This window comes from Micromonospora pallida (assembly GCF_900090325.1).
In the GTDB taxonomy this organism is placed as follows: Bacteria; Actinomycetota; Actinomycetes; order Mycobacteriales; family Micromonosporaceae; genus Micromonospora; species Micromonospora pallida.
In genome coordinates this window covers 6,282,611-6,397,953 of sequence record NZ_FMHW01000002.1, presented here as the reverse complement: position 1 = coordinate 6,397,953, position 115,343 = coordinate 6,282,611, and the positions used below count along the sequence as shown (strand labels likewise).

96 protein-coding genes, 3 tRNA genes, 3 rRNA genes, 1 other RNA gene and 6 pseudogenes (2 of these 109 running past the window's edge) are annotated in these 115,343 nt (G+C 70.3%); 45 read left to right on the top strand and 64 right to left on the bottom strand.

Annotated features, from left to right (window positions below):
- Positions 1–225 carry the 5' portion of a transporter substrate-binding domain-containing protein gene (locus GA0074692_RS27060; RefSeq protein WP_091649121.1) on the bottom strand. Its footprint begins 711 nt before the window's first position, so only the first 225 of its 936 coding nucleotides appear in the window; its start codon is at positions 223–225; its stop codon lies beyond the left edge, outside the window.
- A 148-nt stretch (positions 226–373) separates the two neighbouring features.
- Between GA0074692_RS27060 and GA0074692_RS27055 the strand changes: the two genes are divergently transcribed.
- Positions 374–691: a hypothetical protein gene (locus GA0074692_RS27055; RefSeq protein ID WP_141725426.1), complete on the top strand. Its 318-nt coding sequence runs from the start codon at positions 374–376 to the stop codon at positions 689–691.
- Between the two features lie 17 nt (positions 692–708).
- Here the strand turns inward: GA0074692_RS27055 and GA0074692_RS27050 are convergent, their stop codons facing one another.
- The 6 genes and pseudogenes from GA0074692_RS27050 to GA0074692_RS27025 form a co-directional block, all read right to left on the bottom strand.
- Complete coding sequence (locus GA0074692_RS27050) at positions 709–2,220, bottom strand: serine/threonine-protein kinase (protein WP_091649116.1); 1,512 nt, start codon at positions 2,218–2,220, stop codon at positions 709–711.
- A 299-nt stretch (positions 2,221–2,519) separates the two neighbouring features.
- Positions 2,520–6,104 (bottom strand): annotated as a pseudogene (locus tag GA0074692_RS27045) (adenylate/guanylate cyclase domain-containing protein); the annotation flags it as partial.
- Positions 6,101–6,937, bottom strand: a complete 837-nt coding sequence (locus tag GA0074692_RS27040; RefSeq protein WP_091654151.1) for an MBL fold metallo-hydrolase — start codon at positions 6,935–6,937, stop codon at positions 6,101–6,103. The gene GA0074692_RS27040 and the pseudogene GA0074692_RS27045, both read right to left, overlap by 4 nt.
- A gap of 114 nt (positions 6,938–7,051) precedes the next feature.
- On the bottom strand, positions 7,052–7,507 hold the full coding sequence (locus tag GA0074692_RS27035; RefSeq protein WP_091649110.1) for a RidA family protein: 456 nt from the start codon (positions 7,505–7,507) through the stop codon (positions 7,052–7,054).
- Positions 7,504–7,659, bottom strand: coding sequence for a Sp36 family protein (sp36, locus tag GA0074692_RS27030; protein WP_091452994.1), 156 nt, complete (start codon positions 7,657–7,659; stop codon positions 7,504–7,506). The genes GA0074692_RS27035 and sp36 overlap by 4 nt, the downstream gene beginning before the upstream one ends.
- A gap of 45 nt (positions 7,660–7,704) precedes the next feature.
- Positions 7,705–8,181 carry a hypothetical protein gene (locus GA0074692_RS27025; RefSeq protein WP_091649104.1) on the bottom strand — a complete coding sequence of 159 codons (477 nt, stop codon included), beginning with the start codon at positions 8,179–8,181 and terminating at the stop codon, positions 7,705–7,707.
- A 596-nt stretch (positions 8,182–8,777) separates the two neighbouring features.
- On the opposite strand from GA0074692_RS27025, the gene GA0074692_RS27020 reads away from it, so the two are divergent.
- Genes GA0074692_RS27020 through bagB form a run of 3 tightly spaced genes read left to right on the top strand, consistent with a single transcriptional unit; the run spans position 8,778 to position 11,584 of the window.
- Positions 8,778–9,383, top strand: coding sequence for an Rv0361 family membrane protein (locus GA0074692_RS27020; RefSeq protein WP_091649100.1), 606 nt, complete (start codon positions 8,778–8,780; stop codon positions 9,381–9,383).
- 26 nt (positions 9,384–9,409) lie between these two features.
- Positions 9,410–10,387 carry an ATPase BagA gene (gene bagA / locus GA0074692_RS27015; protein ID WP_091649097.1) on the top strand — a complete coding sequence of 326 codons (978 nt, stop codon included), beginning with the start codon at positions 9,410–9,412 and terminating at the stop codon, positions 10,385–10,387.
- Positions 10,388–10,441: 54 nt separating this feature from the next.
- A complete protein-coding gene (gene bagB / locus GA0074692_RS27010) occupies positions 10,442–11,584 on the top strand; it encodes an ArsA family ATPase (RefSeq protein WP_176738599.1) in 1,143 nt (380 codons plus the stop codon).
- Between the two features lie 59 nt (positions 11,585–11,643).
- Here the strand turns inward: bagB and GA0074692_RS27005 are convergent, their stop codons facing one another.
- The gene (locus GA0074692_RS27005) at positions 11,644–11,961 is read right to left on the bottom strand and encodes a WhiB family transcriptional regulator (RefSeq protein WP_091649092.1); all 318 of its coding nucleotides are present in this window, start codon (positions 11,959–11,961) and stop codon (positions 11,644–11,646) included.
- A gap of 403 nt (positions 11,962–12,364) precedes the next feature.
- Between GA0074692_RS27005 and GA0074692_RS27000 the strand changes: the two genes are divergently transcribed.
- The gene (locus tag GA0074692_RS27000) at positions 12,365–14,800 is read left to right on the top strand and encodes a penicillin-binding protein (RefSeq protein WP_091654149.1); all 2,436 of its coding nucleotides are present in this window, start codon (positions 12,365–12,367) and stop codon (positions 14,798–14,800) included.
- A gap of 168 nt (positions 14,801–14,968) precedes the next feature.
- Here GA0074692_RS27000 and GA0074692_RS26995 read toward each other — a convergent pair whose 3' ends face one another.
- Positions 14,969–15,424, bottom strand: a complete 456-nt coding sequence (locus GA0074692_RS26995; RefSeq protein WP_091649088.1) for a GatB/YqeY domain-containing protein — start codon at positions 15,422–15,424, stop codon at positions 14,969–14,971.
- A 25-nt stretch (positions 15,425–15,449) separates the two neighbouring features.
- Here GA0074692_RS26995 and GA0074692_RS26990 point away from each other — a divergent pair.
- A pseudogene (locus GA0074692_RS26990) lies at positions 15,450–16,342 on the top strand (metallophosphoesterase).
- 88 nt (positions 16,343–16,430) lie between these two features.
- Positions 16,431–16,507, top strand: a tRNA-Pro gene (locus GA0074692_RS26985).
- 65 nt (positions 16,508–16,572) lie between these two features.
- On the opposite strand, the pseudogene GA0074692_RS26980 reads toward GA0074692_RS26985, so the two are convergent.
- From GA0074692_RS26980 to GA0074692_RS26970, 3 genes and pseudogenes are all read right to left on the bottom strand, one after another.
- Positions 16,573–16,868 (bottom strand): annotated as a pseudogene (locus GA0074692_RS26980) (tyrosine-type recombinase/integrase); the annotation flags it as partial.
- A gap of 65 nt (positions 16,869–16,933) precedes the next feature.
- Entirely contained in the window at positions 16,934–17,188 is a 255-nt protein-coding gene (locus GA0074692_RS35020) for a hypothetical protein (protein WP_176738598.1), read from the bottom strand.
- A gap of 355 nt (positions 17,189–17,543) precedes the next feature.
- Positions 17,544–18,191 (bottom strand): hypothetical protein, encoded by a 648-nt coding sequence (locus tag GA0074692_RS26970; protein WP_091649081.1) that lies wholly within the window; start codon positions 18,189–18,191, stop codon positions 17,544–17,546.
- Positions 18,192–18,288: 97 nt separating this feature from the next.
- Here GA0074692_RS26970 and GA0074692_RS34280 point away from each other — a divergent pair, with 97 nt between their 5' ends.
- Entirely contained in the window at positions 18,289–18,948 is a 660-nt protein-coding gene (locus GA0074692_RS34280; protein ID WP_141725424.1) for a hypothetical protein, read from the top strand.
- Between the two features lie 33 nt (positions 18,949–18,981).
- Positions 18,982–19,806 carry an NAD(P)-dependent oxidoreductase gene (locus tag GA0074692_RS26965; protein ID WP_091649078.1) on the top strand — a complete coding sequence of 275 codons (825 nt, stop codon included), beginning with the start codon at positions 18,982–18,984 and terminating at the stop codon, positions 19,804–19,806.
- A gap of 90 nt (positions 19,807–19,896) precedes the next feature.
- Here GA0074692_RS26965 and GA0074692_RS26960 read toward each other — a convergent pair whose 3' ends face one another.
- The 4 genes from GA0074692_RS26960 to GA0074692_RS26945 are packed head-to-tail and all read right to left on the bottom strand — an operon-like array spanning position 19,897 to position 22,377.
- Complete coding sequence (locus tag GA0074692_RS26960; protein ID WP_245730479.1) at positions 19,897–20,685, bottom strand: ATP-grasp domain-containing protein; 789 nt, start codon at positions 20,683–20,685, stop codon at positions 19,897–19,899.
- Positions 20,682–21,473 (bottom strand): WXG100 family type VII secretion target, encoded by a 792-nt coding sequence (locus GA0074692_RS26955; RefSeq protein WP_091649071.1) that lies wholly within the window; start codon positions 21,471–21,473, stop codon positions 20,682–20,684. The genes GA0074692_RS26960 and GA0074692_RS26955 overlap by 4 nt, the downstream gene beginning before the upstream one ends.
- Positions 21,470–21,781 carry a hypothetical protein gene (locus tag GA0074692_RS26950; protein ID WP_091649068.1) on the bottom strand — a complete coding sequence of 104 codons (312 nt, stop codon included), beginning with the start codon at positions 21,779–21,781 and terminating at the stop codon, positions 21,470–21,472. The genes GA0074692_RS26955 and GA0074692_RS26950 overlap by 4 nt, the downstream gene beginning before the upstream one ends.
- Positions 21,778–22,377, bottom strand: coding sequence for a hypothetical protein (locus GA0074692_RS26945; RefSeq protein WP_091649065.1), 600 nt, complete (start codon positions 22,375–22,377; stop codon positions 21,778–21,780). Before GA0074692_RS26945 ends, GA0074692_RS26950 begins: the two co-directional genes overlap by 4 nt.
- Before the next feature lie 91 nt (positions 22,378–22,468).
- Between GA0074692_RS26945 and GA0074692_RS26940 the strand changes: the two genes are divergently transcribed.
- Both GA0074692_RS26940 and GA0074692_RS26935 read left to right on the top strand, forming a co-directional pair.
- On the top strand, positions 22,469–22,867 hold the full coding sequence (locus tag GA0074692_RS26940) for a YbaB/EbfC family nucleoid-associated protein (RefSeq protein WP_176738597.1): 399 nt from the start codon (positions 22,469–22,471) through the stop codon (positions 22,865–22,867).
- 26 nt (positions 22,868–22,893) lie between these two features.
- Positions 22,894–23,487 (top strand): hypothetical protein, encoded by a 594-nt coding sequence (locus GA0074692_RS26935; protein ID WP_091649059.1) that lies wholly within the window; start codon positions 22,894–22,896, stop codon positions 23,485–23,487.
- 415 nt (positions 23,488–23,902) lie between these two features.
- Here the strand turns inward: GA0074692_RS26935 and GA0074692_RS26930 are convergent, their stop codons facing one another.
- Positions 23,903–24,331: a hypothetical protein gene (locus GA0074692_RS26930; protein WP_091649056.1), complete on the bottom strand. Its 429-nt coding sequence runs from the start codon at positions 24,329–24,331 to the stop codon at positions 23,903–23,905.
- Positions 24,332–24,429: 98 nt separating this feature from the next.
- Positions 24,430–26,139 (bottom strand): bifunctional metallophosphatase/5'-nucleotidase, encoded by a 1,710-nt coding sequence (locus GA0074692_RS26925; RefSeq protein ID WP_091649053.1) that lies wholly within the window; start codon positions 26,137–26,139, stop codon positions 24,430–24,432.
- Positions 26,140–26,490: 351 nt separating this feature from the next.
- On the opposite strand from GA0074692_RS26925, the gene GA0074692_RS26920 reads away from it, so the two are divergent.
- The gene (locus tag GA0074692_RS26920; RefSeq protein ID WP_218106717.1) at positions 26,491–27,288 is read left to right on the top strand and encodes an alpha/beta fold hydrolase; all 798 of its coding nucleotides are present in this window, start codon (positions 26,491–26,493) and stop codon (positions 27,286–27,288) included.
- Positions 27,289–27,484: 196 nt separating this feature from the next.
- On the opposite strand, the gene GA0074692_RS26915 is transcribed toward GA0074692_RS26920, so the two are convergent.
- Positions 27,485–27,685, bottom strand: coding sequence for a hypothetical protein (locus GA0074692_RS26915; RefSeq protein WP_091649047.1), 201 nt, complete (start codon positions 27,683–27,685; stop codon positions 27,485–27,487).
- A gap of 653 nt (positions 27,686–28,338) precedes the next feature.
- On the opposite strand from GA0074692_RS26915, the gene GA0074692_RS26910 reads away from it, so the two are divergent.
- A complete protein-coding gene (locus GA0074692_RS26910) occupies positions 28,339–29,760 on the top strand; it encodes a GGDEF domain-containing protein (protein ID WP_091649044.1) in 1,422 nt (473 codons plus the stop codon).
- A gap of 141 nt (positions 29,761–29,901) precedes the next feature.
- Here the strand turns inward: GA0074692_RS26910 and GA0074692_RS26905 are convergent, their stop codons facing one another.
- Both GA0074692_RS26905 and GA0074692_RS26900 read right to left on the bottom strand, forming a co-directional pair.
- Entirely contained in the window at positions 29,902–30,960 is a 1,059-nt protein-coding gene (locus GA0074692_RS26905) for an aspartate-semialdehyde dehydrogenase (RefSeq protein WP_091649040.1), read from the bottom strand.
- Positions 30,961–30,965: 5 nt separating this feature from the next.
- Positions 30,966–32,231, bottom strand: coding sequence for an aspartate kinase (locus GA0074692_RS26900; protein WP_091649039.1), 1,266 nt, complete (start codon positions 32,229–32,231; stop codon positions 30,966–30,968).
- A gap of 234 nt (positions 32,232–32,465) precedes the next feature.
- On the opposite strand from GA0074692_RS26900, the gene GA0074692_RS26895 reads away from it, so the two are divergent.
- Both GA0074692_RS26895 and leuA read left to right on the top strand, forming a co-directional pair.
- On the top strand, positions 32,466–33,212 hold the full coding sequence (locus tag GA0074692_RS26895) for a hypothetical protein (RefSeq protein WP_176738596.1): 747 nt from the start codon (positions 32,466–32,468) through the stop codon (positions 33,210–33,212).
- 582 nt (positions 33,213–33,794) lie between these two features.
- Positions 33,795–35,486 (top strand): 2-isopropylmalate synthase, encoded by a 1,692-nt coding sequence (gene leuA, locus GA0074692_RS26890; protein WP_091654146.1) that lies wholly within the window; start codon positions 33,795–33,797, stop codon positions 35,484–35,486.
- Positions 35,487–35,616: 130 nt separating this feature from the next.
- On the opposite strand, the pseudogene GA0074692_RS26885 reads toward leuA, so the two are convergent.
- A pseudogene (locus GA0074692_RS26885) lies at positions 35,617–37,023 on the bottom strand (MFS transporter); the annotation flags it as partial.
- 158 nt (positions 37,024–37,181) lie between these two features.
- On the opposite strand from GA0074692_RS26885, the gene GA0074692_RS26880 reads away from it, so the two are divergent.
- Positions 37,182–37,775, top strand: a complete 594-nt coding sequence (locus tag GA0074692_RS26880) for an HNH endonuclease family protein (protein ID WP_176738744.1) — start codon at positions 37,182–37,184, stop codon at positions 37,773–37,775.
- On the top strand, positions 37,766–38,134 hold the full coding sequence (locus tag GA0074692_RS26875; protein WP_425413364.1) for a hypothetical protein: 369 nt from the start codon (positions 37,766–37,768) through the stop codon (positions 38,132–38,134). Before GA0074692_RS26880 ends, GA0074692_RS26875 begins: the two co-directional genes overlap by 10 nt.
- A 184-nt stretch (positions 38,135–38,318) precedes the next feature.
- On the opposite strand, the gene GA0074692_RS26870 is transcribed toward GA0074692_RS26875, so the two are convergent.
- From GA0074692_RS26870 to GA0074692_RS26840, 7 genes are all read right to left on the bottom strand, one after another.
- The gene (locus GA0074692_RS26870) at positions 38,319–39,422 is read right to left on the bottom strand and encodes an ABC transporter ATP-binding protein (RefSeq protein WP_091649030.1); all 1,104 of its coding nucleotides are present in this window, start codon (positions 39,420–39,422) and stop codon (positions 38,319–38,321) included.
- Positions 39,419–40,441 carry an ABC transporter ATP-binding protein gene (locus GA0074692_RS26865; protein ID WP_091649026.1) on the bottom strand — a complete coding sequence of 341 codons (1,023 nt, stop codon included), beginning with the start codon at positions 40,439–40,441 and terminating at the stop codon, positions 39,419–39,421. Before GA0074692_RS26865 ends, GA0074692_RS26870 begins: the two co-directional genes overlap by 4 nt.
- Before the next feature lie 16 nt (positions 40,442–40,457).
- Positions 40,458–41,429, bottom strand: coding sequence for an ABC transporter permease (locus GA0074692_RS26860; RefSeq protein WP_091649023.1), 972 nt, complete (start codon positions 41,427–41,429; stop codon positions 40,458–40,460).
- Positions 41,426–42,430, bottom strand: coding sequence for an ABC transporter permease (locus tag GA0074692_RS26855; protein ID WP_091649019.1), 1,005 nt, complete (start codon positions 42,428–42,430; stop codon positions 41,426–41,428). The genes GA0074692_RS26860 and GA0074692_RS26855 overlap by 4 nt, the downstream gene beginning before the upstream one ends.
- 74 nt (positions 42,431–42,504) lie before the next feature.
- On the bottom strand, positions 42,505–44,169 hold the full coding sequence (locus GA0074692_RS26850) for an ABC transporter substrate-binding protein (protein ID WP_091649016.1): 1,665 nt from the start codon (positions 44,167–44,169) through the stop codon (positions 42,505–42,507).
- 318 nt (positions 44,170–44,487) lie between these two features.
- Positions 44,488–45,081, bottom strand: a complete 594-nt coding sequence (recR, locus tag GA0074692_RS26845) for a recombination mediator RecR (RefSeq protein ID WP_091649013.1) — start codon at positions 45,079–45,081, stop codon at positions 44,488–44,490.
- Between the two features lie 8 nt (positions 45,082–45,089).
- On the bottom strand, positions 45,090–45,398 hold the full coding sequence (locus GA0074692_RS26840) for a YbaB/EbfC family nucleoid-associated protein (RefSeq protein ID WP_218106811.1): 309 nt from the start codon (positions 45,396–45,398) through the stop codon (positions 45,090–45,092).
- A gap of 159 nt (positions 45,399–45,557) precedes the next feature.
- Here GA0074692_RS26840 and GA0074692_RS26835 point away from each other — a divergent pair.
- Positions 45,558–46,612 (top strand): annotated as a pseudogene (locus GA0074692_RS26835) (DUF2332 domain-containing protein).
- A gap of 75 nt (positions 46,613–46,687) precedes the next feature.
- On the opposite strand, the gene GA0074692_RS26830 reads toward GA0074692_RS26835, so the two are convergent.
- Together GA0074692_RS26830 and ffs are read right to left on the bottom strand one after the other, a co-directional pair.
- Positions 46,688–49,141 (bottom strand): DNA polymerase III subunit gamma and tau, encoded by a 2,454-nt coding sequence (locus tag GA0074692_RS26830; RefSeq protein ID WP_091649005.1) that lies wholly within the window; start codon positions 49,139–49,141, stop codon positions 46,688–46,690.
- Positions 49,142–49,251: 110 nt separating this feature from the next.
- Positions 49,252–49,341: signal recognition particle sRNA small type (gene ffs / locus GA0074692_RS26825), an RNA gene on the bottom strand.
- 81 nt (positions 49,342–49,422) lie between these two features.
- Between ffs and GA0074692_RS26820 the strand changes: the two genes are divergently transcribed.
- Positions 49,423–49,507: transfer RNA gene (locus GA0074692_RS26820), tRNA-Ser, on the top strand.
- 87 nt (positions 49,508–49,594) lie between these two features.
- Here GA0074692_RS26820 and GA0074692_RS26815 read toward each other — a convergent pair.
- Positions 49,595–49,855, bottom strand: a pseudogene (locus GA0074692_RS26815) (site-specific integrase); the annotation flags it as partial.
- Between GA0074692_RS26815 and GA0074692_RS35015 the strand changes: the two are divergent.
- Positions 49,817–49,987 carry a hypothetical protein gene (locus GA0074692_RS35015; RefSeq protein WP_176738232.1) on the top strand — a complete coding sequence of 57 codons (171 nt, stop codon included), beginning with the start codon at positions 49,817–49,819 and terminating at the stop codon, positions 49,985–49,987. The pseudogene GA0074692_RS26815 and the gene GA0074692_RS35015 sit on opposite strands and share 39 nt — an antisense overlap.
- Before the next feature lie 5 nt (positions 49,988–49,992).
- Positions 49,993–50,913 (top strand): GNAT family N-acetyltransferase, encoded by a 921-nt coding sequence (locus GA0074692_RS26810; RefSeq protein ID WP_176738595.1) that lies wholly within the window; start codon positions 49,993–49,995, stop codon positions 50,911–50,913.
- Positions 50,914–51,510: 597 nt separating this feature from the next.
- Here the strand turns inward: GA0074692_RS26810 and GA0074692_RS26805 are convergent.
- The 3 genes from GA0074692_RS26805 to GA0074692_RS36250 form a co-directional block, all read right to left on the bottom strand.
- Positions 51,511–51,753 carry a hypothetical protein gene (locus GA0074692_RS26805; protein ID WP_091648997.1) on the bottom strand — a complete coding sequence of 81 codons (243 nt, stop codon included), beginning with the start codon at positions 51,751–51,753 and terminating at the stop codon, positions 51,511–51,513.
- Positions 51,753–52,946 (bottom strand): helix-turn-helix domain-containing protein, encoded by a 1,194-nt coding sequence (locus GA0074692_RS26800; protein ID WP_425413362.1) that lies wholly within the window; start codon positions 52,944–52,946, stop codon positions 51,753–51,755. The genes GA0074692_RS26805 and GA0074692_RS26800 overlap by 1 nt, the downstream gene beginning before the upstream one ends.
- A 219-nt stretch (positions 52,947–53,165) precedes the next feature.
- On the bottom strand, positions 53,166–53,489 hold the full coding sequence (locus tag GA0074692_RS36250) for a DivIVA domain-containing protein (protein WP_425413361.1): 324 nt from the start codon (positions 53,487–53,489) through the stop codon (positions 53,166–53,168).
- 217 nt (positions 53,490–53,706) lie between these two features.
- Between GA0074692_RS36250 and GA0074692_RS26785 the strand changes: the two genes are divergently transcribed.
- Both GA0074692_RS26785 and GA0074692_RS26780 read left to right on the top strand, forming a co-directional pair.
- Positions 53,707–53,889, top strand: a complete 183-nt coding sequence (locus tag GA0074692_RS26785) for a hypothetical protein (RefSeq protein ID WP_091648981.1) — start codon at positions 53,707–53,709, stop codon at positions 53,887–53,889.
- A 128-nt stretch (positions 53,890–54,017) separates the two neighbouring features.
- The gene (locus GA0074692_RS26780; protein ID WP_091648978.1) at positions 54,018–54,497 is read left to right on the top strand and encodes a DUF5956 family protein; all 480 of its coding nucleotides are present in this window, start codon (positions 54,018–54,020) and stop codon (positions 54,495–54,497) included.
- Positions 54,498–54,700: 203 nt separating this feature from the next.
- Here GA0074692_RS26780 and GA0074692_RS26775 read toward each other — a convergent pair whose 3' ends face one another.
- A complete protein-coding gene (locus tag GA0074692_RS26775) occupies positions 54,701–55,981 on the bottom strand; it encodes a DUF418 domain-containing protein (protein WP_245730478.1) in 1,281 nt (426 codons plus the stop codon).
- 106 nt (positions 55,982–56,087) lie between these two features.
- Here GA0074692_RS26775 and GA0074692_RS26770 point away from each other — a divergent pair, with 106 nt between their 5' ends.
- The 4 genes from GA0074692_RS26770 to GA0074692_RS26755 all read left to right on the top strand — a co-directional run bounded on the left by GA0074692_RS26770 (position 56,088) and on the right by GA0074692_RS26755 (position 59,151).
- A complete protein-coding gene (locus GA0074692_RS26770) occupies positions 56,088–56,825 on the top strand; it encodes a TetR/AcrR family transcriptional regulator (protein ID WP_218106715.1) in 738 nt (245 codons plus the stop codon).
- Positions 56,826–56,859: 34 nt separating this feature from the next.
- Entirely contained in the window at positions 56,860–57,828 is a 969-nt protein-coding gene (locus GA0074692_RS26765; RefSeq protein WP_091648973.1) for an NAD-dependent epimerase/dehydratase family protein, read from the top strand.
- Between the two features lie 175 nt (positions 57,829–58,003).
- Positions 58,004–58,615 carry a hypothetical protein gene (locus GA0074692_RS26760; protein WP_091648970.1) on the top strand — a complete coding sequence of 204 codons (612 nt, stop codon included), beginning with the start codon at positions 58,004–58,006 and terminating at the stop codon, positions 58,613–58,615.
- 35 nt (positions 58,616–58,650) lie between these two features.
- Complete coding sequence (locus tag GA0074692_RS26755; protein WP_425413402.1) at positions 58,651–59,151, top strand: hypothetical protein; 501 nt, start codon at positions 58,651–58,653, stop codon at positions 59,149–59,151.
- A 26-nt stretch (positions 59,152–59,177) separates the two neighbouring features.
- On the opposite strand, the gene GA0074692_RS26750 is transcribed toward GA0074692_RS26755, so the two are convergent.
- Together GA0074692_RS26750 and GA0074692_RS26745 are read right to left on the bottom strand one after the other, a co-directional pair.
- Positions 59,178–60,416 (bottom strand): cytochrome P450, encoded by a 1,239-nt coding sequence (locus tag GA0074692_RS26750; protein ID WP_091648963.1) that lies wholly within the window; start codon positions 60,414–60,416, stop codon positions 59,178–59,180.
- Positions 60,417–60,484: 68 nt separating this feature from the next.
- Positions 60,485–62,128: a YncE family protein gene (locus tag GA0074692_RS26745; RefSeq protein WP_091648960.1), complete on the bottom strand. Its 1,644-nt coding sequence runs from the start codon at positions 62,126–62,128 to the stop codon at positions 60,485–60,487.
- 197 nt (positions 62,129–62,325) lie between these two features.
- Between GA0074692_RS26745 and GA0074692_RS26740 the strand changes: the two genes are divergently transcribed.
- Positions 62,326–63,159 (top strand): hypothetical protein, encoded by an 834-nt coding sequence (locus GA0074692_RS26740; RefSeq protein ID WP_141725423.1) that lies wholly within the window; start codon positions 62,326–62,328, stop codon positions 63,157–63,159.
- 82 nt (positions 63,160–63,241) lie between these two features.
- Here the strand turns inward: GA0074692_RS26740 and GA0074692_RS26735 are convergent.
- Positions 63,242–63,328 (bottom strand) — tRNA-Ser (locus GA0074692_RS26735).
- Between the two features lie 75 nt (positions 63,329–63,403).
- On the opposite strand from GA0074692_RS26735, the gene deoD reads away from it, so the two are divergent.
- On the top strand, positions 63,404–64,111 hold the full coding sequence (gene deoD / locus GA0074692_RS26730; protein ID WP_091648952.1) for a purine-nucleoside phosphorylase: 708 nt from the start codon (positions 63,404–63,406) through the stop codon (positions 64,109–64,111).
- Positions 64,112–64,279: 168 nt separating this feature from the next.
- Here the strand turns inward: deoD and GA0074692_RS26725 are convergent, their stop codons facing one another.
- The 4 genes from GA0074692_RS26725 to GA0074692_RS26710 all read right to left on the bottom strand — a co-directional run bounded on the left by GA0074692_RS26725 (position 64,280) and on the right by GA0074692_RS26710 (position 66,264).
- Entirely contained in the window at positions 64,280–64,738 is a 459-nt protein-coding gene (locus tag GA0074692_RS26725) for a nucleoside deaminase (RefSeq protein WP_091654140.1), read from the bottom strand.
- A gap of 215 nt (positions 64,739–64,953) precedes the next feature.
- On the bottom strand, positions 64,954–65,478 hold the full coding sequence (locus GA0074692_RS26720; protein WP_091648948.1) for a tRNA adenosine deaminase-associated protein: 525 nt from the start codon (positions 65,476–65,478) through the stop codon (positions 64,954–64,956).
- A gap of 129 nt (positions 65,479–65,607) precedes the next feature.
- Positions 65,608–65,775: a hypothetical protein gene (locus GA0074692_RS35010; RefSeq protein ID WP_176738594.1), complete on the bottom strand. Its 168-nt coding sequence runs from the start codon at positions 65,773–65,775 to the stop codon at positions 65,608–65,610.
- 93 nt (positions 65,776–65,868) lie between these two features.
- Entirely contained in the window at positions 65,869–66,264 is a 396-nt protein-coding gene (locus GA0074692_RS26710) for a hypothetical protein (RefSeq protein ID WP_091648941.1), read from the bottom strand.
- Between the two features lie 64 nt (positions 66,265–66,328).
- On the opposite strand from GA0074692_RS26710, the gene GA0074692_RS26705 reads away from it, so the two are divergent.
- The 3 genes from GA0074692_RS26705 to GA0074692_RS26695 all read left to right on the top strand — a co-directional run bounded on the left by GA0074692_RS26705 (position 66,329) and on the right by GA0074692_RS26695 (position 71,266).
- On the top strand, positions 66,329–67,072 hold the full coding sequence (locus tag GA0074692_RS26705) for a M23 family metallopeptidase (protein WP_091648938.1): 744 nt from the start codon (positions 66,329–66,331) through the stop codon (positions 67,070–67,072).
- A gap of 160 nt (positions 67,073–67,232) precedes the next feature.
- Entirely contained in the window at positions 67,233–70,115 is a 2,883-nt protein-coding gene (locus GA0074692_RS26700; protein ID WP_091648934.1) for a glycosyl hydrolase, read from the top strand.
- 77 nt (positions 70,116–70,192) lie between these two features.
- Complete coding sequence (locus GA0074692_RS26695; protein WP_091648929.1) at positions 70,193–71,266, top strand: PHP domain-containing protein; 1,074 nt, start codon at positions 70,193–70,195, stop codon at positions 71,264–71,266.
- Positions 71,267–71,355: 89 nt separating this feature from the next.
- Here GA0074692_RS26695 and GA0074692_RS26690 read toward each other — a convergent pair whose 3' ends face one another.
- A complete protein-coding gene (locus tag GA0074692_RS26690; RefSeq protein WP_091648925.1) occupies positions 71,356–72,327 on the bottom strand; it encodes a DMT family transporter in 972 nt (323 codons plus the stop codon).
- A 324-nt stretch (positions 72,328–72,651) separates the two neighbouring features.
- On the opposite strand from GA0074692_RS26690, the gene GA0074692_RS26685 reads away from it, so the two are divergent.
- Positions 72,652–74,322 (top strand): DUF885 domain-containing protein, encoded by a 1,671-nt coding sequence (locus GA0074692_RS26685; RefSeq protein WP_091648921.1) that lies wholly within the window; start codon positions 72,652–72,654, stop codon positions 74,320–74,322.
- A 51-nt stretch (positions 74,323–74,373) separates the two neighbouring features.
- Here the strand turns inward: GA0074692_RS26685 and GA0074692_RS36595 are convergent, their stop codons facing one another.
- The 3 genes from GA0074692_RS36595 to nudC form a co-directional block, all read right to left on the bottom strand.
- Positions 74,374–75,801 carry a DUF6114 domain-containing protein gene (locus tag GA0074692_RS36595; protein ID WP_141725422.1) on the bottom strand — a complete coding sequence of 476 codons (1,428 nt, stop codon included), beginning with the start codon at positions 75,799–75,801 and terminating at the stop codon, positions 74,374–74,376.
- A 95-nt stretch (positions 75,802–75,896) separates the two neighbouring features.
- A complete protein-coding gene (locus tag GA0074692_RS26675; protein WP_425413401.1) occupies positions 75,897–76,439 on the bottom strand; it encodes a DUF6230 family protein in 543 nt (180 codons plus the stop codon).
- Positions 76,440–76,891: 452 nt separating this feature from the next.
- A complete protein-coding gene (nudC, locus tag GA0074692_RS26670; RefSeq protein ID WP_091648912.1) occupies positions 76,892–77,815 on the bottom strand; it encodes an NAD(+) diphosphatase in 924 nt (307 codons plus the stop codon).
- A gap of 163 nt (positions 77,816–77,978) precedes the next feature.
- On the opposite strand from nudC, the gene GA0074692_RS26665 reads away from it, so the two are divergent.
- The gene (locus GA0074692_RS26665; RefSeq protein ID WP_091648909.1) at positions 77,979–79,811 is read left to right on the top strand and encodes a VanW family protein; all 1,833 of its coding nucleotides are present in this window, start codon (positions 77,979–77,981) and stop codon (positions 79,809–79,811) included.
- A 219-nt stretch (positions 79,812–80,030) separates the two neighbouring features.
- Here the strand turns inward: GA0074692_RS26665 and GA0074692_RS26660 are convergent, their stop codons facing one another.
- The 5 genes from GA0074692_RS26660 to GA0074692_RS26640 all read right to left on the bottom strand — a co-directional run bounded on the left by GA0074692_RS26660 (position 80,031) and on the right by GA0074692_RS26640 (position 86,906).
- A complete protein-coding gene (locus GA0074692_RS26660; RefSeq protein ID WP_281199137.1) occupies positions 80,031–80,765 on the bottom strand; it encodes an NADPH-dependent F420 reductase in 735 nt (244 codons plus the stop codon).
- A 43-nt stretch (positions 80,766–80,808) separates the two neighbouring features.
- Positions 80,809–80,925 (bottom strand): 5S ribosomal RNA (rrf, locus tag GA0074692_RS26655).
- 79 nt (positions 80,926–81,004) lie between these two features.
- Positions 81,005–84,111 (bottom strand): 23S ribosomal RNA (locus tag GA0074692_RS26650).
- Positions 84,112–84,460: 349 nt separating this feature from the next.
- Positions 84,461–85,975: ribosomal RNA gene (locus tag GA0074692_RS26645) — 16S ribosomal RNA — on the bottom strand.
- The 16S, 23S and 5S rRNA genes sit together here, the layout of an rRNA operon.
- Positions 85,976–86,624: 649 nt before the next feature.
- On the bottom strand, positions 86,625–86,906 hold the full coding sequence (locus GA0074692_RS26640) for an SCO4848 family membrane protein (RefSeq protein WP_091654138.1): 282 nt from the start codon (positions 86,904–86,906) through the stop codon (positions 86,625–86,627).
- Positions 86,907–87,284: 378 nt separating this feature from the next.
- Here GA0074692_RS26640 and trpS point away from each other — a divergent pair, with 378 nt between their 5' ends.
- The 3 genes from trpS to GA0074692_RS26625 all read left to right on the top strand — a co-directional run bounded on the left by trpS (position 87,285) and on the right by GA0074692_RS26625 (position 90,441).
- Positions 87,285–88,343, top strand: coding sequence for a tryptophan--tRNA ligase (gene trpS, locus GA0074692_RS26635; RefSeq protein WP_091648902.1), 1,059 nt, complete (start codon positions 87,285–87,287; stop codon positions 88,341–88,343).
- An 89-nt stretch (positions 88,344–88,432) separates the two neighbouring features.
- Positions 88,433–89,590 carry a tRNA-ribosyltransferase family protein gene (locus tag GA0074692_RS26630; protein ID WP_091648897.1) on the top strand — a complete coding sequence of 386 codons (1,158 nt, stop codon included), beginning with the start codon at positions 88,433–88,435 and terminating at the stop codon, positions 89,588–89,590.
- A gap of 62 nt (positions 89,591–89,652) precedes the next feature.
- A complete protein-coding gene (locus tag GA0074692_RS26625) occupies positions 89,653–90,441 on the top strand; it encodes a class I SAM-dependent methyltransferase (protein ID WP_176738593.1) in 789 nt (262 codons plus the stop codon).
- 13 nt (positions 90,442–90,454) lie between these two features.
- Here the strand turns inward: GA0074692_RS26625 and GA0074692_RS26620 are convergent, their stop codons facing one another.
- From GA0074692_RS26620 to GA0074692_RS26600, 5 genes are read right to left on the bottom strand one after another with little or no spacing between them, the layout of a single operon-like run.
- Positions 90,455–91,708 carry an aminotransferase class III-fold pyridoxal phosphate-dependent enzyme gene (locus GA0074692_RS26620; RefSeq protein WP_091648892.1) on the bottom strand — a complete coding sequence of 418 codons (1,254 nt, stop codon included), beginning with the start codon at positions 91,706–91,708 and terminating at the stop codon, positions 90,455–90,457.
- Positions 91,709–91,722: 14 nt separating this feature from the next.
- The gene (locus GA0074692_RS36590) at positions 91,723–93,411 is read right to left on the bottom strand and encodes an FAD-dependent oxidoreductase (protein ID WP_091648888.1); all 1,689 of its coding nucleotides are present in this window, start codon (positions 93,409–93,411) and stop codon (positions 91,723–91,725) included.
- A 25-nt stretch (positions 93,412–93,436) separates the two neighbouring features.
- Complete coding sequence (locus GA0074692_RS26610) at positions 93,437–94,225, bottom strand: SDR family NAD(P)-dependent oxidoreductase (protein ID WP_141725421.1); 789 nt, start codon at positions 94,223–94,225, stop codon at positions 93,437–93,439.
- A gap of 14 nt (positions 94,226–94,239) precedes the next feature.
- Positions 94,240–95,487, bottom strand: coding sequence for a glycosyltransferase family 4 protein (locus GA0074692_RS26605; RefSeq protein ID WP_091648882.1), 1,248 nt, complete (start codon positions 95,485–95,487; stop codon positions 94,240–94,242).
- 36 nt (positions 95,488–95,523) lie between these two features.
- Positions 95,524–96,348 carry an Rmt family 16S rRNA (guanine(1405)-N(7))-methyltransferase gene (locus tag GA0074692_RS26600; RefSeq protein WP_091654134.1) on the bottom strand — a complete coding sequence of 275 codons (825 nt, stop codon included), beginning with the start codon at positions 96,346–96,348 and terminating at the stop codon, positions 95,524–95,526.
- A 292-nt stretch (positions 96,349–96,640) separates the two neighbouring features.
- On the opposite strand from GA0074692_RS26600, the gene GA0074692_RS26595 reads away from it, so the two are divergent.
- The 7 genes from GA0074692_RS26595 to queF all read left to right on the top strand — a co-directional run bounded on the left by GA0074692_RS26595 (position 96,641) and on the right by queF (position 105,113).
- Positions 96,641–97,903 carry a DegT/DnrJ/EryC1/StrS aminotransferase family protein gene (locus tag GA0074692_RS26595; protein ID WP_245730476.1) on the top strand — a complete coding sequence of 421 codons (1,263 nt, stop codon included), beginning with the start codon at positions 96,641–96,643 and terminating at the stop codon, positions 97,901–97,903.
- A 133-nt stretch (positions 97,904–98,036) separates the two neighbouring features.
- Positions 98,037–99,221, top strand: a complete 1,185-nt coding sequence (locus GA0074692_RS26590) for a 2-deoxy-scyllo-inosose synthase (protein ID WP_091648879.1) — start codon at positions 98,037–98,039, stop codon at positions 99,219–99,221.
- A complete protein-coding gene (locus GA0074692_RS26585; protein ID WP_141725420.1) occupies positions 99,214–100,239 on the top strand; it encodes a Gfo/Idh/MocA family protein in 1,026 nt (341 codons plus the stop codon). The genes GA0074692_RS26590 and GA0074692_RS26585 overlap by 8 nt, the downstream gene beginning before the upstream one ends.
- Entirely contained in the window at positions 100,232–101,497 is a 1,266-nt protein-coding gene (locus GA0074692_RS26580) for a glycosyltransferase family 4 protein (protein WP_091648872.1), read from the top strand. Before GA0074692_RS26585 ends, GA0074692_RS26580 begins: the two co-directional genes overlap by 8 nt.
- Before the next feature lies 1 nt (position 101,498).
- The gene (locus GA0074692_RS26575) at positions 101,499–103,478 is read left to right on the top strand and encodes a B12-binding domain-containing radical SAM protein (RefSeq protein WP_091648869.1); all 1,980 of its coding nucleotides are present in this window, start codon (positions 101,499–101,501) and stop codon (positions 103,476–103,478) included.
- Positions 103,478–104,734 carry a DegT/DnrJ/EryC1/StrS family aminotransferase gene (locus tag GA0074692_RS26570; protein ID WP_091648866.1) on the top strand — a complete coding sequence of 419 codons (1,257 nt, stop codon included), beginning with the start codon at positions 103,478–103,480 and terminating at the stop codon, positions 104,732–104,734. Before GA0074692_RS26575 ends, GA0074692_RS26570 begins: the two co-directional genes overlap by 1 nt.
- Positions 104,735–104,741: 7 nt before the next feature.
- Entirely contained in the window at positions 104,742–105,113 is a 372-nt protein-coding gene (queF, locus tag GA0074692_RS26565) for a preQ(1) synthase (RefSeq protein ID WP_091648863.1), read from the top strand.
- Positions 105,114–105,216: 103 nt separating this feature from the next.
- Here queF and GA0074692_RS26560 read toward each other — a convergent pair whose 3' ends face one another.
- The 4 genes from GA0074692_RS26560 to GA0074692_RS26545 form a co-directional block, all read right to left on the bottom strand.
- A complete protein-coding gene (locus GA0074692_RS26560) occupies positions 105,217–106,554 on the bottom strand; it encodes an aminotransferase class III-fold pyridoxal phosphate-dependent enzyme (protein WP_091648858.1) in 1,338 nt (445 codons plus the stop codon).
- 66 nt (positions 106,555–106,620) lie between these two features.
- On the bottom strand, positions 106,621–107,430 hold the full coding sequence (locus GA0074692_RS26555) for an APH(3') family aminoglycoside O-phosphotransferase (protein WP_091648856.1): 810 nt from the start codon (positions 107,428–107,430) through the stop codon (positions 106,621–106,623).
- 37 nt (positions 107,431–107,467) lie between these two features.
- A complete protein-coding gene (locus GA0074692_RS26550; protein WP_091648853.1) occupies positions 107,468–108,820 on the bottom strand; it encodes an aminotransferase class III-fold pyridoxal phosphate-dependent enzyme in 1,353 nt (450 codons plus the stop codon).
- Positions 108,821–109,388: 568 nt separating this feature from the next.
- Entirely contained in the window at positions 109,389–111,203 is a 1,815-nt protein-coding gene (locus GA0074692_RS26545) for a B12-binding domain-containing radical SAM protein (protein WP_141725419.1), read from the bottom strand.
- Between the two features lie 332 nt (positions 111,204–111,535).
- Here GA0074692_RS26545 and GA0074692_RS26540 point away from each other — a divergent pair, with 332 nt between their 5' ends.
- Positions 111,536–112,780 (top strand): aminotransferase class III-fold pyridoxal phosphate-dependent enzyme, encoded by a 1,245-nt coding sequence (locus tag GA0074692_RS26540; RefSeq protein WP_091648848.1) that lies wholly within the window; start codon positions 111,536–111,538, stop codon positions 112,778–112,780.
- A 68-nt stretch (positions 112,781–112,848) separates the two neighbouring features.
- Here GA0074692_RS26540 and GA0074692_RS26535 read toward each other — a convergent pair whose 3' ends face one another.
- From GA0074692_RS26535 to GA0074692_RS26525, 3 genes are all read right to left on the bottom strand, one after another.
- On the bottom strand, positions 112,849–113,361 hold the full coding sequence (locus tag GA0074692_RS26535) for a DinB family protein (RefSeq protein WP_091648845.1): 513 nt from the start codon (positions 113,359–113,361) through the stop codon (positions 112,849–112,851).
- A 62-nt stretch (positions 113,362–113,423) separates the two neighbouring features.
- Positions 113,424–114,356 carry a WD40 repeat domain-containing protein gene (locus tag GA0074692_RS26530; protein WP_176738591.1) on the bottom strand — a complete coding sequence of 311 codons (933 nt, stop codon included), beginning with the start codon at positions 114,354–114,356 and terminating at the stop codon, positions 113,424–113,426.
- Between the two features lie 142 nt (positions 114,357–114,498).
- Positions 114,499–115,343, bottom strand: the 3' portion of a protein-coding gene (locus GA0074692_RS26525) for an MFS transporter (protein ID WP_176738590.1). Its footprint extends 511 nt past the window's final position; 845 of the gene's 1,356 nt are visible here — the last part of the coding sequence; its start codon lies beyond the right edge, outside the window — the gene reads right to left on this strand; its stop codon occupies positions 114,499–114,501.

Here is a 115,343-nt window from a genome sequence, read left to right as displayed (position 1 = left end):
GACGAAGGCGTTCTTCTGCCCGCCCAGCAGCGGGTCCAGGGTCGCCACCCCGATCCGCAGCTTCGGCTGGCCGTGGACCTGTGTCGCACGCAGCTTCTCCTGCACGGAGGGGAACTGCGGCTCCTGACGGCTGTCGCAGCCGGCGACCGCGGCGAGGCCGAGGGTCAGGGTGACCGCCAGCGCGGTGGCGATCGACCGAAACTGCTGCCGGGACGGCATGTTCATGGACGGCTCCGGGGAAACGGGCCAGCGGGCCCACCAGGATAACCGTACGCATCCAGTACGTACCGCAGCGTGGTTCGGCTGGTACACGGCCGGATCACACACCACCCTGGACGGTTGACAGCGCGGGCAACCGGGTGATGCTGGACCGGTGATGCGTCTAACCCGTACCCGTGCCCGGGTTCTGGCGGTGACCGCCTCGCTCGTGGCGGTCGCCCTCCTGGTCACCCTGGTCGTCCTGCGCCGGGACGACTTCCTGGGCGTGGTGCTGTCCCTCCTCGTCGTACTGCTCGCGATGACCACCGGGGTCGCCGTCGACGCGGCACGCCACCAGCCACCGCCCGGTCCGGCACCCGTGCCCGTCCAGCAGCCGCCGGGTGGCCTGCGCGGGATCGACGCGGACACCCTCGAGACGCTCGACGACCCGATGATGGTGGCGGCGCTGCGCGCCCGACTCCGGGACCGCTGACCGCCCCGCCCGGCGGATCAGCGCAGGCTGAGCGTCGGCGCGGCGAGTCCGTCGACCCCCCGGCCGGCCAGGCAGCGGTACGTCTGCTCGGAGTCCTCGGTGTCCGGTGGCAGCACCTCCAGCTTCCACCCGTCCGCCTGGGTCAGACCGCTGGTCAACCGGAACGTCGTCGGGTTGCAGACCCGCGTGACCGCCGGCGCGGCCTTGACCGTGTCGTGGTCGGCGCCGGCCAGTTCGACGGGGAGGTTGCCCTCGGCGTAGCTCTCCCACGTGTGCCGACGGTCACATCGGACCCGGACGGCCTGGGCCCGGGTTCCCCGGACCCGGACTGGGCCGAAGCACTGCAACTCGTCGGCGCAGCGGCCACCGGCGGGCAGCTCGGCGGTACCGTCCGCACAGCCCGGCAGCGTGCCCGCCACGGCTGTGGTGGACGGCAGCGGCTCCGGCCGCTCGGGGATGCTCCCCACCCAGGCCCCGGCACCCGCCGAGGCGACCAGGGCGAGCACGCCCGCGCCGCCGAGAAACCAGCGCCGTCGACGGCGCGCCGGTGCCGGCACCGTCGGGTGACTGTCGTCGACCGGGGGGCGGGGCGCGGGGTGGCCGGTGCGCCCGCGCGACGAGTCGTCGCCGGTGCGCTCGGCCGGACCGGGGTGCCGCCAGGGTCCGACGAAGGACGTCCCCTGGTGGTGCGGGTGGTCGGAGGTGCCGAGCGACAGCCCGGCCAACAGGCCGCGCAGCTCGACCGCGGAGGGCCGGGCACCCGGGTCGTTCGACATGCCGAGCCGGAGCACGTCGACCAGCTCGTCCGGCACCCCGGGCAGTCCGGGGATCGGCTGGTTGAACATCTCCAGGACGGTGACCAGGCTCGGGTTGCGCTCCGACTGCCAGCGCGGGGGCCGACCGTGCATCACCGCGTACAGGGTGGCGCAGAGCGCGTAGACGTCGACGGCCGGCGAGGGCGGGCTGTGGTGGAACATCTCCGGCGGCGCGTACGCCGGGGTGAGAACCTCCATGGTGACCGTGGGGTCACGCACCTCGGCCAGCACGGCCAGCCCGAAGTCGGCCAGCACCGCCGGGTTGAAGTGCGAGTGCAGGATGTTGGCCGGCTTCACGTCGCGGTGCAGCACCCCGGCCGCGTGCGAGTGCGCCAGCGCGTCCGCGATCTTGACGCCGAGGTCGCGCGCCTCGACCGGACCGAGCGGGGAAGTGCGCATCCGTTCGGCGTACGACCCGTCACAGAGCTCCATGATCAGGTACGGGTGCCGGTCGACGGTGACGCCGACGTCGAAGAGGTCCACCACGTGCGGGTGGGACGACATCCGGCCGGCCGCCCGCGCTTCCCGCAGGAAGCGCGCCTGGTCGCGTTCGTTGTCCAGGGTGCGGTTCTCCACCTTGACCGCGACCTCACGCCCGACGGAGATCTGGACGGCCCGGTACACGGTGGCGTAGCCGCCCCGGGCAAAGACCTGCAAATCAGTCAGACCGGGCACAATTGGCTTCGGCAGGGCGCCGGGCGGGGTGGCGGTCACAGCTCGAAAATACCCAACTCACCCGGCGGCTCAGTGCCCCGCACCGGCGACCAGCGCAGACGAGGCACCGACGACGTCCGGCCCGACGGCGGCACGCGGCAGCCTCATGACGGTCCCCTCCCCTGGGACGCGGCCGTCACCGTGGACCACCGCTGTGGCCCCCAACGCTATCCGTTTCGGCGCGTCCCGGCATCAGCGGAATCGACAGATCCCGCCGAATCCGCCGAACCCCTCGGGTCCGCGTCCCCCGTCGCCGCCACCGTCGCCGGCAGCGGGGTGGCCGGGGCACCCGGGCCGAGCAGCCGGGCCCGCAACGCCTCCGCGTCGGCCCGCTCGCTGCGCTGCTCCGTCGCGTACGCCAGCCGTACCGCCTCCTCAGCGGCGGCCAACGCCTCGACCGGCCGACCGCACGCGCTCGACGTCTCGGCCAGCACCAGCGCCGCGACCACCTGGCTGCGGACGTCCTCGGCCGGTACGGCGACCGCCCGGCGGGCCCAGTCCAGCGCCTGTTCGTGCTGCCCGAGAGCGAGCAGCGCCGAGGCGTACCGGGCCAGGGTCTGGCGGCGGGAGAAAAGCAGCGCCGTGTTGCCGGCGGCGGTCGCGACCGGGGCGAGCAGCCCCACCGCGGTGGTCGGGTCACCGGCGGCGAGCCGGGCCATCGCCAGCAGCACCCGGGGGGCCACCTGCGCCGGCGCCTGCGGATTGTGCGGCTCCACGGCGGCGAGCACCTCGCGCGCGTACCCTTCGGCCGCCGCCCCGTCGCCCAGGTCCAGCGCGACGAAGCCACGCAACGTGCCGGCCATCCCGGTGAGCAGCGGGTGGGCGGTCCGAGCGGCGTGGTCGAGCGCGTCGGTGAGCAGGTCCGCCGCGTGCTCCGGCTCGCCCAGCCCCCGGGCGATCGCGCCCCGCACCACCAGGGCGAAGCCCCGCCCCCAGTCGTCCGAGGCGGCGACGAACTCCCGGTACGCGCGCCGGGCCGAGCGGTCCGCCTCGGCCAGCTCGCCCAGTTCCGCGGCGGCGTACGCCTCGACCGCCCGCAGCGTCCCGACCGCCCACGCCTCGCCGATCCGCTCGCCGAACGGCAGGAAGATCTGCGCCAGCCGGTACGCCTCACCCAGCCGGCCGGCGAGCAGCCGGGCGAACGCGGTCGTCCCGCGCAGCCAGGCCCGCCCGTACGGGTCCTTCAGCTCGGCGAAGAGCCGGGCAGCCCGACCGAGCACCGCGTCGGTGCCGGTGAAGTCGCCCCGGGTGGTGGTCACCCAGGCCAGGTTCTGCAACGACCACGCCTGTCCGCGTGGGTCCCGGACGGCGAGGCTGACCTGGTACGCGGCGGCGAGCCGGCTGCTGGCCTGGCCCAGCCGTCCACTGACGAAGTCGGCCATGCCGAGTCGGCGCATCGCCGAGGCCCGCAGCGTGGGCAACTCGGCGGCGGCGGCCACCTGCAACGCCTCCTGCCAGCTCGCCACCGCCCGGCCCAGGTCGCCGAGGTTCTGGTACGCCTGCCCGGCGAGCAGCAGGGCGTTGGCCCGGGTCGCGCCGTCGTCGGTGGCGTTGGCGGCGATCTTCTCGGCGAAGGCGAGCGCGTCGGCGGCCCGGCCGACCTGGAGCAGGGCGCGGGCGTGCGCCACCCGCGCGGTGACCGGCAGCCCGTCCCGGGCCAGCTCGGCGGCGCGTTCGGCGTACTCGACGGCGAGCGCCGGCTCCCCGGCGGCGAGCGAGCGGCGGGCGGCCCGGTCCAGCGCGGCCACGCCCAGCGGGGCCACCGTACGGGCCGACGTGTCCGGACGGAGGCCGACGGCGTCGGCGAGCGCGGTGGCCCGCTCGGCGTGCTCGGCGACGAACTCGTCCCGGGCGGCGTCGGTGAACCCGCCCGGCGGCACCGGCGCGCCACCGGGGTCGGTCAGCGCGGCCCAGCGGGCCAGGGCGGCGTGCCGGTCGGCCAGGTCCGCCTTGCTGACTCCGGCGTAGGCGGCCTCCCGCATCAGCGGCGTGGCGAACGTGTAGCCGGTCCGGGTGCGGTGCAGCATCCGGCGTTGCAGCAGCTCCTCCACGGCCCGCTCCAGCTCGACCGCGACCACGGCAGCCGGTCGGCCGTCGTGCCCGGTGCGCCGCTCGCGCAACGCCTCCAGGGTGCCGGCGGGCACGGTGTCGCCGACCACGGCAGCGTCCCGCAGCACCGAGCGGGCCTCGGGCGGGAGCGCGTCGATCCGGGCGGCCAGCACGGCGGCGAGGTCGCGGGAGAGCAGCCGGCTGCCGAGCGAGCCCGGAACCAGTCGCCAGATCGCCACGCCGCTGCCGTCCCGGTCCGCCCCGGCGGTCAGCGCGCCCCGCTCCATCAGCAGGGTCACCAGTTCGGCGAGGTAGAACGGGTTGCCCTGGGCGGTGGCGAGCAGCCGGTCGGTGTCGGCCTGGGGCAGCTTCCCGCCCCCGAGGTAGGTGGTGAGCAACCGGGAGGCGTCCGCGCCACGCAGCGGCGGCAGCACGTGCACCTCGGCCTCGGAGAGCCGGGTCAGCGCGCCGGCCGTCCGGACCAGTTCGGGACGGCCCAGCAACAGCACCAGCACCGGTCCGGTCAACCGGGACAGGGCCACCCCGAGGGCCTGGATGGTCTCCCCGGTGGCGTCGTGCAGATCGTCGACGACCACCACCAGGGGCACCTCGGCGGCGAGTCCGCTGAGCAGCCCCGCCACTGCGGTCGGCACCGCCTCGGTGTCCGGCGGCGGGCTGTTCGCGTTCCACTCGGCGTCGTCGGCCGGGCCGCCGTGCGGGGCGGGCAGGTCGACGTAGCCGAGCAGGGCCAGCAACTGTTCGGTGGCGAGCGGCGGCGGCACCGGCTGCACCCGGGCGAGTCGCTGTTCGAGCCGGCGCAGCCGTTCCTCCACGGCCGACCGGGTCACCGCGGTCGAGGCGTCGCCGGGCAGGCCCACCGCGGCCCGGACCAGGTCGGCGAGGGGCGCGAGCCGGCGGCGTTCACCGAAGGCCGCGCAGCGGACCGAGAGCACCCGGGCACCGGTGTGCGCGGCGAACCGGCCGGGGCCGACGTCGTACCCGGCGGCAAGGCGTTCCACCTCGGCGGCGAGCCGGGACTTGCCGATCCCCGCCTCGGCGGTCATCAGCAGCACCCCCGGCTCACCGCGGTCCACCACCTCGGCGAGACGGCCGGCGACCCGGCCGACCTCGGTCTCCCGGCCGACGAACGGGGCCTCGTCCCCGAGCCCGGACCGGGTGCCCGGCGCGTCCAGGAGCCCGAGCGACTCGTACGCCTCGACCGGCTCGCGCTTGCCCTTGAGCCGCAACGGACGCAGCGCCCGCCAGGAGGCGACGTGCCGGGTGGCGGCGGCGGTCCGCGCCCCCGCGTACACCGCGCCGACGGCGGCGGCGTCGGCCAGCCGGGCGGCGGTGTTCACCGTGTCGCCGATGACCGTGTACTCGATGGCGGCCTGGATGCCGGCGATCACGTCTCCGGTGTTCAGCCCGACCCGCAGCCCGAGCGGAGCGCCACCGCCGCGCTCGTCGTCGAGCACCCGACGGACCGCCCGCTGCATGGAGAGCGCGGCCCGCACGGCCCGCTCGGCGTCGTCCTCGTGGGCGACCGGCGCGCCGAAGACCGCCATGATGCCGTCGCCGGTCAGCTTGTCGACGTGGCCGCCGAAGGTCTTCACCGCCCCGGCGAGCGCGGCGAGCACCCGGTCGGTGACCGCGCCGACCCGCTCCGGGTCGAGGTCCTCCGACCAGGAGGTGAAGTCGGAGAGGTCGCCGAAGAGCACGGTGACGACCCGGCGTTCGGCCGCCGGCAGGGTCGCGGCGGCCGGCAGCGCGGCGCCGCAGTTGTGGCAGAACCGGGCACCGGGCACGGCGACGGTTCCACACACCGGGCAGGTCACGGCTGGTCCAACCGCGCTTCTCCGGCGCTGGATTCCCGGGGCGGCACGCCCAGGTACTCCAGCTGGGCCCGGACCGACCACTCGGCCGCCCACCACAGCGAGCGGTCCACGTCGGTGTACACCCGGGCGACGACCTCGGCGGCGGTGGTGTCCCCGGCGGCGACCGCCGCCCGGACCTGGTCGAGCCGGGCCCGCCGGTGGGCCAGGTAGTAGTCGGCCGCCACGCCGCAGTCGGCCAGCGCCGGGCCGTGCCCCGGCAGGGCGACGATCCCCCGGTACGCCGACAGCCGGCCCAGGCTGCCCAGGTAGTCGCCGAGGTTGCCGTCGGGGTGGGCGACCACGGTGGTGCCCCGGCCGAGGATGGTGTCCCCGGTGAGGACCACCTGCTCGCCCTCGTGGTCGACGAGGAAGCAGACCGAGTCGCCGGTGTGTCCGGGGGAGGGCAGCAGGTCGACGAGGAAGCCGAACCCGTTGAGCAGCTCCCGGGATTCGGTGAGGGGCTCGGCGTCGACGGTGTGCGCCGGGTCGGCGGCGAGCACCGGAACCCCGCCGAGCAGCTCGGCCAGGCGGCGGGAGCCGTCGGTGTGGTCCGGGTGCCCGTGGGTGATCAGCACGAACCCGATCGGCGCGTGGGCAGCGATCCGGGCCAGGTGCGCCTCGTCGGCGGGGCCCGGGTCGACCACGATCGTCTCGTCCCGCCCGGGGGCGCGCAGCAGCCAGGTGTTGGTGCCGTCGAGGGTCATCGGGCCGGGGTTCGGCGCGCGTAGCAGCGTCACCCACTCCGGCAGCGAATCCGCCAGCGCGGCCGCTGGCGTCGTCAGGTGCCCCGTCATGGCTGCGATCGTACGACCCGACCGGCCGCTACTCGCGATCTTGAAGCGCGGAACCGACCGGGAGTACGGCACGGCTCCACCCCGATCGGGTGGAACCGTGCCACGTACGGTCGGTCAGCCGACCTCGACGATGACCTCGACCTCGACCGGGGCGTCCAGCGGCAGCTCCGCCACGCCGACCGCGCTGCGGGCGTGCCGGCCGGCCTCACCGAAGACCGCGCCGAACAGGTCGGAGGCGCCGTTGATCACGCCGGGCTGGCCGGTGAAGCCGGGCGCCGAGGCGACGAAGCCGGTCAGCTTCACCACCTTGACCACGTTCTCCAGGCCGACCAGCGCGTCGATCGCGGCGAGCGCGTTCAGCGCGCAGCGCTGGGCGAGGTCCTTCGCCTGCTCGGCGGAGACGTCCGCGCCGACCTTCCCGGTGGCGAGGAGCTTCCCCTCGGCCATCGGAAGCTGCCCGGAGACGTAGACGGTCTGCCCGGACTGCACCGCCGGCACGTAGCTGGCCACCGGCGGAACGACCTTGGGCAACGTCAGCCCCAGCTCGGCGAGCTTGGCGGCGGGGCTCATGCCTTGGGCCGCTTCAGGTAGGCGACGAGCTGCTCCGGGTTCGGTCCCGGGATCACCGAGACGAGTTCCCAACCGTCCTCGCCCCAGTTGTCGAGAATCTGCTTGGTCGCGTGGACCAGCAGCGGGACGGTGGCGTACTCCCACTTCTGCATCGTTGCCGGGCTCCCGTTGTCGTGACGTGGATGTTCGCCGACAGCCTACGGCCCGGTGGACGGCCGGGGCACGGGACGCGGCTCGGGGATCACCGGCGTCTCCCCGCAGGGGCCGGGGTGCCCGTAGCGCTGGGGGCACCGCGACCGGTCGGGCAGGAGCAGGTCGCAGAAGACCCGGTGCCGGTTGTTCTGGTCGTCGGCGGTGGAGACGGTGGTCTCCCCGGCGTCCAGCTCGAGCAGGAAGCCGAGGGAGTCGGCGACCCGACCGGCCAGTCTGGTGGCCGCCGCGAGATCCACCACCCGGACCGGCAGGTGGATCACGTAGCCCGGCTCGTCGTCCTCCCGGCCTCGGTCGGCCGACCGGATCCGCAGGCGCGGCGGTTCGACCTGGTCCGGCGATCGGCGGTACGGACGCTCGTTGCAGGGGGACGCCCCCGCCGGCTCGCCGGCCTCTCCCCGGCGCGCGGGCCTCCGCTCGCCGTCGGGAAACTGGGTGCGGGGAGTGTTCTCCGCGTCGCGCATGCAACCGCCTCCAGGCGTCGTACCTGATCCGATCTGCCGTGCGGAGCGGACGTCGTTGCCCGGCCCGTTCCCCCGCGCCGGGCCCGAACGTAGGGTCGAAACCCGACATCGGCAACCGGGCGCGCTCAGATCATCACGGAAAGTCATATATGCGACAGCTCTACCGTCCGGTAACAGATACCCCCACCGGCTACCCGACCGGTAGGCGGCCGATCACCGCGCTGCTCGGTGGTGCGGCGACCAGGGCGCGGCGGCCAGGGCGCCCGCACCGGGCCCCCGCCCGTCTCCGACGACCGCTACCCTCACGGGCGGGTCGGCGCTCCCGGCCCGCCCGTCCCAGCGTCACCGCCGCCGGTGACGCACGTACCAGACATTCGGGGGAGACGATGACCCAACCGCCGCAGGGTGGCCCGTTCCCACCGCCGTTCGGCGCCGGCCAGCCGCAGCCCGGCGTCCCGTCCCCCGCCCCGCACGACGCCTACGGCCCGCCCGGGCCGACCCCGCAGCCGGGCGGCGTACCGGGCTACCCGCCGGGCACGCCGGGAGTCCCGCCCGTCTCCGGCGCACCTGTGCCGCCGCCGGTTTCGGGCGCGCCCATGCCGCCGCCCGGGTCCGGCGCGCCCGTGCCGCCGCCCGGTGGGTATCCGCCGCCGGTCCCGGGGTACCCACCGGCTGCCGGGTATCCGGCCCCCGGATATCCGGCAGCCGGGTACCCGCCGGCCGGCGGGCCGTACCCGCCCGGTTACCCGGCCGCCCCGAAGAAGAAGCGCGGCCTGCTGATCGCCTCGATCGCCCTGGTGGTCGCCCTGCTGCTCTGCGGCGGCGGTGGCGCGGCCGCCTTCTTCCTGCTGCGCGACACCGGGCCCAGCGAGGGCGCGGCCGAGCCGACCACTGCGGTGCAGGAGTTCCTCACCGCCGTCTACCAGGACCGCAACGCCGTTCGGGCCTCCGAACTGACCTGCTCCTCGTCCCGCGACCAGGAGAAGATCGCCGCCAAGGTGGCCGAGGTGCAGAAGTACGTCGCCGAGCACGAGGCGCCCCGGTTCCGGTGGACCGAGCCGAAGGTGGACGACCAGACCGACGAGCGGGCCACCGTCTCCACGAAGCTCACCGTGACCACCACCGACGAGAAGACCGCCGATCAGGAGCTGCGCTTCACCGTAATCCGCGACACCGGCTGGTGGGTCTGCGAGGTCGGCTGAGTCCGGAGGCTGGTTAGGCTCGACTGGTGCGAGCAGCTGAGCAGCCGGTCGAGCCGGCCCGCCCCGGATGGCCGGCCCGTCTCCATGTGGTGACCGGCAAGGGCGGCACAGGCAAGACCAGCGTCGCGGCGGCGCTGGCCCTGGCCCTGGCCGCCGGTGGCCGGCGCACGCTGCTGGTCGAGGTGGAGGGCCGGCAGGGCATCGCGCAGCTCTTCGGCACCGACCCGTTGCCGTACGAGGAGCGGCACCTGACCGACGCGCCGGGCGGCGGAGAGGTCCGGGCACTCGCGGTGGACGCCGAGGCGGCGCTGCTGGAGTACCTCGACATGTTCTACAAGCTCGGTGCCGCCGGCCGGGCACTACGCAAGCTGGGCGCGATCGACTTCGCCTCCACCATCGCCCCCGGCGTACGCGACGTCCTGCTGACCGGCAAGGTCAAGGAGGCGACCACCCGTACCGACGGGCAGCGCCGGGTGTACGACGCGGTGGTGCTGGACGCCCCGCCGACCGGCCGGGTCGGCCGGTTCCTGAACGTGACCGCGGAGACCGCCAGGCTGGCGAAGGTCGGGCCGATCAAGACCCAGAGCGAGGGGGTGGCCGCCCTGCTGCGCTCCCCGATGACCGCGGTGCACGTGGTCACCCTCCTCGAGGAGATGCCGGTCCAGGAGACGCTGGACGCGGTCACCGAGCTGACCGCGTTCGGTTTCCCGGTCGGGCGGATCATCGTCAACGGCACCCGCCCACCGCTGCCCGCCGGACGAGCCACCAGCCACGCCGAGTTGCGCCGTGGGCTGCTCGCCGCCGGGCTTCCGGCCGACCGGGACACCGTGGCCGGGCTGCACGCGGAGGCGGTCGACCAGACCGTCCGGCGGGAGTTGGAGGAGACGCTGCGCGCGGAGCTGGCCGAGGCCGGCCGGCCGCTGGTCGAGCTGCCGCTGCTCCCGGCCGGGGTGGACCGGGACGGCCTGGTCACCCTGGCCGCCGCGCTCGTCCGGGCGGACTGACTCACACCTGGGGCCAGCACGGCGCGGGGAGCCGCACGAGCCCGATACGCTCGATTGGTGCCTTCCGAAGACGCAGCGCCGCTGCTGGACGTCGACCAGATCCTTGCCGACCCCGGCGTGCGGATCGTCGTCTGCTGTGGTGCGGGCGGGGTGGGGAAGACCACCACCGCCGCCGCGCTCGCGCTGCGCGCCGCAGAACATCACGGCCGGCGTACGGTGGTGCTCACCATCGACCCGGCCCGCCGGCTCGCCCAGTCCCTCGGCCTGACCGAGCTGGACAACACGCCCCGCCGGGTCAAGGGGATCGACGGCGACGGCGAGCTGCACGCCATGATGCTGGACATGAAGCGGACCTTCGACGACGTGGTGCTCCAGCACACCGATCCGGCGAGGGCGGCGGAGATCTTCGCCAACCCCTTCTACCAGGCGATGAGTTCGACCTTCGCCGGTACGCAGGAGTACATGGCAATGGAGAAGCTCGGTCAGCTCCACGCCCGGGGCGAGTGGGACCTGATCGTGGTGGACACCCCACCCTCCCGCTCGGCACTGGACTTCCTCGACGCGCCGGCCCGGCTCTCCCGCTTCCTCGACGGGCGGATGCTCCGTATGCTGCTGGCCCCGGCCCGCAGCGGGGGGCGAAGCATGTTCAGCCTGGTCACCGCCTCGTTCGGGGTGTTCTCAAAGATCGTGCAGAAGGTGATCGGCGCGCAACTGCTGACCGACCTGTCCGGGTTCGTCGCGGCGCTGGACTCGATGTTCGGGGGCTTCCGGCAGCGTGCGGAACAGACGTACCGGATCCTGCAGGCGCGGGAGACGGCGTTCCTGCTGGTCGCGGCACCGGAACCGGACGCGGTCCGGGAGGCCGCGTACTTCGCCGGCCGGCTGCGGGAGGAGCGGATGCCCCTGGCCGGACTGGTGCTCAACCGGGTGCACCGGCCTGCGGTGGCGACCCCGGACGCGGTGGAGAGCATCGCCGCGGCGGATCGGTTGGCGGAACTGGGTGGCCACGAGACCACCGTGGACGTGCTGCGGGCCCACGCCGCCCTGCTCCAGCAGTCGGCCCGCGAGCAGCAGGTGGCGGCGTCCTTCACGGCGGCGTTCCCGGCGGTGCCGATGGTGTCGGTGACGGCGCAGCCCGCCGACGTGCACGACGTCGACGGGCTGCGGACGATCGGCGCGGCGATCAGCCGCTCCTGACGGCGGCGGATGCCCCACCGGCCAGGTGCGGACCGGTCAGCCGGCCAGGTGCGGGCTGGTCAGCCGGCGTTGACCAGGATCTTGTCCTTGGCCGCCTTCTCCCGGGCGTTCTTCCGCATGGCGGCCTCGAACATCTTCCGCCAGCTCGTCACCTGGGGGTGCCGGCGCAACAGCGCCCGGCGTTCCCGCTCGGTCATGCCGCCCCAGACGCCGAACTCGATGCGGTTGTCGAGTGCGTCAGCCAGGCACTCGTACCGAACTGGGCAGCTCCGGCAGATCCGCTTCGCCACGTTCTGTTCCGCGCCCTGTACGAACAACGCGTCCGGGTCTCCGTTCTGACACGCCGCCAACGACGGCCAGTCAGTGATCATGCCCATCTGTACACGTCCCCCCTTGCATACCTACCGACTCCGTGCGGGATCAGCCGGATTTCCCCCCGGTCGTCCGCGCCCGACCTTCCCCAAGGCGACACGGACGACATCTGGCTCTGTCGCCGCCCTCATCATGCTCCGTAGTCATACGATTACGCAACGTTGTCGGCCAAATCCATCATTTCGGACACTACGCGCGTCTCGGACTACGGCCCGCCGCATACCCCGGCCAACCGCGTGAAAACCCTGCGGCGCCCCCACTTCCCGGGGACACTCGTCCGCCGCGCCGCGCAACCCCACACCGGGGGTCGTGCGTTTAGCACAACGAGGGTGGCGCTCGCGGGAAATGGGGGAAACCTGCCCCGAAGCCGCCCACTCCCTACTCGCGTACGCTGTCGAGGTGACCTGGATGCGGAAACGTGACCACAATTTGCTTACCAACGCCGCATCGCTACTGATCTGCGGCCTGCTGGCCGGGGTGGTGGTGGCCGCCGCCGCGTTCCCGGCGGTGGCGATGTCCGGGCTGGCCGCCAAGGCGGGCGCCGAGACCCTCGGCAAGCTGCCGCCGGACCTCACCGTCAAGCGGGCCCCGCAGATCAGCTACCTGTACGCCTCGGACAGCAAGACCCCGCTGGCGACCATGTACGACGAGAACCGCCGCGACGTGAAGCTCAAGGACGTCGCCCCGGTCATGCGGCAGGCCATCGTCGCCGCCGAGGACCACGACTTCTACAAGCACAACGGCGTCGACTTCAAGGGCGTCGCCCGGGCGTTCGTCAACAACAGCTCCGGCGCGGCCTCCCAGCAGGGCGCCTCGACGCTGACCATGCAGTACGTCCGGCTCGCCATCGCGTACTCGGCGAGCCACCCGGCCGACGTGGTGGCCGCGACCGAGGACACCACCGCCCGCAAGGTCCGCGAGATGCAGTACGCCGTCCAGGTGGAGAAGAAGTTCTCCAAGGACGAGATCATGGAGCGCTACCTCAACATCGCCGCCTTCGGCAACGGCGCGTACGGCATCTTCGCCGCCAGCCAGGTCTACTTCAGCAAGACGCCGAGCAAGCTCACCATCGACGAGGCCGCCATGCTCGCCGGCATGGTGAAGGCGCCGACCAGCTTCGACCCGACCACCAAGAGCGGCTACCCGCTCGCCGTCGACCGCCGCAACTATGTGATCAACAACATGGTGGACATCGGCGCCATCTCCAAGGAGGACGGCGAGAAGGCCAAGGCGGTCAAGCTGACGGTCAAGGGCAAGCGGGCGCCGAACGGCTGCGTGCAGACCCGGGACAACAAGTGGGGCTTCTTCTGCGACTACTTCTACCGTTGGTGGCTCCAGCAGGAGGAGTTCGGCTCCACCACGTACGACCGGGAGCGGCGGCTCAAGAGCGGCGGCTACAACATCGTCACCACCCTCGACGTGCAGGCGCAGCAGGGTGGGGACAAGGCGGTCCGTAAGGCCAAGTCGGTGAACAGCAAGGAAGCCGCGATGGTGGCCGTGGTGGAGCCGGGCAGCGGCCGGGTCCGGGCGCTGTCGGTGAACCGGAACTACAAGCTGGACAACCCAGACAACCCGCAGAACAAACCGCACAGCGACCCGGTGCAGCGGAAGAAGAACAAGAAGCTCGGCAACTACCCGAACACGGTGAACCCGCTGCTCAGCGGTGGCGACGGCATCACCGGCTACCAGGCCGGCTCGACGTTCAAGATCTTCACCATCGTGGCCGCGCTGGAGAAGGGAATCCCGCTCCAGTACACGATCAACTCGCCGAAGCAGTTCAAGTCCGAGTACATCGTGGAGCGGGGATCCAGGGCCGCCTGCGCGGGGACGCACTTCTACTGCCCCACCAACGCCAACGACAGCATGGTCGGCCCGCACAACATGTGGAGCGCCTTCGGTAGCTCGGTGAACACCTTCTTCGTCCCGCTCCAGCAGCAGGTCGGCGCGAAGAACGTGGTCAAGGCGGCGCAGAAGCTCGGCATCACCTTCCGGGCCAGCAACGACATCAAGTTCGCCGCCACCGACCAGGCCGCGAACCAGTGGGGTGCGTTCACCCTGGGCGTCTCGCAGACCACCCCGCTGGACCTGGCCAACGCGTACGCGACTCTCGCCGCGGACGGCAAGTACTGCGAGCCGATCCCGGTGCAGAAGATCACCGGCCCGGACGGCAAGACCCTGGACGTCGCCAACCCGCGCTGCGAGCAGCGGATCAGCACCGAGGTGGCCCGGGCCGCCGTGGACGCCGCCCGCTGCCCGGTCGGTGACCGTTCCTCCATCTCCCGCTGCCGGGGCGCCACGGCCCCTTACGTCAAGGGCATCGTCAACGCGCCGGTGGCCGGCAAGTCCGGCACCACCGACTCGGAGAAGACCGCCTCGCTGGTCGTGATGACCAAGCAGTACGCGGTGGCCGGAATCATGGCCGACCCGGACTGGCCGCAGACCAACGTCAAGATGAAGCACAAGGAGCGGGACGGCATCAACCCGCCGGTGTACGAGACGCTGCGGGACGCCATGAAGGGCAAGGAGCGGATCAACTTCACCCCGCCGAGCGGCAAGATCGTCACGGGTGACCAGCGCAACATCCCCCGCGTCCGGTGCGAGTCGGTCGACACCGCCCGCAACCGCCTGAAGGGTGCCGGCTTCGAGGTCGTGGTCAGCGACGTCCGGGTCTCCTCGAGCTGCCCGGCGGGGAGTGTCGCCGGCACCAGCCCGGAGGGGCGCACGATCAAGGGCGGCGTGGTCACCATCCAGCTCAGCGACGGCAACGGTGGCAGCGAGCCGGGCAACTCCGGCGGTAACAACGGCGGCAACCAGCCCGGCCGCCCGCCCCGGCCCAACGGCTGACCGGTCCGAACACCACGAGGGCCCCTGCCGTCGCCCACCGGCGACCGCAGGGGCCCTCGTCCGTTTCGGGGTTCCGTCGCTCAGGGACGGCGGCGTGCCGGCCGTAGTCGCCGGTACCGGACGCGACGGCGTCGACTGGAGCCGCCCGTGGGGCGAGCGGCCGACCGGTCAGACGGCGAGCTGGCGGCGTACCTCGGCGGCGACCCGACCACCCTCGGCCCGACCGGCCACCGCGGCCTGGGCCGCCTTCATGGCCGGGCCCATCTGGGCCTTGCCGTCGAACCCGCCCGCGGCGAGCGCCCCCGCGACCAGCTCGGCCAACTCCTCGTCGGAGAGCTGCTTCGGCAGGTAGCGCTCCAGCACCTCGCCCTCGGCGGTCTCCTTGCCGGCCTGCTCGCTCCGACCGGCCTCGGCGAAGGCGGTCGCCGCCTCGCGGCGCTTCTTCGCCTCCTTGGTCAGCACGGCGAGCACCTCGTCGTCGGAGAGCTCCCGCTTGGCCTTACCCGCGACCTCGGCGTTGCCGACGGCCGCCAGGGCCATCCGCAGGGTGGAGGTGGTCAGCTCGTCCCGGGCCTTCAGGGCGGCCCGCATGTCGGCGGTCAGGCGGTCCTTAAGCGTGCTCATGGTCGGTCAAACTACCCTGAACGCCATGCGAAAGCGCACCTTATTCCGGCTCGCGACCGCCACCGCCGCTGTCGGCGCGGCCACCCTGGCGTACGCCTCGCTCGTCGAGCGCAACATGTTCACCCTCCGCCGGTACGACGTGCCGGTGCTGCCGGCCGACGCCGAACCGCTGCGCATCCTGCACCTCTCCGACCTGCACATGACCCCCGGCCAGGAGCGCAAGCAGCGCTGGGTGGCGTCGCTGGCCGCCCTGGACCCGGACCTGGTGGTGGTCACCGGGGACAACATGGCCCACCCCGACGCGGTGCCCGGTGTGCTCCGTGCCCTCCAACCACTGCTCGACTACCCCGGCGCGTTCGTCTTCGGCTCCAACGACTACACCGGACCGGTCTGGAAGAACCCGTTCACCTACTTCCTGCCCGACCGGGAGTACGTCGAGGGGGTCGCGCTCCCCTACGAGGAGCTGCGCTCGGTGTTCACCGGGGCCGGCTGGGCCGACCTGAGCAACGCCCGTACCACGCTCAAGGCCGGCGGCCGACTCGTCGAACTGGTCGGCGTCGACGACCCGCACGTCGACCGGGACGACTACTCGATGGTGGCCGGAACGGTCAGCGACGCGGCCGACCTCTCCCTCGGCCTGACCCACTCCCCGAGCCCCGGGTGCTGGACGAGATGGCCGCCGACGGCTTCGACCTGATGCTGGCCGGGCACACCCACGGCGGACAGGTCTGCGTACCGGGGGTCGGGGCGCTGGTGACCAACTGCGGGCTGCCCCGCACCATGGCGAAGGGCCTGCACCGCTGGCCCGGCTCCGACTCGTGGCTGCACGTCTCGGCCGGTCTCGGCACCCACCCGACCGCTCCGGTCCGGTTCGCCTGTCGCCCGGAGGCGAGCATCCTCACCCTGATCCCCCGCTGACTCGGTCCCGGTGCCGGCCGCCGCGTCCGGGGCGGGGGTACCGAGTTTGACCCCCGGGGCGGGTGGGCTAGTATTTGTCCGCACGCCTCGGGGTGTGGCGCAGCTTGGTAGCGCGCTTCGTTCGGGACGAAGAGGTCGTCGGTTCGAATCCGGCCACCCCGACCAGGTAAGAGGGCACATCCTATCGAAGGATGTGCCCTCTAGTGCTTCCCGGGTGACCAACTGAGTGACTACGCCTCAGCGGTCGACGCGAAGATGCGATCCATGACTGCCGCGCCTTGGAGCAGTACCGGCCGGAGCTGGCGGCGGTAGACCTTCTCAGTGACGGTCGTCCCGAAGTGGCCGCACAGGTCGGCGATGTCTTCCAGGCTCACCCGCTGTCGGAGAGCAGGAAGACGAAGCTGTGCCGTAGCTCCCAACGTGTCCAGGCGGCCGAGTCGAGGCCGGCGAGGGTGACGACTCGGCGGAAAGCCCGGCGGACGTTGGCCGCGTCGAGGGCAGTACCGAGAGTGCTGGCGAAGACCAGGCCGAGCGATTGCCAGTCCTTGCCGGCAGTCTTGCGCTCCTGGTCCTGGCGATGGCGGCCGGTGCCTACCGCTCGGCAGTGGCGCGGGCGATCAGGGGAGGCCCGTGGTCGGTCAGGACAACGATGAACTGCCACGGCCCGTGCTCGACCCTGGCAAGTCCGACCGATCCGTGGACGCTAAGCGCCGCGACCATGGCGGAGCCGCCTTCGACGATTCGGTCCAGCTGGGCGTAGTGCTTCGCCAGGCTGACAGCGGGGCCGTTGATCCACAGCTTGATCTCGGCACCTCGGCGCAGAGCGTCGAGCAGTTCCTCGCGCATTGGTCCCGCCGCAGCCGCTAGAACCCGGCCGTGCAGGCGTTCCTGTCCGCATGGCCGGGTCGGGGCGACGGCGGCCCGTTGCCGGCAGGTCGGGCAGGCCGAAGCGTCCTCGCGGTCGAAGAGGTGTAGGTACAACTCGATCTGGTCCTCAGCGAGGCCGCACAGAGTCTCCTCGCCGGCCCAAGCGTGCTCGACACCCGGTGTGAGCGGGTGGAGTGCGGCACCGAACTCGGCCGGGACCCGTGCAGTGGCGAATGACCAGCCTTCTTGATCAGCAGACGTCACGGCGGCGAGGTTACTGGCACGCTGCCGGCAGTGTGGGGCACACAGGGGCACAAGACACTGTCAAACGTCGTCACCCGGCTTCTCGCCTTCGAGCCACGGGACGGCGCTTCTCAGAAGCCTGCCGGCTCTGCGACCAGGCGGCGCCGATGCAGAGAGCAGCCAGAACGGCGACTGCCAGCAAGAGATTGCCGGCCACCTCGTCGGGCTCCGCCAGCCTTTCGGGCAGTCGCGGGTCTACCAGGCCCTCCAGGTCACGTACGACGATGACCTGGTCGCCGGTCGTTCCGTGGGTGCTCTCCGTGAATAGTGCGTCGTTGCCGGGCCAGTTCGTCAGCCGTCCCGGGATTCGCCGGCCGCCATGGCTCAGGGTGTAGGTGGTGGAGCCCTTGTCGCTGTGATGCACTTCGACGACGCTGGCGACGACCTGCTGACCGCGCTGGTGCAGTACGAACGCCCAGAAGCCCTCTGCTACTGCCAACATCAGGATCGCGCTGACGAGCCATGCGATCCCCAGCCACACCACTCGCCCGTTGACGTTCGGCCACGGGTCGATGGCATAGATCACGAGCATGGAACCAGCCCACAGCAACGTGCCGACAACGGCGGTCAGATCCGGCCTGATCCACGTGGTGGCGACCACGGAGTCGAGCGCGGCAACCACGAGGAAGACCGCGAGGTACACGCCCGCCTTCCGAAGGATGATCCAGCTGCGGCGCACGCAGCCGAGAGTACGCAAGGTGAGCGATGTGGGACGTGACCACGCAAGGTGGGCCGTGGTGCTTCCGCACAGGGAGTCAATCGATCATGCTTCACCGGTGATCGTCATCGCCGTATACAGCGCGCTGACTGCTGTGGCGTGGTGGCTTGCTGCTCGGACCCGGCGCATTGGCTGGATTGTCGGCCTGGTACTGCTCGGCTGGACTGCAGTCGCGGCCGTGGTCATTGCCGCCTTTCCACGTGCACAGGCAGAGATGACCGTGGGCTACCTTCCCGTCGCTGTGGCGATCATTGGTGTGGGTCGAGCTGTCGAAAGGCGGCGACTCGGCCCAGCGGAACGCCCCCGGGGCTCGTGGGCTTACCGGGTCGCGGTTGTGCTGGCTTCGCTTGTCGCCTGCGTCTGTGCGCCCTCCTCCTTCTACGTGTTCAACAGCGAGCCGTTCATCCCCTCAGCCGACGAACTGTTGCCGGTGCCAGCAGGTCTCAGCGCTACAGTCGATGAGCCAGATGGTCATTCATGTGGGTCGGGTGCATGCGGTCGTTTCTTCACCGTGACTGGCAGGTCGGGGCAGCCGACGAGCGGCGTCTTCGAACAGGTCCGACAACATCTGATCAGCCGCGGGTGGGACTTGGGGCATGGTGGACAATCCTGCCAACCAACGGGCTGGCTACTTGATCAACGTTCGATGTGCGTCAGCGTCTACATCCTCGAGGACGCAGTGCACGTGTCCTTCGAGGGATCTCGGGCGTGGCCGTAGCAGCGGGGCGATGGCCGACATGCTCGTCGGGCCCTGGCCGGCGCGTTCCTGAACGCCGGTCTGCGGACGACCGTATGGAACCGGACGCCGGGCAGGGATCGGGAGTTGGTCGAGCGGGGCGCCATCAGCGCCCGGTCGGCCGAAGAGGCGGTCGCCGCAAGCGGGCTGACCGTGGTCTGCGTGGTGAACTACGACGCGTCGGACGCCATCCTGCGACGCGACGGGGTCACTGATGCCCTCAAGGGACGCACCGTCGTCAGCCTGACGGCCGACACCCCAGACCGGGCCCGGGACACCGCGCGGTGGGCGGCCGGACACGGCATTCGCTACCTGGACGGCGCGATCATGACGCCGACCACCACCATCGGAACCGCGAACGCGGTGGTCATCTACAGCGGTCCCGAGGACCTCTACCGGGAGCACCAGCCGGTGCTGAAGGCGCTGGGCGGCACCCACACCCACCTCGGCGAGGAGATCGGCCGCGCGGCGGCATACGACATCGCACTGCTCGACATCTTCTGGACCGCGATGGCGGGCTACACGCACGCACTGGCGGTGGCGAAGGTGGAGGGCGTCACGGCTCGGGAGCTGGCCCCCTTCGCCAAGGGCATCGCCGCGATCCTCCCACCCCTCTTCGAGGAGGGCGCGGAGGAAGTGGACCGGGGCAGCTTCCCCGGCGAGGGCAACCCGATCACCTCTGCGGCGTCCTCCATGGCCCACATCGTCCACACGTCCGAGGCGCACGGCATCGACGCCGGCGTGATGCGTGCGGCCGAGGGCATGGCCCGCCGGGTCATCGGACTGGGCCACGGCACAGACGGCTTCATGCGGGTCGCCGAGGTCCTCGGGCGGCACTGAAGGCCGACAGAGATGGCGCTGCCCCGCAGGCAGCGCGCTACGGAACAGAACCCGATCGGATGACCTTGGACGACGCTCGCCGCCCTACGGTCATGCCTGGAGCGGGCTGAGAGGCTGGTTCGGGTCGCTGAACCGCCGGATGAACGGTCGGTCGCGGACGCTAACCGAAGCCGTCGGGCTGGCCGCTCGAAGGACGACGTCCAGGGCCAGATCCGGATCTGCCACGTACGCTCCGCTGGCCCAGGCGGCATTCGCCTCGATCACGGCCCAGTGGCCGTCGACCAGTCCCACGTCTACGACGATGGCGGAGGGCAGCGTGTGCCCGTATCCGGCAAGAAGGTCGGTGCCGAAGGCCAGCGCGTCGGACGACGGGGGGCCGAGGCACAACCGGCCGTGCTCGGCGTACTGGCTGCCCGCGTGGACCCCACCGTCGAGCAGGTGCAGTCGGTACTCGGCAGTGAAGTCGACGATGTCGCTGACGAGCACCGGGGTCTGTCGGTCGACGGCGTCCGGGCCGGGCAGGCGGGAGCCGTCGGTGTAGATCATCGCCGGGATGTTCTTGTCGTTGGGCGACTTGACGAACGCTGGTCGACGGAGTTCGTACGCCTCGCCGATGGCGACCAGGGTGATCTCCCGGCGGGTGAGTTCCCGGGGAAGCCGGGTCAGCCAACCGGGGTCAGCCTCCAGGGGTGCGATCCCGAGCAGCGGTGCGACGGCGTCGGCGAAGCTTGGTCCGGCATGGAGGTGATCAGCACGCGTCCCGGCAGGTACCTCGAAGGTGGGGAGCTGGACGGTGCGTAGTCCACGCCGATGAGCGGCGTCGCGTAGGTGCTGAGCCGAGGCGGTCAGGCGCGGCGGCAGGACAAGGGTGGACGTCACAGCACCGGTGGCAGCTTCCATGGCCGGTCGGCCTCGGTGACCTTGTCGACTCCCGGGCCGAGCACCGGCTTCGCGATCGTCTGCTTGATCACCCAGTTGGTGGCCAACAGTTGGTAGCCCAGGCTGCTGGCGTACCGGGCGGTCATCCAGTTCCGTACCCCGACCTTGGTGATGGTCGTCAGCTTGTAGGCGCGCGCGAAGTTGCTGATGTTCCGCAGCACCGTGGCGACCTGACGTAGGAGGTTGGCCAGCCGCAGGGCGACCGCCGCCGCCCGGGTGCCCGCCAACCCGGCCTCGATCGCACCGGCGGCAGACGCGGCAGCCACCGATGCGCCCAGGGTGATCCAGGCCGATGCCAGGGCGACCACGACCGTGATAATCAGCCAGGCGATGAGTTCCCGGACGATCTGCTCGACCAACTCCTGGGCCTGTTGGGCCCCCTCGGCAGAGGCCTCCAGGAGTTTCACGGTGAACTCGAAATCGGCGCCGATCTCACCCAACGACCGGTTGACCTCGTTCATCTCCGTGTTGAACGCGGTCGCCGCGTCCCCCTCCCAGTAGGACAGCAGGCCACGACGGGCAGCGAGTTCCGCCTGGGCGAAGTCCTCCATTCGTTCGGCTGCCGACTGCCAGGCCTTGGCCTTCTCCCGCAGTTGGTCGGGGTCGCCGGTGACCTCGTCGAGGGGGTTCGCCAGAAAGTCGACGATCGGTCTGATCACCCCATAGGCCGCGCCGGCCGGGCCCAGCCAGGTCTCGATCCGTTCCGCTCCGCTGGGTGGACGGGTCACGGTCGGTCTCCGAACGGCCTGGCGCTGGTGTCGTCCGAGCGCTGGTAGTTGTCCCGCATCTGGCGGAACGCCGTGCCCAGGTCCTCGAAGATCCGCTCGCCGTGGCGCAGCACCGTCAGCCCGGCCTCGGTCCGCTCCGCGTAGTCGCTCGCCACCTCGCGGGACTCCGGCAGCATCCCGAAGCTGTCCTCGGTCACGTCGGCGTCCAGCAACGCCGTCCGGGTGTTACCGAACTCGACTGCCAGGTCCTCCATCGCCGTCGCGTACCGCGTCATGGCGTCCAGATAGACCTTCAGTGGCTGCGTCACGCGGGCCCCTCCCCCTCGGCACCGATGTGGGTTTGTGGTGGTCCGATCTCACTGACCGCGCGCGTGGCCGCGTCCGACACGCTGGCCACCAACGCGCAGGCGGATCGGTCCGTGAAGATCAGCAGGAACCGGCCCCGACGGAGCACTCCGGCGGGCGCGGCGACCGCGCCGACCACCTGCTCCCGGCCCACCTCGTGGACGAGTCGCGTCCGCTGCTCGACGGGACCGAACCAGCGCTGCCAGCGGCTGCGGCCGGGCTGGTCGACCAGTTCGGTGCGATAGACCAGAAGCCGCCGGTCGGTCAGGGCCAGCGCGGGTGCCTGCTCGTTGTCGACGGCCTCGTACAGGCTGTGCGCGACACTTCCCGGGCCACCGAGCAGCGCCCGACCGAACGTCGCCTGACGCAGCAGTTCGCCGGGGTGGGCACCCAGGCCGACCAGGAGCGTCGGGTCGAGCAGGTTCTTCAGCTCGTCCGAGACGGAGACCGTCTCCGTCGTCCCGGGGTCGGACACCAGCGGCGATGCGACGAGCAGCTTCTCCGCGTCCCGCAGCAACGGACGCAGAGTCGGCTCGATGCGGCTGGTGTAATCGGCCACCGAGACAGAATGCCACTCCTCGGGAAGATCCGCGACGATCTCTTCTCGGTAGGCTGACCCGGGAATGTCCGACCGATCGGAGGGGTGCCGCGTGGCCGATATCCGCAATCTCACGGATCTCGCGTACTACGCGCAGCAACAGATCGAGCAGATCCAACGCATGCAGCAGGACCTCGCGGAGCAGTACGGGGAGGGCGTTTCGCCCAGCGGACTGGTGGCTGCCCGGACCGGCCCCGGCGGGTTGCTGGTGGACCTGCGGCTCGATCCGAACGCGCGGAGGCTGCCCACTGAGGAGTTGGCCGAGGAGATCGTCGCCGCGGTCACCACCGCCCAGCGTGAGTTTGCCGCCCGCGCGGACGAGATCATGGCTCCCCTGCTCGCCATGCGCCCCAGCGAGCAGACGGTCACGGAGCTGGAAGCAGGGATGAGCCGGCTGGAGGAGCTTTCCGACACGGTCGCGCGCCTGGCCCGGGAACGCGAATCCTCCTGACAGACCGACCTGGCACGATCGGAGCCATGCACCCCTTTCAGCACTTCCTTCTCGGCGGCTTCAACCAGGTTGCCCAGGACACCTGGGCCAACGACGAGCGGATCGTGATCCAGCAGGTCTTCTTCAACCTGGTTCCCGACCTGCCTGCCGCGCTGACGGATCTGTCCGCGCTCCAGAAGGGGATGGCGAAGATGACCGCCGCTCAGGGCGGCGCGCTGATCGAGGCCGATGTCACGCCCGTCGGCGGCCAGCCGGCACTTCGCCAGATCATCAAGGTCAAGCTGCCCAACCAGCCCCACGGCCAGGCATTCCTGGGCAGCTACATCGTGCCGAAGGCCACGTGCAGCGCCGTGTTGCGGGTGCAGGCCGCCGAGAGCGGGACGACCGGCCAGCGGGAGGCGCTGGTCATGGCCAAGGTCGGCCCCGCGAGCTACTTCCGGCCCCATCCGTACGGCCCGGACGGCGACGGCGGGCTGCCGTCGCACGTCGCCGACGACCCGGCGTACGACCCGCAGTTCCCGCAGCACCCCCTGACCCGGGTACGCCAGGTGATGGCCCAGCTCGCCCAGCAGGTCGAGCTGCATCCCGGCTTCGCCGCGTTGCCACCGTTCGCCCGCTGAGGCCGTACGGCTGTAGCAGCGGCTTCGGTCAGCAGTTCCAGTCGCCCCAGCGCCAGACCTTCCACGTGCGGCTCAGGACGTCATCGCAGCGGCTCCCGGCCGTACCCGGCAAGGGCCTCCGACGCCACACAGGCCAACTCCCCGGGCTGCAGCTGCGCCGCCGCAGGTAGCCATGCCTCCGCTGTCCCGCCACGCTTACGAGCGAGGAGGCATCCGTACCCTCCGCTCTCTTCGTCCGGGGCGCGCAGCGCCACGCCGAGAATTCCGCCCTGGGTGGCCACGTCGACCCGGATCGTCGGGTCGAGCGACAGCGCGGCCAGCGCCGCGCGTACGCCGGCCTCGTCAGCGGCACTCGCGAGCGCGGCACGTAGCTGATCCGGCGCTGGCAGCTCCGGCTTCTTCAGCGGCGGGAAGGTCAGCCTGGGGGCAGGTGACGGGCAGGGGACCGTGGGCGGGGACGTCGGAGCGGTGGGGCGAAGCGCAGCTCGAAGCAGAAGTCCTCGACGACGAACTCCGGCTCCAGCCAGGAGCCGTCCGTGCCGCTGCCCTCGATCCGGATCACTGCGGTCACACCAGCCGGATGAGCAGTGTCCACCCCCGAGATCGCGATGAGGTTGGCCTCCGGACGAACAGCCAACGCCCGGCCGATCTGGTCGGCCGTACGCGTGTCGGGGTTCCTTCTCGCCTGGAGGTCGGTGACGATCTGGGCCGCCACGCCTCGGGCGTACTGTTCGGCCTCGGCGGTGCGTTCTGGTGGGTCACCTGTGATGCCGCATCCGGTGACGATCCCGGCGCACAGCACCAGCCAGATGGCGACGTCACGTCCGCGTCGGGTCGAGTCCACGGACCGATCGTATAGACGTAGGCCAGCATGGCCCCGACGGCCGCGGAACGGGAACGGGCCCCGGAGCGTGCGCTCCGGGGCCCGTTCCACAGCAGAGGTCAGGCGACCTCGGCCGTGGTGCGGATCCGGTCGAGGGCCGGCGCGGAGATCGGCGAGCTGGCCTTCAGGTACGCCACCAGCGCGTCCAGGTCGATCATGCCGGTGACCGCGTTGGTGCCCTGCCGCAGGACGGAGAACCCGTCGCCGCCGCCGGCCAGGAAGCTGTTCACCGTGATCCGGTAGGTGGCGGCGGTGTCGACCGCCGTACCACCGATGGTGAGGCTGCCCCGGACGACCCGGGTGCCGGCACACGGGTCGGCGGCCGGCGCGGTGGTGCCGGCCGGGTCGACCACGTAGCGGACGGACGCGGACGGGTAGAGCGTGCGGCCGACGGTGAACTGCTGCTCCAGCATGCAGTAGAGCTGCGCACCGGTCAGGTCGAGCGTGGTCAGGTTGTTGGCGAACGGCTGGACCGTGAACGCCTCCTCGTACGTCACCTGACCGGCGTCGATGTCGGCCCGGACGCCGCCCGGGTTCATGAACGCGGCGACCGCGTTCTGCTCGTCGTCGGTGGCGGCAAGCTGCGCGTCGGCGACCACGTTGCCCAGCACGGACTCACCCAGCGTCGTTCCGTACAGGGTCTCCTGGGCCCGGGTCAGCGCGGCGCTGGTGGTGCCGACGACCTGGCCGGCGACCGGGCCGAGCACCTCCTTGTACCGGTTGATCAGCGCGGTCTGCGCCGGGTCCTTGGCGACGTCCCGGGTGACCACGACGTTCTCGGCCTGCATGCTCAGCACGTCGCCGGTCCGCCGGTCGATCTTCAGGTCGATGTCGGTGACCAGCCGGCCGAACGAGCTGGCGCTGGTGACCAGCTTGCCGCCGATCTGGCAGTTGTAGGCCTGGTGGGTGTGGCCGCTGACGATCAGGTCGATCGACGGGTCCATCCGCTGGGCGATGTCCACCACCGGGCCGGTGAAGTCAACGCAGTCGTTGATGCCGCCGGCACCGGCCTGGTTGCCGCCCTCGTGCAGCAGCACGACGATGGTCTCCACGCCCTGGCGGCGCAGCTCGGCGGCGTACCGGTTGGCGGTGACCGCCTCGTCGGCGAACTCCAGGCCGGCGACGCCCTCCTGGCTGACGATCTGCGGAGTGCCCTCCAGCGTCATGCCGATGAAGCCGATCTTGACGCCGTCCACCTTGTGGATGGCGTACGGCGCCAGCAGCGGCTTGCCGGTCGAGGTCCGGAAGGCGTTGGCCGAGAGGTACTGGAACCCGGCCCCCTCGTACGGAGTGCCGTCAGCGCAGCCGTCGACCGGGTGGCAGCCGCCGTTCTGGATCCGGAGCAGCTCGTTCGCGCCCTCGTCGAACTCGTGGTTGCCGACGCTGGCGTAGTCCAGCCCGGCCAGCGAGAGCGACTCGATGGTCGGCTCGTCGTGGAACGCGGCGGAGAGCAGCGGCGACGCGCCGATCAGGTCACCGGCGGCGACGGTGATGGTGTTCTTCTGCTTCTTGCTCTCCTGGCTGAGCTGCTGAAGGTAGGTCGCCAGGTATTCGGCACCGCCCGCGGTCTGCCCGGCGATGGTGCCGCTGGAGCCGCTCGGCGGTTCGAGGTTGCCGTGGAAGTCGTTCAGGGCGAGCAGCTTGACGTCGACCGGCTTCGGGCCGACCGGTTGGGCCTGGGTGGGGGTCGCGGCGACCGCGCTCAGCGCTGCCGCGGAGAGGGCAGCCAGACCGAGCGCGGTCCGGCGGCGCATCCCGGAGACGGACATGGAACTCCTTGTGAGGGTCGGTGCGTTGGGGGCCGGTCGCGATGTCGTCCGGCGCCCGGTGATCCGTACCGTTGCAGGGGTCGCTCGCAGGTTACGGCGCTGGGGCCGCCGCCCTGCCGTGGGACAGCCTCTCATCTGCGCCGCGATCGGTCGACCGGTCGAGTACAGCGAAGCTACGGATACGTTCGGCCACCACCACCGGTCGGACGGACGGTTCCGGCATGACGGGTGGGTGAACCATCGACGACCGGCACGGTGTCGGGCACCGGCAGCGGGTCGCGGCCGGGCCGGGGCGAGCGCAAGCAGGCCCGGTTGCCGAATGGTGTCGTACCGTCGGGGTAGGAACAAGGGGTGACCACGAAGCCCCCGGCAGTGCGGACGGTGCGTTCCGCCGACGGCACCACGATCGCGTACGAGCCCGCCGGGGAGGGGCCGCCGATCATCCTGGTCGGCGGGGCCTTCAACGACCGGACGACCGCGCGGCCGCTGGCCGCCGCCCTCGCCCCGCACTTCACCGCGTACGCCTACGACCGCCGGGGGCGCGGCGACAGCGGTGACACCCTGCCGTACGCGGTCGACCGGGAGGTCGACGACCTCGCCGCGCTGATCGAGGCCGCCGGCGGCACGGCGTACGTCTACGGGCTCTCCTCCGGGGCGATCCTCGCCGCCCGGGCCGCCGCCCGGGGGCTGCCGATCATCGGTCTGGCCCTCTTCGAGCCGCCGTTCTCGGTGGACGGCCACGCCGGCACCCGGCCGGCCCTCGCTCCCGCGCTGGCCGAGCTGGTTGCAGCGGACCGCCGTAAGGAGGCCGTCACGCTCTTCATGACCACGGCGGTGGGGCTGCCCGACGACGCGGTCACCAGCCTGTGGCACGACCCGAGCTGGCCGTTCCTGGAGGCGGCAGCGCACACCCTGGTGTACGACACCACGATCACCGGCGACGGTGCCCTGCCCCGCGACGAGCTGGCCGCCATCACGACGCCCACCGTGGTCGTCGACAGCACGGCCAGCCCGGACTGGCTGCGGCAGGCGACCCAGCACACGGCCGAGGCGGTTCCCGGGGCCCGGCGGGTCAGCCTGGCCGGCGGATTCCACGAGGCGTCCCCGGCCGACCTCGCCGTCGAGCTACGCCGGTTCCTCCTCGGGTGACCGGCGGCAGACGGGCACCCGCCGGACGGGGTCACGCCGGTCACGCCGGACGGGGTCACGCCGCCGGACGGCGGATCGTGTCACCGCGCCGGGGTCGCGCCGAACGGCCCGATCAGCGACCGGGGGCACGACGGGAGGACGAGAGCCGCCGCGCCGGCCTCCCGTCAGAGCCGGCGCGGCGGGGGCTTCCGGTCGGTCAGCGGCGCGCGTAGCTGCCGCCCGAGCCGCGGTACGGCCGGGCCGGGTTCTCGATGGCAGGGTCGCCGCCACCCTCGAACGAGCCGAAGGGGCCGGTGTGCCGCTGGTCGCGGTCGGCCAGATCGCGCAGGGCCCACCGCCCAGCGGAAGGCACACGCCGGTTGATGGGAAGGTCTTCGCCGTTCAGGCTGCTGTTCACGATTCCCCCACATTCCGAGGGCCGGCTAGGGTCTGCCGGCACGGGATCCCCACGTTTCCGCGAGAATGCCTGAGGCTATCGATGGTGATACCAGTTGTGGACATCGAGAAAGCTGAAAGGGCAAGTAACAACTGGCCGGTTGATCAACCACAACCGAACGGACTACACGACTCAGGCGATCGGCGTATACCTATGCACTGTGGGTGATGACGCAGGTCGGCACGGGTGAGCACCGGCCAGAACGGCCAGCAGTGCCGGGAAAGCGGCTACCGATCAGTACGGGTGACCGCGCTCACAGCACCGGAAACAGGATTCGATGCGCGCAACCGGAAAAATGCGCAGGTAGACCCACCTCGGTCGTTCTTCCGACAGAGTACGTCCCGCACCGGCGCCGATCTGTCGCACTGTTCCCGCCCTTCCGCCGCTCGGCGCACGCCGAACCTCGGTGACCAGTGTCGACAGCGGACAGAAGGGCCGACACCGTCGGTCGACCGTCGCCCGACGACCGGCGCAGACCACGTTATCCACCGCCCGCGTCCACAGCCTGTGGATAGAACGTGTGTACGACGAACCGGGCGGCCGACGCCGGCTGGGTACGCTTGGCTGGACGGCCACCGGCCGCTCGACCGCCCCCGACCTGGAACGACGCCCGCGTGGACCTGGATCGAGTCATCCGTGACGTGGCGGTGCGCCTCCCGATGGCGTCCACCGCGGCCGAAGCGTGCCAGTGGACCGTCGCCACCCTCTCCCGGTACGCCCCGGCGACCATCTCCGTCCTGCTCCAGGTCCACGACCGGCTGCGCTGTGTCGCGGCCACCGGTTCCTGGCAGGTCTACGCGACCGTGCCGCCGAAGGCGGGCATCGTCGGCCGGGTCTACGCCTCGGGGACCGGCGCGACCGTGGCCCGGGTCGCCGACGACCCGGACTACCTGCCGGTCCGGCCGGACGTGACCGCGGAGATCTGCGTCCCGGTGGTCGATCCGGCGGGCCGACCGATCGGCGTGCTGGACCTCCAGTGGTGCGAGCCGGTCGAGCTGGGCCCGTGGCGGGAGGCCGCCGAGCGGATCGCCACCCGGCTCGGCGCGCGGATCGTGGCGCTGGGCGGCCCCCCGGCCGAGACACGCGGCGAGAAGATGCTCCGGCACGCCGCCGCGCTGACCGCCGCCCCGACCGAGTGGGACCTGATGACCGCGGCGATCCGCGCCGCCCGGGACGTCTCCACGCTCTCCGCGGCCGTCCTGGTGCTGCCCGGTGCGGACGGGCCCCGGCTCGGCGCGCCGCCGCGGGTGCCGGGTGAGCTGGAGGCCCGGGTCCGGGCCGAGCTGGTCGAGGCGGGCCCCGGACCGCTGGGGCGGATGATGAGCCGGGCGCACCGGTTCGGCGCCGGGTACACCCTGGGCGAGGCGGGACACCCCCCGACCGAGGACCACCAGCCGCTGGCCCGGGCCGGCGTCCGCACGCTGATCACGGTGCCGGTCGGACCGCCCGACACCGGAGGCGTCCTGCTCGTGGCCGACGAACGGCTGCTCCAGCCGGACCCGACCACGGTCAACCTGATCGAGCTGCTCGCCGGGCAGGCCTGGACCTGCCTGGACCGGCTCCGCACGCTGGCCCAGCTACGCGAGCGGGCCAGCTCCGACCCGCTCACCGGGCTGCGGCACACCGGGCCGTTCGGCGAGCGGATCGCCACTGCCACGCCGGGACGGACCGCCCTGCTGGCGATCGACGTGGACGGCTTCAAGAGCGTCAACGACACGTACGGCCACCAGGCGGGTGACCGGCTGCTGATCGGGCTGGCCCGGACGCTGGAGGCGGCACTGCGCCAGGGCGACGAGCTGTACCGGGTGGGCGGGGACGAGTTCGTCGCGGTGCTCGAGGTGAGCCGCCCGGACGAGGCGGTACGGATCGCCGAACGACTCGCCCAGGCGGCGCGGGGCACCGGCCGGACGATCAGCGTCGGGGTGGCTCTCCCCCGCCCCGGCGAGTCACCCGAGGCCACGCTCCGCCGCGCCGACAACGCCCTCTACGCGGTCAAGCGGCGTGGACGTGACGGCGTACAACTCGCCGCCGCCTGAGGTGGTAGCTGAGGTGGTAGCAGGGGACCCCTGCTCATCAAAATGCGGTAACAGGGGTCCCCTGCTACCACCTGACAGAGCATCTGACGGAGCACCGGCACCGCCCGGCCGCCGCGTGAGGGCAGCGGCGGCGGCTCAGGCTCAGCGGGCGCGGAACTCGGCGGCGAGCAGCTCGGCGATCTGCGCGGTGTTCAGAGCGGCCCCCTTGCGGAGGTTGTCGCCGGTGACGAAGAGGTCCAGGGCTCGCGGGTCGTCGAGGGCGCGACGGATCCGGCCGACCCAGGAGGGGTCGGTGCCGACCGCGTCGATCGGCATCGGGAACTCGCCTGCGGCCGGGTCGTCGACCAGGATCACCCCGGGGGCGTTACGCAGCGCCTCGCGGGCGCCCTCGGCGTCCACCTCGGCGGCGAAGACCGCGTGTACGGCCACCGAGTGGCCGGTCACCACCGGCACCCGTACGCAGGTGGCGGAGACCTTGAGGTCGGGCAGTCCGAGGATCTTGCGCGACTCGTTGCGCAGCTTCATCTCCTCGGACGACCAGCCGCCGTCGGCGAGCGAGCCGGCCCAGGGGACCACGTTCAGCGCCAGCGGCGCCGGGAACGGGCCCAGCTCGTCCCCGACCGCCTGGCGTACGTTGCCGGGGCGGGAGCCGAGCGCCCGGTCTCCGGCGATCTTGGCGAGCTGGGTGTGCAGGGCGTCCACGCCGGCCTGACCCGCCCCCGACACCGCCTGGTACGACGAGAGCACCAGCTCGCGCAGGCCGTACTCGCGGTGCAGCGGCGCGATGGCGACGATCATCGCCAGGGTCGTGCAGTTCGCGTTGGCGATGATGCCCTTGGGCCGGTTGCGCACCTGCTCCGGGTTGATCTCGGGAACCACCAGCGGAACGTCGCGGTCCATCCGGAACGCCCCGGAGTTGTCGACCGCGATCGCGCCCCGGCTGACGGCGATCGGCGCCCACTCGGCGGAAACCTCGTCCGGCACGTCGAACATGGCCACGTCGACACCGTCGAACGCCTCCGGGGTCAACGCCTGGACCACCAGTTCCTCGCCCCGGCAGCGCACCCGCCGCCCCGCCGACCGCGCCGAGGCGATCAGCCGGATCTCGCCCCAGACGTTCTTGCGGGCCGAGAGCAGCTCGCACATCACGGTGCCGACGGCACCGGTCGCCCCGACCACGGCGAGGGTGGGCAGCGACATCGGCGTTACCGCCCCGTTCCCGCGTAGACGACGGCCTCTTCCTCACCACCGAGGTCGAACGCCTCGTGGATGGCCCGCACCGCCTCGTCCAGGTCGGTGTCCCGGCAGACCACGGAGACCCGGATCTCGGAGGTGGAGATCATCTCGATGTTGACCCCGGCCGCGCCGACCGCGGCGAAGAACCCGGCGGCCACGCCCGGGTGCGACCGCATTCCGGCACCGATCAGCGACACCTTGCCCACGTGGTCGTCGTAGAGCAGGCCCTTGAACTTCACCGACTCCTGGATCTTGTTGAGCGCGGCCATCGCGATCGGGCCGTCCGTCTTGGGCAGGGTGAACGAGATGTCCGTCCGGCCGGTGCCCTCGGTGGAGACGTTCTGCACGATCATGTCGATGTTGATCTCGGCGCCGGCCACGGTGTCGAAGATCCGGCCGGCCGCGCCCGGCTCGTCCGGCACCCCGACGATGGTGATCTTCGCCTCGCTGCGGTCGTGGGCGACCCCGGTGATCAGTGCTTGCTCCACAGGAAGGTCCTCCATCGATCCGGTGACCATGGTGCCGGTGTTGGTCGAGTATGACGAACGGACGTGGATCGGCAACCCCGCCCGGCGGGCGTACTCCACGCTGCGCAGGTGCAGCACCTTGGCGCCGCAGGCGGCCAGCTCCAGCATCTCCTCGTAGGTGATCTGCTTGATGTGCCGGGCGTTGGGCACGATCCGCGGGTCGGCGGTGAAGATCCCGTCGACGTCGGTGTAGATCTCGCAGACGTCGGCGTCGAGCGCCGCGGCCAGCGCCACGGCGGTGGTGTCCGAGCCGCCCCGGCCCAGCGTGGTGACGTCCTTGGTGTCCTGGGAGACGCCCTGGAACCCGGCGACGATCACCACCGCACCCTCGTCCAGCGCGCCCTTGAGCCGCCCCGGGGTGACGTCGATGATCCGGGCCTTGCCGTGCACCGAGGTGGTGATCACGCCGGCCTGCGAGCCGGTGAACGAGCGGGCCTCGTACCCGAGGTTGTGGATGGCCATCGCGAGCAGCGCCATGGAGATCCGCTCACCGGCGGTGAGCAGCATGTCCAGTTCGCGGCCCGGCGGCAGCGGACTGACCTGGTTGGCCAGGTCGAGCAGTTCATCGGTGGTGTCCCCCATCGCGGAGACCACGACGACCACGTCGTCGCCGGCCTTGCGGGCGGCCACGATCCGTTCGGCCACTCGCTTGATCCGCTCCGCGTTGGCGACGGAGGACCCGCCGTACTTCTGCACCACGAGTGCCACGACGGCGCACTCCCTCCCAGCAGCAGCCCTGAGCGTGCCGACGCCGCCGGGTGAGTGGCCGGCGGCGCGGGTCAGACCTCCCCAGAGTATCGGGCGGCCCTGTCCCGCAGGTCGGGTGATCCCACCATCCGGCCTGGAAGCGGCCTGCGCCACATCGGCCGCGACGTGCGACACGCCGGTCCGTACCCGCCGTCCGGTCCCCCGTACGAGCGGAATGGGCCGGAGAATGAGCGGGTGCCCACCGGTGTCCACCTCCGCGCCGCGCGCCGCCGGCCGACCGCCCTGCTCGCGCTCGCCGTTCCCCTCCTGCTCGCCACCGGCGTCCCCCTCGCGGGCTGTGCCGCCGACGAGCCGCCGCCCGAACCGCCCGAGGCCGCCGGCGGCAGCCCGACACCTGTCGGCGCGGACGGCGCGCGGGACGACCTGGCCGCCCTCGCGGCAGCGGCCCAGGACCGCCACCTGACCGCCCGGTACACCCTCACCGCCGAGGACGGATCCACCCGGACGATCACCGTCATCAGCGCCAACGACGGCAGTTGGCGGGTGGACGTCCCAGGCTGGGCGCGCGGCGGCACCGTCGACGTCTCGCTGGTCAGCACCGCCGAGGGGCTCTTCCAGTGCGCCCTGCCCTCCGCGACCCGCCCCGAGCCGGCCGGCTGCGTCCGCCTCGGCGACCCGGACGACACGATCCCCCGCCGCCTGGACCCCCGGGTGCAGCACCCGTTCACCGACTGGCTGGACGTCCTCACCGACCGGCAGGCCCCGCTCGCGGTGTCGGTCAGCCGGCCACTGTCCGGCGCCACCGGCACCTGCTACTCGGTGGAGTCCACCTCGGCGTCGCTGAACCCCCGCTGGACGTGGGGATTTACTGCTACGACGCGGACGGCACGCCGACCGCCGTGCGGACGGCCATCGGGACGCTCCGGCTGGCCGCCCCGCCCGGTCCCGCCCCGGCCGCCGTGCAGTTGGCCGGACCGGTGACCGAGGGTGAACCGCTCGACAGCACCGCCCCACCGCCGAGGAATCGGCCACGGGACCGGAGCAGTCGGTCGCAGCGCCCACCACGACACCCTGACGCACCGTCACGGTACGGGTGCGCTTGCTCACAAAAGGTGAGCGTTTCGTTGAGTGCGCCGGTGCGGTAGGCAAGGCTCGGCGGCATGGCTGGGCTGACCTGGGAATTGTCGAATACGTCTCAACGTCCGGACGGTAATTTCCGTGAGCCGCCCTGGTCACGTAGGGTCACCAATATCATGTGGCAGGCGAGCCTCCTCCTTCGTTGCCGCGACGAGGCCCATCCGGCCGGCACCTCGTCGCGGGGCTGACGCGCGCCGTCCAGCACACCGAATCCGTCCGGGCCAGACCAGGTCCGACCCGCTCGTCGGCACTGTCGCCGACATCTCGACGCTGACGCCACATGATCAACGGGAGCATTCCGCCATGGCCGAGTTTGCCGGCACCAACGACGTCGAATCCGATTCCCAGGTAGCGGCCGACCCCGCTACCCGCAGCACGACCGGTCCCGCCCCGACCGACCCGATCTCCCAGCAGCAGCCCAGCCGCATGCCGTACCAGCGATACCTGCCGTACCAGCAGCAGTTCCGGATCGACCTGCCGGACCGGCGGTGGCCGGGTCGGCACATCGAGGCCGCCCCCCGCTGGTGCGCGGTCGACCTGCGGGACGGCAACCAGGCCCTGATCGACCCGATGTCCCCGGAGCGCAAGCGCCGGATGTTCCAGCTCCTGGTCCAGATGGGTTACAAGGAGATCGAGGTCGGCTTCCCGTCGGCCAGCCAGACCGACTACGACTTCGTCCGGCAGTTGATCGAGCAGGACCTGATCCCGGACGACGTGACCATCCAGGTGCTGACCCAGTGCCGGGAGCACCTCATCGACCGGACCTTCGAGTCGCTGCGCGGCGCGAAGCGCGCCATCGTGCACTTCTACAACTCCACCTCGACGCTCCAGCGCCGGGTGGTCTTCGGCCTGGACAAGGCCGGCATCACCGACATCGCCACCACCGGGGCCCGGCTCTGCCAGAAGTACGCCGAGATCCACACCCCGGACACCGACATCTACTACGAGTACTCCCCCGAGTCGTACACCGGCACCGAGCTGGACTACGCGCTGGAGGTCTGCTCGGCGGTGATCGAGGTGATCGACCCGACCCCGACCCGGCCGCTGATCATCAACCTGCCGGCGACCGTGGAGATGGCCACGCCGAACATCTACGCCGACTCGATCGAGTGGATGCACCGCCGGCTGCCCCGCCGGGACAGCCTGGTGCTCAGCCTGCACCCGCACAACGACCGGGGCACCGGTGTGGCCGCCGCCGAGCTGGGCCTGCTGGCCGGGGCGGACCGGGTCGAGGGCTGCCTCTTCGGCAACGGCGAGCGCACCGGCAACGTCGACCTGGTGACGCTGGGCCTGAACCTCTTCTCCCAGGGCATCGACCCGATGATCGACTTCTCCCGGATCGACGAGATCAAGCGGGCCGTCGAGTACTGCAACCAACTGCCCGTGCACGAGCGTCACCCGTACGCGGGCGACCTGGTCTACACCGCGTTCTCCGGCTCCCACCAGGACGCGATCAAGAAGGGCTTCGACGCGCTGCACGCCGACGCGGCGGAGGCCGGCGTGCCGGTCGACGAGTTCACCTGGGCGGTGCCGTACCTGCCGATCGACCCGAAGGACCTGGGCCGCACCTACGAGGCGGTCATCCGGGTCAACTCGCAGTCCGGCAAAGGGGGCGTGGCGTACATCATGAAGAGCGAGCACCAGCTCGACCTGCCCCGCCGCCTCCAGATCGAGTTCTCCGGGGTGGTCCAGCAGGTCACCGACCACGACGGCGGCGAGGTCGACCCGGCCACCATGTGGGAGATCTTCGCTGGCCAGTACCTGGTCGACCACCAGGCCGCGCCGGTGGTGGCCCTGGCCGACTACACGATCGGCACCGCCGAGGGCAAGGTCGAGATCTCCGCCGCGGTCGACTTCGGCGGGGAGCGCCGGGCCCTCGCGGCGGTCGGCAACGGTCCGATCGACGCGTACGTGAACGCGTTGCAGTCGCTGGGGGTCGCGGTGCGCGTGCTCGACTACCACGAGCACGCCCTCTCCTCCGGTGGTGACGCCCAGGCCGCCGCCTACGTCGAGTGCGAGGTCGACGGTCAGACCGTCTGGGGCGTCGGCATGGACGCCAACATCGTCACCGCCTCGGTGAAGGCGGTAACCAGCGCGGTCAATCGCGCCCGCCGCTGAGCTGCCGGAAGGGGCCTCCGCCGTCACGCGGGGGCCCCTTTCGCTCGGCCGGGGAACCAGCCGCCGTGCCGGCGGCAGCGTCCGGTTTGTCGGCGGCAGCGGCGTTTGCCTTGCCGGCCGGGGTGCCGGTCAGCAGGATCCCGGCCAGTAGGGCTGCGGCCAGCAGCAGCCCCGCGCACCAGAGCAACGCCCCCCGGTACGCGTGCGCCAGCTCGGCAGGCTGCTCGTAGCCGGTGCCGGAGAGGCCGACCAGCAACGGCAGCGCGGCCACCGCCAACAGCCCGCCGACCCGGGAGGCGGCGTTGTTGAACCCGCTCGCCACCCCGGCGAACCGGTCGGCGACCGCGGCCAGCACCGAGGCGGTCAACGGGGCCACCACCAGGGTGAGACCGAGGCCGAACAGGGCCACCCCCGGCAACACGTCGGTCCAGTACGAGGCACCCGGACCGACCCCGCGCAGCACCAGCAGCCCGGCGGCGGCGAGCACCGGCCCAACGGCCAACGGCCAACGGGGGCCGATCCGCGCGGCGAGGGCGCCGGCCCGGGCCGACCCGACCAGAAGCAGCAGGGTGAACGGCAGGGTGGCCAGCCCGGTCTGGAACGCCGACCAGCCGACCACGTTCTGGAGGTGGACGGCGAGGAAGAATGTGAATCCGCCGAGCGCCGCGTACACCGCCACGGTGAACACGTTCAGCACCGTGAAGGGCCTGCTGCGGAACAGGGTCGGGGGCAGCATCGCGCCGTCCCCGCGCCTCCGCTCGACCAGCACGAACGTTCCCGCCGCAGCCACCCCGACCAGCGCCGCGCCCAGCACCGGCAGGGCAGTCGCGCCGCGTACCGGGGCGTCGATCAGGGCGTACGTGATGCCGGCCAGGCCAAGCGCGCCGAGCAGCGCCCCCAGCACGTCGAACCGGCGGCGGTGCCCGGGTACGCCGCGCCGGGAGACGTCCTCGTCCCGGCTTTCCGGCATCCATCGCAGCGCGGCGAGCACCAGCGGCACGGCCAGGAGCAGGTTGACGAAGAAGATCCACCGCCAGGAGAGGGCGTCGATCAGCCAGCCGCCGACGAACGGACCGAGCGCGGTGGAGACCCCGGAGAGGCCGGCCCAGGTGCCGATCGCCCGACCCCGGTCGTCCGGGTGGAAACTCGCCTGGAGTACCGAGAGCGACCCGGGAGTGAGCAGCGCACCGCCCGCGCCCTGGAGGATCCGGGCCGCGATCAGCCAACCGGTGCCCTGGGCCAGGCCGCAGAGCACCGAGGCGAGGGTGAACCAGAGCACGCCAAACAGAAACACCCGGCGGCGGCCGAAGCGGTCCCCGAGGGCCCCGCCGAGCAGGACGAAGGCGGCCAGCATCAGCGCGTAGCCGTTGATCGTCCACTGGAGATCCGCGACGGTCGCCCCGAGGTCGGCGCCGAGCCGGGGCAGGGCCACGTTCACCACGGTCGCGTCCAGGAAGACCATGCCGGAGGCGAGGATCGCGGCGAGCAGCGTTCCCCTTCCGGCGGCGGTGCCGATGCGCAGGGGGGCGGTGGTCATAGTTTCCAATCTGCCTGCTCGATATGAGAGTTGCCACGAAACGCCGAAACCGCACCCCGTTGCCGTGCGGATGCTCCGGGACCCCGCAAGCTGGAGGGGTGTCGTCTCCACGTACCAGAACAGGACCTCTCGCCCTCGCGGCGACCGCGTGCGCCGCGGTGCTCGCCCTCGGCGCCACTGGTTGCGCCCCCGTCGAGGAACCGGAGGCCCCGCCGCCGGGCAGCGACGGCAACACCAGCGAGAAACTGGAGAGCCTGACCGTGGCGAGCGCCGGTTCGATGCGGGGCTACAGCCGGGAGCGGTTCCCGCACTGGCGGGACACCGGCAAGAACTGCGACGTTCGCGACAGTGTCCTGGCGCGGGACGGCAGCGACATCAAACGCTCCGGCTGCAACGTGGTCGCCGGCCGTTGGGAGAGCGTGTACGACAACCGCGCCTTCACCGATCCGTCCGACGTGGACGTCGACCACGTGGTGCCGCTGGCGAACGCCTGGCGTTCGGGCGCGGACGAGTGGGACGACGCCCAGCGGGGTGAGTTCGCCAACGACCTGACCCGACCGCAGCTCATCGCGGTTTCCGCCAGCTCCAACCGGGCAAAGGGTGATCAGGACCCGTCGCAGTGGAAGCCGGCGAACCGCTCGCACTGGTGTGCGTACGCCGAGAACTGGGTGACGGTCAAGCACCACTGGCAGCTCTCGGTGACCAGTGCCGAGAAGGCCGCGTTGGCGGACATGTTGGAGGAGTGCGTGTGAGCGAGCAGGTCGGACCCGAGGCCGGCACGACGCCGACCCCTGCCCAGGCCGGAGCGGCGGACTCAGCAGACGACGCGGTGCCGGCTCCGGCCGGTGGGGCTGGTGGCGGGGCGGAGAGCCGGACCGCCGACATCGTGCCCGGTCCCGGCGGGGTGATGACCGACGAGGTGGGCGTGGTGACCGGGGAGCTGACCCTGCGCACCGAGTTCGCCAGCGGACAGGTCACCCTCCGGGTGCAATACCGGGAGGCCGACGAGTGGTACACGGTCACCGGCGGCCGGGTCGCGCTGCCGGACGTGGCGGGGCTGGACGCCGTGCACGGCGTCGCCGTCGGGCTGCTCCACCGTCCCGAGGGCTGACCGCCACCGCATCGGCTGCCCACGACAGGCTCCCTCACGCAGGCTCCCCCGCGCAGGGTGCTCGGAGGGCTGCTCGCCGGCTGGGGTGGTTGCAGGGGACCCTTCCTCCGCAAAAAGCGGTAACAAGGGTCCCCTGCTACCACCTCACACGTACGAGTAGCACCTCATACGTACGAGTACCACCTCATACGTACGAGCCGGGCTCGGTCGGGGCGGAGACCATCCCTGGTGCCTCGCCCTCGTCGGCCGGGCGGACGATCTCGGCGTCCACAGAATGCGGGCGCAGCTCGCCGCTGGCGATCTGCTCCGCCCAGTGGCAGGCGACCCGGCTCCGGCCGATCTGCCGCAGCGCCGGGCGTTCTTCCGCGCAGCGGGTCGGCTGCGCCCACGGGCAGCGGGTGTGGAACCGGCAGCCGGACGGCGGGTTGGCCGGCGAGGGCAGGTCACCGGCGAGCAGGATCCGCTCCCGCCGGTCCTCCACCTCCGGGTCGGGCACCGGCACCGCCGACATCAGCGCCCGGGTGTACGGGTGCAGCGGCTCGGTGTAGAGCCGGTCGCTCGGCGCCTCCTCGACCAGCGCGCCCAGGTACATCACGCCCACCACGTCGGAGATGTGCCGCACCACCGCGAGGTCGTGCGCGATCACCAGGTAGGTGAGGCCGAGGTTGTCCTGGAGTTCGTCGAGGAGGTTCACCACCTGCGCCTGGATGGAGACGTCCAGGGCGGAGACCGGCTCGTCGGCGACGATCAGCTCGGGACCGAGCACCAGCGCCCGGGCGATGCCGATGCGCTGCCGCTGGCCGCCGGAGAACTCGTGCGGGTAGCGGGAGAGCGCCCAGCGGGGCAGCCCCACCGCGTCGAGGGTCTCGCTGATGATCCGGCGGCGCTCGTCCCGGCTGTCGCCGATGCCGTGCGCCTGGAGTCCCTCGGTGAGGATCGACTCGACGTTCTGCCGGGGGTCCAGGCTCGACATCGGGTCCTGGAAGATCATCTGCATCCGGCGGCGCATGCCGCGCAGCTTGGCCGGCGGCATCCGGGTCAGGTCGATGCCGTCGAAGCTGACCTTGCCGCTGGTGGGCGGGGTGAGCTGGAGCAGCGCCCGGCCGAGCGTGGACTTGCCGCAGCCGGACTCGCCCACCAGCCCGTACGTCCGGCCACGGGGGATGTCGAGGTCGACCCCGTCGACCGCCTTGACGTGGCCGACCACCCGGTCGAAGAGCACCCCCCGGGTGATCGGGAAGTGCACCTTCAGGTCGCGTACCTCGACGAGGGTCTCGTTGTCGGTCACGCCTTGTCCTCCTCACGGCGGGTGCCGGCGGGCGGTTCGCTGCCCGGCACCGGGGCCGGGTTGACGCAGCGGTAGCTGCGGCCGTCGTGGGTCAGCACCAGTTCGGGCGGCTCCCCCACGCAGGCGTCGACCCGTCGGGCGCAGCGCGGGGCGAACGCGCAACCGTCCGGCCACGGCAGCAGGTCGCGTACCGAGCCGGGGATGGGGGTCAGCCGCTCGCCGCGTCCGGCGTCCAGGCGCGGCACCGAGCCGAGCAGACCCACCGTGTACGGGTGTCGGGGCTGGGCGAACAGCGGCCGGCGGCGGGCGGTCTCCACCACCCGGCCGCCGTAGAGCACGTTGATGGTGTCGCACATGCCGGCGACCACCCCGAGGTCGTGGGTGATCATCACCAACGCGGTGTTCGAGTCGCGCACCAGTTCCTTGAGCAGTTCCAGGATCTGCGCCTGGATGGTCACGTCCAGGGCGGTGGTGGGCTCGTCGGCGATCAGCAGCCGGGGCTTGCAGGCCACCGCCATGGCGATCAGGGCACGCTGGCGCATTCCGCCGGAGAGCTGGTGCGGGTACTCCTTGAGCCGCCGTTTCGGGTCGGGGATGCCGACCCGGTCGAGCAGTTCGGCGGCCTCCTTCGCCGCCGCGTCCCCCTTCATCCCCCGGTGCCGGGTGAGCACCTCGGTCACCTGGAGCCCGATCGGGATCACCGGGTTCAACGAGGAGAGCGGGTCCTGGAAGATCATCGCCACGTCCCGACCCCGGATGTCGCGCCGGGACCGGTCGTCGAGCTGGAGCAGGTCGGTTCCGTCGAAGACGGCCTTGCCGCCGATCCGGGTGCCCCGGTGCTTCGGCAGCAGACCCATGATCGCCAGCGAGGTGACGCTCTTACCGCAGCCGGACTCGCCGACCAGGCCGACCACCTCACCGGCGTCGACCGAGAAGGAGACCCCGTCGACGGCGTGCACGGTCCGCTGGCCGCGCCGGGAGAACGTGACGGAGAGGCCGTCCACGTCGAGCAGTGCCATGTTGGTGACCTCTCCCTTACTTCCGGAGCTTCGGGTCGAGGGCCTCGCGCATCGCCTCACCGAGCAGGGTGAAACCGAGCGCGGTGATGATGATCGCGACCGCCGGGTAGATCGCCAGCGCCGGTCGGATGCCCAGGTACGGCTGCGCGTCGGCGAGCATCACCCCCCACTCGGGGATGGTCGAGTCCGGGTTGCCCAGACCGAGGAAGGAGAGCGCGGCGGCCTCGATGATCGCGGTGGCCAGGGTCAGCGTGGCCTGGACGATCACCGGGGCGAGCGAGTTCGGCACCACGTGGGTCAGCGCGATCCGCGACCGCTTCACCCCGAGGGAGGTCGCCGCCAGCACGTAGTCGCTGTTGGACTGGGAGATCATCGAGCCGCGCAACAGTCGGGCGAAGACCGGCACGGAGACCACGCCGACCGCGATCATCACGGTGGTCAGGCTCGCCCCGAGCAGCGCGGCGACGCTCACCGCCAGCAGCAGGCTGGGCAGGGCCAGCAGCATGTCGACGAAACGCATCAGGGTGCTGTCCACCCAGCGGCCCCAGCGTCCGCCGAGCCCGGCCGAGGCGCCGGCGATACCACCGATCAACGCGCCGACGGCAAGCCCGATCAGGGTGGAGACCACGCCGACCAGGAGCGTCTGCCGGGCCCCGACGATCATCCGGCTGAACACGTCCCGGCCCTGGTGGTCGTAGCCGAGCCAGTGGTCGCCGGAGGGGCCGGGGATGATGCCCTGCCCGGACTTGACCACGCCGTCCCGGATGCCGATCGAGTCGGTCGGTCCGTACGGCACGAAGAACGGGCCGACGACCGCGACCAGGACGAACAGGACGAAGATGGCCGCGCCGACGATGGCGGCCGGGTTGCTGCGCAGCCGCCGGAACGCCTCCTGCCAGAGGCTGACGCCGCGCTCGTCGTCGCGGACGGCGGCGAGTTCGGCGAGCCGGTCGATCTTCTCGCGCTTCTTGCCAGGGGTGATGGTCATCGCACCCTCACCCTCGGGTCGATCAGGCTGTAGGAGAGGTCGACTATCAGGTTCACCAGTACGTACACCACCGCGATGATCAGGATGAAGCCCATGAGTACGGGGTAGTCGCGCTGGCTGATCGACTCGGCGACGAACGCCCCGATGCCGCTGAAGGCGAAGACGGTCTCGGTGAGCACCGCGCCGGAGAGCAGACCGCCGGCGAGCAGACCGATCGAGGTGGCCACCGGGAGCATGGCGTTACGCAGCACGTGCCGCCGCCGGACCACGCTCTCGGTCAGGCCCTTGGCCTCGGCGGTCCGGACGAAGTCCTCGCCGAGCACCTCCAGGACGCTGGCCCGGGTGATCCGGACGATGATGGCCAGCGGGATGCTCGCCAGCGCGAGGCCGGGGAGCACCAGGTGCCAGATGGCGTCGGCGGCGGCGTCCCACTCTCGGGTCATCAGCCCGTCGAGGACGAAGAAGTTGGTGATCCGGGTCGCCTCGATGGTCGGGTCCTGCCGACCGCTGGAGGGGAACCAGCCCAGGTTCTCCGCGAAGATCGCCTTGAGCACGTAGGCCAGGAAGAAGACCGGAATGCAGATGCCGATCAGCGAGCCACCGACCGACAGGTGGTCGAGGAGCTGGCCGCGACGGCGGGCGGCCAGGTAGCCCAGCGGGATGCCGACGCCGATCGCGATGATCATGGCCATCACGGTCAGCTCGACGGTGCCGGGGAAACGCTGGAGGAACTCGGTGGTGACCTCCCGCTTGGTGGCGGTCGAGGTGCCCAGGTCGAGTTGGGCCATCCGGCGGATGAACTTGGCGTACTGCGTCAGGATCGGTTCGTCGAGACCGAGGTTGCGGCGGATCGCGGCGCGCATCTCGGGTGTGCCCCGCTCACCGAGGATCGCGGTCTCCGGACCGCCGGGCAGTCGGCGCAGCCAGATGAAGAGCAGGATGGAGAGCCCGAACAGCGTGGGTATCAGCTGGAGCAGGCGTCTGACGATGAACCGGAACACGGCGGCCTCGAAGGGGTGCGGAGGGATGCGGGCGGGCGCTGTGACCAGCGCCCGCCCGCGTTCCTTGCGTCAGGTCAGGACTTGAACTCGGCGGTGGAGAACCGCTCGTCGGTGAGCGGGCTCGCCTTGACGCCCGTCACGTCCTTGCCGAAGACGATCGCCGGCGGCGAGTGCGAGATCGGCACACCCGGCAGGAAGTTCATGATGTCCGCGTTCAGTTCCTTGTAGATCTCGGTCCGGGCCGCGATGTCGGCGGTGGTGTCGGCCTTCTGGAACTTGTCGAAGAGCGGCTTGTTGGTGAAGCCCCACTCGTCCTTCGGCCGGTCGAAGAAGGTGCCGATGAAGTTGTAGGCGTCGCCGTAGTCACCGGTCCACCCGAGGAAGTGGATGTCGTGCGCGCTGCCCGAGGTGGTGGCGTTGAGGTAGTCCGGGCTCCACTTCAGCGGGATCGGCTGGACGGTGATGCCGACCGCCTTCAGGTCCGCCGAGAGCAGCTCGAAGATGTCCTTCGGGTTCGGCATGTACGGCCGGGTGACCTCGGTCGGGTAGTGGAACTTCAGGGTCAGGTTCGACGCCCCCGCCTCGGCCAGCAGCGCCTTGGCCTTCTCCGGGTTGTAGTCGTACTTGGTGACGTTGCCGTTCCAGCCCTCGACGGTGTCCGGGAAGAAGTTCTCCGCGACCTTCGCGCCCGGGGGCAGCTTCGAGTCGACCAGCGCCTGCCGGTTCAGGGCGTGCGCGATGGCCTGCCGGACCTTCACGTCGGCCAGCTTCGGGTTCCCCTTCTGGTTGATCGCCAGGTAGAGGATGTTGAAGGCCGGCCGGGTGAGGACGTTGAAGCCCTCGCCCTTCAGCGGCTCGACGTCGGCCGGGCCGACCAGGTCGTACCCCTGGATGTCACCGGAGCGCAGCGCCTGCTTGCGCGCGTTCTCGTCCGAGATGGTCTTGTAGATCAGGGTCTTCAGCTTGGCCTTGGTGCCGGCGTAGTCCTCGTTCCGCTCCAGGGTCAGCGTCTTGTTGGCGACGTCCCAGGCCTTGAACTTGAACGGACCGGTGCCGGTCGGGTGCTCCATCGCGTACGACGGGTACTTGATGTCCGTGGCGCTGCCCGCGACGTTGCTGGCGTCGTACTGCTTGAGCGCCGTCGGGCTGTGGATGGAGAACGACGGCAGCATCAGCGCGGCCGGGATCTTGCTGGAGACCCGGGTGAAGGCCAGGTCGACGGTGGTGGCGTCCTTGGCGGTGCAGGACTTGAAGAGGCTCGCCGGCAGCTCCGGGTCCTCGTTCTTGGCGAAGCCGCCCATGACGTCCTGCCAGTACGCGGTCACGTCCGGGCTCTGCATGAGGCCCGTGGCGTTGTACCAGCGGTCGAAGTTGGCGCAGACGGCCTCGGCGTTGAAGTCGGTGCCGTCGTGGAACTTCACCCCGGAACGGAGCTTGAAGGTCCAGGTCGTGCCGGTGGCGTCCGGCGTCCAGGTCTCGGCGAGGCCGGGGCTGACCTTGGTGCCCCCCTCCTCCGGACGGACCAGGGTCTCGAAGACCTGTCGCGCCACGCGCAGCGACTCACCGTCGCTGGCGAAGCTGGGGTCGAGCACCTTCGGGTCTCCGGCGACGCCGAAGACGAGGGTGTCCTTCTTGCTACCGCCGGAATCGTCGCCGCGGTCACTCTCGGCGCAGCCTGCTACCGCGAGGGCCGCGGCCGCGACGGCCGCCAGCGCGGCCTTCGACCTGGGTGCACGCATGGGTGCTTCACCTCGTCCTAGGGGGTACGGACATGCTGGTGACAGGGGTCACCGATGGCCGTGACCTTAGCCTCCGTTCGGACTCCCCCGGAACTATTGACGAAGCTGTTGGTACCGGATCGTGTCTTTACCGCTGCGACGCGCGCCGGACACTTCGCTTTTCCGCCCTGGATTGCGGCGGTTCGCCCCGGTTCACCTATGCGAATCTGTTACATCGCGCGTCGAGGCCGTCGCGGCCATGTCAGACCGGGACGCCCCCGTCCCACCACAGTGGATCGACGCCGCCGAGTGGCTGGCGCCGGTCCACCGTAGGCGGTATCAGACGGCGCGCCGCCCCTCGAACGCGCGACCGAGGGTGATCTCGTCGGCGTACTCCAGGTCACCGCCGACCGGCAGGCCACTGGCCAGCCGGGTCACCGCGATACCCATCGGCTTGACCATCAGGGCCAGGTACGTCGCGGTCGCCTCACCCTCGGTGTTCGGGTCGGTGGCCAGGATCAGCTCCCGTACGGTGCCAGCGCCGAGCCGGGCCATCAGCTCCCGGACCCGGAGATTGTCCGGGCCGATCCCCTCCAGCGGGTTGATCGCCCCGCCCAACACGTGATAGCGACCCCGGAACTCACCGGTCCGCTCGATCGCCACCACGTCCTTGGGCTCCTCGACCACGCAGAGCACCTCGTCGGTACGACGCGGGTCGCGGCAGATCCGGCACTGCTCGGACTCGGCGACGTTGTAGCAGCTCGTGCAGAACCGCACCAGCTCCTTGACCTTGCGCAACGCCCCGGCCAGCCGGTTGACGTCGGCCGGGTCGGCGGACAGGACGTGGAAGGCGATCCGCTGGGCGCTCTTCGGGCCGACGCCCGGCAGCCGTCCCAGCTCGTCGATCAGGTCCTGGATGGCACCCTCGTACATGCAGCGGCTCAGAACCCGGGCAGGCCGAGGCCACCCATGCCGCCGGTGACCGGGCCCATCTTCTGGTCGGTCAGCTCCCGCGCCGCCTCGGTGGCGTTGTGCACGGCTGCGACGACGAGATCCTCGAGGGTCTCCACGTCCTCCGGGTCGACCGCCTTCGGGTCGATCCGGATCGCCTTGAGCTCCCCGGAGCCGGAGACGGTCGCGGTGACCAGGCCACCGCCGGCGGTGCCGGTCAGCTCCGCCTCGGCCAGCTCGGCCTGCGCCTTGGCGATCTGCTGCTGCATCTTCTGCGCCTGCTTCAGCATCTGCTGCATGTTCGGCTGTCCACCTGGGCGCACGGACGGGCTCCTTCTCGCACTCGGCTCACTCGACCGTCCGCCAGCCTAACCGCTGTGAGCAGCCTCGCCCCGCGCGGTGCTTTCCCCCACGCCGCGTGACGGAGGATCATCACGGCCAGGAGGAGGGTGACGACGATGTCCCGGGACCAGGCCGCCACGACTATGGAACGACAGGCCCACGCGTGCGCGGGGATGGCCGCCGGGCTCTACGCCGACCTGCTCGTCCGGGCCGCCGCCGACGTCCGGGCCGGCGGGCCGTGCGCCACCACGATCCAGGGGTACGAGGACGCGCCCGCCGACGCGGCCGTGCCGCTGCGCCTACTCGGGGCGTACACGCCCTGGTGCTCACCGGGGCCGCCCCGGACCTGGCGCGGTACTACCCGAGCGCCGGTGGGGCGTACCGGCCGACGGACGCGGACGCCTGCTGGACGGCGTTCCGGGCCACCGTCGCCGGCGCCCCGGACACCCTGCGGCAGTGGCTGCGCCGCCCGCCGCAGACCAACGAGGTCGGCCGGGCGAACCTGCTGCTCACCGGCCTGCTGTACGCCCTCGGCGAGCTGGGCGACCGGCCGGTACGCCTGGTCGAGCTGGGCACGAGCGGTGGGCTGAACCTGCGCGCCGACCGGTTCCGGATCGAGGCGGACGATTTCGCCTGCGGCCCGGCCGACTCCCCGGTCCGACTCCCCGACGCCTGGCGTGACCGCGTCCCCGACTGGCTCCGCACGGCCGCCGACGCGCCGCTGACCGTGGTGGAGCGAATCGGCTGCGACCCGGACCCGATCGACCCCATCGACCCGGCCGGCGCGCTCGCGCTGCGGGCGTACGTCTGGCCGGAGCACACCGCCCGCGCCGCCCGGCTGGCCGGGGCGCTGGAGCTGGCCGGACGGCTGCCGGCAACGGTGGTCCAGGCCGGCGCGGCAGAGTTCCTGGCCGGCATCGAGCCGCAGCCCGGCACGCTCACCGTGGTCTGGCACTCGGTGATGCGGCAGTACGTGCCGACCGACGAGTGGCGGCGGGTCACCGCCGAGATCGACCGGCTACTCGGCAGTGGTGCGCCGGTCGCGCACCTGTCGTTCGAGCCGGGCCTGGCGGACCCCTCCCGCTTCCAACTGCGGGCCCGGCTCGGGGACCGACCGGAACGGCTGCTCGCCGAGGCGCACCCGCACGGCCTGCCCGCCTGGATTCCGTAGCGGCCCATCGGGTCGACGACCTCGCCGGCTGCGCCGGCCCCCGCATCCCTCCGGTCTCCTACCCGGTGGTTGCTGCTACCGGGCCTCGACCTCGGCGATCTTCTCCGCGCCGAACACCTCACGGAGCAGTTGCACCGCCTGCTCCTCGCTGGACTGCCGGGCGACCCGCTCGTCGATCACGTCGTCGAGTGGCTCGTCCCCCGGGTCGAATCCCTCGTAACTCGGGGTCGTCGGCGGCGGAGCCGCGTTGACCCGGCCACCACCGCGCACCGGGCCGTCGTAGTCCGGGTCGTACGGCGGTTCACCGGCGAACTCGCTGTCGGCGGTCTTCCGGGCCGCGTCGGTGCGTGCCCCCCGGGCCGGCTCCGCAGTCCGACCAGCCCCGCGCGCGGCGGCTGCCCGGGCGGCGGCGCGCCCGCTGCTCACCGGGGCACCGCCGGCCGGTGCCGGCGGCGACGCGGGCGCGGCAGGCCGGGCCGGTGCCGTGGTATCGGCCGCCCGGGGTGACGGCGGGACCGCTCCGCCCGACGGGGTCGGTTCGGCCCGCCCAGCCGGGACGGCCGCCCCGCCGGGACGCGCAGGTTCCGGCCAGCCATCGGCTCCGCCGGGGCGCGCGGGTTCCGGCCAGTCGTCAGCCCCGCTGGCTGTGGCAGCTGTGGCGGCTGCGGCGGCACCACCCGGGCGGGCTGGCTCCGGCCAGTCCTCCTCGGCGGCCGGTCCACCGCTGTCCCCGGACGGGCGGGCGGCCGACGCCGGACTCGCCGCCCCGGCCGGATTGGACCGCTGCGGGGCCGCCGGCGGCGTCGGTGCGGGCCGGGCGGGGGGCGGTGACGCGGCAGGTGGTGGCGGCGTGGCAGCCGGTCGGGACGGCCCGGCGGATGCCCGGGAGCCGCCCCGCTCACCGGCCACCTCGCAGCGGATCTGCCAACGTCCGCCCAGTACCTCCTGGACGGCCTGCCCTATGAGGTCGGCATGCCCGGCCGACGACTGAGCATGGAAGCTGTGCTTGAAACTTAGAACAAGCGTGTCGCCCTCCAGCTCACCGACCGACGCCTCTTGGATCATGGCGCCGGCCCGCTTGTTCCGCTGCTTGATCAACGGCAGGATCCGGTCTCGCCAGGCATTACGCACAGCATGAACGTCGAGGGTGCCGGAGGCCGGGGCGTCGGGGCGGGGCGGCTCGGGGGTGACCGGATCGGGCAGCACCGCCTCCGGCGGTGCCACCCGGCGCGGCGCGGCCGGCTCGGACGCGGACGGAACCACGGCCGCCGGGGCCTCGGTGTGGGTTGGCGTGGGCTCGGTGCGGGCCGGGACGGGCTCCGGCTGGGCCGGTCCGGGAGCCGGCGTGACATCGGCGACGGGAACGCCCAGGGTGAGCCGGCGTTCCATCCGCTCCAGGCGTTGCAGCAGGCCGCCGGTGGAGTCGTCGGCGCCGGGCAGCAGCATCCGGGCGCAGATCAGCTCCAACAGCAGTCGGGGACCGGTGGTGCCGCGCATCTCGACCAGACCGTTGTGCACGATGTCGGCGCAGCGGGACAGCGTCGCCTGGCCGAGCCGCTGGGCCTGCGCGGTCATCCGCTCGACCTGGTCGGTCGGGCCGTCGATCAGGCCCTTGTCGGCGGCGTCCGGCACCTGCTGGAGCACGATCAGGTCACGGAGACGTTCGAGCAGGTCGGAGGCGAACCGACGAGGGTCGTGCCCGGCCTCGGCCACCCGGTCGACGGTGGCGTACGCCGCCGCGCCGTCCCCGGCCGCCAGGGCGTCGCACATCTCGTCGATCAGCGCGGAGTCGGTGACGCCGAGCAGCGCAGCGGCCCGGGCGTAGCTGACCCCCTCCGGTCCCGCCCCGGCGATGAGCTGGTCGAGCACGGAGAGACTGTCCCGGGCGCTGCCGCCACCGGCCCGGACCACCAGCGGGAAGACCGCCGGGTCGACCGTGACCCCCTCGGCCTCGCAAAGCTGCTCCAGGTACGGCCGGAGCACCTTCGGCGGGATCAGCCGGAACGGGTAGTGGTGGGTCCGCGACTTGATCGTGCCGAGGACCTTCTCCGGCTCGGTGGTGGCGAAGATGAACTTGACGTACTCCGGGGGCTCCTCGACCAGCTTGAGCAGGGCGTTGAAGCCGGCCGACGAGACCATGTGCGCCTCGTCGATGACGTAGATCTTGAACCGGCTGTTGGCCGGCGCGAAGAACGCCTTCTCGCGCAGCTCGCGGGCGTCGTCCACACCACCGTGGCTGGCCGCGTCGATCTCGATGACGTCGATCGACCCGGCGCCGTCGCTGGACAGCGACCGGCAGGAGCCGCACTGCCCGCACGGTTCCGGGGTGGGCCCCTGCTCGCAGTTGAGCGAGCGGGCCAGGATCCGGGCGCTGGAGGTCTTGCCACAGCCCCGGGGGCCGGAGAAGAGGTACGCGTGGTTCAGCCGCCCGCTGCGCAGCGCCTGCGACAGCGGCTCGGTCACGTGCTCCTGCCCGATGACCTCCGCGAACGTACGCGGCCGGTACTTGCGGTAGAGCGCCAGTGCCACCCGTCCGCCTCCTCTCGACCGAGCCATTCTGCGCCGGCCTGCCGCGGGTGACCACTTACCCCGCCGGCCGGACGCCGACGACGGGAGACGTTATCGGGCACCGGAGACGAAAAGGCCTCCCGTGCACCCGGCAGAGCTCGCTTATCCTTGCTGCCTTCCGGCCCTGGGGAGGTTCACGAGATACCGCCGCACGGGAGGTGCACCCAGCCTACCCGACCCCGTGACGATCTTCAGGGGGTGGTGGGGTGAACAAGCCGAGCACGACCTGTACTCTGTTCGGCGGAGGATTCGCCTAGAGGCCTAGGGCGCACGCTTGGAAAGCGTGTTGGGTTCACACCCTCACGAGTTCGAATCTCGTATCCTCCGCTCTGAGCAGCGCGAACGTACAGGGCCGGCCCCCACAGGGACCGGCCCTGAGTCGTCTCTACGGTCTCACTCGTCTCAGTTGTCGTCTCACTTACCCTGTTCCGGCCGGTCGGGCGGCGGTTCGCCGCCGCTCTCCCCCGGCTGGCGCGGCGGGTCGCCCCAGAGCAGTCCACCGAGCTGCTGCGCGATGTCGCGGCGCACCTGATCCGTCATGTGCTGGTACCGGACAGCCATCGCCGAGTTGGACCAGCCCATGATGCCCATCACGGCGCGGCCGGAGACGCCGAGGACCAGGAGCACGGCGGCCGTGTGCCGGGCGTCGTGCAGCCGGCCGTCCCTGACGCCTGCGGCCTGGCGGGCACCCGGTTCGGCCTCCGGCCGGCCCTGCTCGCCTGCGCCGCGCTGGCCTTCACCGCTGCGCTGATCTCCCCTGCACGCAGCCTGCGTACGCTGCCGAAGATCACTGAAGAAGGAAACTGACTGTCTTGACGATCCGACCCGCCCACCCCGACGAACTTCCCGCACTGACGACGTATCCGAACGACGACGAACGCAACGCCGCGACTTCGGCGTACCTGGCCGGTCTGCTCGAGAGCGGGTGCACGCGCCCGGAGTGGTGCCTGGTCGCTGAGCAGGACGGCGCGCTGATCGGCAACGCCGTGCTGTGGACGATCCCGGGCCGCGCGGTGCCGATGGACATCGTGCTGCTGGAGCCCGGCGACCTGGACACCGGCGAGGCACTGCTGCGGTACGCGGCAAACCTGGCCCGCTCGCTCGGCGCCGAGACACAGGGGCACGTCCTGGACATGCCGGCCCAGGCCCCGCAGTTCCAGCGCGATCCGCAGCTGCGCGAGAAGCTGCTGAACGCCAGTGGGTTCACGGTCGCCCGCGACGGTTGCCGATTCCTGTGGAGCGCGGGCGACCCGATCCCCGCCCAAGACGAACGTCTGCACTGGCGCTCGATGGCCGATATCGGCCAGGAGCCCTTCGTGGAGCTGCTCGCCGACACGTTCACCGACACCAAGGACTCGATCTTCCAGGCCGAGATCGCCGAGCACGGCCTGCGCGGCGCGGCCGAACGCAACCTCGCGGACATGCTGGAGATGGACCACGAACCCGGCTGGTTCGAGATCGGCTACGACGAGCAGGACCAGCCCGTAGCGATCAGCCTGCCCGCCCGTACGCCCACCTCCGCGGTGATCGGGCTGGTCGCCGTCGCGTCCGCCGGCCGAGGTCGGGGATACGCCACCAGCGTCGTCGCCCGCGGCACCCAGCTGCTGGTCGCGGCCGGCGCCACGGAGATCCGCGGCGACTGCGACGCGGACAACATCGGCATGTTCAAGGCCTTCCAGCGCGCCGGATACCGCAACTTTGCCAACCGGAAGATGTTCAGCCGCCCGCTGTGACACCCCGAGTCCCGGGCGGCACCGCAATGCGGCGCCGCCCGGGTGGTCTCAACTGTGGTCTCATTCGCTGCCGTCCGCGGTTGTCCATGTCGGGTCCGGCGGACAGCCGAACCGCAGGTCATGTGCACTGTTGGACCGGTCCGGACGCATGATCGCAGACCTCGAAAGCGGGTAAGGCCAGCCCGAGGCCGCCTCAGTTGTCGTCTCGTTCGGCCACGTCCAAGGTCATCCGGTGACGTCCCATCCCGCGTGGACGTCGCTGCCTGGTACCGCTGCGAGCCCTGGCGAACGCGAGACGACAGACTTGGAAAGCGTGTTGGGTTCACACCCTCACGAGTTCGAATCTCGTATCCTCCGCTCTGAGCAGCGCGAACGTACAGGGCCGGCCCCCACGGGGACCGGCCCTTCGTCGTCGGCAGATGGAGCCCGCCACCCCCGGCCTGCCCGTGATCGACTCGTCCGGCGTCCCGATGCTCCACTCGACCTGCGGTATGTCGGGGTCTCCGGGACGCACGAGACCCCCGACATACCGCAATCGGAGTCGATCAAGGGGGGACGGCCCCAGGCCGACCGGCCAGGCGTCCAGGCCGAGTCGCCTCATCGCGGGAGCCGGCGGGTGCACTCCCCGTCGTGGTCGGGGCGGAGCAGGCAGCGACGGCCGTTGGGGAGTTGTCCCGGGCAGAACGCCGGATGCCGTACGGCCGGGTGGTCGACGGTGGCCTCGTCGCACTCGACCAGATGGTGGAAGCTCAGCGAACGGGCGATGACCCGCGCGACGCGTACGGCGGTGGTCAGGTCGTCGGCCGTCACCGGCAACTGGATCAGGAAACGGCGGCCCATCAGGCCACTCCGAGGGTGGTGGCCAGGTGCGCGACGCCGGCTGCGGTGGGCCTGCCACGTACGACGGCCGCGATGACCGTACGGGCTGCCGGTCGTGATCGGGTCTCGGCCGGCGCGGTGCGGTCGGCCTCGACCAGGGCGCGGCCGGCGGCGGCCAGGTCACCGACCTGGAGGTACGCGCGGGCGATGTCGATCAGGTACGCGGCGCGATGTCCGGCCGGGAGTCGTCGCCACCGGTCCCGGCGGACGGCGTGCCCGTGCCGGATGATCGCGTCCTCGGAGTCGCCCAGGTCGACCGCCGCCCCCACCCGAGCCAACTCGACCGTGGTGGGTCCGAAACACGTCCACTGGTGGTCGTGACCTTCACCGACCAGGTTGGCGATCTCACCAGCCCGGTCGGTCAGTTCGTGGGCGGTGCGTCTGTCGCCGCAGCCGGCAGCGGCCAACGCCGCCTGGAGCAGTAGCGTCCCGAGCACCGACAACTCGCCCAGCGTGCCCTCGTCGTACGGGATTGGCGTGATCTGGGGTGCGGCGGCGAGTGCCGCTGCCATCGCGAGCTGATTCCGGCCGAGGGCTCGTAGCGCCTGGGCGAGGGGAATCGCCGCGATGGCGGCGAGCAGCCGGTCACCGCCAGCAGCCGTCACCGCTCGGTCGGCGGCCAGCCAGGCAAGATCAGCCTCCCCGAGTTTCACCAGTACCGACGAGGTGACCCGGTACACCTGCACCAGCAGGCCCGCCGCACACTCCGGCTGCGCGGCGTGGACGCGTTGGGCATCGGCGAGGAGGCCCGGCAGCATCCGCAGCAGGCGGAAGTAGTGGGCGTGCTGGTAGGTCAACCAGGCATGCCCCACCCGTTTGCTCAACTCCGCGACCGGCGTTGCCGGCCGGCGGTCGGGGTCGTACGGGGCGAAGTCGTAGCGGGCGAGGGCGGCCCGCACCCGGTCGACGCCGCCGGTGCCAATGGCGGTCGAGGGCGGTGTGGTGCGGCCGAGCAGCACGACCGGGTCGACGCGAAGCACCTCGGCAAGGTCCTGGATGACCGAGAACCGGTCGAGGGTACGCACGCCCCGTTCGATCTTGTCCACCCAGCTCTTGGACTTGCCGAGCCGGTCGGCGAGCATCTGCTGCGTCATCCGCCGTCGGATCCGCCACTGCGCGACCCGACGCCCGATCGGCAGCTCATCCACGCTCACGACGCCACCACCGTCCCGTCGTCCGGGCATGTTCGTCGAGCCAGTGGCCACGGTTGACCGGCAGGCGGTGCCAGACCCGGCACGGCAGGTCGGCACCACACCGACACACCCGCCGCCACCTGCGCCAGGACCACACCGGCCGATGCCGGTCGGCGAGCAGGATCGCAGAGGCCACGACGAACCCGTTGGACGGACCGCGCCCCGCCCGGCCGTCGTCGCTCATCGGTGCAGGGCGTAGCGATCGCGGGTCCGGGTCTGCTCGGACTGCCAGCGCCGCAGAGCGTCCTTAATCCGTACGGTCTCGCGGTGGGCCCGTTCGGCCGACTCCTGCGCGTCGGCCAGTTCGAGGGCGACCCGGTCGAGGAAGCGCCGCACGTCGTCCGGGTCCAGGCCGCGCCGACCGAGCCGGGTACGCCGGAACCGGCGGTCACGCACCTGGGCCGGGAGCAGTGGCAGGCAGTACCGGGATCGGTACGGCGCTCCATCGGGCCGCCGATGCCGAGCGGCACGGCTACCGAACAGCCGCTCAACGAGATGTCTCACAGGAACCTGCCTTTCGACATGCGCCAAGAGGAGGGGCGGGTCGGTCCCCGGGTCGGGCTCCCGAGGACGGACCCGCGACGCCGAACCGCGCAGGGGGAAGAAGGCGGTGCGGCAGCACATGCCCCACCTTGACTCATGACTACAGCGCTAGTCAAGAGTACAGAGCATCTTGTCTCACGACCCGCTGACGGGTGCCTACGGTCGAGATGTGAAGTTGATGGGAGCGCATGAGATCCGGATGCGGCTGGGCGGGATCAGCCGCCAGCGGGTCTACGCGATCACGTCACACCGCTCCTTTCCTGCGCCGATCGCCGAGTTGCAACAGGGCAACGTATGGCTCGCCGAGGACGTCGAACGCTGGGTCCGGGAGCACCGGCCCGAGCTGGCCGACGAGGAGTAGGGGCGCTCTGCCTGCCGGGCACCAACCACTGGCGCCCTGCCGCAAGTTCCCGCAGCTAGCGCCTGAGCTGCGAAAATGCGGGATGTGGCCAGCGGTATCGCCGGCATCCCGCAGCGTGGAGGCGTCCCGTGTCCAACGACCAGCCGGCCACCGCCATGCCCGTCTGGGACGACGTGCCCACCCGGGATGACCCGCCCGGCGACGGCTACTACGAGCTGACCGAGAACGGGTGGGGTGCCATCATTGGTTGGCTCAGCGGCGTCGACCGAATGGTGCGATGCCCCGACCGTCTCCCCCATGTGGTCACCGAGGTGTGCACCGAGGTGTGCACCGACCGAAGCGGGACGCGGAAGAGGACCGTCCCACGCTCGGCGGAGGACCAGCAGATCATCGACGACTTCATCAACGAGTACCTGAGCGACGCGGGGATACCCAGCCGCCCGACCGGGTGGCGGTGGTTCCTCAAGCTCCCGTCGGGATACACCGGCCCGCAGATCGAGTCCCTGGTGAACGCGGGCGTGGGGCGTCTGCCGGCCGACCAGGTACGTCCCAGTCAGTTTGCCCCGCGCATTCACGAGACGCTCCAGGGCATCTACGCCAGCGGGTAGCACGGGACGCGGTGTGCCGCCTCCACAGCCGGCGGCGCCCGAACGCTGGATCCGGGAGCACCGACCCAAGCTGATCCACTCGATTTCGGCAAAATCGGTGTAACCCGAGGTCGCGGATACCCCCGTTTCGCCAAAATCGAGTCGATCATGCCCCCTCGCCAGCGGCTGGCGAGCAGACATCCCCCCGCGATACAGACTCCCCGTCAGCGCGGTTCGGGCTGGCGGAGCCCGATGCCGGACTGGTCCACCGGGGGTACGGCATCGGCGTGGCCAGAATCGACGTGCGACGGCACGGTCTTCCCTCCCGGACCGGCGGGCGGAACGACGAGGGCCGGGCGGCGGGCGTTGGTGAGCCAGCGCAGCGCCCACTCGACCGGGCCGTAGCGGAACCAGCGCAGCCAGAGCGCGCTCACCACCAGTTGGGCCCCGAACACGGCCAGGGCGAAGGCGAAGAGTGCCGGCGGGGAGAACGTGCCGGCGAGCCCGAACCCGATGCCGGTGAAGGTGAGCAGGCAGGCCACCGACTGGCCCAGGTAGTTGGTGAGGGCCATCCGCCCGGCCGGGGCGAGCGCGGCCCGGACCGCCGCCGTACGCGCACCGTGCATGACCCGCAGCAGCGTCGCCACGTACGCGGCGGCCAGCAGCGGAGCTGTCGCGACGCTCGCCGCCACCCCTAGGGTGTTGCCGTTACCGCCGCTGGCGGCGTAGACGATCGACCCGAGCAGCCCGACCGGGAAGCCAATCCACTGGATCCGGCGCAGCACCGGCTCGCTGCCGGAGATCCGGCCCAGCCACTGCTGGCGGCCGGCGACCATACCGAGCAGGAACAGGCCCAGCGCGGTCGGGCCTTGCAGGGCCACTGCCTGGGTGAGCAGCAGCGGCAGATTCGCGATGCGCTCCTCGATGTTCGACTCCCAGCCGCCGAGCAGCGCCCGCGTCGCCTCCTCGCCGTTGGCCAGCGCCTCGGCCTCGCCGGGCAGGAACGTCGAACGGTCCACGAAGAGCGCACTCGCGACCAGGCCGACCAGCACGAGGGCGTAGAGGCCCACCGCGATCCGGATCGCCGTACGGTCCTTCACGTTCCGCAGCAGGAGCAGCGCGAGACACGCCACGGCGTACGTGGTGAGGATGTCGCCGCCGTTGAGGAAGACGGCGTGCAGGGCACCGAGGACGAAGAGGCCACCGATCCGGCGGAGCATCCGTGCCGGGAAGGCTGCGCCGGCCCGGCTCGCCGCCGCCATCTGGAGGGTGAAGCTGTACCCGAAGAGGAACGAGAAGAGCACGTAGAACTTCATGTCGACGAAGACGGAGGAGAGCGTGCGGACGGCATCGTCCAGCCCCGAGTCGAAGTCGGGGTCGGTCACCAGGTTCACCGGATAGCCGGAGGCCATGAAGGTGACGTTGACGACGAAGATCCCGAGCAGCGCGAAGCCTCGGACCGCGTCGACGTCGAGAAGACGTCTGACTGGATTCGGTGTAGTCACAATCCACCTCCGGTGGTCTCTGTATCCCGCACAGTGTACGTGATACAGAGTCGTCAAGACTTAGGGTGAGCACAAGGCCCCTGGGGGTGGAAGCGAGGAGTTGAACGTGACGGAACACAGACTTCCCCCCGTGGTGGCCCGAATGTGGGGCCGCGAGGCCAGCCCGAGATACGGCCCCCGACCCAGCCTTGACCTGGGAACAATCGTCGACGCCGCGATTCGGATCGCCGACCGCGACGGTCTGGAGGGGGTGAAGATGAGCAGCGTCGCCGCCGAAGTCGGGATGGCGACAATGTCCCTGTACCGCTACGTCGGCAGCAAGGACCAACTGCTGACCGTGATGGCGGACGCCGCCTTGCCCGAACCACCAGCGCTCCACGATCAGGGCTGGCGTACCTACCTGGCCGACTGGACCCGGGCCAACCGGGACTTCCTCCTCAGCCGGCCCTGGTTGCTGGCACTCGGCCAGCACACTCCGCCCGCCGGGCCTCGGTCGCTGCGGTGGGCCGACCGCGCAATCGCCGCACTTGCCGACACCGGACTCGGCTACGGCGAGCGGCTCAGCATCGCGGCCACCCTCTCGGGCTACGCCATCGGGCAGGCAGCCCTGGCCCACGCCCTGAACCGCACGACCGACGCCACCGACTCGACGGTGGGGCTGGCCGAGTACCGCGACGTCCTCGGCCAGGTTCTCGACCCGGACGGTTACCCGGAGCTGACCGCCGCCGTACGCGCGAACGCGTTCGGCGTCTCCGAGGAGTGGGTCGACGACGCCGACTTCACCTTCGGGCTCGATCTGCTCCTCGACGGCATCCAGGCACTCATCGCCCGCGGGAAGAGATGAGCCGCTTGTCGGGTCGATCTGGAGGAAACCGGTGATGCGGGTCGTGGTGTTGGGTGGTACGGAGTTCATCGGGCGGCGGGTGGTCGAGCGGCTGGTCGAACGGGGCGACGAGGTCGTGGTGGTCCACCGCGGTCGGACCGAGCCCGACGACCTCCCCCGCTGTGCGCACCTGCACGTCGACCGACGCGACTTCGCCGAGGTCGCCGACCGGGTACGCGGGTTCGGCCCGGACGCCGTCGTCGACTCGTACGCGTTGACCCGCGCGGACGCCGACGCCGTCCTGCCGCACCTGCCCGACGTGCCGCTGGTGCTGCTCTCCAGCGTCGACGTCTACCGGGCGTGGGAACTGCTCCTCGCCGACGATGACACCCCGCTGCCGGTACCGCTCACCGAGAACGCGCCGCTACGTCAGGGGCGTCGCCCGTACCAAGGGCGGGGTGTGGGGCTGGACGACTACGACAAGCTCGATGTCGAGCCGGCGTACCTGGCCCGGGGTGGCAGCGTGCTCCGCCTCGGCATGGTCTACGGCCGGCACGACCAGCAGCGCCGGGAGGAGTTCGTGCTGCGGCGGGTCCGGGCAGGGCGGACCCGGATTCCGGTCGGCGCGGGCGACGCGCTCCTCACCCGTCTGCACGTCGACGACGCGGCCAGCGCGGTGCTCGCCGCCCTCGACCAGCCGGCCGCCGCCAGCGGGGAGGTGTTCAACCTGGGCGAGTCGGTGACGTACCCGGTGCGGGGCTGGCTGCGGCTGATCCTGAACGCGGCCGGGCACGACGCCGAACTGGTCCGGGTGCCGGACGAGCGGGTGCCGGAGGACCTGTGGCTGACCCGGCGGCTGGCCCAGCACGTACTGGTCGACAACGGCAAGGCCCTCCGGGCGCTGGGCTGGCAGCCGACGGACCCGACCACAGCGGTCGCCCGTTCGGTGCGCTGGCACCTGGACCATCCGCCGACCGATGCCTCGGCCGACTTCAGCGCCGACGACCAGGCGCTCGCCGGCTGACCGGGCTGCCCGGTCCGAGCTGCGTTGCGGCCCGGTCCGGCGGAGCCGCGCCACCGACAGCGCCGCAGGGCAGAAGCGCCCGTCCGGCGTCACTCTGGGTCATCGGGTACGCCGGAATACGGTTTACTGACGACGTGATCATCGACGCCTCCGGGCTGGCCATCCGCCGTGCCGCATGAGCTACCAGCTCAGCGCGGTCGTCGCCGACGTCGACCTGCTCATGGAGCAGACCGCCGATCTGGACCACGCCGTACTCGCCGCGCTCCGGCAGGACTTCGCCCTGCTGCCGGTCACCCCGCAACTGGTGGAGGAACTGACCGGTGCGCTGCCCGACTTCACCGTCGAGGAACTGAACCAGCAGCAGCCGTTCCGTCTGGTGCTCTCGACCGCGCTGGCCGGGGTGTTCGCCGGCTGGTCACGGCAGGGCCCGATGGCGTACCTGGAGGCGGATTTCTCCGGCGGGAGCGGGCACCAGGCGGCGGTGGTGTGGTTGGCCGGGACGGTGGCCTGGGGGCCGTGCTTCGATGCCGCACTCGACCGGCCCCGCGCCGAGTGGCCGATCAACACCGCGCTGGTCCGGATCGGCGTGGAGCCCGGCGGCTGGATCGATCCCTTCGCCGAGCTGGGACTCCACCTGGAGGGCAGCACCGAGGGCTGGCTGGCCCACGGGCGACGCCGCCTCTCCGCCGACTACTGGGACGACCTCGCCGAAGAGTGGGAATACCGGCAAAACGCCGTAAACCAGCAACCTCGCTGGCCCGACGCCGTTGGGGAGTGGGGGATTTGATGAATCTGCGGCAATTCTTGTTCATTGCGACGTTGTTGACGGCTGCCTCGGTGGCCGGCAGCGGCGTGCGTCCACATTCGCCAATCGTGCCGGCAGACCCGATCGGGCCGACCGTCGACGAGGTGATCGACCTCAACGGACTCGCCGGTGCCGAGTTCGGCGACAGCCAGCGGGAACTGGCCGAACGGGGCATCCTCCAGGAGGCCGCCGAGTCCTGCGGCCCCACGCTGGTCGGGCACGAGACGGCCAGCCCGATCTTCTACGACGACCGGCTCGTGCTGCTCTGGGTCAGTGCTCCTGTTCGGACTCCGGAGGGAGTCACCGTCGGCACGCCGGTCGACGACCTGCCCGCCCACTTCCCGTCGCTGGCCCGGCTCGGCGCTCCGAAGGGGACGTACCGCCTCGACGGGCTGCTCGCCCAGCGGGGCGACCGCGCGTACCTCTTCCTCCACGACGGACGGACGGTCCGCAAGACGATCGCCGGCTACGCCGAGTACGCGCAGCGTCTCTTCGCCGAGGGGTACGGCCCCTGCTGACCCGACGGTGACCCCGCCGCGTCACGTCACCACTCGACCGGCAACTCCTGCGGACCGAGGACCGCGTGTCCCGCCTTCCACCGCACCTCGTCGGCGGGCACGGCGAGCCGGAGCCCGGGCAGCTCACGTAGAAGCAGTCCGATCGCCGTCCGCACCTCCAGCGCGCCCAGATGCGCCCCGACGCAGTAGTGCGGGCCGTACCCGAAGGAGAGGTGCGGGTTGGGGTCACGGTCGAAGTCCATCCGCTCCGGGTCGGGGAACACCCGGGGGTCCCGGTTGGCGGCGTCGTGCGAGGGGATCACCACGTCCCCGGCGGTGAGCCGTACGCCGCTCGGCAGTTTCACGTCGGCCAGGACCCGGCGTGGCAGGTCGTCGGCGTTCGAGATGGAGTGCAGCCGCTCCAACTCGTTGATCGCAGAGTCCAACTTCTCCGGATGGTCGACGAGGTACTCCCATCCGGACCCGTACCCCCGATAGGGGCGGGTGCGGAGGACGTGGACGAAGGTGGCGATCGAGTTGGCGGCGGTCTCCCAGCCCCCCACCACCAGCGAGATCGGCAGCTTGATCTGGACGTCCACCGGCTGGTCGGCGGTGGTCCCGGCGATCCGCGTCAGCATGTCACCGGCCGGGCAACCCCGCCGATTTTCGAGCTGTTCCCACAGGTACGCGCCCATCTCCTGGGTCGAGCGGGCGGCCTCGTCCCGGGTCAGCTCGCTGTCGGCCAGGAACAGGTCGCCCCACCTACGGAACCTCGCCCAGTCCTGATGAGGGAGGCCGAGCAGGTCGCAGATGACGTGCAGGGTGAACGGGATCGCGAAGTCCCGGAGCAGGTCGGCCCGGTTGCCCCGGGCGAGGAGCGCGGCGAGCTGCGCGGCCGCCTCGGCCTCGACCCGGCCGCGCAGGCGGGCCACCGCCGGCCGGGTGAAGAGATCCTTGACCGTCCCCCGGACCCGGGCGTGCTCGGCCCCGTCCATCCCGAGCATCGTCCCGGTCACGTCGATCGCGTCGGCCGTCGTCGCGGCGGCCCGGGAGAAGACGTCCTGCCGGCGTAGCACCGCCTTGACGTCCGCGTACCGGCAGATCAGCAGGGCGGAGACGGACTCGCCGTTGACCTGGCGGACCACCGGCACCACCCCGGAACCGGTGGCCGCGAAGTGCCCGTAGTACGGGTGCTTGTCCGGGCCGGGCGGCCGGTTGACGCCGTCGTCGTCGACATGGAACGGGTGCCGGAGGGGAGTGACGGTCTCCTGACGGGGAGTGAGCATGCCACTACGATCCCACCCGGCCGTACGCTAATCCAGACCCATCGATCAGGCCCGACTCGACCCCCTGGTCAGGGGTAGACCAGCCGCGAAACGGACGCGGGCGCGTACCGGTAATCTCCGGCAAACCGCGCGCTGAAGGTCGTCATTCGCGAGATCGGGTAACTGACGACGAGCCTGCCGGACGAGTTCACCGGCCCGCACGCGAGCGGCGTCTGGGTGGCACCGGAGGGCTGCGCGTACAGGCAGACCGTACGGCTGTTGTAGGTGGTGCCGAGCTGGGCGGTCACCGTTGCGGTCCGGCCGGTGCTGGTGGTCGTCTTGCTGACGGTCAGATTGAGGGCCGTGACGGCGCGGGAGACCTGCACCGTGCCGAACCCACTCGATCCCGCGTGGCCGGCGTCGCCGGCGAAGCTGACCTCGTAGGTGTTGGCCCCGCCGATCAAAGGCGTGTCGGAGAAGGAGAACATCCCGGTCGACGTGGTGGTGACGCTGGGCAGGGTGTGGGTGCCGGCAAGGTCCCGCTTCACCACCCGCACCGTCTGGGGCGTCGACAGCGCCGCGCCGGTGAACGTCAGCCTGCCGGTCACCGTGAGCTTCCCCCCGCGCGTACTCGTCGAGGGCGCGGAGAGCGCGACCGAGCTGTTCTCCTTCACGAAGTCCGTGAAGACTTGCAGGATCGGTTCATTCACCGCGTCCGGGTTGCGGGTGATGGCGTAGAGCGTCCCGTCGCCGCCCGTGGCGAGCCCGTGCCAGATAAGAGCGCTGTCCGGCGGAAGGTGGTACCGGCGGACCAGGCTCCCGTCCGGCCGCTCGACGAAGATCGTCGAGGTCGAACCGAGGATAACGAAGGAACCGTCCCGGGACGTGGTCACGGCGGTTGGCGAGACGGCGGACGGGAACCGACCCGCTGGCGACAGGTCGGTGGTCGAGAGGGCCGCGTGCTCGGTCGCCCACCCCGATTCGCCGTACAGACGGCTGCAGGCCAGGATCACCCTGGTCGCGTCGGGAGTCACCACGGCATCGTTCAGGCTGGTGCAGGTCTCCGAGGGCACGGTCGCCACAATCGACGGCGTCCCGGACGAGACGTCGTACAGCGTCGGCTTACCTGGCAACGAATACCTGGCGGCGTCTTCGTCGGTCGCCAGAAGGAGATCCGGGTTACCCGGGCTACCCGCCAGCATCGGAGGCCCTACCAGCATGCCGTCGACCGGCAGCTTCGTGGCCAGGACGGGCGTCTCCCCTCGCAGGTCGAGGGAGCCCAGCCTCCCCTCACCGGTCCGGCAGCCGTACCCGAAGTAGAGCTTCCCGCCGACGTGCGTCAACCACGTGGGGCAGGTGGAGGAGCCGGTGCTGTAGCGACGGGTCTCGGTCAGCGTCGTGGTGTCGATCGCAGCGATGGCATGCGCCTCGACGAGGGCCACGTAGAGGGTGGAGCCGTCCGGGCTCAGCGCCATGCCGGTGGCCCCTGCCAGGCCCGGGATCGTGGTCTGCGAGCCGCCGGACAGATCCGTGACCCGCACGGCCGTGCTGTTACGCCCTGGACTGAAGAAAAGCCGGGCGTGCGCCGCGTCGACCACCATGTCCCGGTACGACGCCATGCCCAGCTCGACCGCGGTCCGGGCGTGCGCCACACCGGACCCGAACGGTGCGACGACGGCGGACGCCGCCCCGAGCACCGCGACCATGAGCCGTGCGATCAGCTTGCTCCGCACGTCCACCTCCCACCCCCGTGTGAAGATCGCGCCACGCGCGCCGGGCAAGCCTAGAGACCGGCATGCCATCGAGGAAACTCTGATTCAGCGCCGCCGGCCACATCGACGCATCACGAACCGAACGTGGGAGCACCCGGCCGCCCGATCGGTCAGGTCGATCCCCAGAGCAGCCTGGGCCGCTGACCTACGATGACGCGGTGCTGCTCCCTGAGCGGTTGTCGGATGTCTGGACGCGAACCCAGACGGTGCGGATTCTCGACGAGGGTCTGGACGACGGGCCCCTGGACGACCGTCAAGTGCTGGTGCAACTGACCGACCAGGCCCAGGTGAACAGGGCACAGGAACTCACCACCAACGGCCAGTTCGCCGGCGACATCTGTCGGTGCCTCGGTGACCTGACGCTGGCTCTGTACGACGCCGACGACCGGATTCTCGGCAGTGCGACCATCCACGGACATGGCCGCATCTCGTGGGAGCGGTCCAGGTTCGCCGACGACCTGAAGGTGGCCGAGCCGACCGCTCTGACGCTGTTCCTCGCCGAGTGCGGCGTCTCCGGTCGGCTCCTGAGCCTGTTCACCGATCTCGTCATGGCCCTCGGGTACTACGAGAGGTCCGACACGCCGCAGTTCCGTCCCGCTGGTGCCCCGGCTGTCCTGGCTGACCGGCAGGTGCCCGACACCCTCCGCAGCACGTTGGTCAGCATCGACGGCAACAGCGCCGCCAACCTCCCAGAAGAACGAGTGCACGTCCTCGTGCAGCGCCTGACCGTTGCCGAACCTGACCCGATCGCCCGCGCGGATGCGCTGTTGGGCTGGCTTGGCCGACTGCCATATCCCACCGAAGCGCTGTGGGGTGAGGGCATCCTGGTGCGTCGACTACTGGCCACACTGCCCGAGGCAGACATCGTCGCGGCAGCGGCGACCGGTGAACCGGCCGTGGCGCTGGGTGCGCTCAACTGGGCGGTCCATCAGCCGGACGACCGACTGGTCGCCGCCGCGATCGCACCGACCCTGCGGCGCCTGCTGCCCTGACGAACGCCTTCCGAACTGAGGGCACAAGCGGAACGCCCGGTCGGTCCTAACGGACCGACCGGGCGTTATCGCTGTTCACGAGCGGTGGCGGCGGGATTTGAACCCGCGGAGGGCGTAAACCCTCACACGCTTTCGAGGCGTGCTCCTTAGGCCACTCGGACACGCCACCGCGCAGTAGGTTACAGGACCACCGGCCCGGACGCCGAACCGGTATGCCCCCGGGCGGCCTGGCAGGATCCCTGTCATGAGTGTGCACATCGGCGCGAAGCCGGGAGAGATCGCCGAACGGGTCCTGATGCCGGGCGACCCGCTGCGGGCCAAGTGGATCGCGGAGACCTACCTCGAGGACGCCACGTGCTACTCGACGGTGCGCGGGATGCTGGGCTTCACCGGCCGCTGGAACGGCGTCGAGGTGTCCGTCCAGGGCTCCGGCATGGGCATGCCGTCCGCCTCGATCTACGCCCACGAGCTGATCAACGAGTACGGCGTCCGGTCGCTGATCCGGGTCGGCTCGTGTGGCGCGCTCAGCCCGGACCTGAAGCTGCGGGACGTGCTCGCCGCGAACGGGGCGTCCACCGACTCGAACATGAACCGGGTGCGCTTCGACGGACTGATCGACTACGCCCCGGTCGCCGACTTCGGGCTGCTGCGGACCTCGGTCGAGGTGGCCGAGCGGCGTGGCGTACCGATGCGGGTGGGACCGGTGCTGGCGGCGGATGCCTTCTACACCGACCGACCGGACCTCTACGACGTCCTCGCCGACTACGGGGTGCTCGCGGTGGAGATGGAGTCGGCGGCGCTCTACACCATCGCCGCGCGGTTCCGGGCCCGTGCCCTCACCGTGCTGACGGTCAGCGACCACATCAAGACCGGCGAGAAGACCTCCTCCGCCGACCGGGAGCAGACCTTCTCCCAGATGGTCGAGATCGCCCTCGACACGATCATCGCCTGACGACCGGGCTGGGGTGGTTGCAGGGGACCCTTCCTACGCAAAATCCGGTAGCAGGGGTCCCCTGCAACCACTGCAACCCCAGCAACCACCCCAACCCCAGCAACCACCGCCCCGCCGCAACCACCGCACCACCGCACCACCGCAGCAACCCCAAAGCGCGGTGCGGGCTCAGCGGAAGAAGGCGCGGAGCAGGGCGGCGGACTCGGTTTCGAGGACGCCGCCGTAGACCTCGGGGCGGTGGTTGAGCCGACGGTCGCGCAGCACGTCCCAGAGGGAACCGGCCGCCCCGGTCTTCGGCTCCCACGCCCCGAAGACGACCGTCGACACCCGGGCCAGCACCAGGGCGCCCGCGCACATGGTGCACGGTTCCAGAGTCACCACCAGCGTGCAGTCGTCCAGCCGCCAGCGGCCGAGCCGTCGCGCGCCCCGGCGCAGGGCCAGTACCTCGGCGTGCGCGGTCGGGTCGCCGGCCAGTTCCCGCTCGTTGCGTCCGACGGCCAGTTCGACGCCGTCCGGGCCGTACAGCACCGCGCCGACCGGCACATCCTCGACGGAGGCGGAGGCTGAGGCTGAGGAGTCCGCCGGGGTGTCGGGGCCGGTGACCGCGACCTCCAGCGCGCGGCGCATCCACAGTTCGTGCCGCTGCCGCCGGCCGGTCCCGCCCGGGTCGGCCAGCCGCTCGTCCGGCCCCGGCCCGACCCGGTCCACGTACCCGGGGGTGGGTTGGCCCGGCCGGACCGTCTCCAGCGCGGGGTCGGTGACGTCCGCCGGCTCTCCGGTGGGTAGAAGCGACCCGCCTTCGGGCCAGGTCGGTCCACCGGCGGCGGAAGGAGGCGGCCCGTTCACACCTCGCGCAGTTCCTCGACCTCGTCGGTGCAGCCGAGCACCTGACACACCTCGGCGGTGACGTCGGCGGGAAGCATGCCCTCCCCGGTGCAGAGGGTGATCAACCGCTGGGCGGGGATGCCCAGGTCGGCGAGGAGGTCGGCGTCTCCGACCGGGTCGGCCTCCGGGTCGACCGCCGGCTGGTCGCCCTCCGCGCCACCACCGCCGGTCGTCCGGCGGGCTTCACCGAGGTCGTCCAGGTCGGGTGCCTTCAGGTCACCGACCAGCACCGACCCGAGCCGGGACTCCTCGGCGTACGCCGAGTCGGAGCCGAAGACCCGCAGGTCCTCGCCCTCGTCGAGGCGCAGCACCACCAGGTACGCGTCGTCGGCCTCGACGAACAGCAGGGACAGGTCGGCGTCGGGCTCGACGTCACGCAGGCGTTCGGCCACCTCGTCGAGATCCGTGACTCCCCGCAGGTTCACCTCGGCGGCGGTCCAGCCGCCCGCGTCCCGTACCGCGGCCGCAGCGAAGTACGACACAGTCCCCCCTGACTACCCCGGCACCCCGTGCCGACTCGTTACGCGTGCACGGTAGCCGGTCGGGTCCGCGGGCGACCGGTCAACGCCCCGATGAGGCGGCCAATCCCCGGGAAAGTCGAGCCGCTCCGCTCAGCCGGTGAGCCGGCGGCGGGTGGCGATGAGCTGTCGCAGTCGCTCGCCGCGCGCCCGCTGCGGTCGCTCGCGCTGGCGGACCGCTCTGGCCCCGGCCAGTTCGGCGAGGAGCTGTAGGCGTCGGCGGCTGCGTTCGGGATCGAGCCGCGGGGTGGTCCAGGCCATGAAACCGAGGGTGACCCAGTCTCGTCGCATACGTCAAGCAGCGCTTCGTTGCGCAGTGAAACGACCACGTAGCGCTCATCGGAACGGCCCTCATCACCAGAGCGGCCAGTCCCCGCTCGCCATCCAGCGCACCGCCACCAGGGCCGCCGCGATGCTCCAGCCGCCGCCGGTGACGATGGCCACGCCGGTGCCCACGCCCCGGTCCCCGAAGCGGACCAGCACCAGCGCGACGGCCCAGGCCACCAGGCCGGCTCCCACCGTCCACCAGGCGTAGCCGTGCAGGCCCCCGCCGAGCAGGGCGAACAGGAGCAGCCAGGCGGCGGCGACCGCGCCGCCGGTGGCGACCCCAGCGCCGGTGACCGGGTGTGGCTCACGGTACGTCGGCCGGGGTGGGCGGGGCGGTCGGCCGGAGGGGAAGAGACCCGACGGGGTACGCCCCACCGGGTATCCCCCGCCCGGCGGGGGTGGCGGGCCGGGTTGCCAGGTCATCGTCGCTCTTCCTCCCCGGGCCCGGTGGACCCTCCCCCACCGTAGTGTCTGTCAGGATGGGCGGGTGTTGCCGCGACTGATCGGGTATGGGCCCACGCGGCCGGTTCTGCTGTTGCTCGTGTCGGTGCTGGTGGCCGGGTGCGCGACCACCCGGCCGGCGTCCGCGCCGCCGACGTCGGTGGGGTCGTGGTCGCCGAGCGGGCCGGCCGTCTCGGCGCAGCCGGTGCCGAGCAGGACGCCGACCGGGACGCCGACCGCCCGGCCCGCGCCGTCGGCCACCGGCCTGCCGTACGCCTTCCCGGTACGCGCCCGCAAGGTCGGCTACCACCCGACCCACTCCGCGTATCCGGGCACGGACATCTTCGCCGACTGCGGCGAGCCCTTCGTCGCGGTGACCGACGGCGAGGTCCTCGAGGTGAGTCGGGTGGACCGGTTCGACCCGAAGGGGCCGAAGGGGCCGTACAACGGCGGTCTCTCCGTCGCGCTGCTCGGCGACGACGGCGTGCGGTACTACGGCTCCCACCTCAGCGTGATCGCCGACGGGGTGACGTCGGGCGTTCGCGTCCGGTCCGGGCAGCAGCTCGGGCTGGTGGGTCGGACGGGCAACGCGAACAACGTCTGCCATCTGCACTTCGGCATCTCGCCGCCGTGTCCCGGGAAGGACGGCTGGTGGATCCGGCGGGGTGTGGTCTGGCCGGCGCGCTATCTCGACGCCTGGCGGCGCGGGGTCGGCCGGGAGCCGGCCGCCGAGGTCCGCGCCTGGCACCGCAAGCACGGCTGCCCGCCCGCGCCCACCTCAGCGAACTGATCCTCGGCTCAGCAGCTCAAACCAGCCGAACACATTGACGACCGTTGTCGCGTCGGCTACCGTCCGAGCGAGAGAGCGCTCTCACAGCCCCCTTTCCCCCCATTTCTGGCAAGCGCGCCCGAAGCCGACACAGGTGGCCCGGACGCGCGATGGAGGCCCGATGAAACCTCCCGTCCCCCACCGCCCGCTGGCGCTGGCCGCCGCCACAGCCCTCGCCGTCCTCGTCGGCGGCCTGGCCGTCACCGTCACCGCCCCCGCCGAGGCCGCCACCGTCGGCCGGGGCAGCTACACCACCGACCCGGTCGGCCCGCTCCCGGCCGGCTGCGGGCAGATGTCCACCAACCCCCGCCAGTTCGTCACCGCCAACGCTCCCGCCGGTCCGGTACCCACCAACGACTGGTGGACGTCGCTGCTGTGGAAGAAGACCAACTGCGCCTACAGCGAGCCGCTGCACGCCCACCCGATCTCGTTCAACACCCTCACCGACGGCCTCGGCTTCTCGGCCACCTCCACCCCCACCATCACCGGCACCCCGACCGGCGTCGGCGAGTTCAAGTACCCCTACCAGGAGGACATCCGGGTCGGGGTCGCCGGGCTCGGCGCACCGAACGTCAAGGTCGACGGCTGGACCGACTGGACGGTCAGCCCGTACTGGACCGACGGGGCGCGCACCCTGCGGGCCACCATCGGCCACGGCCTGCCGTTCGCGTACCTCCAGACCAGCGGCGGCGACGCGGTGGTCAACGTGACCGGCGGCAGCCCCACCGTCTGGTCGAACAGCGGCGCCACCATCGGCTTCACCGTCCGCGGCCACGACTACGTCGCGTACGCCCCGACCGGCGCGACCTGGACGGTCAGCGGCACCCGGATCTCCTCCAACCTGGCCGGCCGGGGCTACTTCTCGGTCGCCCTGCTGCCGCAGACCGGTGACGCGTCGGCCCGCGCCGCGCTCGCCGCCAACTACGGCCAGTACGCGCACGCCCACGTCACCGGCACCCGCGTCTCCTACACGTACGACCAGGCCACCAGCACGGTCCGGACGACGTACGCGTTCACCACCACCGCCCGGGAGGGCAGCGCGAACCGGACCGTGGTGAGCCTCTACCCGCACCACTGGAAGTCGTTGACCGGATCCACCCCGATCGCTCAGACCTACCCGTCGGCCCGGGGCCGGATGAAGGTGCTCACCGGCGTCACCCAGTTCCAGACGTCGATGGCGTTCCACGGGGTGGTGCCCGAGCTGCCCGCCGTCGCCACCGGCAGCGGCACCGACCTGACCACCCTGCGCAACCACCTCGCCGCCGTCCGGGGCAACCCGATGGACCAGCGCGGCAACGACACCTACTGGACCGGCAAGGGCCTCGGCCGGGCCGCCCGGATCGCCGAGATCGCCGACCTGGTCAACGACACCGACACCCGCACCGCCGCGCTGAACGCCATCCGCAGCACCCTCACCGACTGGTTCACCGCCTCGGCCGGCAAGACCTCGCGGGTGTTCTACTACGACCAGAACTGGGGCACCCTGATCGGCTACCCCGCGTCGTACGGCTCCGACCAGGAGTTGAACGACCACCACTTCCACTACGGGTACTACATCGCCGCCGCCGCGACGCTGGCCAAGTTCGACCCGACCTGGGCCCGGACGGACCAGTACGGCGGCATGGTCGACCTGCTGATCCGGGACGCGAACAACTACGACCGCGCCGACACCCGCTTCCCGTACCTGCGGGACTTCGACATCTACGCCGGCCACGACTGGGCCTCCGGGCACGGCTCGTTCGCCTCCGGCAACAACCAGGAGTCCTCGTCCGAGGGGATGAACTTCGCCAACGGGCTGATCCAGTGGGGCCAGGCCACCGGCAACACCGCCGTCCGGGACGCCGGCATCTGGATGTACACCACCCAGGCGGCGGCGATCAACGAGTACTGGTTCGACGTCGACAACGAGAACTTCCCAGCCGCGTTCGGCCACGCCACGGTCGGCATGGTCTGGGGCGACGGCGGCGCGTACGCCACCTGGTTCAGCGCCGAACCGGAGATGATCCAGGGCATCAACATGCTTCCGGTCACCGGCGGTCACCTGTACATGGGCTACCGGCCGGCGTACAACTCGACCAACTACGCCGAACTGGTTCGCAACAACGGCGGCGAGCCCACGGTCTGGCAGGACATCCTCTGGCAGTTCCTGGCCCTCGGCGACCCGGACGCGGCCCTGGCCAAGCTCCGCGCGAACCCCGGCTACACCCCGGAGGAGGGCGAGAGCCGGGCGCACACCTTCCACTGGGTACGCAACCTCGCCGCACTGGGCAACGTCGACCGGTCGGTGACGGCGAACCACCCGCTGGCGGCGGTGTTCGTCCGGAACGGCGCCCGCACCTACGTGGCCAGCAACATCACCGCGTCGCCGATCACCGTCCGGTTCTCCAACGGGACCACGCTCAACGTCGCGGCGGGCAAGACGGCCACCACCGGGGCGTACACCTGGAGCGGCGGCAACGCGAACGGTGGACTGAACCCGAGCCCCACGCCCACCACGACGCCCACCTCCAGCCCGACCCCCACCCCGACCGGCACGCCCGACTTCCCGATCCGCTACCTGCTCCCCGGGGGCGGTCTCGCGGCGGCCGGCGCGTCGTCCACCACCACCGTCGTCGCCGCCAACGGCAACTTCGACGGGCAGCCGCACAACGCGCTGGTCTTCACCGCGACCGGCCTCGACCTCACCTACCAAAGCGGCAACGGCAGCTTCGACCTCTTCCTGGACGCCGGTACGGCGGTCGGCAACGGCGTGCAGCTACGCGCCTCATACGACCTGACCGGGGACGGCACCTGGGACCGGGTGGAGACCTACCGCTACTTCGCCACCGACCCGGTCCCCGGGTACGAGCACTACACCCAGAACCAGGGCCTCCTGTCGGCCACCGGCGCCCACGGCACCCTGCGCAACGGCACCGTACGGCTGGAGGTCTGGTCGGCCATCGGCAACAACCCGACCACCCTCGGTGTGGGCAACCAGTCCGTCTTCCGGCTTCCCCACGCCTGATCCACAACGACCCGTCGGTGGCGGGGAGGTGGTCCACCCCCTCCCCGCCACCACCGCGGCAGGCGTAGGTTCGCAGGGTGAGCCGGGATGCCGTCGCCGACCTACGCCGCATCGCCTTCCTGCTGGAACGGGCGAACGAGGCCACCTACCGGGTGCGCGCGTTCCGTTCGGCCGCGAACACCCTCGCCGCCCTGTCCGCCGGGGAACTGGCCGAACGGGTCCGCACCGGCACGCTCACCGAGCTGTCCGGGGTCGGTGACGTCACCGCCCGGTGCGTGGTCGAGTCACTGGCCGGGGAGGAACCGGTCTACCTACGCCGGTTGACCGCCACCGAGGGCACCGACCTGGACGCCGCCGCCACCGACCTCCGTACGGCCCTGCGCGGCGACTGCCACACCCACTCCGACTGGTCCGACGGTGGGTCACCGATCGAGGAGATGGCCCTTGCCGCGGTGGAACTGGGCCACGAGTACCTGGTGTTGACCGACCACTCGCCCCGGCTGAAGGTCGCGCGGGGACTGACCGCCGACCGGCTGCGCCGCCAACTCGACCACGTCGCGCAGCTCAACGACGCGCTGCCGCCGGGCTTCCGCGTCCTGACCGGGATCGAGGTGGACATCCTCGCCGACGGTTCACTCGACCAGGACGAGGAGCTGCTGGCCCGGCTGGACGTGGTGGTCGGCTCGGTGCACAGCGGCCTGAACGACGACCGGGCGAAGATGACCCGGCGGATGCTCACCGCCGTCGCCAACCCGCACCTGGACATCCTCGGCCACTGCACCGGACGCATGGTGGCGTCCCGGCCCGCCGGGGTGACCGGGCCGGGCGACCGGGCGCACCGGGCGCGTACCCGGCCGGAGAGCGACTTCGACGCGGACGCCGTCTTCGCCGCCTGTGCCGAGCACGGCAAGGCCGTCGAGATCAACTCACGGCCGGAGCGGCAGGACCCGCCGAAGCGGCTGATCCGGCGGGCCCTCGAGGCCGGCTGCCTCTTCGCCCTGAACACCGACGCGCACGCCCCGGGCCAACTCGACTGGCAACGGTTCGGCTGCGAGCGGGCCGCCCGCTGCGGGGTTCCCGCCGACCGGGTGGTGAACACCCGGTCGGCGGAGGAACTGGTCGCCTGGGCGCAGGGCCACGACGCCACCTGAACACACCGCCCAGGGTCCGTCTCGAACAGGCCCACGGCGGACGGTCCGGGGTCAGTCCCGGACGGACATGGTGGACGAGCCCCGGGGTCTCAGTCCCGGACGGCCACGGGGGCCACGGTGGGCGGCTCGGCGGGCACCGCTCGGACCGGCCACCGGAGGAATCCCTGCGACACCGCCACCCCGAGCAGCACGACCAGCGCCCCGACCGGCTGGTGCCAGGTGGGCGTCTCGTCGAGCGCGAGCGCCCCGATGAGCACCGCGAAGACCGGAATCAGGTAGGTCACCGTGGACGCCGTGCTCGCGCCGATCACCCGGATGTTGTGCAGGTTGATCACGAAGGCCAGCCCGGTGCCGAACGCGCCGAGCGCCAGCACGCTCGCCACCACGTCCCAGGACAGCGCGGTGGGCGCGGGCGGTGCCCCGGCCACCAGCGGCGCCACCACCGCGAGCTGGACGGTGGCGAGCAGTAGCTGCGCCGCCGACAGGGCCAGCCCCGACTCCGCGCGGCCCGCGACGAACCGCTTCTGGTACGGGATCGCCAGGCCGTAGCAGGCCGCCGCCCCGAAGCACATCAACTGCCCGGTGAAGGTGGCCCCACCGATGCCCTGCCAGACCCCGAGCACCACCAGCACGCCGGCGAACCCTAGCCCGAGGCCGACGGCCCGGCGCGCGGTCAACCGCTCGGTACGGAACACCAGCACCGCCATCGGCAGGACGACCAGCGGGGTGGTGGCGTTCCAGATGCCGGCCAGCATCGACGGGATCCGCTGCTCGCCGTAGCCGAAGAGGGTGAACGGCAGCGCCACGCCGAAGGCGGCCACCACCGCCTGGTGCAACCAGAGCCGACCGTCGCGGGGCAGCCGGTCACGGAGCACGGCGAGCACCACGAGCAGGGTCAGCGCCCCGGTGCCGACCCGGCCCAGGGTGACGTAGAGCGGGTGCAGCTCCCGTACGCCGATCTTGATGAACAGGAAGCTGGCGCCCCAGATCGCGGCGAGGAGTACGAACCCGGGCAGCCATCTACGCAGTGCCGCCCGGTCAGGGGTGGAATCCGGTGTCACTCCTGACACTCTGCCGCAGCCCCACGACAATGTCCGGCGATATTCGGCCACCGTGTCGCGCGTCACCGCAACCTGCCTACAGCGGTGGCGTTGATCAGCCGAGGAGGTGGCGACCGATGGCCCTGCCGATGGAGTTCGACCCACTCGTCGACCTCGACGGAATGTGGACGACCGCGCTCGCCGACCGTTACCTCCCGCTCCCGGAGCCGGCCGAGCTGCTGCCCTGACCGGCCGAACCGGCGGCCGAACCGGCGGCCGAACCGCCGCCGGACGCGCCGCAAAGAGGGTCGACAGCCAGGGGAACCGGTCACGTAGTGTTCCCCCGTGGGACGAATCGACGACCTCGCGAACCGGTACGTGGTGGAGTGGGCCGAACTCAACCCCGCCGGCGCCACGCACGTTGGGATCGCCGGCTATGACGACCGGCTCGACGACCTGTCGCCGGACGGCTATGCCGCCCGCGCCGAGCTGACCCGCCGCACCCTGGCCGAGCTGGACGGGACCGAGCCGGACACCCCGGCCGAGCAGACCGCCAAGGAGGCCATGCAGGAACGGCTGGGCCTGGCCCTGGCCCGCTACGACGCGGGCGAGGAAACCAGCGAGATCAACGTGATCGCCAGCGGGCTGCACGACCTTCGGGGGGTCTTCGACCTGATGCCGACCGAGGGCGCGGAGGCGATGGCGAACATCGCCGCCCGGCTCAACCAGTTCGCTGGTGCCCTGGAGAGCTACAAGACCACGCTGCGCGAGGCCGCCGACGCGGGACACGCCTCTGCCCAGGCCCAGATGATCGAGGTCGCCAAGCAGTGCGACGTCTGGACCGACCCGGACGGCGACAACGTCTTCCACAGCCTGGTCGAGCGGCTCGGGGCCGACGGCACGCTCGGCGCGGAGCTGCGGCGCGGCGCGGCGGCGGCCACCGCGGCGACCGCCGAGTTCGGCCGGTTCCTCCGTACCGAGCTGGCACCTCGGGGACGGGAGAAGCAGGCTGCCGGCCGCGAACGCTACGAGTTGGCCTCGCAGTACTTCCTCGGCGCCCGGATCGACCTGGACGAGACGTACGCCTGGGGGTTCGAGGAACTGGCCCGCCTGGAGGCCGACATGCGGACGGTGGCCGCCCGGATCGTCGGTCCCGGGGCGACCATCGACGAGGCGGTGGCCGCGCTGGACGCCGACCCGGCCCGCACCATCCAGGGCAAGGAGGCGTTCCGGGACTGGATGCAGGCACTGGCCGACAAGGCGATCAGTGAGCTGCACGGCACCCACTTCGACATCCCCGAGCAGGTCCGCCGCATCGAGTGCTGCCTCGCCCCGACCAGCGACGGCGGCATCTACTACACCGGCCCCAGTGAGGACTTCTCCCGGCCGGGCCGGATGTGGTGGGCGGTGCCGCAGGGCGTCACCGACTTCTCCACCTGGCGCGAGGTGACGACCGTCTACCACGAGGGTGTGCCGGGTCACCACCTCCAGGTCGCACAGACCGCTGTCCGGGCGGAGCTGCTCAACCGCTGGCAGCGGGTGCTCTGCTGGGTTTCCGGCCACGGCGAGGGCTGGGCGCTCTACGCGGAGCGGCTGATGGACGAGCTGGGTTACCTGGAGGATCCGGGCGACCGGCTCGGCATGCTCGACGCGCAGGCGTTCCGCGCGGCCCGGGTCATCGTCGACATCGGCATGCACCTGGAGCTGGAGATCCCCCGGGACAACCCATTCGGCTTCCACCCCGGCGAGCGTTGGACGCCGGAGCTGGGCTGGGAGTTCATGCGCACGCACTGCCGGGTGCAGGAAGAGAGCCTGCGGTTCGAGCTGAACCGCTACCTGGGCTGGCCGGGGCAGGCCCCGTCGTACAAGGTCGGTGAGCGGATCTGGCTCCAGGCCCGGGACGAGGCGAAGACCCGCAAGGGGGCCGCCTTCGACCTGAAGGAGTTCCACCGGCAGGCACTGGACCTCGGCGCGCTCGGGCTCGACCCGCTGCGCCAGGCGCTCGCCCGGCTGTGACCCCACGGTGACCGGGCCGGACGGCTCCGCCCGGCCCGGTCACCGATCGGCTCAGCGCGGGGTCACCCGGAGCGGATTGTCACCGGTGGTGAACGCGTCGCAGTCGAGAAAGGCCAGGTCCATCACCGGGTCCTGGAAGACGAGCTGCGGCGCGGTGATCGGGATGCCGTCCGGGAACGGCAGGTCCGGGGTGAGCGTGACGGTGATCAGGCCGGGCCCGCCGATCAGGGAGATCCGGCCGGTGAACCGGGTGGCGTAGAAGGCCACGTCGCCGTCGACGGTGAGCTGGTCGGTGACGTACCGCAGCTGTCCGGCAGGACCGGCCGTAAGGAGCGTGAAGTCGTCGGTCACCGCCCGGCGCATGCTGAACTTCAGCGCCCGGAGCGTCCCGTCGATGGTCTTCAGATCGACGACTCCCTCGAACCGGATCCCGGTCATCACCACCTTGGAACCGGTGAGCTTCGACGGGCTCGCCACCGTGGGCTGTCCCGGCTCGGCGTCGATCCGGGGCAGCGGCCGGCCCGGCTCAGCGGGTTCGGGCTCGTCGGGCTCGTCGGGCTCGTTCGGCGTGGGGGTCACGCAGACCGGCGGGGCGGGCGAAGCGGGACGGGGCGTGGCCGGCCGGGTGGCGGGCATGGTCGGGGCGGGGCTCCGGGTCGGCTCCCCGGTGGTGGCGGTCAGCAGGTTGCCGGCGGGCCTGGTCGGGACGGTCGCGCCGGGATCGGGGGTGCCGTCGCCGGGGGTGGTCGACGGGACCGGAGTCCCGGAGGGGACCGGCACGGTCGGGCTCGGGCAGTCGGGCCCGACCGGCGCGGCGCGCACCGGGGTCGGCCCGTTCAACGCGAGCAGGGTGGCCATGCCGAGGCCGAGCAGGGCCACCGTCCCGGCGAGGAACCGGGGGTCGCGGAGGGATGCCCCGCCATCGCGCTCGACGGGCATGATCTCGTCGACCAGGGTCCGGTCGAGATCCTCCGACTCCGGTACGCCCGGCAGCGCCGCCCCCGCAGGGGCAGGCTGACCGGCGACTGTGGTCTGCCCCGGCTCGGTCGTCGGCGGCTCCCTGTCCGGGGATGCCGGCGGCGACGCGGCCCGGGCGGGCGTCCAGGCGAAGCCGAGGGCGCTGCCGACCATGCCCAGCAGCATGCCGACGAAGAAGCCGCCGAGGTTGACCCCGATCAGCGAGAACACGGCGGTGACCGCTGCGACGACGGCGTAGAACATCCGGTACTGCGGGGTGAACCACATGAACACGCCGCAGGCCACCAGGATGGTGGGGATCAACCAGGAGAGAAACCCGGTCGGGCCCATCTGGAACGTCAGGCCGCCAAGGCTCATCTGGGTGGTGCCGAAGATCTGCACGCCGGCCAGGACGGTCAGCAGCCCGCCCCAGAACGGTCGGCTCCGCCGCCACTGGCGGAACCTCCACCTTGTCTGGCTGAACCCGCCCGGTCGGGCATGCTGCGGGTCCGCGCTTGTCACGTACGCCTCCTGGCGGCTCGGGTGGTGGGAGCGGGCGGGAACGGTCCGGCGGAGCCGGGGCCCACGGTGGTGTCCGCGTGGGCCCCGGAGTCAGCTCAGAAGCACTCCCGGGCCTCGGCGCCGACGTTGACCTTCAACTTGAGCCCGGTCAGGGTGAAGGTGCCGGCGCTGGTCGAGCGGGCCACCTGCCGGAGGTCGGTGATGACGACGCTGTCCGCGCTCTGTCCGAACGACTTCGGCGTGGCATGCGAGTTCAGGTCGGTGGCGTCCCTGCCGATCTTGATGTTCGAGAAGGTCGCGTTCCCCTCCAGCGAGTCCATGTCGATCAGCATGCCGCTGGCGGTGGCCGGGTTCCCGCCGCCACCCGCGTTGATGGTGAGCACGATCGGCATGTTGGGGATCTTCACCGACTGGCAGAGGTTGTGGAGCTTGGCGCTGCCGATCTCCGAGACGGCGACCGGGTGGGCAGTGCCGTCCTTCTCCTCGACCATGCCGCCGTACTGCTTGAAGCCCTCGCCCTCGAGCTTGGTGGCGCTGACCTTGAACGTCTGGCCGGAGACGGCGAAGGACGCCGCGATGGCGCCGTTGGCCATGCCGACGACGATGGCGCCGGCGACGACGGTGGTGGGCACCATCATGGCGGCGAACCGGCGCCAGCGCACGCCACCCTGGGCCGGGGAGTCGGTCGTTTCCTTCACGGGTCCTCCTCGAGAGAGGTCTCCGGGCGCGGGGACGGCGTCCGGGACTGCGGGGGGAAGCTCATCGCGTCGCTGCGGACCCATGGTGCTGCGGTCGGTGCGCAGCGTGCGGATTGGATGGTCGCGCGCGGGGACGTACGTCACAAGACCCTTGCTACCCACCGGTAACTCCGACCTTTAATCGAAGATCGCGGTTTCCTCACCCGCCGTAAGGGCGCACCGGGACGACCGCCGGGCAAACCACCCCGATTGACGCAGCGAGTACAGCGCGCCTCACCAGCGGTAGCCATGACATCGCCAGATCACATTTTGGAAACGCCCACCTGACAAACCGCTGAGGATGATCGGCGCCCAACCGGACGGTGGATGGACCACCCACCGTCCGGCAGTGATCACTCGCCGGCCGACAACCAGTCGTGCAGCAGCCGGTGGTCGATGGCGTCCGGCCGACCCAGCGGCCAGCCGGCGGTCTGCCGGTCGCGCAGCTCCGCCCGGGTGAACCAGCGCGCCTCCACCAGTTCCACCCCGTCGACCCGGACCCGGTCCGACGTGGCGACCGCCCGGAACCCCACCATCAGCCCGGCCGGAAATGGCCAGGCCTGCGAAGCCTGGTACGTCACCTCCGTCACCGTCACCCCGGCCTCCTCGGCCAGCTCCCGGCGTACCGCGTCCTCCAGGCTCTCGCCCACCTCGACGAAGCCGGCCAGCGTCGACCAACCATCCGGACCGGCCCCGGCGTGCCGGGCGAGCAGGCAACGGGCCGGCGGGCCGGGCACTTCCACCAACGCGATGACTGCCGGCTCGATCCGGGGAAAGAGCAATCGGGCGCAGTCCGTACCGGCACAGCGCCGCGCGTGCCCACCGACCTCCGGGGCCGTCCGCGCCCCGCAGGAGCCGCAGAACCGTTGCTGTCGGTGCCAGTGCAACAGACCCTTCGCGTACGCCTGCACGGCCGCCTCCGCCGCGCTCAGCGCCCCCACGACCGCCCGTACGTCCACCACGGCGTCCGCGCCCGTCACGGCCAGCGCCCGCGCCTCGGACAGCCCGGAGAGATCCACAGCGAAGAGCGCCCCGCCACCGGCCACCAGTCCCAGGAAGAGCGGCTCACCGGTCTCGGCGAGCAGGACGGCGGCGTCGTCGGCCCGGACCCGTACCGGCTGGCCCCGCGTCACCAGGCACCGGTCCCGCCAGAGCGGCAGCACCACGGCGTCCGGCGCGGCCAGCAGCGACCGCAGCCATTCCGGGTCGTCCCGCCGGGCCCCGGCCCGGTCCAACCATCCGCCGCCGTACGCCAGCCCACCGTCGTCGCTCCGCACCCCGTCACCGTGCCATGACCACCGGTGCCGGCGCGATCCGGGACGACACGCGTATCAACCTGCGTGTCGACGCGCACTGCCGGGGACCCAGGCTCGTTGGTTACCGTAGTCGTTCACCGGGGATTTCCCCGCTCCCCCCGTGGTACGTCCGATCGAGGTTCCTGTGACTCTGTACGGCGACAAGCTCCCGCCCGCCGACGACCGGCCGACCGTCCAGGTCACCGCGGTCACCTGGCCCGCCACCGACAGCGGGCCGTCCCCGGCGGCCACCGGCCCGGACCCCGTCGGGCCCGGACCGGACCCGGCCTCCTCCCGCAACGGACGACGGCGACGGACCGTCCTCCTCGCGGCCGGGATGGCCACCGTGCTGCTCGCCGCCGGTGCCGGCGCCGGCGGTTACGCGTACGCCGGTGAGGTCCCGCGCGGCACCACGGTCCTCGGCGCCGAACTGGGCGGCAAGAGCCGGGCGGACGCGGCTCAGGCGCTCCGGACCGAACTGGACCGCCGCGCCGCCACGCTCACCGCCCCCGTGCCGGTACGCGTCGGCGACCGGACCGCCGAGATCAACCCGGCCGACGTCGGGCTGACGGTGGACGTGGACGCCACCGTGGCCGCCGCCGTGGAGGCCCAGGCCGCCCCGCTCAGCCGCCTGTTCGGCACCCGTACCGTCGAACCGGTGGTGACCGTCGACGCGGCCCGGCTCGAAACCTCGCTGGAGGCGGCGGTCGGCCCCCAGGGGCGCAAGATGACCATGCCGAAGATCTCCTACAGCGGCACCACCCCGAAGAAGGTCCACCCGAAGCCGGCGCTCACCGTCGACGGGCAGACCTCCGCTGAGGCGCTGCGGAAGGGCTGGCTGACCGGCGAGCCGGTGACCGTACCGCTGGTCGAGAAGCACCCGGCGACCACCGCCGAGGAGGTCGACCGCCTGGTGACCGAGCTGGCCGCGCCGGCGGTCGCCGCGCCGGTGAAGCTGACCACCGAGAAGGGCTCGGTGACCATCCCACCGAGCGCCATCGCGCGGAGCCTGAGCTTCCCCGCCGACAAGGCCGGCAAGCTCACCCCCAAGCTCGACGTCAAGAAGCTCCGCGCCGCCCTCGGCGACAAGCTGGACGCGATCGAGGTGGAACCGAAGGACGCCGCGATGACGCTGGCCGGCGGACGGCCGAAGGCGGTCCCGAGCAAGTCGGGTCAGCGCCTGGACGACGCCGCCCTGACCCGTGACCTGCTCGCCGTCCTGCCGAAGTCCGACGGCCGCACAATCGACGGCGTGCTCAAGCCGGTCGACGCTGACCTCACCACCGAGGAGGTCGGCAAGCTCGGCATCAAGGAGAAGGTGTCGAGCTTCACCACCCACTTCACCGGTGGTCTCTCCTCGCCACGCAGCAAGAACATCGTCCAGATCGCCAAGGACGTCGACGGCACGGTGGTGAAGCCGGGCGAGACGTTCTCCCTCAACGGCCACACCGGCGAGCGCAGCTACAAGCAGGGGTACCACGACGCGCCGGTCATCATGAACGGGAAGCTCGTGCCCGGCGTCGGTGGCGGGACGTCCCAGTTCACCACCACCCTGTTCAACGGCATCTACTACGCCGGCCTGGAGGATGTCGAACACAAGCCGCACTCGTACTGGTTCAGCCGGTACCCCGCGGTGATCGAGTCGACGATCTTCTACCCGGACCTCGACTTCAAGTTCCGCAACAACACCCCGTACGGGGTCATGATCGACACCTCGTACACGTCAAGTTCGGTGACCGTGGCGATCTGGGGCACGAAGATCTACGACAGCGTCAAGACCGAGTACAGCCCGCGCCGGAACATCACCAAGCCGAAGCTCATCCGCCTGGAACCCGGACCGTCCTGCATCGCCACCAACGGCATCGACGGCTTCACGCAGGACGCCTTCCGGATCATCCGGAAGGACGGCAAGGTCGTGAAGCGGGAGAAGTTCACCTGGACCTACCAGGCCGAGCCGCGCTTCGTCTGCGGACCGTAAGCCCAACGCTTCCCGAGCACCCGAACCACGACGCCCCGCCGGCCACCAGGCCGGCGGGGCGTTCGCATTCCAGGCAGATTCTGGGCCTTCCGGCTCAGGCCGCCAGCTCCCCAGGTACGTTCCGCGCCACGTCGCCGATGCTGGCCGCCCGGTCCCGGCCTTCCGGACCGGGCCGCCAGCTCCGATGCTGGCCTGGCTTCCGGCTTCCCGGCGTACGCCTCAGGGCCGTACCTCGGCCAGCCCCCGCCGTACGCCCTCGGCGTCCCGGTCCGTGCCGTAGACCGGGGTTTCCGGCTGCTGCCGCCAGCTCTCGTCCAGCGTCCCCGCGTCCACCGGGTCGAACCCGAGCGCGTCGACGACCTCCATCACGAGCCGCTTGGCCTCCGCGTCGTCGCCCGCGACCGGCAACGCGATCCGATCCGGGGTGCCGGCCGGGCGGCCCTTCTCCAGCAGGTGCGGTGCCTGGATGGTGTTGAACGCCTTGACCACGCGGGCCCCCTCGAGGTGGCCAGCCGTCCACCGGCTGGAGGTGAGGCTCCGGTCCTCGATCTCCGGAACGCTTCCGTCCCGCTGGGGGTAGTAGTTGTCGGCGTCGACCACCACTCGGCCCTCGAAGGCCGAAGCAGGCAACTTCGGCACGGCCTTCAGCGGCACGGCCAGCACCACGAAGTCGTCGCTTCGCGCTGCCTGTTCCACGGTGCCCGGGACCGCCCCGGTCTCCGCCGCCAGGTCGCGCAGCGACTCGGGGCCCCGCGAGTTCGCCACGGTCACCTCGTGGCCCAGGTCGCGCAGCCGTCGGGTCAGGGTGCCACCGATGTGGCCCGAGCCGATGATGCCGATCCTCATGGCTGCTCTCCTGTCTCCGCCGGTACGGCGGTTGGGGTCAGGACAGTGAGCAGGTACCCAGCATGATCGGGCTGACTCCCCGGAAAGGGGATGGTTTCTCCGGGAAATGCAACGAGGGCCACCCCCAATGGGGGTGGCCCTCGTGAAAGAAGTCCGGCGGTGTCCTACTCTCCCACACCCTCCCGAGTGCAGTACCATCGGCGCTGGAGGGCTTAGCTTCCGGGTTCGGAATGTAACCGGGCGTTTCCCCTCCGCCATGACCGCCGTAACACTATCAACATATCAAACAACCCAAACACCTGGTTGTTCGTTAGCTGTGAATCACACAGTGGACGCGTAGCGGCTTTGTAGTCAAGTCCTCGGCCTATTAGTACCGGTCGACTGAACCCGTTACCGAGCTTACATCTCCGGCCTATCAACCCAGTCGTCTAGCTGGGGGCCTTACCCATCCGAAGATGGTGGGATACCTCATCTTGAAGCGAGCTTCCCGCTTAGATGCTTTCAGCGGTTATCCCTTCCGAACGTAGCTAACCAGCCGTGCCCCTGGCGGGACAACTGGCACACCAGAGGTTCGTCCGTCCCGGTCCTCTCGTACTAGGGACAGCCCTTCTCAAGTATCCTACGCGCACGGCGGATAGGGACCGAACTGTCTCACGACGTTCTAAACCCAGCTCGCGTACCGCTTTAATGGGCGAACAGCCCAACCCTTGGGACCTGCTACAGCCCCAGGATGCGACGAGCCGACATCGAGGTGCCAAACCATCCCGTCGATATGGACTCTTGGGGAAGATCAGCCTGTTATCCCCGGGGTACCTTTTATCCGTTGAGCGACACCGCTTCCACACGCAAGTGCCGGATCACTAGTCCCGACTTTCGTCCCTGCTCGACCTGTCAGTCTCACAGTCAAGCTCCCTTGTGCACTTGCACTCAACACCTGATTGCCAACCAGGCTGAGGGAACCTTTGGGCGCCTCCGTTACCCTTTAGGAGGCAACCGCCCCAGTTAAACTACCCACCAGACACTGTCCCTGAACCGGATAACGGTCCGAAGTTAGATACCCAAATCAACCAGAGTGGTATTTCAAGATTGCCTCCACCCTAACTGGCGTTAGAGTTTCACCGGCTCCCACCTATCCTACACAAGCTAATTCGGATACCAATGTCAAGCTATAGTAAAGGTCCCGGGGTCTTTCCGTCCTGCCGCGCGTAACGAGCATCTTTACTCGTACTGCAATTTCGCCGGGCCTGTGGTTGAGACAGTGGGGAAGTCGTTACGCCATTCGTGCAGGTCGGAACTTACCCGACAAGGAATTTCGCTACCTTAGGATGGTTATAGTTACCACCGCCGTTTACTGGCGCTTAAGTTCTCCGCTTCGCCCCGAAGAGCTAACAGGTCCCCTTAACGTTCCAGCACCGGGCAGGCGTCAGTCCATATACATCGAATTACTTCTTCGCATGGACCTGTGTTTTTAGTAAACAGTCGCTTCCCCCTGCTCTCTGCGGCCATACAACGCTCCACCCGCAAGGGGCTTCACGTCTCCGGCCCCCCTTCTCCCTAAGTTACGGGGGCAATTTGCCGAGTTCCTTAACCACAGTTCGCCCGATCGCCTCGGTATTCTCTACCTGACCACCTGTGTCGGTTTGGGGTACGGGCCGCTAAGAACTCGCTAGAGGCTTTTCTCGGCAGCATAGGATCACTGACTTCACCTGAATCGGCTCGGCATCACGTCTCAGCCTCATGGTGTGCGGATTTGCCTACACACCGGCCTACACGCTTACCCCGGCACAACCACCGGCCGGGCTCAGCTACCTTCCTGCGTCACCCCATCGCTTGACTACTACCCGCCAGGTTCCCACGCTCCCCACGTTAGGTCCGAAGACCGCCCGCAGCTCGGGTGGTTAGCACAACGAGGTTCATCAGGGACGCTCTTTCGCGGGTACGGGAATATCAACCCGTTGTCCATCGACTACGCCTCTCGGCCTCGCCTTAGGTCCCGACTCACCCAGGGCGGATTAGCCTGGCCCTGGAACCCTTGGTCATCCGGCGGAAGGGTTTCTCACCCTTCTTTCGCTACTCATGCCTGCATTCTCACTCGTGCCGCGTCCACACCTCGATCACTCGGATGCTTCACCCCCGGCACGACGCTCCCCTACCCATCCACACACCTGCACCAGACATCAAGGCCTGGCGAAGTAAAATGTGAATGCCACAGCTTCGGCGGTGTGCTTGAGCCCCGCTACATTGTCGGCGCGGAACCACTTGACCAGTGAGCTATTACGCACTCTTTAAAGGGTGGCTGCTTCTAAGCCAACCTCCTGGTTGTCTATGCGACCCCACATCCTTTTCCACTTAGCACACGCTTAGGGGCCTTAGCTGGTGATCTGGGCTGTTTCCCTCTCGACTACGAAGCTTATCCCCCGCAGTCTCACTGCCGCGCTCTCACTTACCGGCATTCGGAGTTTGGCTGATTTCGGTAAGCTTGTGGGCCCCCTAGACCATCCAGTGCTCTACCTCCGGCAAGAAACACGCGACGCTGCACCTAAATGCATTTCGGGGAGAACCAGCTATCACGGAGTTTGATTGGCCTTTCACCCCTAACCACAGGTCATCCCCCAACTTTTCAACGTTGGTGGGTTCGGCCCTCCACGCGGTCTTACCCGCGCTTCAGCCTGCCCATGGCTAGATCACTCCGCTTCGGGTCTAGAGCATGCGACTCAAACGCCCTATTCAGACTCGCTTTCGCTACGGCTGCCCCACACGGGTTAACCTCGCCACATGCCACTAACTCGCAGGCTCATTCTTCAAAAGGCACGCCGTCACCCCGCAAGGCTCCGACGGATTGTAGGCGAACGGTTTCAGGTACTATTTCACTCCCCTCCCGGGGTACTTTTCACCATTCCCTCACGGTACTCGTCCGCTATCGGTCACCAGGAAGTATTTAGGCTTACCAGGTGGTCCTGGCAGATTCACGGCAGATTTCAGGAGTCCGCCGCTACTCGGGAACACCCACAGAAGACCAGCCACTTTCACCTACCGGACTTTCACCGCCTACGGTCAGCCATTCCAGACTGTTCGGCTAGCAACTGGTTTTGTAACTTCTCGAACACGTGTCAGCATGTTCAGCAGGGTCCCACAACCCCAACCACGCAACCCCTGACAGGTATCACACGCAGCCGGTTTAGCCTCAATCCGCTTTCGCTCGCCACTACTCACGGAATCACATGTTGTTTTCTCTTCCTACGGGTACTGAGATGTTTCACTTCCCCGCGTTCCCCCCATACACCCTATGTGTTCAGGTGCAGGTGACATCACATGACTGATGCCAGGTTTCCCCATTCGGACACCCTGGGATCACAGCTTGGTTGACAGCTCCCCCAGGCCTATCGCGGCCTCCCACGTCCTTCATCGGCTCCTGGTGCCAAGGCATTCACCGTTCGCCCTTGACAACTTGACCACAAAGATGCTCGCGTCCACTGTGCAATTCTCAACCAACGACCAACCCACAACCCACCACGTGCGACACCAAACCCGACAACCGCCGGCGGTATGCCACACCAGGCCATGCCTGGCAATCTCGCCTAAAGAAACCAACCAATGGTTGTTCCTTCAGGACCCAACAGGGTGCTATCCGCCTTACCCCAGCCGCACCAGAACCCCGTTCCACACCACCAAAGTGGCCGTACTAGGAAATCCATGGCCGTTGCCAGGGAAAAACTCACCAGTGTCTCCGCCATCGAGCACCCCGACCCGACATTCGCAGGTCGCGGGCTCCTTACCACCCTTCGGTGGAAGGTGCTCCTTAGAAAGGAGGTGATCCAGCCGCACCTTCCGGTACGGCTACCTTGTTACGACTTCGTCCCAATCGCCAGCCCCACCTTCGACGGCTCCCTCCACAAGGGTTGGGCCACCGGCTTCGGGTGTTGCCGACTTTCGTGACGTGACGGGCGGTGTGTACAAGGCCCGGGAACGTATTCACCGCAGCGTTGCTGATCTGCGATTACTAGCGACTCCGACTTCACGGGGTCGAGTTGCAGACCCCGATCCGAACTGAGACCGGCTTTTTGGGATTCGCTCCACCTTACGGTATCGCAGCCCATTGTACCGGCCATTGTAGCATGCGTGAAGCCCTGGACATAAGGGGCATGATGACTTGACGTCATCCCCACCTTCCTCCGAGTTGACCCCGGCAGTCTTCGATGAGTCCCCGCCATAACGCGCTGGCAACATCGAACGAGGGTTGCGCTCGTTGCGGGACTTAACCCAACATCTCACGACACGAGCTGACGACAGCCATGCACCACCTGTGACCGCCCCCGAAGGACCCTACATCTCTGCAGGTTTTGCGGCCATGTCAAACCCAGGTAAGGTTCTTCGCGTTGCATCGAATTAATCCGCATGCTCCGCCGCTTGTGCGGGCCCCCGTCAATTCCTTTGAGTTTTAGCCTTGCGGCCGTACTCCCCAGGCGGGGCGCTTAATGCGTTAGCTGCGGCACAGAGAACCGGAGAGGCCCCCCACACCTAGCGCCCAACGTTTACAGCGTGGACTACCAGGGTATCTAATCCTGTTCGCTCCCCACGCTTTCGCTCCTCAGCGTCAGTATCGGCCCAGAGACCCGCCTTCGCCACCGGTGTTCCTCCTGATATCTGCGCATTTCACCGCTACACCAGGAATTCCAGTCTCCCCTACCGAACTCTAGCCTGCCCGTATCGACTGCAGGCCCGCAGTTGAGCCGCGGGTTTTCACAGTCGACGCGACAAGCCGCCTACGAGCTCTTTACGCCCAATAAATCCGGACAACGCTCGCGCCCTACGTCTTACCGCGGCTGCTGGCACGTAGTTGGCCGGCGCTTCTTCTGCAGGTACCGTCACTTGCGCTTCGTCCCTGCTGAAAGAGGTTTACAACCCGAAGGCCGTCATCCCTCACGCGGCGTCGCTGCATCAGGCTTCCGCCCATTGTGCAATATTCCCCACTGCTGCCTCCCGTAGGAGTCTGGGCCGTGTCTCAGTCCCAGTGTGGCCGGTCGCCCTCTCAGGCCGGCTACCCGTCGTCGCCTTGGTAGGCCATCACCCCACCAACAAGCTGATAGGCCGCGAGCCCATCCCAGGCCGAAAAACTTTCCACCAACAGTCATGCGACCGCAGGTCATATTCGGTATTAGCCCCGGTTTCCCGGGGTTATCCCAAAGCCTAGGGCAGGTTGCTCACGTGTTACTCACCCGTTCGCCGCTCGAGTACCCCGAAGGGCCTTTCCGCTCGACTTGCATGTGTTAAGCACGCCGCCAGCGTTCGTCCTGAGCCAGGATCAAACTCTCCAACAAAAACTTGTTGAACAATCCATCCCGACAACAAAAGTGTTGCCAAAGGAATCCAAACCAACCAGACACACCAAAGCATGCCCAGCCAGTCCGGGGTATAAATCAATTTGGCACTGGCTTATCTAGCACCCTGTTGAGTTCTCAAAGAACAACCACACACCATCCGAAACCCCCACCAGGAGGGCCCCGTCCGGGGCTTCACTTCCCATCCCCGCCGCCTCAGCGCCGGGCACTTCCACTACGTTACCTCACCGTTTCCGCCGTGTCAAACCGGTGTGTCCCGGTCTGTCGCTGCTTGGTACGGTTTGGCACCGCTGACCGCAGGCAGCGGTGAACCACTGCGCTTTGATCATCGGATTCGGCAGACCGGCCGCTGCGGTTGCCCGCTCGCTCGCCCGGTTCCCTGCCGGTCGTAAACCTTACCCGGTCGGTTTCGCCCCGCCAAATCGACCCCTCGGTCGACCGGTGAAGCACCACCCGGGGCGGATCCCAGAGAAGTCGTTCCCCTGCGGCCCACCGCCACCTCGTTCCGGCCTCTTCGGGGCTTTGCCCCGTTTCGTCCGTTCCGCGCTGGCAGAGAGAAAGTTACGCGTCCGGGGTTTGGACGTCAAATCGAGGGGGCAGCGGCCTGCGTCACACCGTCGACAGATGGCTATACGGCCTGGTCAGGACGGTTTACCCCGGCTCGGTGGAGGCGCCGCTGGGCGAGCAGGCCCCGGACCCCGAGCACGCCGACAGCCGCACCGAGGGTCAGGGACGCGGCGATGAGGAGGGCGTGGATCCAGAGGAAGCCGGTCCCGTCGCCCGCACCGACCGTGCCGGTCGACCACGAGCGAGGGTCGTTCCAGATGGCAACGGCGAACCTCGGCCAGATCACCCAGGTCCAGACTCCGACGCCGACGAGGAAGAGCGCCCAACCACGCGACAGCACCATGACCGACGAGTATGCCAGCGCCAACACGTCCGCCCTGGTCGACACAGGTCCCGGACCAGCCCGCCGGGCCGGACACTGGCATCCCACGCGTACTACCGTTGGCCCATGGTCCGGGCGAGCATTCTGCCGCCGGTGGGCGTCGGGAGCGACGACCTGCCGGGCGACGCCGTGCCGCACACGCCGGCGACCACGTCCGGGGACGGGCGAGAGCGCCTCCTGGACGTCCTCCGTGCCCGCGGGCTGCGGTTCCGCGCCGGCGCGCGATGGCAACCGGCTCACTGAGCCGATCCTGCCAACCACACCGACCGGGGCGTCCCGTCCCGCGTCGACGCGCGCACGCGAACCCATCCACCCGCACGACACGAGAGGCGTACCACCATGTCCGCTGCACGGATGCTCACCGGCGACCGCCCGACGGGGCGACTGCACCTTGGCCACTACGTGGGCAGCATCGCCAACCGGGTCCGGTTGCACCAGTCGTACGACAGCTTCTTCATCATTGCCGACCTGCACATGCTCACCACCCGGAACACCCGGGAGGACGTCGCCGCAGTCGCCGGCAACGCCCGGGAGATGGTGCTCGACGTCCTCGCTGCCGGGATCGAACCGGAGCGGGCCACGTTCTACCTCCAGTCCGCCGTGCCCGAGGTGGGCGACCTGAACACGCTCTTCCAAAACCTGGTCACGGTGCCGAGGCTGGAGCGGGTGCCGTCGCTGAAGGAGATGGCCCGGGCCGCCGACAAGGACGAGATGCCGTACGGGCTGCTCGGTTATCCCGTCCTCCAGGCGGCGGACATCCTCTGCGTACGGGCGGACGTGGTGCCGGTGGGCCGGGACAACGCCGCGCACGTGGAGGTGACCCGGGAGGTGGCCCGCCGCTTCAACCACCTCTACGGCGAGGTCCTGCCCGTGCCGGAGATGATCCACGCCGAGACGCCGGTGCTGGTCGGCACGGACGGTCGGGCCAAGATGAGCAAGAGCCTCGGTAACGCGATCGCGCTCGCCGACCCGCCGGCGGTGGTCCGCCGCAAGGTGCTGGGGATGTACACCGACCCCAACCGGGTACGGGCGGACGTGCCGGGCACCGTCGAGGGGAACCCGGTCTTCGTCTACCACGACGTGTTCAACCCGGACACCGCCGAGGTCGACGAGCTGAAGAAGCGGTACCGGGCCGGCCGGGTCGGCGACGTCGAGGTGAAGGAGCGACTGGCGGCCGCGCTGAACCGGTTCCTCGACCCGATGCGCGAGCGGCGGGCCCGCTTCGCCGCCGAGCGGGGGCTGGTCGACCAGTTGATCGCCGAGGGCACGGAACGGACCCGGCAGGAGGTCCGGCAGACCCTCGCCGAGGTACGCCGGGCGATGGGGCTGACCGGCGCGTACCAGCAGATCCGACGCCGGGCCGAACGGTACCGGGGCCGGGCGGGCGTTTCGGCGTGAGGCGGGGGCGGGCCGCGCGTCCGGCGTGGCCCGCCCCGGCACGTATCCTGGAACTTTCCGTCTTCCCGCTGCCGAGGAGCCGCGACCTGATGACCTCCCCGGACCCGTCCGCCACGGCGGGCCCCTCGCTGGACACCGTGCACGGTTCGGTCGTCCTGCCCACCTTCCTGCCCGACGGCACCCGGGCCTCGGTCCGGGCGGTCGACACCCTCGACCTGGCGACGGTGGGGATCGAGGCGGTGATGGTCAACGCGATGCACCTGGCCCAGCGACCCGGGTTGCAGACCATCAAGCGGGCCGGCGGTCTGCACCGCTTCATGGCCTGGGACGGCGTGATCGTCTCCGACTCGGGCGGGTTCCAGGTGCTCTCCCTGCTGCGTAAGCAGGGCAAGAAGGGGTCGATCCGGTCCAGCGGGGTGACCTTCCAGGAGTCGCCGAGCGCGAAGAAGATCGTGCTGACTCCGGAGAAGGTCATCGAGTGGCAGTTCGGCCTCCGTTCCGACGTGGTGGTCGCCCTGGACGACTGCACCGGCCCGGAGGACTCGCCGGCCGAACAACTCGCCTCGACCGAGCGGACGATCCGCTGGTTCCGTCAGGCCCGGCAGGCGTACGACCTCCAGTGCCGGCAACGGCGGCTGGCCGAGCCGCCGATGTTGGTCGGCGTGGTGCAGGGCGGGACCGATCCGGAGCTGCGGCAGCGCTGCGTCGACGCGCTGGTCGAGTCGGGGGCGCAGGGGTTCGGGTTCGGCGGCTGGCCGCTCAGCGCGGAGGGTGAGCTGGAGCGCGAGATGTTCGCTCTGCTCTCCCGGATCACCCCGCCGGACGCGCCGCTGTTCGCCCTGGGCGTGGGCCGCCCGGAGCACCTGGTCTCCCTCTGCGAGTTGGACATGCGCTGGGTGTTCGACTGCACGATCCCGACCCGGGACGCCCGGCACGGCCGGCTCTACGCGTTCCAGCCGGACATCGCCGACCGACTGCTCACCCCGGACCGGACCTTCTACCAGAACGTCTACATCCTTGACGAGGAGAACTCCCGCAAGGACGAGCCGATCTGCGCCACCTGTGACTGCCCGACCTGCCGGCGGTACAGCCGCAGTTACCTGCACCACCTGTTCCGGGTGAAGGACGGCCTGGCGGACCGGCTGGCCACCCTGCACAACCTGCGCTTCTACACCCGGTTGCTGGAGATGATCCGGGCCGGGCGGATGGCCCGACCCGGGCTGCGCGAGCCGGCCCAGCTCGGGTGAGCGGGGTGACGCCGCTGCCGCCAGATGTGGATCCGGCCGCGGCCTCCGTGGACCCGCCGGCCGTGACGAAGGTGATCGCCCGGCTGGTGGCGGCGGCCAAGTACCGGGACGTCCATCCCGAGACCATCGCCGACCTGGTGCGCCGGGAGGGGCGGACCACGGGTGACGCCGCCGAACTGGAGCGGCTGGTCCGGGCCCGGCTGCACAAGGTCGCGGCGTTGCACCTGCTCACTGCCCGGCCGGCGGCGCTGCGACGGACGCTCGACCGGGCCGACCTGGCCGATCCGCAGGCCCGCCGCGAGTGGTGCCGACAGGTGCTGGCCGGGCACTTCTCCACCGCCGAACGCCTGCCCGACCTGGACGTCTTCTACCCGACGCTGTTCGGGCTGGTGCCGCCCCCGGAGACGGTGGCGGACATCGCCTGCGCGCTGAACCCGTTCACCCTGCCCTGGCTGCGGGAGGTGAGCGACGCCCGCTACGTCGGCTACGACTTCAACGCGACCTTCGCCGCGCTCGGCAACGCCTTCCTGTCCCGGACGTACCCGGGGTGCGAGGTGCGGCAGGAGGAGGTGCTCGCCGACGGTCACCAGGTGGACGCGGACCTGGCGCTGCTGCTGAAGACGTACCACTGCATGGAGGGACGCCGGCCCGGCGCGGGGCTGGCGCTGGTCGACCGGCTGGCGTGCCGGCACGTGGTGGTGTCCTTCCCGACCCGGGCGATGAACGGCCGGGCGGCGGTCTTCGTGCCGCGGCACGTCGAGGAGCTGGCCGAACTGGCCCGCGACCGGGGTTGGAGCTGGTCGCGGGCCACTCTCGGGTCCGAGGACCTGGTGGCGATCGGCAAGGGCTGACCGCCGCTCGGGGTCAGTCCTCCCAGAGGCGCGCGACGATCTCGTTGGTCTGCTCCCGGGTGCGCGGCCGGTCGGCGAGCCCGTCCATCGCGCCCCAGGCGCCGGCGTACCAGGAGTCCTCGGTCAGCTCACGGTCGGTGAAGCGGCCGGCGAGCGCCTCGGCGACCCGGCCGATCCGTCCGCAGGCGTCCTCGGCCACCTCGGCGGTGAACGCCTGCGAGGGGGTCTGGTTGTCGCCCTCGAAGAAGAGCAGTCCCTCGGCCGCCGAGGCGGCGTGGAAGGCGTCCTGCACCTCGTCGTCGGCGCAGACGAACTGGAAGAGGTTGCCGTTGCCGGCCAGGTCGATCGGGACGCTGGCCCCGGCGAACGCCGCCCGGGCGTGGGCGATGAACCGGTCGCCGCCGGCCCGGCCGGCCCGCTGCGGCTCGCCGGTCGCCATCCGCCGCAGGGTGGTGGTCGCGGCGGCCAGCGCGGTCGGCTCGAAGTACGAGGTGAACGAGACCTCCTCCAGGCCGGCCAGCAGGTGGGCGTCGCCGCCGACCGCCGCGACCGGGGAGCCGTTGGCCAGGCACTTCGCCACGATCCAGACGGCCGGGTCGAGCAGGTCGGTGGAGAGTCCACCCCGGTAGCGGAGGCCGACCTTCACCTCGTCGGCGATGACCGGAACGTCCGCTTCCCGGGTCAGCCGGGTGAACTCGGTGTACCAGCGTTCGCCGAGGTGCATGTGGTCGGGGCTGATCACCACCGCGGCCACCTGGTCCGGGCTGGCCAGCCACTCGGCGAGCACGTCCAGGTCGAAGAGGAACTCGACGATGCCGTGCTCGTTGGGGCTGAACGCCTCGTCGCAGTGCCACATCGGGTCGTACCCGTGGTAGCCGGAGCTGAGAATGATCGGCTTGTCCCGGGCGTCCCGTACCGCGCAGGCCACCGAGCGGAGCGCGGCGGTGCCGGTACGGAAGAGCCCGATCACGTCGCCGCCACACACCTCCTGCAACTGGCCGAGCAGGGAGTCCAGCACCGGGCTCCACGCGGTGCCCACACCGGCGGCGCCCCGGGCGGCGCGGGCGATGGCCTCGGCCACCTCCTCGTCACCGTGGCCGAGGGTTACCGAGCCGCGGGCGTTGTCGAAGTCGATCCACCGCCGACCGTCCGGGTCGGTCAGGTAGGCACCGGAGCCCGCCACGAAGACCCGGGGGCGGCCGTGGGCGTCCCGGGGACAGGTGGGTTCCTGGGCCAGCAGCTTGCCGGCGCCGATGTCGATGGTCATGCGTTCCGCTCGATTCACTCTGTTCCGACAGGTGGGGAGAAGAGGTCGGGTTCGATGCCGAACTCCCGGCGCAACAGTTGATGGGTCATCCGCAGGGCGAGCGCCTGGATGGTGAGGGTCGGGTTGACGCCGCCGGGGTAGGGCATGACGCCGCCGTCGACCACCATCAGGTTCGCCAGTCCGTGCACCCGTCCGTCCGGGTCGATGACCGAGGTACGCGGGTCGGTGCCGGCCCGGCAGGTGCCGTGCAGGTGGGTGCTGCCCATCCAGTAGTACGACGACTCGCGCCAGGTCAGCTCACAGCCGGCGGCCCGGAGGATTTCCTCGGCCCGCCGCTGGAGGTACTCCAGCCGGGCCCGGTCCCGGGGGTGGGGCGAGTAGTCCAGCACCACGTCCGGCAGGCCGAACCGGTCCACGCCCCGGCCGAGGGACACCCGGTTGTCGGCGCGCGGCTGGTCGGGCACCAGGCACTCGAGCCGGATGATCTGCTCGTCGGGGCGTAGCCGGAGGGCCTCCTCCGGCTGGGACTCGATGATCAGCCCACCGAGCCCGCCGGGCGCGTCGTCGGCGGTGTAGTAGTCGGTGATCGCGGCGCTCGAGAAGGGACCCGGACCGGAGACCCGGTCACCGCGCGGGGTCACCGGCTCGTCGGTCCGCCGGTAGCCGAGGACGTACCCACTCATCTTCATGCACAGGCCCCGGCCGACCATGTCATGGTCGTTGCCGAGCCCCTGCGGGCTCAGATCGTCGGTGGAGCGCAGCAGCAGGGCGGCGCTCTGCACGGCGTTGCCGGCGACGACGACGTGCCGGGCCCGGAACACGTACCGGTTGCCGTTGTCCACCCGGACGCACTCGACTCCGTCCACACTGGTGGCGTCCCGGCGCAGCACCCGGACGGCCTTGAGGCCGGCGAAGAGCCGCAGCCCGGCCTTGCGGGCCGGGTCGATGAAGACGGTGGCCGCGTCGCCCTTGGCGCCCCGGTCGCACCGGTTCGAGATGCAGGGTCGCTCCCCGGCGCACGCCAGCCGTCCCTGGTACGGCTCGGTGGTGATGGCCAGCGGGGTCGGAAAGGGGTTCAGACCGAGTGAGCGGGCGGCCTTTCTGATCGCCGCGCCCTCGGGGGTGGTCTCCACCGGGGGCATCGGGTACACGGGATCACTCGGCAGGCTCGGGTCGTGCCCGCCACCGGCGATGCCGAGCGCCGATTCCACCACCTGGTAGTAGGGGTCGATCTCCGCCACCGTCCAGGGCCACCGCAGCGGCAGGTCGGAGCGGCCCAGCCGGCTCTCCACGTCGAAGTCGATCGGACGGTAGCGGAAGACCGCGCCGCCGAAGAAGACCGTTCCGCCACCGACGTTGCAGGTGGACCAGGGGTTGCCGGTCTTCTCCCAGACGCCGCTGTCCTGGCGGATCCAGGCGGTCTCGGCGACCGTCTCGACGTCGTCGTAGCTCACCCAGGGGTCCACGAAGGGGCCCTGTTCGACGACCACGACGTCGAGACCGGCACGTTGCAGGGCCCACGCGGTGATCGCACCGGAGGCGCCGCTGCCGATCACACAGACGTCGGCGACGCGGGCGGTGTCGTCGGCGGTCGGTTCGGGCCCGTACCGCAGTCGGGCTGTGACGTCCTCGTGACCGGCACTCAGGTCGACGGAAGCGCTGATGAGAACCTCCCGGGTTGCGTATGCATGTCGGCCGGCCACGCCGAATCCCGGCGGGCCCGGCCGGTCACTGGGGTTGTTCGTGCGGGCGTACGACGGTCGGGGGTGCGCCGATGGTCACCGGATCGGCCCGCAGCGCGTCGGGGGGTCGCCGGACGGTGAGCACCTGGCCGGTGGTCCCGGTCCGCCGGGCGTTCGTGACCGCCCAGGCCACCAGTCGAGCGGCGGCGGCGGTGTCGTCGGGCGCGTCCGGGCCGCCCATGTCGGTGGGGATCCAGCCCGGGTCGACCGCGTTGACGGCGACGTCCTGGTCGCGCAGGGCGACCGCCAGATTGACGGTCATGATGTTCAGGGCGGCCTTGGACATCCGGTAGCCGGTGGCCTCCCCGTCGGCGGTGGCCGGGTCGGCGTCGTCGGCGGTCACGTTGACCACGGCGGCTCCCGCCGCGGCCCGGAGCAGCGGGAGCACCGCACGGGTCACCAGCAGGGGGCCGACCGCGTTGACCGCGAGCAGCTCGTGGACGGCTTCGGCGGTCACGCTCTCCAGGTCGGCGTCACGTTCGTCGAGGAAGACGCCGGCGTTGTTGACCAGGCCGGCGAGGCGCCCGCCGGTGCGCGTGGCCACCAGGTCGGCCGCGGCCGCGATGCTCGCCGGGGAGGTCACGTCCAGGGGTACGTGGTCGGCCCGGCCGCCCCGGTGACGCAGCGCCTCGGCGGCCGCCGCGCCCCGCCGGTCGTCCCGGCAGCCGAGCAGGACGGACCAGCCGTCGTCGGCCAGGAGGGTGGCGGTGGCGAGACCGAGACCCCGGTTCCCACCGGTCACCAGGACGTGGCCCCGGGCCGGGTTGGTGTTCATGCTCCGCTGCCCGGTCACTTACCGCTCGACGCGCCGGCCCCGGCGAGGGCCGCGCGGTAGCAGTCCACCATCCGGTCCCGGGTGGCGGCGACATCGAAGGTGCTGGCGGTGGTGGTCTGCGCCGCGCGGATCTGGTCGACCACCGCGTCCCGGTTCGCGAGCACGTGCCGGACGACGTCGGCCAGTGCGCGCACGTCGCCGGGCGGGGCGAGCAGGTCCGGGCAGGCCGAGCCGATCGTGCTGCGCAGCCCCCCGACCGCGTAGGCGGCGACCGGGGTACCCGCCATGATCGCCTCGATCGCGCTGCCGCCGAGTTCCTCGTGGATGGATGGCATGACCAGGGTGTCCACCAGCGCGAGGGCGGCCGGCACCTGGTCGTGCGGGAGGAACCCGGTCACCACGAACTGGTGTGCGCGGCCGGCCTCGGCGATCTCCTTCTCCATCCGTTCCCGCTGGGGGCCGTCGCCGACGACGAGGAAGGTCGGGGCGAGGTCGTCCAGGAGTTCGGCCAGTCGGAGCAGGTCCGGCCAGCCCTTCTCGTGGGCGACCCGGCCGATGTAGCCGATCAGGGGGCGGCGGCCGGTCAGGCCATACCGCTGGGCGAACGCGGCCGCCTCGTCCGCCGTCGCCGGGGTGATGTCCACCGCGTCCGGGTTGACCACGATGGCGGAGCGGTCCAGGCCGGTCGCGGCGCTCACCACGTCGGCGGTCCGGGCGGTCAGGGTGCTGACCCGCGCGGCGGACCGCAACGCCTGCCGCTCGGCGTGGGTCACAAGGCGGTGCGCCATGGCGTCCACCGCCGACATCGGCTGGTAGACGGAGAGCCGGGAGCAGTGCAGGGTGAGCACGTAGGGCACACCCAGCAACCGGGCGGCGACCCGGCCGGCGATCAGCGGCCAGATCTGGCCGTCGGCGTGCACGTGGACGAGATCGGGCCGCCAGTCACCACGGCGCATCCGAAGGCATTCCCGGATGGTCGCGGCCAGCCACGCCTGTCCCAACCCGACCAGTCCGGTGATCTCGGAGCGGACCTGGGGCAGGGACATCCGAGCGATCCGAACGGTCAGCCCCGGCTCGATTTCCTTCGTCGGTGGTAGCCCGGGAAAGCCCAGGGTCAGCACGAGCTGGTCGACGCCCGCCCTGGCCAGGCTGCGGGACAGCGCGAGGATCTGCACCTGCATACCGCCCACCGGGTCGAACTCGGCCGGCCAGTGGTCGACGTAGTCGTGGTGGAAAAAAGGGGTCAGCCGAAGTACACGCACGACGCCATCCGATTCTCCCGAGGAGTGGCGGAAAAGCTATTTCTGAATTACGTAAATCAGCTCGCTGCCGATCTCCAGTCGCTGAATGCGGCACGACCGTTCGGTGGCCTGGGACTCAAAACTCTGTGAATAGTTCTGAAACATCCCCTTCGATCGCTGACCGAGAGACTTGGTCGGGAAGGTTACCACGATAATCGGCGAGTTGACAATGTCAATCACTTCCCACCCGGAGCCTCGTTGCTGAGTCTCCAGACAGGGCAGCGTCTTCAGCAATAGCGTGACATCGGCGGGCTCGTCAAGACGGTCCTCGAGCAGGTCGGCAACGTTCGTCCGATGTGGAACGCCGAGCGTCGTCAGCGCGGCGTCGACGAAGCCCATCAGACGGGCGTCGATGTCGGAGGCGATGTAGACGGTCTCCGCGGGCAGGCCCATCCAGGGCGCGGCCAGGGGGTTCAGGCCACAAGCGAGGTCACGCAGCGTGTCCGGCCGGGGCAGGTGGCGGAAGATCTCCCGGTAGAACTCCTCGAGGTGCGGCAATCGCTCCCGGGTGGAGATATGTACGGACATGGCGCGGCGCAGGGCCGCCCGGACCGCCTCGTCGTCACCGGCGTCGACTGCCGAGGAAAGCTGCCGTAGCAACGCTGTGTAGTTGGGCGGGCTGGGCGGCAGGAAGGCCCCGTAGATCTCGTGCAGGCCACGCTTGGTGCGCTTCACCGCGTCGGGCAGGTCACCTCGCGAGGCGACGAGGGCCGCCCGGGCCAGGCGGCGCACGGTGGCCGGAGCCACCGTCTGGTACCGCCGGCTCTTGGTGATGGCCTGCTCGACCTCGTGGATACGGTCGTCGTCCGCAGGTGTCGTCATCGGTCCTCCAAAAGGTCCTCAATGGGCGGTGAAGCGGAGGATTCCACCCGCCGACCCACCCGTTCGCATACCAAGAGTTATTGGTTCGTCTACCGGGAGTTGTTGCACGGTTATTGGGGGCGACCCGGAGAGCGCTCGCCCACGCACCGGCCCGGCGTCCATATTGGTCGGCCTGCCCGGCAAGCCCGTCTTGGCCGCTTTTTGCACGTCGACACTGGTGATTGCGTCTGGCACACTTGGCCGGGGCCGCGATCTAACGGTTGCCGCAGTCTGGCTTGGGGAGGACGAGAAAGTGACCCTTCTTGCCGTCAATGGTGGTTCCCCGATACGCGCGCAGCAGTGGCCGTTGTGGCCCGCTCCTGCGCCCGGCGCCCTCGACGCACTGAATGAGGTTCTCCATTCCGGTCGCTGGGCAATCAGCGGCCCCTATCAGGGCAAGCAGAGCTTCGAACGGCGATTCGCGGAGGCGTTCGCCGAGTTCCACGGGATCGGGCACTGCGTGCCGACCTCCAGTGGGACGGCCAGCCTCATGGTCGCGCTCGAGGCATGCGGGGTCGGGGCCGGTCACGAGGTTATCATCCCGGGCCTGACCTGGGTCGCGAACGCATCCACCGTCGCCGGGGTCAACGCGGTCCCGGTCCCCGTCGACGTGGACCCGCAGACCCTCTGTCTCGACCCCGCCGCCGTCGAGCAGGCGATCACCCCACGTACCGCCGCGATCGTCGTGGTTCACCTCTACTCCGCCGTGGCGGACCTGGACGCGCTGACCGCGATCGCCGAGCGGCACGGCATCCCGCTGATCGAGGACTGCGCGCAGGCGCACGGCGCCCGCTACCGCGACCGTCGGGTCGGCACGTTCGGGGCCTTCGGCACCTTCAGCATGCAGCACAGCAAGGTGCTCACCAGCGGTGAGGGCGGCGCCGTGATCACCGGCGACGCGGCGCTCTCCCGACGGGCCGAGCACCTGCGGGCGGACGGCCGTACGTACACGCCGTGCGAGCCCGCCGTGGGCGAGATGGAGCTGGCCCAGACCGCGGAGCTGATGGGCAACAACCGGTGCCTGTCGGAGTTCCAGGCGGCACTTCTCCTCGGCCAGCTCGAGCTGCTCGACGAGCAGAACGAGCGGCGGCGGGCCAACGCGGCCCTGCTCGACGAAGGGCTCGGCGCACTGGGCGTCCGGCCCCAGGTCTCCTCGGCCGGCACCACCGAGCGCACCTACTACGAGTGGGCGGGTCGGATCTCCGACGACGAGATCGGGCAGATCGGGGTCGAACGGATCGCCCCGGCGCTGGCCGCCGAGCTCTCCGGCGCGGCCATCTACGCCAGCTACCCGCCCATGAACCACAACCGGCTCTACCGGCCGGCCACCCGACAGCGGTTCGACGGCATCGGCGGGCTCGACCTGACCGGCTACGCCCTGCCGGTCTCCGAGGATGCCGGCCAGCGGGTCGTCACCATCCACCACTCGGCGCTGCTCGGCGACGAGTCGGACATGAAGGACATCGTTCGCGCCTTCGAGAAGGTGTTCACGAATCACCGGGAACTTCGCGGCTGACCACCAGGGCCGGACGGGGGAGACCCCATCGACCCCGGCTCTGGTTGCTGCGATCGGGGAGCCCCGACCCCGGGGCTCCTCAGGAAAGGGCCCCAACCCAGGGTTGTAAGGACCCGTGACGAAGGGTAAGCGTATGGAGGTCGAGATACGCCTAGGGTCGGTTCGGTACCCGTTCCGGCTCGGCACCGACTGCCTCGGTGCCATCGTGGACGACCTGGTCGCCATGTCGGCCAGTCGGCTCCTGATCGTCTGCGACAGCAACACCGGTCCCCTGTTCGGCGCGGAACTGGTCGAACGACTCTCCCCCCACGTTCCGGCGAACCTGCTCATCCACCGCGCCGGTGAGCCGTACAAGGATCTCCAGGCCGTCGGCACGTTGGCCGACTCGGCGCTCCAGCTCGGGGCGGACCGCGCCTCGGTGGTGGTCGCCGTCGGCGGCGGTGTCATCGGCAACATCGCGGGGCTGATGGCCGCGCTGCTCTTCCGTGGGATCCGCCTCGTCCACATCCCGACGTCGCTCATCGCGATGTCCGACTCGGTCCTCTCCCTCAAGCAGGCGGTCAACGCCTGCGTGGGCAAGAACCTGATGGGCACCTTCTACGCGCCCGAGTCCGTCCTGGCCGACACCGCCATGCTGCGGAGCCTGCCGTTCCGCGAGACGGTCTCCGGCCTCTGCGAGGTCGTCAAGAACTCCCTGGCCATCCGGCCGAGCATGGTCGAGCTGCTCCGGACGTCGCTGCGGCAGGACGCCGTCTACGACGACGAGACCATGTACCAGATCATCTCGGAGAGCATCCTGGCCAAGGCCTCGGTGACCGAGGACGACATGCACGAGTGCCGCGCCGGCCTCGTGCTCGAGTACGGCCACACGGTCGGGCACGCCATCGAGTACACCGCCGGCGGCGGTATCTCCCACGGTCAGGCGATCGGCCTCGGCATGGTGGTGGCCGCCGAGGTGTCCCACCGACTCGGCCACCTCGACGAGGAGGCCGTCGCCCTGCACCGGGAGTTGTTGACCCGGGCGGGCGCGATGGTCACCATCCCCGAGGAGGTCGACCTCGACGAGGTGATGCACCGGCTGCGCTTCGACAACAAGCGCGGCTACCTCGCCGACCCGGCCGAGAGCAGCGCCATGGTCCTCCTCGGAAAACTGGGCGAGCCGCTGTGGCACGAGGGCCGTCCGCTGGTCTCGGTCCCGATGGCCCTGGTCGGCGAGGTCGTCAACGAGATCGCCCGGCCGGAGATCCCGAACTTCGAGTTGGTGCCACCGCCCGAGGACGGCCGGGTGCCGGACACGGTGGGTGCTGCCGATGGTTGAGCGCTTGGGCGTCGCCGTGGTCGGCGGCGGGTTCATGGGTGGCGTGCACGCCGAGGTCCTCACCGCAGATCCCCGTGTGGATCTGCGGTGGGTGGTGGACCGGGACGAGCGCGTCGGCACGGACCTGGCCGCCCGATTCGGCGCACGCGTCACCACGACTCTCGACGAAGCGCTGGCTGACGACGCGGTCCGACTCGTGGTGGTGGCCACCCCTGCCGCCACCCACGAGCCGATCGCGGCCCAGGCCATCGCCGCAGGCCGGCACGTCCTGGTGGAGAAGCCGCTCGTGCTCTCCACCGAGGCCGCCCGGAAGCTGGCCGCGTCAGCCCGCGAACGCGGGCTGACGCTCGCCCACGGCGGCAACTTCGTCTACGCGCCGAAGTTCGCCCGGGCCCGGGAACTGGCCGAGGACCGGGACGCGCTGGGCACCGTCCACTCGGTCCGGGTGGCCTTCCGTACCTCCGGGCCGGACACCGACTGGTTCCGGTCGAAGGCGACCGCCGGCGGCGGCGCCCTCACCGACCTCGGATGGCACGCGGTCGAGCTGTGCCGCTGGATGCTCGGCAAGCCGGCCATCCGGTCGGTGACCGCCTGCACCCGTCAGCTCAGCACTGCCGGGGACGTCGAGGACCAGGGCGTCATCCTGATCGAGTTCGCCGACGGCGTGATCGGTCAGTGCGACGTCTCCTGGCTCTGCCCGGGCGGGGAGCAGCTCACGGTCGAGGTGATCGGCACCGACGGCGTGGTCAGCGCCGACCTCTGGCAGGGCATGGGCATCGAGGTCTACACCAACACCAAGTTCAGCCAGGTGTGGGAACCCAACCAGGGATGGCTGCGTCCCGAATGGGAGTGGATCCGCAACAGCGGATACGTGCACCAGGACCGTCAGGTCGTGGACGCGGTGCTCGAGGGCAAGCCGATGACGCACACCCCGGACGACGCGGTCGCGGTCGTGGAGGCCCTCGAGGCGGCCTACCGCAGCGCAGCTGACGGACGGAAAGTGGAGATGAATGCCTGACAACACTGCCCCACGGGGCGTCCTTTCGCTGACGCCGTTCTTCCTCTACGCCGATCACCAGAAGCTGTGGAAGCCACGGTTCGACCCGATGGGCGGCATGCACGTGTTGGGCCACGCGATCGTCACGGAGATGGGCCGGCGGGGTTTCCCGCAGCGGGTCCTCACCATGGCCCCGCCCGGCATCCCGAAGGACCTCCAGATCGCGCCGAACATCACCGTGCACGCCCGGCGCCTGCCGGTGCTGCCGATCCCGTCCAAGCTGGAGGGGTACTTCGGCCTGGTCGGGGCGTGGGCGAAGGCCAGCCTGCTCTACGTGATGCAAAACAAGGAGCAGCTCAAGCGGGAGATCGGGATCGTGCACGCGCACTGCGACGGTTCCGGCTCCGCCCCGGCGTACGCGTACGCCGCGGCCAGGGTTCTGGACGTGCCGTGCGTCGCGCACATCTACTCCTGCCGGTCGCTCACCCAGCACCCGACGACGGTGTTCGAGCGGGTGGTCGACCCGGTGGCCAAGTCGGCGGAGAAGTACGTCATCCAGAACTCCGGGGCGGTCCTGACGCTCAGCGACAAGGTCCGCGAGCGGATCCGGGACGAACTGCACGTGCCGGACGACCGGGTGCACCGCCTGGCGCACCTGGTCACCGACAACTTCGTCGGCCACGACACGCCGGAGCGCCGGGAGGAGCTGCGGCAGCGGTTCGGGCTGACCGACGACAAGCCGACGATCCTCTACGTCGGCCGGATCTCGTCGGAAAAGGGCGTCGACTGGTTCGTCAAGGCCGCCGCCGAGGTGGCCAAGCGGCGGGACTGCCGGTTCCTCATCGCCGGTGACGGCCCGCAGCGCGGCGACATCGAGGCGCTGGCCCGCCAGCTCGGGGTCGCCGACAAGCTGGTCATCACCGGCTTCCTGCTCCCCGAGTACATCCCGTCGATCATCTCGCTCTCGACGCTGGCCGTCCTGCCCTCGCAGTACGAGGAGCTGGGCGTCGTGGTGCTCGAGTACATGATGATGAAGCGCCCGGTGGTGGCGCACGACGTCAGCGGCGTCCACAAGCTGGTCGAGCACATGAAGACCGGCGTGCTGGTGCCGCCCTTCGACCCTCCGAAGCTCGGCGACGCCATCGAGATGGTGCTCGACGATCCGGACCTGGCCCGTCGTCTGGCGGAGAACGCCGAGTCGATTCCCCAGCAGTACTCGCTGGCCTCGGCCGGAGAACGCCTCCAGGCGATCTACCTATCCCTCATGGAGGAGTCCTGAGATGACCGTCACTAACAAGATCGTCACCGGTGTCGCGTTCCCACCGTCGTTGTTGGCGGAGACCCCGCCGATCTCGGTGGCGACGCTCACGGCCTATCTTCGCGACAAGGGTCTGCCGGCCCTCGGCCTGGACCTGAACGCGGACTTCAACGAGTACCTGCTCAACCGGGTCCAGATCGAGCAGGTGCAGGGCGCGGAGAACACCCACGAGTTCACCCAGCCGTTCATCAAGCGGTTCTTCCTGAACCACATCACCGGCAACTACTTCACCGAGACGAACTTCGAGCAGTGGGACCTGCAGCAGCAGTGCCAGGTGGCCCCGGAGAGCCTCTCCATCTGGGACCCGCCGTTCCCGTTCTCGTACTGCGAGTTCCTGTCGATCCTGCGGGACGAGCCGGAGCGCGTCGCGAAGCTGGTCCGGGACCCGGACGCGAACATCTACCACGCCTTCTACCAGGAGAAGGTGGCCGGCAAGGCCGCCGGGCTGGGCCTGATGGGCTTCTCGATCATGGGGTACAACCAGGTCATCCCCGCGCTGACCCTGGGCTACCTGATGAAGCAGGAGAACCCGGACCTCTACATCTGCTGGGGTGGCCCCTGGGTGACCTCGTTCGCGGACATGCTCATCCCGCGCCTGGAGGCCTGCCCCGAACTGGGTGACCTGATCGACGCGCTGGTCGTCCGGGAGGGCGAGGAGCCGCTGCTGAAGATGGCCGAGGCGCTGTCCCGGGGCGAGCGGCCGGTCGGCATCCCCGGCGGCTGCAAGCCGATGTCCGAGCAGAGCGTGCTCGACACCAAGCCGGTCGGCCGCAAGCTGCTGCTGGAGATGTCCAAGCCGCGGGAGAACATGCCCAACACCCACTGGCGCACCGAGGACGGCACCTACGAGCGCAGCGGTGACATCTCCTGGGTCGCCGACATGAACCAGATCCCGACCCCGGACTACAGCGACTTCGACCTGTCGCTGTACACCACTTACCAGGAGGGTCAGGGCAGCCTCGTCCTCCAGGGCTCGCGGTCCTGCTACTACATGAAGTGCTCGTTCTGCAACGCGATCACCAACTTCGCGCCGTGGAGCTACCGGGAGCGCAGCACCGAGAACATCCAGAAGGACATCGACACCTTCCTGGAGCTGTACCCCGGGACCGTGCACTTCGACTTCGCCGACGCGGTCTTCCCGGCGAAGCGGCTGGTCGAGATCGCCGACTTCTTCATCGAGAAGAAGCGCCCGGAGCTGTTCTGGGAGGTCGACGTCCGGTTCGAGGGCAACATCGACAAGCCCGTCCTGACCAAGATGCGCGACTCGCAGGGCACGCTCCGCTTCGGCCTGGAGACCGCGAACGAGCGGCTGCTCGACCTGGTCCGGAAGGGCAACCGGATGGACGTCGTCCACCGGCTGCTCCAGGACAGCCGCGATCTGGGCTACAAGCCGTTCCTGATGACCATCGTCGGCCTGCCCACCGAGGAGCGGAACGAGGCCGAGGAGCTCTACCAGTTCCTCAGCGACTACCACGACACGGTGACGTACCAGATCGCCGACTTCATCGTCGAGCGGAACTCGCCGATCCAGCTCCGGCCGGACGAGTACGGCATCCACATCGATGACGACGAGCAGGAGAGCTTCCACCACAACCTGCACTTCACCCGTCGCGCCGGCTACACCGACGACGAGGCGCAGGAGGTGTACCAGGACATCCTGGTCCGCACCATGCAGCGGTTCAAGGGCGCCCACGAGGTGGACGTGGAGCAGGAGCGGAGTCGGGTCGACCCGTCCGACTCGGTGTACCGGCTGAGCCTGCGCGCCGGGTCCTTCGCGTTGGAGAACTACTGGGTGAAGCACAACAACATGCCGTTCGAGGGCCTGGTGCCGATCGGTTACAAGGTCCAGCAGCAGTGGACCGACATGTCCAACAAGGGCACGGTCTTCGAGATCGACCCGGACATCGCCCTCGGGGCCCTCGCCGGGGCAGGTAGCCACTGATGACGCAGAAACTGGCCATCCTCGGCGGCGACCCGCTCCGGACCCGGCCGTGGCCGGAGTGGCCGCACGTCGGCCCGGAGGACGTGGAGCGGCTGCGGACCGTCATCGAGACCCGCAACCTCGGTGGCATTCCCTTCCCGAACACCATGCACCAGCAGTTCGCCCAGCGGTTCACCGACAAGCTCGGCGCGAAGTACGGCGTCCTGGCCGCCAACGGCACGGTGACCCTCTCGATGGCGCTGCGCGCGCTCGGGGTCCACGCCGGCGACGAGGTGATCACCACCGCCTTCACCTGGATCGGGACGGTCGCCGGCATCGTGCACGTCAACGCCGTGCCGGTGCTGGCGGACATCTCCGACGACAACTGGTGCATCGACCCGGTGAAGGTCGAGGAGGCGATCACCGAGCGGACCAAGGCGATCATGGTGGTGCACCTGGGCAACCAGGTCGCCGACATGGACGCGCTGCTGGACATCTGCCGCCGGCACAACCTCCTGCTCGTCGAGGACTGCGCGCACGCCCACTTCGCGGAGTGGCGCGGCAAGTGTGTCGGCACCATCGGTGACGCCGGCAGCTACAGCTTCGAGACCAGCAAGATCATGACCTCCGGTGAGGGTGGCTTCCTGGTCACCGCCACCGAGGAGACGTTCCACCGGGCGATGTCCCTGGCGCACGTCGGCCGCAAGGAGGCCCCGTACGACAGGTTCCCGGGCCGGGTCTTCGGCTGGAACCACCGGGCCACCGAGATGCAGGCGGCCGTCCTGCTCGGGCAGCTCGACCAGTACGACGAACTCGACAAGCAGCGGACCGCGATGGCGGAGCTGCTGACCGAGGGACTCGTCGAGATCGGCGGTTTCAAGCCGCTGCCCGAGGACCCGCGGGTCACCCGCCGGCAGCGGTACGAACTGCTCTTCCGGTTCGACACCGAGGCCTGGGACGGACTGCACCGGGACAAGGTGCTGGAGGCGATCCTCGCCGAGGGGGTGGAGTTCGAGGGGAACACCTTCTACCCACCGCTGCACCGCGACGAGCTGTTCCACATCACCGCCGACGACTGGCCGGCGATCCGGGAGCGGTACGGCGAGAAGATCTCCCCGGACGCTTTCCACCTGCCGGTGGCGGAACGGGTGGCCTTCGACGAGGCGGTCTGGATCCACCACTCCCTGCTCTCCGTGCAGCCGGAGGACGTACAGGACATGCTGGATGCGGTGGTCAAGGTCCGGGACAATCTTGGGGCGCTGAAGCAGAGCCTATGATCGGTTCATGGCTCTGACGAAGCTCGGTCGGGCGGACACCCCGCCCGACCGATCCCTCGAAACCTTCCCGATCGGCGACGACTCGCAGGAGATCACCATCGACTGCCGGGAGTTCACCTGCCGCTGCCCCATCACCGGGCAGCCGGACTGGGCGACCATCCGGATCGACTACCGCCCGGGCGACCGGGGGGTGGAGACCAAGAGCCTCAAGCTCTACCTGGAGACCTTCCGGGATGAGGGGATCTTCCACGAGCACCTGGCGACGAAGATGCGCGACGACCTGGTGGCGGCCCTCGACCCGGTCTTCCTCAAGGTCACGGTCGACTTCAACGTCCGGGGCGGCATCGCGCTGGCGGCGTCGAGCACGTACCAGCGCTGAGCCCTCCGGGGCGGGCGCGCAGAACGGCGGCGGCCGGTGGTTCCTCCGGGAACCACCGGCCGCCGCCGTTTCTGGTGCTGTCTTGTTGGTGGAGCTTCTCTGGTCAGTCCTGGGCGGGGATGAGGACGGGCTTGATGCTCCGGTCCCGGTTGACCACCTTCTCGATGGTCTCGTCGATCAGGGCGTTCGTCCGCTCGTCATCACGCAACAGACCGCCGAAGGCCTCCTCCGCGAAGTCGAGCTTCCGCTCCTCGGTCAACTCACCACCCGAGGTCGGCGCGATGTCCGGTCGATCCGCGATCACCTGACGCGTCGCCTTACGGAACGCCGACAACGCGTGGTCCACCGCAGCCTCGTCGAACGCCGTCGTCACCAACTGCGTCCCCGAGTCCTCGAAATACACCCCGAACTCGTGCGCCGTCTTGTAGATCTCCCAACCCAGATCATCGTTCGGCAACACGACATCGAACATCAGGGCCGGACCGCCCACCCAGTTCGGGACACCCTCACTGGTCAGGACCTCCCGCATACCGTCCGCCAGGCGACGGCCCATCCGCTCGGCGTTCTCGTACACGCCCGGCGTGTCCAACACGTCCAACACGGCCAGCGCCGCCGCCATCGGCGGCACCTCCCGCGTATAAGTGCCCTGGATCCCCGAAACGTCGTACGCGTCGATGATGTCCCGACGACCCATCACCGCCGCCAACGAATGACCATTCGCCAGACCCTTGCCGAGGACGACGACGTCGGCCGGCACGCCCAACCCGTGTACGCCCTTCGGGCCGGCCCGGAAACCCGTATACACCTCGTCGAGGATGAACGGCACGTCGTACCGCGCGCACAACGCCGACATCCGACGGTAGTGGTCGAGGTCGAAGTACAACACCTCGGGAGAGACGATGACGCCGGCGACCTGGTCACCGAACGCCGCCAGCATCTTTGTCAGGGCCTTCTCGTTGTACCCGAAACCCACCACACCGGTGGACTGCTGGTACCCGAACTCTTCCCCGGCCATCTGCCATTCGTGCCAGCCGTGATAGCCGGACGACAGGACCAACTCCCGACCCGTCGCGGCCCGCGCCAACCGGACCGCCATCGCCGTGCCCTCGGTACCGGTCTTGTGGAAGACGACCTTCTCCGCGCACTCGTACCGCTCGCACATCCGCTCCGCCAGCTCCACCCGCGGCACCGACAACGTCGACGCGAACGCCGTACCGTAGTCCCGGATCTGCCGCGTGATCGCCTCGTTGACGGCCGGATGACGGTAGCCGAGGATGACGGCGGCATCAGCGCCGGTCAGATCGACGTAGCGATTGCCCGACAGATCCGTCATCCAGGCGCCCTCGGCATGGACGATCACCGACGGGTAGCGCCCCGAGATGTCGTATTCCTCTGCCGCGGTCGTCCGTCGGGCCCGCTCGACCAACTCACGGTAGTTCATCAGCCCACCACGCCATTCACGTCGGGGCGGGCCGGCGTCCAGTGACGCCGGCCCGCCCGGATCAGCTCAGAGAAACTCGTCCAGCAGTTGGAAGTAGGTCAGCTTCTGCTGGTTGACCGTGGTGCAGCCGTACCGCCGGAGGAAATGGTCGGCGTGCGGCTGCCCGTAGCCCCAGACGTCGTCCTCGGCGATGTTGTACAGCGCCAGGGCGAGGTCCGACCACCGGTCCGCCACCCCGACCCGGTCGACGTCGATGACGCCGGCCAGGGTCAGCGTGTCCGGATCGATCAGCACGTTGTCGAGGTTGAGGTCACCGTGGCAGACGACGAGGTCGTCCTCGGGTGGAGGCGTCAGCCGGCTCAGTTCGTCCCAGAGCTGCTGGGCCGACCAGCCCTCGTGGGACGAGTCGACGTCGTCCAGGTCGAGCGCGCCCAACTCGTGCGCCGACTTCGCCTGGTGGATCAGGTCGGCCAGCCGCCGCTCGTACGGACACTCCGCCACCGGCAGGTCGTGCAGCATCCGGGCGACGTCGGCGACCACCTCGACCACCCGCCAGCGCTCCTCCGGCTTCCAGAGCCGGGCGGCCGGCCGGCCGGGCAACGCGCGGGTGACCACCCACTCGAGGTCGTCGTTGGCGTCGACGGCCACCACCTCCGGTACGGGCACTCCCCGGTCGGTCAGCCAGCGGAGCCGTTCGGCCTCCTTGACGGGGTTGAACCGGTGGTCGTCGGGGTGCCTGGGCGGAGTCGTCTTCACGTAGAAGGAGGGTTCCTCCCCCACGCGGTAGACCGTCGCGCCGGACGAACGCTCGCCCAGGCACTCCCACGGCGCGTCCCTGTCGCCCCAACCAGTCACCGGTATCGGTGCGGCAGCCATCTTCGCCGATCCTGTTGTTCTCTCCCGGATCTCGGCTTCAGTCCTGGGCGGGGATGAGGACGGGCTTGATGCTCCGGTCCCGGTTGACCACCTTCTCGATGGTCTCGTCGATCAGGGCGTTCGTCCGCTCGTCATCACGCAACAGACCGCCGAAGGCCTCCTCCGCGAAGTCGAGCTTCCGCTCCTCGGTCAACTCGCCACCCGAGGTCGGCGCGATGTCCGGTCGATCCGCGATCACCTGACGCGTCGCCTTACGGAACGCCGACAACGCGTGGTCCACCGCAGCCTCGTCGAACGCCGTCGTCACCAACTGCGTCCCCGAGTCCTCGAAATACACCCCGAACTCGTGCGCCGTCTTGTAGATCTCCCAACCCAGATCATCGTTCGGCAACACGACATCGAACATCAGGGCCGGACCGCCCACCCAGTTCGGGACACCCTCACTGGTCAGGACCTCCCGCATACCGTCCGCCAGGCGACGGCCCATCCGCTCGGCGTTCTCGTACACGCCCGGCGTGTCCAACACGTCCAACACGGCCAGCGCCGCCGCCATCGGCGGCACCTCCCGCGTATAAGTGCCCTGGATCCCCGAAACGTCGTACGCGTCGATGATGTCCCGACGACCCATCACCGCCGCCAACGAATGACCATTCGCCAGACCCTTGCTGACCACCACCACGTCGGCCGGCACGCCCAGACCGTGCACACCCTTCGGGCCGGCCCGGAAACCCGTATACACCTCGTCCATCATGAACGGCACACCGTACCGCCCACACAACGCCGACATTCGGCGATAGAAGTCAACATCGAAGTACAACAACTCCGGCGAGATCAGCACCCCGGCGACCTCGTCACCGAACGCCTCCAGCATCTTCGCCAGGGCCTTCTCGTTGTACCCGAAACCCACCACACCCGTGGTCTGCTGGTACCCGAACTCCTCAGACGCCAGCTGCCACTCGTGCCAGCCGTGATAGCCACACGACAGGATCAACTCCCGACCCGTCGCCGCCCGCGCCAACCGAGTCGCCATCGCCGTGCCCTCGGAGCCGGACTTGTGGAAGACGACCTTCTCCGCGCACTCGTACCGCTCACACAGCCGCTCCGCCAACTCCACCCGCGGCACCGACAACGTCGACGCGAACGCCGTACCAAAATCCTGAATCTGCCGCGTGATGGCCTCGCTCACCGCCGGGTGCCGGTGGCCAAGGATGATCGTCCCGCTGGAGGCGGTGAGGTCGACATAGCGGTTGCCCTCGACGTCGGTCAGCCACGCGCCATCGCCCGACTGGATCATCGCCGAGAAGCGGGTCCCGATGTCGTACTTCTCCGCGGCGGTCACCCGGCGGGCCCGCTCGACCAGCCCCCGGTTCGTCAAGTTGGCAGAATCCATGTCCTGGCTACTTTCTCTCGCCGATTTGACTCTTGCCCAGGCGTGCCACCGGGATCGGCGCCGGGTTGTCCGGCCGGCGCGTCGGCGGGCCCGCTCGACCCGTGGCCGGCGGCTGCCGTCAGCGATCCCCCACGGGACACCGTGGCCGCCAGCATATAGCACCGTCACTATGTGCGGAATGGCGAAAACAGGTCCTGACGGCTGGTGATTTTCACTTTCGGTCACCCCACGGAAGCAGGGTGCAGTACCGGCCGGTCAATCCGTTCCCAGCCCGGCGGATCGAGCACGTCACGGGCCACAACGGGCGCGCCGCCCAGTTCACGTACCGTGGTTTTCCGGCCGGTGTGGGGCAATCCGCCGACAACGGTTGCCCGGGGAGACTGAATTCCGCCTGAACGGCTCGGTACGACTCGGCCAAATTGTCGACAGATCGGCCCCACGCACATTCCGCCGCAACCGGTGTCGATCCGGAAAACCCGACCCCGCTCACCCTCGGTAAACCCCCACCCGGCCTACTCTCCCCACCCGGGCCCCCGCTTCTCGGGGCCAGGGTGGGGAGAGTGGGTGGTCAGGCGGTGACCAGTTCGGGCTCTCGGCTCTGGTCGAGCAGTTCGACGAAGCGGCGCTGGATCCGGCCGATCCGCTCGTCCTCGGTGGGCCGGACGAGGAACGAGCAGCCCTCGGCGTCTCCCGCCGTCTGGGCCCCGACCTGCGCGCTGACCTGCGGCTGGCCGGAGTAGATCGCGACCGCCGCAGCGATCATGTCGCCGGCGAACCGGCAGAACTGGTCCGCGCCGGCCCCCTGCTCGGCATTCGCCACGTGCTGCATCACGCAGACGCACCCCAGCGGGTGGCCGAGCGCCACCAGCCCGTCGGCGGTCTCCCGGATCGCCCGCACGGTGGCCGGGAGCTCATGCGGGCTGTCCGGGTCGAGCTGCCCCATGCTGTGCTCGACCAGACGTGCCAAGGCCTCGGCCGGGGTGACGGGCCCCTGCTCGCGGCGCTGGGCGCCCTCGAGGACGTACTTCGGCCAGAGCGCCATGGCCAGGGTGCCGACCCAGGCCGTGTAGAGCTCGTCCGCGTCGAGGACACCGTTGGCGAAGGCGAAGTTGAACTGGTCGAACAGGGCCGGGTCGGTCAGCGGGTCGACGATGCCCCGGCTCAGGCAGGTCTGGTAGTCCGGGGAGCCGTAGATCGGATAGAACGGGTTGGTCCAGAACTCGACCCCGGCCAGCACCAGGTTCACCGCGTCCTGCACGATCGCGTCGAGACTCTGGTCGGGGAGCCCGACGATGATCGCGGCGCTCGCCGTGAGCCCGAACCGCTCGAAGAGGGCCACCCCGGCAGAGACCTTGTCCAGCGAGGTGAACCCCTTGCGCATCTTGCGCAGCCGGGCGGCGTCGGTGGTCTCCAGCCCCAGGAAGAGGTCGTCGAAGCCGGCCGAGACCATGCTCTCCACCAGGTCCTCGGTGAGCTTCACGACGGTCATCCCGTTCGGCAGGCTCAGCCGGATGTCGAGCTGACGACGGACGATCTCCTTGCAGATGGCGTGTACCCGGTCGATGTCGAAGGTGAAGTTGTCGTCCTCGACCAGGAACCGGCGTACCCCGTGCACGTTGACATAGTGCTCGATCTCGTCGACCACGCGTTGCGGGTCACGGGCCCGGAACTGCTTGCCCACCGTGGCGTGCACCGTACAAAACGAGCAGGAGAACGGGCAGCCCCGACTGGTGATCAGGGTGACCGCGTTGCCGTACCGGGCGAAGTCGAGCTGGTCGGCGGCCGGGGGCGCCAGGGAGTCCAGATCGGCGACGAACGGCGCCCGGGGGCGGACGTGCGGGGCACCCGGCGTCTCGCAGTCGCACCACTGCTCACCGCAGCGGAAGGCCACGCTGAGCAGGTCGGTCAACGGCTTTCCGGTGGCGAACGCCTCGAGCAACGCGACCGTGGTCACCTCGGCCTCGCCGAGCATCACCGCGTCGATCTCGGGGACCTCGAGGACGTGCGGGAAGGCGACGGTGCCGTGCTGGCCGCCGAGGATCACCTTCGCGTTCGGCAGCACCCGCTTGGCCATCCGGGCCAGCTCGTAGGCGCTCTCGTAGTAGGGGGTGAACATGCAGGAGATGCCGACCACGTCCGCTTCGCTGGCGGCGAGCGCCGCCTCGATGCGCTCCATCCGGGCGCCCCAGTGCATGATGTGCGGCCAGCGCGGATGACGCTCCAGCTTGGCCCGCTCGATCGCGGTCAGCTCGGCCTCGGGCACGACGTGGTTGTCCTCGGTGTACGCGAGGGAGTCGAAGATCTCCGTCTCGTGGCCGGCGGCACGCAGCGCACCCGAGACGTAGGCGAGTCCGATTGGAACGTGGCGCCCGATTTCCACCATGCATCCGCGGATCGGCGGCTTGACCAGGAAAACCTTCAATTGATTACCTTCCGTAACAGAAGGCGCTGCCCACAGCGCGTTCGCCCGCTGACCCTGTGGTCCTCCACGGTAATCGACGCGGCGACCGAGACAAATACCTGAAAGAACCCGATCCGAAGCGGTATTCCATATAGGACTTTTTCGCCTGATAATTGACCGTGCCGCTCACGCCCTGTCGCCCGTCGATACCGCTGGGTGGTTGGCACTCGCGATTCGGCTTTCCCGCCCCCTATGATTTGCCGCGGGTCGCCCCCGACCGACCGAGGGCCGCAGGACAGGCGGAGGTTTCGCTGATGATTATTGCCAACGCTGACGGATGCACGCCGTACGAGGTGGCGCGGGGCGTCACCCTCGTCCGCGGCGAGGGCGCCTACGTGTACGACACGGAGGGCCGCAGCCTCATCGACTTCTCCAACTCCTTCGGCAGCATCATGCTGGGGCACCAGGACCCGGCGGTCACCTCGGCCGTGCTGGAGACGATCCGCTCGGGCGTCCCGGCGGCGGCGTCGCTCGACATGCAGGAGCGGCTGGCCGAGAAGATCGTCAGCCACCTCCCCGGCGAGCAGCGGGTGGCGTTCTTCAAGACGGGCACGGCGGCGACCCGGGCCGCCGCCTCGGCCGCCCGCCGGGTCACCGGCCGGCGACTGATCGCCAGTTGCGGTTACCACGGGTACGACCTGATGTGGGAGTTCACCCCGCCCGGGCAGCCCAACTCCGAGGACGTGCTGCACTGCTACCACCTGCCCGAACTGATCGACCAGGTGCTCGCCGAGCACGCCGACGAGCTGGCCGCCGTGATCATCTCGCCGGACTACATCCACGTCTCGCCGGAGCACATCGCCGACCTGTTCGAGCGGTGCAAGCGGGCCGGGGTGGTGACCATCGCCGACGAGGTCAAGCACGGCTACCGCCTCCGGCACGGCGCGTCGGTCAACGCAGCCGGTGTCCAGGCCGACATGTACACGTACGCCAAGGGGATCAGCAACGGCTGGCCGCTCTCCTGCGTGGCCGGTGACGAGCGGTTCATGGAGCCGCTGGCCGAGTTCGTCTCCACCCTCACCTTCGAGACCCCCAGTTTCGCGGCCGCCACGGCGACCCTCGACCGGCTGGCTGAGCTGGACGTCCAGGCCCAGCTCGCCATCGACGGGGCCCGGTTCGTCTCCGAGGCGGCCAAGCTGATCAGCGTCCGCGACCTGCCGATCGAGATGGCCGGCACCGGAGCCGCGTTCCAGTTCGTCTGCGCCCCCGAGGTGGAGGAGGTCCTCCTCCCGCACGCTCTGGCCGAGGGGCTCATCCTCGAGCCGTCCGACCAGCAGTACCCATCGGCGTGCTTCCGGAGCGAGGTGGTCGACGACGCGCTCGAGCGGCTCGAGCGCACGCTCACCACCATGGCCGCCGCCCGCCCTGACCTGGTCGGGCGCGAGGTGACCCAGCTCGACCGGGTGAACGCGGCCTTCTGCCAGATGGATGGCCTGCCGGGTCGGCCCGACGGCTGGAGCCTCGAGCAGTGCGTGGAGTGGGTGACCGAGCAGCTCTGACCGCGCCCTGGAGACCATGGGACCGGCCGCCGGCAGCACTTGCCAGCGGCCGGTCCCCATTTCCCGGCTCAGGCGCCCGTTGCACCGTCGATGGTCTGCCGGATCAGGTCGGCGTGGCCGTTGTGCCGGGCGTACTCCTCGAGGATGTGCACCACCGTGGTCCGGAGGTTGAGCACCTCGCCCTCGTCCTCGTAGGTGTCGCCGAGGTCGCGCAGCGAGAACGCCTTGCGGGTCAACTCCACCTCCTGCCGGAAGAGGTCGAGGTCGGCCGTCACGTCGGCCGCGGCCACGTCGTCGAAGGCACCGTCCGGACTTTCCTCGGTGGAGTACGGGTCCTCGGCCGTCTCGCCGGTGAAGAGGGTACGCAGCCAACGCTCCAACTCGGTCATGTGGCGCACCAGCCCGAGCAGGGTCAGGTTGGTCACCGGGACGCTGTTGGTCTTGAGCTGCTCCTCGGTCAGGCCCGAGCACTTGAGCAGCAGGGTGTCCCGGTGGTAGTCGAGCCAGCCGGCCAGCACGGCACGCTCGTCGCCCAGGGCCGGTTCTGGCTTCCGGTCGACGGCAGGGGCGGTCCAGGTCATGGGGTGGTCCCTTTCGCTAGCTGAGTCAGGTGAAGTGTTTACGGGGGTTCTGGCCCGGTCCGTCACCCGGCAGCAGGGTACGCCGGGAACGGCAGGATGCGGGCCGTCCCGTCCTGGCTGGCGGTGACGATGCGCGCTCCGGAGCGGTCGAAGGCGATGTTCCACACCGGTACGGTGTGGCCGGTCTCCAGCTCGCCGACCTGCTGCCCGGTGGCCACGTCCCAGACCCGTACGGTGCAGTCCTCGGCGGCGCTGACCAGCAGGCGTCCGCTCGGGTGGAAGGCCACCCCGTCGACGATGTCGGTGTGCCCGACCAGCGGCTCGACCGCCGGCCCGCCCGCCGCGTGGTCCCAGATCCGGACGGTCAGGTCGTCGGATCCGCTGGCCAGCAGCCGCCCGTCCGGGCTGAAGGTGACGCTGACCGCGCCCTTCGTGTGCCCGACCAGCGGGTTGCCGACCAGTTGGCCGGTCGCGGTGTCGTAGAGGCGCACCGCGTCGCCGGTCGAGGCGAGCAGGTGGCCGTCGGGGTGGAAGGCCACCCCGTCGATCTCGTCGGTGCTCGCGGTGAGAGGCTCACCCACCGGCTCGCCGCCGGGCACCTTCCACAGCCGTACGGTGTGGTCGGCGCTGCCGGTGGCCAGCAGACCGCCGTCGGGGTGGAAGGCCACGCCGTAGACCCCGGCCGTGTGCCCCACGAGGGGCTCGCCGACCTGCTTGCCGGTGGTGATGTCCCAGATCCGGGCGGTCCGGTCCTCGCTGGCGCTGGCCAGCAGGCGGCCCTCGGGGTGGAACGCCACGAGCCAGATCGTGTCGGTGTGTCCGGTGAGCGTTTCGCCGACCTGCTCGCCGGTGGTCGCGTCCCAGAGACGGATGGTGCCGTCCTCGCCGCTGGTGGCGACCAGATGATCGTCGGGGTGGAAGACCGCGCTGAACACGCTCTCCCGGTGCCCGGTCAGCACCAGCGACGGCGGGGTGGGGGCTGTTGCCGACTCCACCTGTCTGCTCCGTTTCTCCACGTTGGGGTGTGGGGGGTTCTCCGCATGGGGGTGTGGGGTGTGGACGATCGGGTGACCGCCCGAATGCGGGTCGCCGTCCGCCGGGTTCGGAACCCGGCGGACGGCGGCCCACGTCAGCACGTCAGTTGGTACGCGACGGGCGACCGAGGAGGGCGAGGACGGCCGGCAGCGCGGCGATGAGGGCGGCGACCCAGAAGGCCCGGCGCATCCCGTCGACCGGGTCGGCGGGCGTACCCGCTGCGGTGACCAGCACGGCCAGGCCGAGCGCCGGACCGATCTGCTGGACGGCCTGCAACACGCTGGAGGCCGCGCCGGTCACGTCGGGCGTCACGTTCGACATGATCGACGTGGTGACCGAGGCGTAGATCAGCCCGGCGCCGAAGCCGCCGAGCACCAGTGGACCGAGCAGCGAGGTGGCGTAGCCGCCGTCGGCGGAGATCTGGGTGAGCCAGATCATCGCGCCGGCGGTGAGCAGCGCGCCGATCCCGGCCACCACGGTCGAGCCGAGCTTGGGCACGAGCTGCCCGGTCAGGATCGCGGCGACCAGGACCAGGACCGCCGCCGGAATGAAGGCGAAGCCGGTGCGCAGCGCGGAGTAGCTCCACACCACCTGGAAGTACTGGGTGAGGAAGAAGAACATGCCGGCGAAGGCGGCGGGGAAGAACAGCAGGGTGACGAAGCCGCTGGCCCGCACCCGGTCGGTGAACAGCCGCAGTGGCAGCAGCGGCTGCCGGGCCCGCCGCTCGACCAGGAGCAGGACGGTGAAGAGGACCGCCGCCGCCGCGAGGCAGGCCAGGACGACCGGGTCGTCCCAACCGGCGGTGGAGGTGCGGACCAGGGCGTACACCAGGGCGACCATCGCGCCGGTCGAGGTCACCGCCCCGACGAAGTCGAACGAGCCGCGCTGCGGCTGGCTCTCCCTGATCGCGGTCGGGGCGAGCAGGACCACCAGCGCGACCACCGGAA

Bases quoted from the DNA above. Each gene is read 5' to 3' on its own strand.
- GA0074692_RS27040 (WP_091654151.1), bottom strand. From the start codon at position 6,937: ATGACGGGGCACCTGACGACGCCAGCGGCCGCGCTGGCGGATTCGCTG.
- GA0074692_RS27035 (WP_091649110.1), bottom strand. From the start codon at position 7,507: ATGAGCCCCGCCGCCAAGCTCGCCGAGCTGGGGCTGACGTTGCCCAAG.
- sp36 (WP_091452994.1), bottom strand. From the start codon at position 7,659: ATGCAGAAGTGGGAGTACGCCACCGTCCCGCTGCTGGTCCACGCGACC.
- GA0074692_RS27025 (WP_091649104.1), bottom strand. From the start codon at position 8,181: ATGCGCGACGCGGAGAACACTCCCCGCACCCAGTTTCCCGACGGCGAG.
- GA0074692_RS27020 (WP_091649100.1), top strand. From the start codon at position 8,778: ATGCCGCCGCCCGGGTCCGGCGCGCCCGTGCCGCCGCCCGGTGGGTAT.
- GA0074692_RS27005 (WP_091649092.1), bottom strand. From the start codon at position 11,961: ATGGGCATGATCACTGACTGGCCGTCGTTGGCGGCGTGTCAGAACGGA.
- GA0074692_RS27000 (WP_091654149.1), top strand. From the start codon at position 12,365: ATGCGGAAACGTGACCACAATTTGCTTACCAACGCCGCATCGCTACTG.
- GA0074692_RS26995 (WP_091649088.1), bottom strand. From the start codon at position 15,424: ATGAGCACGCTTAAGGACCGCCTGACCGCCGACATGCGGGCCGCCCTG.
- GA0074692_RS35020 (WP_176738598.1), bottom strand. From the start codon at position 17,188: ATGCGCGAGGAACTGCTCGACGCTCTGCGCCGAGGTGCCGAGATCAAG.
- GA0074692_RS26935 (WP_091649059.1), top strand. From the start codon at position 22,894: ATGCACCCCTTTCAGCACTTCCTTCTCGGCGGCTTCAACCAGGTTGCC.
- GA0074692_RS26925 (WP_091649053.1), bottom strand. From the start codon at position 26,139: ATGTCCGTCTCCGGGATGCGCCGCCGGACCGCGCTCGGTCTGGCTGCC.
- GA0074692_RS26905 (WP_091649040.1), bottom strand. From the start codon at position 30,960: ATGTCGCTGCCCACCCTCGCCGTGGTCGGGGCGACCGGTGCCGTCGGC.
- leuA (WP_091654146.1), top strand. From the start codon at position 33,795: ATGCCGTACCAGCGATACCTGCCGTACCAGCAGCAGTTCCGGATCGAC.
- GA0074692_RS26865 (WP_091649026.1), bottom strand. From the start codon at position 40,441: ATGGCACTGCTCGACGTGGACGGCCTCTCCGTCACGTTCTCCCGGCGC.
- GA0074692_RS26860 (WP_091649023.1), bottom strand. From the start codon at position 41,429: ATGACCATCACCCCTGGCAAGAAGCGCGAGAAGATCGACCGGCTCGCC.
- GA0074692_RS26850 (WP_091649016.1), bottom strand. From the start codon at position 44,169: ATGCGTGCACCCAGGTCGAAGGCCGCGCTGGCGGCCGTCGCGGCCGCG.
- recR (WP_091649013.1), bottom strand. From the start codon at position 45,081: ATGTACGAGGGTGCCATCCAGGACCTGATCGACGAGCTGGGACGGCTG.
- GA0074692_RS26840 (WP_218106811.1), bottom strand. From the start codon at position 45,398: ATGCAGCAGATGCTGAAGCAGGCGCAGAAGATGCAGCAGCAGATCGCC.
- GA0074692_RS26805 (WP_091648997.1), bottom strand. From the start codon at position 51,753: ATGGGCCGCCGTTTCCTGATCCAGTTGCCGGTGACGGCCGACGACCTG.
- GA0074692_RS26785 (WP_091648981.1), top strand. From the start codon at position 53,707: ATGGGAGCGCATGAGATCCGGATGCGGCTGGGCGGGATCAGCCGCCAG.
- GA0074692_RS26765 (WP_091648973.1), top strand. From the start codon at position 56,860: ATGCGGGTCGTGGTGTTGGGTGGTACGGAGTTCATCGGGCGGCGGGTG.
- GA0074692_RS26760 (WP_091648970.1), top strand. From the start codon at position 58,004: ATGAGCTACCAGCTCAGCGCGGTCGTCGCCGACGTCGACCTGCTCATG.
- GA0074692_RS26750 (WP_091648963.1), bottom strand. From the start codon at position 60,416: ATGCTCACTCCCCGTCAGGAGACCGTCACTCCCCTCCGGCACCCGTTC.
- deoD (WP_091648952.1), top strand. From the start codon at position 63,404: ATGAGTGTGCACATCGGCGCGAAGCCGGGAGAGATCGCCGAACGGGTC.
- GA0074692_RS26725 (WP_091654140.1), bottom strand. From the start codon at position 64,738: ATGCGCCGCGCGCTGGAGGTCGCGGTCACCGGCCCCGACACCCCGGCG.
- GA0074692_RS35010 (WP_176738594.1), bottom strand. From the start codon at position 65,775: ATGGCCTGGACCACCCCGCGGCTCGATCCCGAACGCAGCCGCCGACGC.
- GA0074692_RS26710 (WP_091648941.1), bottom strand. From the start codon at position 66,264: ATGACCTGGCAACCCGGCCCGCCACCCCCGCCGGGCGGGGGATACCCG.
- GA0074692_RS26700 (WP_091648934.1), top strand. From the start codon at position 67,233: ATGAAACCTCCCGTCCCCCACCGCCCGCTGGCGCTGGCCGCCGCCACA.
- GA0074692_RS26675 (WP_425413401.1), bottom strand. From the start codon at position 76,439: ATGATGGTGCCCACCACCGTCGTCGCCGGCGCCATCGTCGTCGGCATG.
- GA0074692_RS26640 (WP_091654138.1), bottom strand. From the start codon at position 86,906: ATGGTGCTGTCGCGTGGTTGGGCGCTCTTCCTCGTCGGCGTCGGAGTC.
- trpS (WP_091648902.1), top strand. From the start codon at position 87,285: ATGTCCGCTGCACGGATGCTCACCGGCGACCGCCCGACGGGGCGACTG.
- GA0074692_RS26630 (WP_091648897.1), top strand. From the start codon at position 88,433: ATGACCTCCCCGGACCCGTCCGCCACGGCGGGCCCCTCGCTGGACACC.
- GA0074692_RS26620 (WP_091648892.1), bottom strand. From the start codon at position 91,708: ATGACCATCGACATCGGCGCCGGCAAGCTGCTGGCCCAGGAACCCACC.
- GA0074692_RS26610 (WP_141725421.1), bottom strand. From the start codon at position 94,225: ATGAACACCAACCCGGCCCGGGGCCACGTCCTGGTGACCGGTGGGAAC.
- GA0074692_RS26600 (WP_091654134.1), bottom strand. From the start codon at position 96,348: ATGACGACACCTGCGGACGACGACCGTATCCACGAGGTCGAGCAGGCC.
- GA0074692_RS26590 (WP_091648879.1), top strand. From the start codon at position 98,037: ATGGAGGTCGAGATACGCCTAGGGTCGGTTCGGTACCCGTTCCGGCTC.
- GA0074692_RS26585 (WP_141725420.1), top strand. From the start codon at position 99,214: ATGGTTGAGCGCTTGGGCGTCGCCGTGGTCGGCGGCGGGTTCATGGGT.
- GA0074692_RS26580 (WP_091648872.1), top strand. From the start codon at position 100,232: ATGCCTGACAACACTGCCCCACGGGGCGTCCTTTCGCTGACGCCGTTC.
- GA0074692_RS26575 (WP_091648869.1), top strand. From the start codon at position 101,499: ATGACCGTCACTAACAAGATCGTCACCGGTGTCGCGTTCCCACCGTCG.
- GA0074692_RS26570 (WP_091648866.1), top strand. From the start codon at position 103,478: ATGACGCAGAAACTGGCCATCCTCGGCGGCGACCCGCTCCGGACCCGG.
- queF (WP_091648863.1), top strand. From the start codon at position 104,742: ATGGCTCTGACGAAGCTCGGTCGGGCGGACACCCCGCCCGACCGATCC.
- GA0074692_RS26560 (WP_091648858.1), bottom strand. From the start codon at position 106,554: ATGAACTACCGTGAGTTGGTCGAGCGGGCCCGACGGACGACCGCGGCA.
- GA0074692_RS26555 (WP_091648856.1), bottom strand. From the start codon at position 107,430: ATGGCTGCCGCACCGATACCGGTGACTGGTTGGGGCGACAGGGACGCG.
- GA0074692_RS26550 (WP_091648853.1), bottom strand. From the start codon at position 108,820: ATGGATTCTGCCAACTTGACGAACCGGGGGCTGGTCGAGCGGGCCCGC.
- GA0074692_RS26545 (WP_141725419.1), bottom strand. From the start codon at position 111,203: ATGGTGGAAATCGGGCGCCACGTTCCAATCGGACTCGCCTACGTCTCG.
- GA0074692_RS26540 (WP_091648848.1), top strand. From the start codon at position 111,536: ATGATTATTGCCAACGCTGACGGATGCACGCCGTACGAGGTGGCGCGG.
- GA0074692_RS26535 (WP_091648845.1), bottom strand. From the start codon at position 113,361: ATGACCTGGACCGCCCCTGCCGTCGACCGGAAGCCAGAACCGGCCCTG.